Raw genomic sequence first — 113757 nt, forward strand, 5'->3', positions numbered from 1 at the left:
TGAAGACGTAACGCCGCCGAATGTCGATAGAGCATTTCTTTTTACAAAACCTGTGTCGCTATTTTTATCGCTTCGGACTTTGCCAGGGCCGCTGCGACACCGCGCCACGCTCGACCTTGGTCGACAAAGACGAAGCGCGGCCATCGTGCGAGACTGCGCGTTATCGATACGGTGTGGAATTTGATATGTCGCTGTCCAGCGGGCTGATTGCGGCCGTTGCCCTTACCTATATGGCCATCATGTTCGCCATCGCCTTCTACGGCGACCGATACAGCGCCTCGCTGCGCCCGACCATGCGTGCCTGGGTCTATAGCCTGTCGCTGGCGGTGTATTGCACCAGCTGGACGTTTTTCGGCGCAGTGGGTCAGGCCGCCGAACAGTTGTGGTCGTTTCTGCCGATTTATCTGGGGCCCATCGTGCTGATGGTACTGGCACCCTGGGTGCTGCAAAAAATGGTGCTGATCAGCAAACAGGAAAACATCACCTCAATCGCCGACTTCATTGCGGCGCGCTACGGCAAGTCCCAGTCCCTGGCGGTCATGGTGGCGCTGATCTGCCTGATCGGCATGCTGCCGTACATCGCGCTGCAGCTCAAAGGCATCGTGCTGGGGGTGAATATCCTGATCGGTGCCGTGGCCGACTCCACCGGCACCCGCGCTCAGGACACCGCGCTGGTGGTGTCGCTGATTCTCGCGCTGTTCACCATCGTCTTCGGCGCGCGCAATCTGGATGTCACCGAACACCATCGAGGCATGGTGCTGGCCATCGCCTTCGAGGCGCTGGTCAAGCTGTTTGCGTTCATGGCGGTCGGCGTGTTCGTCACGTTCGGCCTGTACGACGGATTCGACGACCTGTTCAATCAGGCCAAACTGGCGCCACGCCTCGAGGAATACTGGAAAGACACGATCAACTGGCCGTCGATGTTCGTGCAGACCGGCGTGGCGATGATGGCGATTGTCTGCCTGCCCCGCCAGTTCCACGTCACCGTGGTCGAGAACATCGAGCCTCAGGACCTGAATCTCGCCAAATGGGTGTTCCCGGCCTATCTGGCGCTGGCTGCGCTGTTCGTGGTGCCGATTGCACTGGCCGGACAAATGCTCCTGCCCGGTTCCATGCTGCCCGACTCGTTCGTGATCAGCCTGCCGCTGGCGCACGCCCACCCGTCCCTGGCGCTGCTGGCCTTCATCGGCGGAGCATCGGCGGCAACCGGCATGGTGATCGTCGCCTGCGTGGCCCTGTCGACGATGATTTCCAACGACATGCTGCTGCCGTGGCTGTTAAGACGCAAAAACACCGAGCGGCCGTTCGAAGCGTTTCGTCACTGGATGCTTTCTGTCAGACGCATCAGCATCGTAATGATTCTCCTGCTGGCCTATGTCAGCTACCGGATGCTCGGGTCGACGGCGAGTCTGGCAACCATCGGCCAGATCGCCTTTGCCGCGATCACCCAACTGGCGCCCGCCATGTTTGGTGCGCTGTACTGGAAACAGGCCAATCGGCGTGGCGTCTTTGCAGGCTTGGCGGCGGGCATCTTCATCTGGTTCTACACCTTGGTGCTGCCGGTGGCGGCGCATGGCATGGGCTGGTCACTGAGCACTTTCCCGCTGCTTTCATGGCTGCACAGCAACCCGTTCGACCTGCCTATCTCGCCGATGACCCAGGGTGTCGTGCTGTCGATGGCCGGCAACTGCACGCTGTTCGCCTGGGTGTCGATGTTGTCGCGCACGCGAGTGGCCGAGCACTGGCAGGCGGGGCGTTTCATCGGTCAGGAAACCCAGGGACGCGACTTCAGCCGCCCACTGCTTGCGGTGCAGATCGAGGACCTGCTCAGCCTGTCGGCGCGCTTCGTCGGTGAAGACCGCGCGCGGCAGAGTTTCATCCGCTTCGCCCAACGGCAGGGCAAGGGTTTCAATCCCAGCCTGAATGCCGACGGCGAGTGGATCGCGCATACCGAGCGACTGCTGGCCGGCGTGCTCGGCACCTCCTCGACCCGCGCCGTGGTCAAGGCCGCTATCGAAGGTCGCGACATGCAGCTGGAAGACGTCGTACGCATCGCCGACGAAGCCTCCGAAGTCCTGCAGTTCAACCGCGCGCTGCTGCAGGGTGCCATCGAAAACATTACCCAGGGCATCAGCGTGGTCGACCAGTCATTGCGGCTGGTGGCCTGGAATCGCCGTTACCTTGAGCTGTTCAACTACCCCGAAGGCCTGATTGGCGTCGGCCGACCGATCGCCGACATCATCCGCTACAACGCCGAGCGCGGCCTTTGCGGACCGGGCGAGGCAGAGGTTCACGTGGCGCGGCGTCTGCACTGGATGCGCCAGGGCCGCGCTCATACCTCGGAGCGGTTGTTTCCCAATGGCCAGGTGATCGAGCTGATTGGCAACCCGATGCCGGGCGGCGGATTCGTCATGAGTTTCACCGACATCACTGCGTTTCGCGCCGCCGAACACGCCCTCAAAGGCGTCAACGAAAGCCTTGAGCAGCGGGTCGCCGCGCGTACCCATGAGTTGTCCCAGCTCAACCAGGCGCTGACCGAAGCCAAGGGCACCGCTGAAGCCGCCAACGAATCGAAAACCCGCTTTCTGGCAGCGGTAAGTCACGACCTGATGCAGCCGTTGAATGCTGCACGACTGTTCTCCGCTGCGCTGTCACACCAGCAGGAAGGGATTTCCAGCGACGCCCTGCAACTGGTTCGGCACCTGGACAGCTCGTTGCGCTCTGCCGAAGACCTGATCGGCGACCTGCTGGATATCTCCCGAATCGAAAACGGCAAGATCACCCCGGACCGTCAGCCGTTCCCGCTCAGCGCGCTGTTTGACACCCTTGGTGCCGAGTTCAAGGCGCTGGCCCAGGAGCAGGGTCTGAGCTTTCGTGTGAGGGGCAGTGCACTGCGTGTCGACAGTGATATCAAGCTGTTGCGCCGGGTGTTGCAAAACTTTTTGACCAACGCTTTCCGCTACGCCAAAGGCCCTATTCTGCTGGGCGTCAGGCGCTACGGTGACAGCCTGAGCCTGGAAGTCTGGGACCGTGGACCGGGCATTCCCGAGGACAAGCGCAAGGTGATCTTCGAAGAATTCAAACGCCTCGACAGCCACAAGACTCACGCGGCCAAGGGGCTGGGTCTGGGGCTGGCGATTGCCGATGGCCTGTGTCGCATTCTTGAGCATCCTTTGCAGGTGCGCTCCTGGACTGGCAAAGGCAGCGTGTTCAGCGTCAGGGTGCCACTTGCCGCGCCTCAGGCAGCACTTCCCGCGACACTGCCTGATGTCAGCCGCCCCGCGCTGAACGGTACCCACGTGCTGTGTGTCGATAACGAAGACAGCATCCTGATCGGTATGCACAGCCTGCTGTCACGCTGGGGCTGTCAGGTCTGGACCGCCCGCAATCGCCAGGAGTGCGAAGCGCTGCTGAACAACGGAGTTCGACCGCAGATTGCCCTGGTGGATTACCACCTGGATGAGGGCGAAACCGGTACTGAACTCATGGCTTGGCTGCGCACCCGACTGGGTCAGCCGGTGCCGGGCGTGCTCATCAGTGCGGATGGGCGTGCAGAGTTGATCGCTCAGGTACACGCGGCGGGACTCGATTACCTGCCCAAGCCGGTCAAGCCTGCAGCGCTGCGCGCGCTGTTGAGCCGGCATGTGAGTCTGGAAGGATAACGAAATACCGGTTGTTCGCAGAGGCCACGAACAACCGGATCAGAGGGGAATAATCGGAAAGACTGTCGCTTAACCAAACAACCAGTAGCCCAGCAGCGTCAGTACCGCGACTGCCAGAATAGGCCGCAGTACCCGGTAAGCCTTGGGGTTGGCGCGCTTGAACTGCTTGACCTTGCCACTGAAACCATCGCTGAAACGCTTGCTGAACGCATACGCCTGGTTGATTCCGCCGACACGCTCGTCGTCGAGGTTCTGCGGAGCAGTGGCGCGGCCCAGAAACGCGCTGACGCTGCGGTTCATACGGGTCATGAAACGGTTGGTCAGCGGACGCTCGATGTCACAGAACAGAATCACACGAGTCTGGTCGGTCTCGTTCTTGACCCAGTGAACGTAGGTCTCATCGAACATGACATCCTGACCGTCACGCCAGGCGTATTCCTTGCCATCGACGAAGATCCGGCAATCATCGGAGTTGGGTGTCGACAGGCCCAAGTGATAACGCAGCGAACCGGCAAACGGATCGCGGTGCGGATTGAGGTGACTGCCACCCGGCAGCAGCGCGAACATCGCGCCCTTGACGTTGGGAATGCTGTTGACCAGTTCGACGGTTTTCGGGCACAGCGCTTCGGCAGACGGCAGGGCCTTGTCGTACCACTTCAGGTAAAAGCGCTTCCAGCCCTTCTTGAAGAACGAGCCAAAACCGGCGTCGTTGTTTTTCTCCGCTGCACGAATATAGCCCTCGTCGAACAGGTGCATGGCTTCGTCGCGAATGGTTTCCCAGTTGTCCTTGAGGATGTCCAGCTCAGGGAATTTGCTGCGGTCCAGATAGGGCTCGGACGGCACGCGGGAAAACAGGTACATCAGTGCGTTGTACGGTGCGAACAATGCCGAATGGTTGACGAACTGCCGCAACAGAGGCAGCCGGGCCCGACCGCGCAAGTGAACGTACAGCGTGCTGCCCAGAAACAGCATCAGGATCGATGCCTTGGCAACAAATGAAAGGGTCATGAAGCTCTCCTTGAAGCGGGCGGATAACGCCAAACGTCACGCGGGCAGTGCTGATGCATGATTCTGAATAATGACCGGAGCGCCGGGCGGCAGCGCTCATCGTCCGGCGAGTCATAAGCTGGCCATCATAAACCCTTGCGTTGCCCGCATGAAGTGCGCACTTGAGAAGATGTGTTACTGGGCAAGCTCCTGATCGGTAAACAGATCGCTGAACAGCATGCTCGACAGGTAACGTTCGCCGGAGTCCGGCAGGACCACCACGATCGTCTTGCCCTGCATCTCCGGCTTTTCAGCCAGACGGACGGCGGCCGCCATTGCCGCGCCGCACGAAATACCGCAGAGAATACCCTCCTCCTGCATCAGACGCCGCGCCATGGCCTTGGCTTCTTCATCGGTGACACGCTCTACCCGGTCCACGATCGACAGGTCGAGGTTTTTCGGGATGAAGCCGGCGCCGATGCCCTGAATCCTGTGCGGGCTGGGGGTGATCGTTTCACCGGCCATCGCCTGGGTGATGATCGGCGAACCGTCCGGCTCGACCGCGACGGACAGGATCGGTTTGCCTTCGGTGTGCTTGATATACCGGGAGATACCGGTGATAGTCCCGCCAGTTCCTACGCCTGCCACCAGGACGTCGATGGCACCGTCGGTGTCTGCCCAGATTTCCGGGCCAGTAGTCTTTTCATGGATGGCCGGGTTGGCCGGGTTCTCGAACTGTGCAGGCATGAAATATTTCTCGGGGTTGCCTGCCAGCAGTTCTTCGGCCTTGGCAATCGCGCCTTTCATCCCCTTGGCCGCTTCGGTCAGCACCAGTTCTGCGCCCAGTGCCTTGAGTACCTTGCGACGTTCTATGCTCATGGAAGCGGGCATGGTGAGCATCAGCTTGTAGCCACGGGCAGCGGCAACGAAGGCCAGGCCTATACCGGTGTTGCCCGAAGTCGGCTCGACGATGGTCATGCCCGGCTTGAGCCTGCCGCTGCTTTCGGCGTCCCAGATCATGCTGGCGCCGATACGGCATTTGACGGAATAGCCGGGATTACGCCCTTCGATCTTGGCCAGAATGGTGACACCGCGCGGCGCGATACGATTGATCTGCACCAACGGCGTATTACCGATGGAATGGGCGTTATCAGCGTAGATACGGCTCATGAGGGTGTCCTTGTGCACATCGGTTAAAGACCCAAAGCCTATGCCGCCAACTCTGGGGCGTCCAGTCTGACCGAACGGATGACGGCGCAAGCAGTCAATCCTTCATTGAAACAGGAGACTCATGTCATGAAACGTCGCTACAGCTGGCCGTTATGGACCCTGGCCGCTCTGGTAGTCCTGCTGATCGCTGTCAATATCGCCCTGCCTTATCTGGTGCGTGACTATCTGAACGACAAACTGGCCGACATGGGGGACTACCGAGGCGAGATCGCCGATGTAGACCTGGCACTGTGGCGAGGGGCGTACCGGATCAAGGGACTGAAGATCGTCAAGACCGATGGCAAGGTGCCGGTGCCCTTCTTCGACGCGCCGATGATCGAACTGGCAGTCAGCTGGCATTCACTCTGGTATGACCATGCTGTGGTCGCGAAAGCCCTGTTCACCGGCCCGCAGATCAACTTCGTGGACGGCGGCAGCAAGCAGGACTCGCAGACCGGTCAGGGCACCGACTGGCGTACCCAGATGGACAAGCTGTTGCCCATGACCCTCAACGAGTTGCGCATCGACAACGGGCGCATCACGTTTAATAACTTCAACTCCAAGCCCAAGGTAAAAATCGAGGCGGATCAGGTCAATGCCAGCATCTACAACCTGACCAATGTGGTCGACGTGGAAGGCAATCGCGATGCCGAGTTCAAGGGCAAGGCGCGTCTGCTGGGCCATGCCGATCTGGAGAGCTCAGCCAGATTCGACCCGTTCAGCAACTTTGAAGACTTCGACTTCAAACTGCGCGCCACCGGCATCCAGCTCAAGAAACTCAACGACTTCTCGTCGGCCTACGGCAAGTTCGATTTCAATGCCGGCGATGGCGACGTGGTGATCGAAGCCCAGGCCGATAAGGGCCAGCTCAAGGGCTACATCAAGCCGCTGCTGCGCAATGTGGACGTATTCAATTGGCAGCAGGATGTCGAAAACAAGGACAAGGGGGTTTTCCGCTCGATCTGGGAAGCGCTGGTCGGCACCAGCGAAACCGTATTGAAAAACCAGCGGGAAAACCAGTTCGCCACACGCGTCGACCTCAGCGGCAGTGTCCATCAGCAGGACATCAGCGGCTTCCAGGCGTTTCTGCAGATCCTGCGCAATGCGTTCGTGCAGGCATTCAATGCGCGCTATGAGAGCAGCAAGGGTTCCTGACGTGCTTGTTTATCCACGGCATAGACGCCCCGCTTTTCTGCGGCACATTCCGAATGAACAAGTGGCGGCGGATGCTCTTTTCTCTCAACTGAGTGCTGTATTCAGACGACAGTAAGCAGCGGTATCGGCAAATCAGCCCTACCAAAAGCGGCGTTACAATTCAGACCCGGTCACGACGTGACGCCCCATTCAAGAACTGAATAAGGCGTCTTCGTTCACAGCCCTCGGGCAGCCACGTTATAGTCAGGGCATTGCTTGCCCCTATTACGGCGTGCGTGCCGACCGGTTACGCGCGCCCACGCGAAAAGGATGGATCAATGAAGTTCGAAGGTACGCCGGCCTACGTTGCCACTGACGATCTGAAGCTGGCGGTCAACGCGGCCATCACGCTGGAGCGTCCACTGCTGGTCAAGGGCGAGCCCGGCACCGGCAAGACCATGCTCGCCGAGCAACTGGCCGAGTCCTTCGGCGCGAAACTGATCACCTGGCATATCAAGTCCACGACCAAGGCCCATCAGGGCCTGTACGAATACGATGCGGTGAGCCGTCTGCGCGACTCGCAACTGGGCGTCGACAAGGTCCACGACGTACGCAATTACCTGAAAAAGGGCAAGCTCTGGGAAGCCTTCGAGTCCGAGGAGCGTGTGATCCTGCTGATCGACGAAATCGACAAGGCCGATATCGAGTTCCCCAATGACCTTTTGCAGGAACTCGACAAGATGGAGTTCTACGTTTACGAGATCGATGAAACGATCAAGGCCAAGAAGCGACCGATCATCATCATTACCTCTAACAACGAGAAGGAGCTGCCGGACGCCTTTCTGCGTCGCTGCTTCTTCCACTACATCGCCTTTCCGGACCGGGCCACGCTGCAACGCATCGTCGATGTGCATTACCCGGACATCAAGAAAGACCTGGTCAGCGAAGCACTGGACGTATTCTTCGACGTGCGCAAGGTACCGGGGCTGAAGAAGAAGCCCTCCACCTCCGAGCTGGTCGACTGGCTGAAGCTGCTGATGGCCGACAACATCGGTGAAGCCGTGCTGCGCGAACGCGATCCGACCAAGGCCATTCCGCCGCTGGCCGGCGCGCTGGTCAAGAACGAGCAGGACGTGCACCTGCTGGAACGTCTGGCGTTCATGAGCCGTCGCGGTAATCGCTGATCGTGTCTACCCAACCTGCCATGTAAGGGCGACAGCCATGCTGCTCAACCTGTTCAACGAAATGCGCGCGGCCAGGGTGCCGGTGTCCCTGCGTGAACTGCTGGACCTGATCAATGCGCTGAAACAGCGGGTCGTCTTCGCTGACATCGATGAGTTCTACTTTCTGGCGCGCACGATTCTGGTCAAGGACGAGCGCCATTTCGACAAGTTCGACCGCGCCTTCGGTGCGTATTTCAACGGTCTGGAAAACCTCGACGATCATTTGCAGGCGCTGATCCCGGAAGACTGGCTGCGCAAAGAGTTCGAGCGCTCGCTGACGGACGAGGAACGTGCGCAGATCCAGTCGCTGGGCGGCCTCGACAAGCTGATCGAAGAGTTCAAGAAACGCCTGGAAGAACAGAAGGAGCGTCATGCCGGTGGCAACAAATGGATAGGCACCGGTGGCACCAGTCCGTTCGGTTCGGGTGGCTACAACCCGGAAGGCATTCGTGTCGGCGATGCAGGCGAGCGCAAAGGCAAGGCCGTCAAAGTCTGGGACCAGCGCGAGTACAAGAACCTGGATGATCAGGTTGAGCTGGGGACGCGCAATATCAAGGTGGCCCTGCGCCGCCTGCGCAAGTTCGCTCGTCAGGGCGCTGCGGATGAACTGGACATCGACAGCACCATTGATCACACCGCACGCGATGCGGGCCTGCTGAACATTCAAATGCGTCCGGAGCGGCGCAACACCATCAAGTTATTGCTGTTGTTCGACATCGGTGGCTCGATGGATTCGCACATCAAGGTCTGCGAAGAGCTGTTCTCCGCGTGCAAGACCGAGTTCAAGCATATGGAGTATTTCTACTTCCATAACTTCATCTATGAATCGGTGTGGAAGAACAACCAGCGCAGAAGCTCTGAGCGGACCGCCACCCAGGACCTGCTGCACAAGTATGGCGAGGACTACAAAGTGATTTTCATCGGCGACGCCTCGATGGCGCCCTATGAAATCACCCAGCCCGGCGGCAGTGTCGAACACTGGAATGAAGAGGCAGGCTATGTGTGGATGCAGCGCTTCATGGCTAAATTCAAGAAGATCATCTGGATCAATCCCTACCCGAAAGATGCCTGGGACTACACCACCTCGACGCATATCGTACGTGACTTGATTGAAGGTCAGATGTACCCGCTGACCCTGAGCGGCCTGGAAGAAGGCATGCGCTACCTGGCGAAATGAAATAAGGGTGCGTCCAATAATGTATAAGCCGGTCATCGACCGGCCGCTACAACCCGACCAGCAGCATGATCGTTTTAAAACGCCGAACTACGCTGACAATTCCACACCACCAATCAGACGGAGAAGTGCTGATTGAGTAGATAGTTTTGCAGTTACTCCATCGTTTTGCCTGAGCAGCCGTCGCGACTTCGCGGGTTACTTATGAACGAAACGCTCGGGATCATGCAGCCTTACTTTTTCCCCTACATCGGTTACTTCCAGCTCATTGCGGCGGTTCAGCGCGGGCTTGTCTTTGACATCGTCAAATACAAACGCAAAAGCTGGATGAACCGCAATCGGGTACTGGACAGTAAAGGCGACTGGCAATACATCAATGTTCCGGTCTGTGTCAGCGAGGGCGCACTGATCAAGGACGCGACCATTATCGACCTTGCCTGCGCCCACCGACGAATCACCAATCAGCTTGAACACTATAGAGGCAAGGCCCCCTACTTCAGGGAAACCTTGCACGTGGTCGAGCAGACATTCGGCACACCTGCCACCCACTTGTGTGAACTCAACACGCGCGCGCTGCAAGTGGTCTGCGAGTATTTAGGCATGAGCTTTAACTGGGAAAGCTGTGCAGCGATGAACCTGGACCTGCCCCCCATTGAACATGCGGGCCAATGGGCGCTGGAAATAAGCACCGTGCTGGAAGCGCGACAGTACGTCAATGCCACAGGTGGACGCGAAATCTTTACACCCGGCGACTGGCAGGAAAGAGGTATAGAACTGAGGTTTCTCGAGCCCTCTTCATTCAGTTATTCCACGGGCCCCATGAAGTTTGTCGAAAACCTTTCGATCATCGACGTGCTGATGTGGAACGCACCTGAAACAGTACTCGCCTATCTACACAATGAAACGCAGGCAGTCATATGAACGGCCTCGCTATGTTTTGCTGCGCGCTAACCGCGGTCAACGCCAATCCCGTTCGAGTTGCGGCTTGCGTCGTCCGCCGTTGAAAACCCAGCCGATTAGCAGCACGACGCTTTCGATCACCAGCGCCAGCAGCAAGGCGCTGATGATGCCCCAGGCGATGACTTCGGGGGCCAGCAGGACTTGCCACGTGTAACCGTTGAAGGTTTCGCGACGGATATCCGGGTCGGAAGAGGTGGCGACGAACAAGGCTTTTGAATACCACGGCCCCTGAAGCCCGAGCCACTGACGCTCAAGGATGTGCGTGCGGTTCATCAGGGTGTCGATGGTATCCGCATCACTGCGAAAAACCGGGTCTTCACTGCTGCGATAGTGCTGGATCAGCGCCTGGATATCGCCCTTGAAGAACTGCTGCGCAGTGGCGGTATAGCCCTTCACGGCTTGCTGCGCCTCGATCAGATGCGCTTCGACACGCTTGCTGTAGTCACTGATGAAACCGGGAATCTGAACCCCGAACAGCAGGCCCACGGTGAACAGCACCAATCGCAGATAACTTCGCAGCATCAATATCCCTCTTCTTTTTTATCCAGTAAGCCAATGTGCTGATGTGTCAGGGCCTGGCCGTCTCGGTGACCGTGTCGACCGAACCTTGCGCCACGCATTCGCCCTTGCGCCAAAGGCTCCACTGGCCCGGTTCATAGCGGTTCCAGTTTTCGTTCTCGGTCAAGGGCTCGGTTGCGATGACCGTGACCACATCGTGCGGCGTCGTTTCAGCCTGAAAATCGACAATCACGTCGACATCTTTCAATCGCGCCGGACCGAACGGCGCACGGCGGGTGATCTGAACCAGTTTGGTACTGCAAAAGCAAAACAGCCAGTCACCGTCGCTCAACAGGCAGTTGAACACGCCTTTACTGCGATATTCGGCACACGCCTGGATCAGCGCAGGCAGTAACTCCTCGACCTCGACTGGCTCGGGAAAGGCTGCGCGAACACGATTGAGCAGGTCGCAGAAGGCTGCTTCGCTATCGGTATCGCCCACTGGCCGATAAAAGGTAACGCCCGGGGTGAAATCCGCCAGCTGGCCATTATGGGCAAAACACCAGTTGCGGCCCCAGAGTTCACGCACGAAAGGATGGGTATTGGACAGGCAGACCTTGCCGACGTTGGCCTGACGAATATGGCCAATCACGACTTCACTCTTGATGGGATAACGCTGCACCAGCTGTGCGACTTCCGATTCGCTGCTGGCTGCCGGGTCCTGAAACAGGCGCAGACCACGGCCCTCGTAGAAGGCAATGCCCCAGCCATCGCGATGCGGACCGGTGCGGCCGCCCCGCTGCATCAGCCCGGTAAAGCTGAAGACTATGTCGGTCGGGACATTGGCGCTCATGCCCAGTAGTTCACACATGCTCAGGTTCTCGCTTCAAGACGTTTTGCAGCAGGTCATGCGCCGCAGGTCACGGCGCTTGCCAACGAAGCGGGAGCTACAACCGCGGCTCGACCCGCGCAGCCCTGGTCGGCGGAAGAGGCGCAGCATTCCTGCGAGCGTAGTGATCGTCTTCGGCAAAGGGCTCGTCAGCAGGGTCTGTTTCGACAGGCTGGGCCGCAGGCTTGGGCTGACGAGCCTTGCGGCTGCGTTCGATCGGCCAGCGGATCAGCACGAACAGCAGGTATGCCGTGAAGGCGAACATGCCATACATGGCCAGGTCCGACACGGCGGTCCAGACATTGCTGCCGACCTTGAACATCAGGTCGAGGGCGGTGATCGCCACGGCTGGCGCCATCGCATCCTTGGCAGGGTCGACCATGGTCGGCGTAAACAGCAGCACCGCGACCGCCACCAGCAACGGCTCCTTGAGATACCGCCACATCCAGCGGGTCATCAGAAACCATACCAGCAGGCAACCCAACGCGGCGAAGGCGTAGACGCTCCAGGCGATCAGATAGTCGTTTTCGGTCATGACGTCCGTGGTAAGCCAGGTAAAGAGGCGCTTATGATAACGGCTTTTGCCTGACGCGGCTTGCCTCGCTTCAGTATTCGGTTCAGCGTGTACCGATATTTTCCTGATTGATGCCTTAACAGAGAGCCCAGCATGTCCTTCTCGAATGCAACCTCCAGCGCCCCGATCGCTCGCAAGGCCGACGGTTCCGACCCCTATGCCTGGCTGCAGAACCGCGACACCGAAGAAGTGCTCGACTACCTCAAGGCCGAGAACGCCTGGCAGGAGCAGCAACTGGCAGAGCAGACCGGGTTGCGCGAAAGCCTGTTCGAGGAAATCAAGGGCCGCATCCTCGAAACCGACCTGTCCCTGCCCTCGCCCTGGGGCCCGTACCTTTATTACACCCGCACCACACAGGGCGACGAATACGCCCGGCACTACCGCTGCCCGCGCCCGGCCGACGACAGCAATACGGTGGATGAAAGCGCCGAGGAATTGTTGCTCGACCCCAACGAGATGGCCGATGGCGGCTTTTTCTCGCTGGGCGCATTCAGCATCAGCCCCGACCACCAGCGTCTGGCCTACAGCCTGGACACCAGTGGCGACGAGGTGTACGCGCTTTACGTCAAGGAGCTGAGCACCGGCCAGATCAGCAGCCTGCCCTTCGAAAACTGCGACGGCAGCATGACCTGGGCCAACGACAGCCAGACCCTGTTTTTCGGCGAGCTGGACGAAACCCATCGCCCGGGCAAGCTGCATCGCCATACTCTGGGCACGGCATCGGCCGAGCAGGTGTTCGACGAGCCGGATGGCCGATTCTTCCTGCATTGCTTCCGCAGCAGCTCAGAGCGCCAACTGATCATTCTGCTCAACAGCAAAACCACCAGCGAAGCCTGGGTGCTGGACGCCGATCATCCGCAACAGGCTTTCACCTGCCTCGCGCCGCGCAGCGAAGGTCACGAATACTATCCAGACCACGGGCTGCTCGACGGCGTCTGGACCTGGTTCATCCGCAGCAATCAGAGCGGCATCAACTTCGCGCTGTATCACGCTGCGCAACAAGCCAGTGGCGTACCGGTGCGGGATGACTGGCAGACGCTGGTCGCGCACGACGAAAAGATCATGCTTGAAGGCGTCAGCCTCAATGCCAAGGGCATCAGCCTGAGCCTGCGCGAGGGCGGCCTGCCGATCATCGAGGTACGTCCGCAAGCGCTGCCGACTTATCGCGTACAGCTGCCTGACGCCGCCTACAGCCTGTATGTGCAGGACACGCTGGAATTCGACAGTGACAAAATCCGCCTGCGCTACCAGTCGCTGAACCGTCCGGCCCAGGTCCGCCAACTGACCCTGGCCAGCGGCGAGCAAGTGGTGCTCAAGGAAACCCCGGTGCTGGGCACCTTCGACGCCGATGCGTACGTCAGCCAGCGCTTGTGGGCCACGGCCGGCGATGGCACCCAAGTGCCGATCAGTCTGGTGGTCAAGCGCGAACTGGCCGGACAGGCCACCCCGCTGTATCTGTACGGCTACGGCGCTTATGGCGAGAGCCTCGACCCGTGGTTTTCCCACGCCCGTCTGAGCCTGCTCGACCGTGGCGTAGCGTTCGCCATTGCCCATGTTCGCGGCGGCGGCGAGCTGGGCGAGGCCTGGTATCGCAACGGCAAGCAGGAGCACAAACAGAACACCTTCGGCGACTTCATTGCCTGCGCCGAACACCTTGTCGCCCACGGTCTGACCAGCGCCGAGCAACTGGTGATCAGCGGCGGCAGCGCCGGTGGCCTGCTGATCGGTGCGGTGCTCAACCAGCGGCCCGAGCTGTTCAAGGCGGCGATTGCAGAAGTGCCGTTCGTCGACGTGCTGAACACCATGCTCGACCCGGACCTGCCGCTGACCGTCACCGAATACGACGAATGGGGCAACCCGCAGGAGCCGGAGGTCTATGAGCGCATCAAGGCCTACGCGCCCTATGAAAATGTCACGGCCCAGGCCTACCCGGCCATGCTGGTCATCGCCGGCTACAACGACAGCCGCGTGCAGTATTGGGAAGCCGCCAAATGGGTCGCGAAATTGCGCGCCACCAAGACCGACGACAACCCGCTGCTGCTCAAGACCGAACTCGGTGCCGGACACGGTGGCATGAGCGGTCGTTATCAGGGCTTGCGTGACGTGGCGCTGGAGTACGCGTTTATCTTCAAGGTATTGCAGATCGCCGAATGAACTTGGTGTGAAACACCTGTCTTACTAGGATCGGGGGCAGCGGAGTTGCCCCTTTGTCAGGATTACCAGACCTCACATGTCAGAACCACTGTCCAACCTGAACAACGCCATACGCGACATGCTGCTCGATTGCGGCCTGTTCGACACGCTGCTGCCTGGCGACTTCTTTACCGTAGCCGGCTATTTCAGCATTACCGATATCGATAAAGGCGAGACCATCTTCGCCGAGGGCGATGCCGGAACCTTCATGTGCATCATCCATCAAGGCACCGTGTCTGTGCAGAAGCTTGCCGCAGACGGTCAACAGGTGGAAATCGCCGTTCTGCGGCGCGGACGCGCCTTCGGGGAAATGGCGGTGCTGGACGGCGAGCGCCGCTCGGCCAGTTGTATCGCAGCCACCAGTTGCCAGCTATTGAACCTGGGCCGTGATTCGCTGGACAAGATGCTCGAGGACGCGCCGAAAATCGCCGCCAAGATCATTCGCGCCCTGGCCATCTCGTTGTCCAAGCGCCTGCGCATGGTCGATGGTCAATTACTCTCCCAGCAGGTGTGAGTTTGCCCATCTGGCGCTAAACTTGCCGACATTCCGCTTTCAATGCGCACACGCACAGGTGACACCATGAGCACGGCCAATCCTCCTTCCCATACTGCCAAGCTGGACCGCATCCTGGCCGACGCCCAGCGCGATCGCGAAATGGGCTACCGCGACAAGGCGCTGCGCATGTACCCGCACGTTTGCGGCCGTTGCGCTCGCGAGTTCGCAGGCAAACGCCTCAGCGAACTGACCGTACACCACCGCGACCACAACCACGACAACAACCCGCAGGACGGTTCCAACTGGGAGCTGCTGTGCCTGTATTGCCACGATAACGAGCACTCGCGCTACACCGATCAGCAGTACTTCGCCGATGGCTCCCTGGGCAGTCCGAAAACCGCCAAGGCGACCCACAACCCGTTCGCTGCACTGGCCGGGCTGATGAAAAAGGACGAGTGACCCCGGTACTTCCGAGCAGTCACGCTCCCCCGCCCTACCCGCACTTCCCCTAGCCTGCGGCCACCCGACCGACCGGATATTTCGCCATGCCCACCCGAACCTCAAGACGAACCTTTGTGAAAGGGCTTGCCGCCACTGGCCTGCTCGGCGGCCTCGGGCTGTGGCGCAGCCCGGCGTGGGCGGTGGCCAATCCGGGTCAGCCCGACGGGTTGTCCGGCACCGAGTTCGATCTGTATATCGGCGAAACCCAGGTCAATATCACCGGCAATGCCAGGACCGCGCAGACCATCAACGGCGGCATTCCCGGCCCGCTGCTCAGATGGCGCGAAGGCGACACCGTGACCCTGAGGGTCAAAAACCGGCTCGACGAAGCCACGTCCATCCACTGGCACGGCATCATCCTGCCGGCCAACATGGACGGCGTACCAGGACTGAGCTTTGACGGCATCGCGCCGGATGGCATGTATGTCTACCGCTTCAAGGTCAGGCAGCACGGCACCTACTGGTATCACAGCCACTCCGGCTTCCAGGAACAGTCGGGGGTCTACGGGCCGCTGGTGATCGATGCGAAAGAGCCAGAGCCGTTCGAGTACGACCGCGAACACGTGATCATGCTCAGCGACTGGACCGACGAAGAGCCGGTCCAGCTTATGAAAACACTCAAGAAACAGTCCGATTACTACAACAATAACCAGCGCACCGTTGGTAATTTCATCAACGACGTCGGTGAAAAAGGCTGGAGCGAGACCACCCGTGATCGCTGGATGTGGGCGAAGATGAGAATGGACCCAACCGACCTGGCGGATGTCAGCGGTGCGACCTACACCTACCTGATGAACGGTCAGGCGCCGAACATGAACTGGACCGGGCTGTTCAAGCCTGGCGAGCGGATTCGACTGCGGCTGATCAACGGCTCGGCAATGACGTACTTCGACGTACGTATTCCGGGCCTGAAGATGACCGTCGTGGCCAGCGACGGCCTGCACGTCAAGCCGGTGCCCGTCGATGAGTTACGCATCGCAGTGGCGGAAACCTTCGACGTGATCGTAGAACCGGCGGAAGGTGCCTATACCCTGTTCGCCCAGTCGATGGACCGCACCGGTTATGCCCGCGGCACGCTGGCCAGCAGGCCTGGCCTGCAGGCTGTCGTGCCGCCTCTCGATCCACGCCCGCTGTTGAGCATGGATGATATGGGCATGGCGGGCATGGATCATGGCAGCATGAACCACAGCGCAGCCCCGGCAACGCACGACATGTCAGGCATGGACCACAGCAAGATGGGCCACGACGCAATGCAGGGGATGGACCACGCGCAGATGCCTGCCAGGAAAACGCCGACCCCGCAATCGCACCCCGAGAGTGAAAACAACAACCCGCTGGTCGACATGCAAGCCATGAGCACCTCGCCCAGGCTCGACGATCCGGGCATCGGCCTCAGAAATAACGGTCGCAGAGTCCTGACCTACGCTGACCTGCACAGCACCTTCGAAGACCCGGATGGTCGTGAGCCGAGCCGCACGATCGAGCTGCACCTGACCGGGCACATGGAAAAATTCGCCTGGTCGTTCGACGGTGTGAAATTCTCGGACGCCAAACCGCTGATGCTCAAATACGGCGAGCGGGTGCGTGTCGTGCTGGTCAACGACACGATGATGACCCACCCCATCCACCTGCATGGCATGTGGAGCGACCTCGAAGATGAAAACGGCCAGTTCATGGTGCGCAAACACACCATCGACATGCCACCGGGATCACGCCGCAGCTATCGCGTGACCGCCGATGCGCTGGGCCGCTGGGCTTATCACTGTCACATGCTGTACCACATGGAAATGGGCATGTTCCGCGAAGTGCGGGTGGAAGAATGAGGACCTTGATGTTGAGCAGAACGCTGAATTCGCCCTGCCTGCCGATGCTGCTGCTAGCCGCCGGGCTGTCCGTCACGCCGTGGACCTCGACCATGGCCGCCGGAATGGAAGGCATGGACCACGGCAGCCACGAGATGCACATGGACGCCGGCGACGGCGAGGACGCGCCCTCGACGCAGCCTGCGCCCGCCCGGAGCCGAACTCCGATCCCGCCGATCACCGATGCGGACCGGGCTGCGGTGTACACCAGCCACGCGGGCCATCAGGTCCACGACAGCGCCATCAACAGTTACTTTCTGGCCGACAAGCTGGAATGGCAGGACGCCAACGACGGCAGCGCGCTGGCCTGGGACCTGTCCGGCTGGATTGGCGGAGATATCGACCGCCTTTTGCTGCGCTCCGAAGGTGATCGAACCAACGGCAAGACCGAAGAAGCGGAAATCCAGGCGTTGTGGGGGCATTCGATAAGCCCCTGGTGGGACGTTGTCGCCGGAGCACGTCAGGATTTCAAACCGGGCGCACCGCAAACCTGGGCCGCCTTCGGCCTGCAGGGGCAAGCCATTTCGGATCTGGACATCGAGGCCACCGCGTTCATCGGTGAAGCCGGACAGACCGCTGCTCGCCTGGAGGCCGACTACGACCTCCAGTTGACCAACAATCTGGTGCTGCAGCCGACCGCAGAGCTGAACTTCTACGGCAAGAACGACCCGCAGCGCGGCGACGGCTCGGGCCTGTCGACCAGTGAGTTCGGCCTCAGGCTGCGCTACGAGATTACCCCGCAGTTCGCCCCTTATGTCGGGGTGAGCTGGGACCGCTCGTACGGCAAGACGGCCGATTACGCGCGCGAGGACGACGAAGACACTCAGGACGCGCGACTGGTGGTCGGCGTGCGCATGTGGTTCTGAACACAGTCAATGGCATTGCTCCGAGGCTGCCGTATAATCCCCGGTTTTCTTCAGAGCACCCTCCCCGTGGCCAACAAACGGTACGCCTGCATCGGTCTTTACAACCCCAAGTCCCCGGAAAACGTCGGCTCCGTCATGCGCGCGGCCGGCTGTTACGGCGTGGCGTCGGTGTTCTATACCGGTAAACGCTATGAGCGCGCGCGGGACTTCATCACCGACACCAAGAAAATCCATCAGGACATCCCGCTGATCGGCATCGAAGACCTCAAAAGCATTCTGCCGCTGGGTTGCATTCCGGTGGCCGTGGAACTGGTCGAAGGCGCCCGCGCATTGCCCGAATACACCCACCCTGATCGCGCACTGTATATCTTCGGCCCGGAAGATGGCTCGCTGGATCAGGAGATTCGCGACTGGTGTGAAGACGTGGTCTATATCCCGACCGAGGGCTGCATGAATCTGGCGGCGACCGTCAACGTCGTCCTCTACGACCGCATGGCCAAAGGTATCAATACCCGTTCGGGCCCGCAGTTCGGTCGCGAGAAAATTGATCCGGCCAGCGACCGCTGACGGAAAAGCATTGAACCTGTGTCGCGCACGGGCAGTCAGTTTCTCTGAATCGAGCAACTGCTTCCAATTTGCCAACTCCGACCTACTACCTCATGGAGAGCCATCATGCGCGACACCCCGATCATCGAACGCATCGACACACCTGAACTGCTTCAACGCAACCCCGAGCAGAACGTACAGGGCTGGGAGCGCATCGGCTCACTGGCTGGCGGCGTACTGCTGATGGGTAAAGGCGTCCGTCGTGGCGGCTTCCTGGGCCTGATCCAACTGGCCATCGGCGGCGCGGCACTGGCGCGCGGCATCAGTGGTCACTGCTCGGCCAAAAGCCTGATGGAAAAAGGCCGCAGTGATCTGCAAAGCGCACGCTCGACCATCGAACGTGCCGGTGCGGAACTGAACAACCTCAAGGACGACGCTGAAAATGCCGTGAAGACGGCTGCTGCCAAAGGCGTGGAAGCGCTGACCGAGCCAAAGCCGGTCATTTAAGCGTTCAACCTGCGCGAAAAATCAGGTAATCCTCCCAGTCGTCTTCGGCCACATTGTTCTCGCTGAGCATGCGGCCTGACTGGGAGATGCGTTCGTGATGCACGGCCGTGCGATCACCACACACCAGATGGTGCCAGAGCGGCAAATCCTTGCCCTCACTGACCAGACGATAGCCGCAGGTCGGTGGCAGCCATTTGAATTCATCTGCCTGACCAGGCGTTAGCTGAATGCAATCGGGCACCGAGGCACGCCGGTTTGCGTAGTCGGAGCACTGGCAGGTTTTCAGATCCAGCAGCTTGCAGGCAATTCGCGTGTAATAAACCGCGTTGTCTTCCTCATCCTCAAGCTTCTGCAGGCAGCACAGGCCGCAGCCATCGCACAACGACTCCCACTCCTGGGTATCGAGCTGGTCAAGGGTCTTGCGAATCCAGAAGGGTTCAACTTTAGCGGCCATGGTTCGGACAACGGTATCGATAATGAAAAGGCCGCCAGTCTAGAGGTACACGGGGTGCGGGCCAAGCACTTGCGACTGCCGGTAGCCGGGACTTGTCAGCGACAGGGCAAAACAGTAGCGTTAACGGGTTTTCAGCGCGTTCAAGCGATGCCTGCCGACCACGGCCCATCAAGCCACGCTCGTTTTCAACCTTCGCTATCAAGGACTTTCATGAGCACAAACCCTCGCATCGCCGATCACCCGATCGATCCGCAATTCACCGAACGCTGGTCGCCACGTGCCTTCAGCGGCGAAAGCATCGACCAGGAAACCCTGCTGAGCTTTTTCGAAGCCGCACGCTGGGCACCCTCGGCGTATAACTCACAGCCCTGGCGCTTTCTCTATGCACGTCGCGATACGCCGAACTGGGAGCGTTATCTGGGCTTGCTGAACGAGTTCAACCGCAGCTGGGCGCAACATGCAGCGGCCTTGGTGATCGTCATTTCCAAGACCACCTTCGTCGCCCCCGGCGCAAGCGAAGAGAGCCCGGCCCTGTGGCACACCTTCGACACCGGCTCGGCATGGGGTTACCTGGCACTGCAGGCCAGCCTGAGCGGCTGGCACACCCACGGCATGGCCGGTTTCGATCAGGATCTGACCCGCAAGGAACTGAATATTCCGGAGGGCTACGCAGTGCATGCGGCCATCGCAATTGGCAAGCTGGGTGACAAGTCAACCTTGCCGGACTACCTGCAAGGCCGCGAAGTGCCAAGCCCGCGCAAGCCGCTGGCAGAACTGGCCGCCGAAGGTGATTTTTCGCTTTAACCGACCGTTTGCTGTAACCGAAGCCGGCGAGCCGACGCCTGAAACGTCGGCCCGCTGGCAAGGGCGTCAGTAACCTCGCGAAAAATCGACCTCGCCGCGCAGCGCTTCTCCCGCCTGAAAAGCGTTCAGGTTATGCACAAAAAGCTCGGTCATGGCCACTGGCGAGGTAGGCGCCGAGCTGTGACCGGTCAACAGCAGACCGTAGGCAGTCCAGAACGGATGGCGCTGCGGCAAAGGCTCCTGGCGGCAGACGTCAATCACCGCGCCAGCCAGATGCCCCTCCTTCAACGCCTCGACCAGATCCGCATCGACAACCGCTACCCCGCGTCCGACGTTGATGAACAACGCCGTGGGCTTGAAGCTGGCGAACAGCTTCGCGTCGTACAAGTCGTGTGTCTCGGGCGTGTTGGGCAGCAGGTTGATGACGTAATCCATCTCGCCGAGCAGACGCGTCATGTCTGACAACGCCGCCACCTCGATGAACGGCTCCTGAGTGCGTGCACTGGAAGCCACACCGTAAACCTGCACACCGAACGGCAAGAGGAACTCGGCAACCCGCTGACCGATATCACCGGCACCGACGATCAATGCCCTGCGGCCCGCCAGGCTCTGCCCGGTGCGGTTGTCCCACTTGCGTTCGACCTGGCTCATCAGGCGCGCCAGCACCTCACGCTCATGACCGAGCATGTAGGTCAAAACGAACTCGGCCATGACCTGACCGAAGATCCCGACCGCACGGGTCAGGCGATAGTCCCGCGACAGGCTGTCGGCCAGCAGCGGTGTGATGCCCGCCCAAGTGGATTGCAGCCATTGCGGCTTGTGCCCCTGCCGCAACAGGTTGGCCATCAGGTCCGGCTGTCCCAGCCAGACCGGGCAGTCGCTGGCCATGCGCGACAACTCGGCAGAATCGCCAGTGCTGAAAACTTCCAGATCAGGCGCAGCCTTGCGCAACAATTGGGTGTAAACGTGGTAATCGTGCTCGGCAATCAGAACGCGCATGTTTCAAAAACCTTAAAAACAGGACAGGCAACCCACGTCGATGCGGGCCGCTTTACAACGTGAGCAACGATTACATGGGATCGTTGCGGCGCAGCAGCTCTTCGGGCAGGTGCTCGATGTAATCGTCTTCAGCCGGCGGCATCTGCAAGTGATAGCCCTGGCTGTCGAGGTTCTCCAGCACCACGTTGATATCTTCGCGCGACAGCGCCCGCTCGGGGCTAAGCACCAGATCGAACGCATGAACCGGCTTGCCGAAGGCCACCATCAGCTCTGGCGGCACACGTTTGAGGACGTCGCTTTTCAGGACGTAAAGGTACATCTCGTTTCTTTTCGGGCTGCGATAAATCGAGCAGATGCGCTTCAAGACGGTTCTCCGGGGGTAGCCAGGCTGTCCAGCAGCGCCTGACCCATCAACTCGCGACGCCAGCCACGCAGCGAGTCGGGTAATTGGTAAGGACCGTCGGGGTAGCCGCTCTTGAGCAGGGCTTCGAGGGTCTTCTTGCGCAGCATCAGCTCCGGGGCCATGTCCAGTTGCTCGGCGTACTGCTGACCGATTGCACGCAGACGCTTGATCGACCCGGCCGCATCGATGGGCAAAGGCTCGGGCAACGCAGGTGGCCATTCTTCCGGGGGCAGCACGCTCGCAGTCTTGATCAGTTCGAGCAGAAACTCGCCGTCATGGCGGACCGTACGCGGGTGCATGTCTTCGATCCGCGCCAGTGCGCCGAGGTTGTCCGGCTGGGTTTTGGCCAATGGCCAGAGCGAGTGTTCACGCACGATACGGTTGCGCGGCAGGTTGCGGGCACGCGCCTCGCGTTCACGCCAGGCACACAGCTCGCGCAGCACCGCCAGTTGGGCACGGGACAGCTTCCAGGCCAGCTTGGCGTCGCGATACACCTCGTACGGGTCCACTTCACGACGCAGGTTGGCGACCAGCTCGGCGCCGTCATCCAGCAGCCAGGCGTATTTGTCGTCGGACAAGCGCGGGCGCAGGATGATGAACAACTCGGCCAGGTGCACCGCATCTTCGGCAGCGTAGCTGATCTGCGTTTCCGACAGCGGACGTTGCAGCCAGTCGGAACGGGTTTCGCCCTTGGGCAGGTCGATGTCGAGGACCTCCTGCACCAGACGCGAATAACCCATGGAGAAACCGAGGTTCAGGTAGGCCGCTGCCAACTGGGTATCGAACAGCGGAACCGGCAGGCTGCCGGTCAGGCGCAGCAACACCTCAAGGTCTTCGCTGCAAGCGTGCACCACTTTGATGACGTCGGGGTTTTCGAGCAAGGCAGACAGCGGCCGCCAGTCGTTGATCAGCAACGGATCAATCAGCCAGGCGCTCTGCCCGTCGCCGATCTGCAGCAGCGCAGCGATCGGATAAAAAGTGTCGACCCGCATGAACTCGGTGTCGAGCGCCACGAAAGGCAGTGACTGCCATTGTGCGCAATGCCGGGCGAGGCTGTCGTCGTCGCGAATCCAGTGAATATCGATGGCCACACGGCTCTCCCTTCAACAATGGCGCGCAGTATATATCGTCATGGGAGATTATCGCGCGTCTGTCGTCCGGGTCTGGCGCATCTTCATGCAAATGACGGACAGGAGGCGCCATTGTCCGGCAGACAGGCTGCCGATGATCATCCCCATCGCGTGAGGGGACGATCAAAACCCGACACGCCACGCGGTGGTTACTTGTCGGTGGCCGCCAACTCGCTGCGGCATCCGGCAAACATATCGAGACCGGGGTCATAGACCTTGGTATCGACTTTCAGCAGCCCGAGCATGGAATGGAAAAGATTATCCTGGCTCAACGGTGCATTACGCTGTTTGGCCAGGCACTCCGGCGTGACGGCAAAGGACTTCTGATAAGTATCGGACAACCAGACCATCATCGGCACATGCTTTTGCTGATCAGGCGCCAGCACATAAGGGGTGCCGTGCAGAAACAGGTTGTACTCGCCCAGCGACTCGCCATGGTCAGACAGGTACACCATGGCGGTATCGACCTTGTTTTGATTGGCGCGTAAAAGGTCAATCAGCGTGGACAGTACATGGTCGGTGTACAACAACGTATTGTCGTACGCATTGACGATGCTGTCCCGGCTGCAATTGTTCAGCGCATTGCTTTCACACACCGGGGTAAACTTTTCAAACTCCTTTGGGTAACGCTTGAAGTATTCAGGCCCGTGGCTGCCCATCTGGTGCAGAACAAGCACCGTGTCCTTGTCGAGGCTGTCGATAAAGGTCTGCAGGTTTTGCAAGAGTATCTCGTCCCGGCATTCATGGTTGTTGCACAACAGCGGGTCCTTGAGATTACTCACGTCCTGGAAGGTCACTCGATCACAGGTGCCTTTGCAGCCTGCCTGATTGTCACGCCATATCACGTCTATGCCCGCGCGCTTCAGTACATCCAGCAAGCCTTCCTGATTACGCGCCTGGGTAGCGTTGTAATTCTTGCGACCCATGTTGGAAAACATGCAGGGCACCGACACGGCGGTTTCGGTGCCGCAGGAATACACATCGGTAAACGCCACCAGCCCGCTTTCCTTGTTCAGGTTGGGCGTGGTGTTGCGACCATAGCCAAGGATCCCGAAGTTCTCGGCTCTGGCACTTTCGCCAACCACCAGCACGGTCAAGGATTTGCGGGCATGCGTGGCCCAGTCCGCAGAGCGTTTGGCATCCTCGCCGATCTTGACGAACGGACGTCTTGCGGAGATCACCTGCTCGCTCAGATAGCCCAGCGACGCACCGATGTAGTTGCTTGGCACCACCATCAGGCGCAATTCATGGTGATTGCGAAACAATGACGACAAGCCCTGGTAATTGGCCAGTGCAACGCCGCCTATTGCCACGCAGCACACCACCGTCACCAGCAGTTTGCTGAACAGTTCAAGGTGCCAGCGACGGTAGCTGATCGGCAGTTTCCAGAGTATCAGCGAAGGCAAGACGCCTAACAACAGGATATACAACGCCAGTTTTAAAGACAGCAGGCCCTGCACTTCCGTAACGTTGGTTTCGGCGAAGTTTCGAAACATCCCGGCGTCGATCATGACCCCGTATTCGCTCATGAAATAAACCACCCCCGCGCTGATCATAAACAGACTGATCAACACCGGCTTAAACACACGACGGAACGCCAACAGCGTCAACACGATATTGAACACGCAGAAAATCATCACACCAAACGCGAAGCGCATGGCCAAACCTTTGCTATCGGCGCTGGTAATCGAGAAAAGATGCTGCCAGAGATTGAGATTGAAACCCAGTAACAGAAACGCACTGGCAAGTAGGGTTACAACCTCTGGACGAACAGTTCTGGGTGTCGGCATCGTGGTCTGCTTATCAAATTAATATGCATCGGGCATTCAGGAGCCAGTGAACTCCCGGATGGCGCGCACTGTAGGCAGCGCATCATCAATTTTATGTGAAAAAGGTGAGAGGATTGGGTTGAATGAAGCTTATTTCACTGTGAAGAAATTCGTTGCAGCATTACTGCATGTTCAGAGCAGCGTGTCTCCGCAAGCAGGCTTGCGGAGACCTCATCCTTTCAAATGCGCTTGATCAGACCGAGCGACGGCGGTAGGCCCGGTAGCCCGGCAACCAGAAATTACGCTCGATGGCCTCAAGCAGCGCCTCTTCGGTGGTTTCCAGTGCCAGCCCTTCGGCCTGCGCCTCCTTCGCTACAGCCAGCGCGATCTTGCGGCTGACCTGCTGAATTTCCTTGAGCGGCGGCAATACCGCATCGCCCTTCCCTGTCACCATCGGCGAGCACTCGGCCAGCGCATTGGACGCGGCCATGAGCATCCGGTCGGTGATGCGCGATGCCTTGCAGGCCACCACGCCGAGGCCGATGCCCGGAAAGATGTAGGAGTTGTTGCACTGCGCGATGTGCACCGTGCGACCGTTGATCTCCACTGGCGCAAACGGACTGCCGGTAGCCACCAACGCGTTGCCGTCCGTCCAGCGCAGGATTTCTTCCGGCGTGGCTTCCACTTTGGAGGTCGGATTGGACAGCGGCATTACCAGAGGTTTGGGGCAATGCTTGTGCAGTTCGCGAATCACCTGTTCAGTGAACAGACCGCGCTGTCCGGACACGCCGATCAGTACTGTGGCCCCTGCGTGGGTGACCACGTCAAGCAACTGCGGGAAGGCGTCTGTACCGGCAGTCCAGCCGGACACGTCGGCAGTCTTTTGCGCCAGTCGTTTCTGGAAGTCGAGCAGGTTGTCCATGCCCTCGGTCAACAGGCCGAAACGATCAACCATGAAGATGCGCTTGCGCGCTTCGCTTTCGCTCAGGCCTTCGATGCGCATCGCTGCGATGATGTGCTCGGCAATGCCGCAGCCTGCCGAACCGGCACCGACAAACACCACCTTCTGCTGGCCAAGGGTTTCATTCTTGGCTTTGCAGGCCGCCAGCAATGTACCCACAGCCACCGACGCGGTGCCCTGGATGTCATCGTTGAAGCAGCACAGCTCATCCCGATACTTTTCCAGCAGCGGCATGGCGTTGGACTGGGCGAAATCTTCGAACTGTAAAAGCACGTCCGGCCAGCGACGCTGCACCGCGTCGATGAACAGCGCGATGAAGTCTTCGTATTCCTTGCCCGATACCCGCTCGTGACGCCAGCCCATGTACATCGGGTCGTCCAGCAGCTCACGATTGTTGGTGCCGACATCCAGCACGATCGGCAGCGTGTACGCCGGGCTGATCCCGCCACAAGCGGTGTACAACGACAATTTGCCGATCGGAATGCCCATGCCGCCGATGCCCTGATCGCCCAGCCCGAGAATTCGTTCGCTGTCGGTCACGACAATGATCTTGATCCGGTCCTTGGTCGCGCTGCGCAAAATGTCATCGATGCGGTCACGCTCAGGGTAGGAAATGAACAGGCCGCGATGCGTGCGGTAAATCTTGGAGAATTCCTGACAGGCCTGCCCCACCGTCGGCGTGTAGATAATCGGTAGCATCTCGTCCAGATGGGAATCGAGCAGACGGAAAAACAGGGTTTCGTTGTTGTCCTGGATCGAGCGCAGGTAGATATGCTTGTCCAGGTCGCTGGCACATTGTTTGTACTGGCTGTAAACCCGGGTGACTTGCTCTTCGATCGTCTCTACGTTCTGTGGCAGGAGCCCGATCAGATTGAATTCGACCCGCTCTTGCGGGGTGAAGGCACTGCCTTTGTTCAGCAGGGGCATTTCCAGCAGTGAGGGTCCTGCGTAGGAAATGTACAAAGGTCGCGAAGTTTTGGTCATTTTCTCTAATCGCCTTTTTCGTCTACTCATTAATTCTTTACGTCGACCGGGGCGGGCAGCCTGGCTCAGTTCTTGTTGTTTTTTCTTGTCGCCAGTTCTCTATCAGGCCATGCCGAAAACCATTCGGCGGATAAGGTCAGGGCGAACATATTACTCGCCTGACAGCGGCTTGCGACATTTTGTCGCGCAAAGAGTGGCTAAGTGACGCTATTGCAGGCGCAGCATTCCATGACCAGCGAGTGCATTCAGCATGCCGGAAGCCATCATGGGGCGGGTTTGAAAAAGCCTCGACGAATGTCGAGGCTTCATGGGGTCAGGCTGCGCCAGGCTTTTCGGCGATAAGCCCGATGGTGAAGCCATCGACTGCCGAGATCCGGCCTCGCCACAGCACACCGGCATCGCAAATCGGGTTGCCGTCAGTGGAGTAGGTGCGGCAGTCCTTCAAGTGAATGAAGTGGAAGGCCGGGGTGTCTTCAGACGACTCACCGGGCTTGAAGGACAGGATCATCTCTTTCATGGTCGCGTCAGTACCGTTGGCGAACGAGCTGAACGGTGCCGAGATATCGTCGGCCAATTGCTCGAAATACGCATCGTGAGAAATCAGATGCCCGGAAACCAGATTCCCGCCCACCGACAGCGTCACGCCCATCTCCACCTTGGTGTTGGCAACAAACTTGACCAGCCATTGCAGCAACCAGTCGATCTGCTTGCCCTGCCACTTGAACTGAGCAATCACGTCATCGTGGCTCTGGCTGGGAGAAGGTTGCGACTTTTGTACCTGATCTACGTCTGACATCTGAAAGCTCCTCGCCTCACAAAACGTTGAACCCAAGGTATAGATCAGAAAGGGCGAAAGCGAAACCGGGAGGCAGGATTAGTTTGCGAATGGCCAAAGGGAACATGTGAAAACCAAGCGATTTCGCACGAGGAGGATGACAGTATTTCTACCCTGCATCGACAGCCAGTCGTTCGGTTAAATATTGCAGAAAGAATATTGGTGATTTTTTTTCACAATGACTGATCCAAAAGATCTGAGATCAGCTTTCAGGTCACCTATAGAATCGAATGATCGATTTCCGAAACGGAGTAAAACGATGATTCAGAACAATCAATCGCTCGGCCTGGAGAACCATACGGCGTTCAGCCGTACATTTCAGTCTGACCAGTTGACCATCGGATTCATCTCGCCCGCGCGAGGCTATCCCGACGGCCCTTTTCCCAGCCTGGAGGACCAGGCCGAGATCGTGCAGCGTCTTGATCAGAGCGATGCTGCGGCGCTGTGGCTGCGCGATGTGCCGTTTTACGATCCGTCATTTGGCGATACCGGCCAGGTCCTTGATCCGATGGTGTACGCGGGCTGGCTGGCAGCGCTCACTACCAGAATCGCCATCGGCACCGCAGGCATCGTCAGCCCGTTGCGAGAGCCGGTTATCACCGCCAAGCAGATCGCGACGGCGGACCAACTTCTGGGAGGCCGCTTTCTCGCCGGCATGGCTTCGGGTGACCGGGCAACAGAGTACCCGGCTTTCGGGGTCGACTTTGCCAGTCGAGCGGAACGCTATCGGGAAGCGCTAACGCTGATCAAAACGCTGACTTCAGAGTCATTTCCGCGCCTGAAGACACAGCATTTCGGTCAACTGCGGGGCGATATCGATCTGGTGCCCAAACCCGCAGCTCAACGGGTCCCTATCATTGCCATCGGTCGTGCAGGACAGAGCCTGGAGTGGCTTGCGGCCAATGTGGATGCCTGGATCTGGCACGGCGACGCGCTGCGCATGCCGGAGGCTGTACCGCACTGGCGTGAGGCAACCGCTTTCAGGGGATTCGTCCCTTTCGGCTATGGCGCGATGTTCGACCTCGACGCCAGTCCTGACGCGCCGCTACAAACCGGTCGGGTGCTACGGGGCGGTCGAAAGGCGCTGAAAGACTTCTTCTCGCGGCAACGCGAAGCCGGGATCAATCATGTCGCATTGAACCTTAAGCCCACGCGACGCCCTTCTCTGGAGGTGATCGATGAACTTCAGGAACACATCCTCCCCGAATTTTCCATCACGTCAGGCTGAGGAGGCGGGGCCAGCCTCGTGCTGCCAGGCGCTTGGCGCCGCCGCGGCCTTGCGCGAGCCTGTTATCACCGGGTTTACGATCATCCGCGATTCAATGACTATTCAAGCCCGCTCAACACGCCCGGCAGGCGTGAGATTGGCTCCCAGGTAGGCAACCAAGGCGCTGACTTTTGGCAGCGCCTCACGACTCCGCAGCCAGACAAGATTCATTGGAAGGCCTTCGGTAGCAAGATCCGGCAGCACCTCCACCAGCCTGCCGCTATTCAGATGCACCTGGACCAGCCAGGTCGGTAGCTGAGCGATGCCAAGCCCCGCCAACACCGCCATCACCTCACCTTCTCCGTCGCCCACAGCAATGTGCGGATGCATGATCCTGCGCTCCCGATCCCCCGGCTGGCGGCCCTTGAAATACCAGGGGATCGCCATACCATCATTTTGCCCATAGCCGATGCACCGGTGGGCATCGAGGTCTGACACCGTTTTGGGCTCGCCATATTGGTTCACATACTCGGGCGCCGCGCAGAAAATCAGTTTCTGTGTTCCGAAAAACTGGTGAGCCATAGCGGCTGGCCAGGCGTCTGAACCACCGATCCTGACGACGATATCGATGCCCTCGTGCACCGGGTCGACGTACCGATCGGAAAAAGACACATGGGGCTGCAACCTGGGGTGCTGCTTCATGAAATCAAGAATCAACGGCAGGACATGTAAACGCCCATACGAAGCAGGCAAATCAATGCGCACTTTGCCCTGTGGCTCGGTCTGGGTTGAAGTCAGCGCAATCTCGACTTCCTCCAGATCCGAAAGGACCGTGGTGCAGGTACGGTAGAAGGTTTCCCCAGCCTCGGTGAGCGACAACCGACGCGTAGTGCGCTGAAACAACCGGGTGCGCAGACGCCCTTCCAGTCGCGCGATGCTCTTGCTGATCGCCGAGTTGGTCAGGTTCAACCGTTCAGCGGCGGCCGTGAAGCTGCCCATGTCGGCGACGATGACGAACACATCGATACCCTTAAGGCGCTCAGACGAAAACATAGACACTCCGATTATTGAATTCCATTCCAAACACTTGATAGAAACCAGCAGAAATAAAACACCATTTCTCCAATAGACTATGTCAAAACCTGTTCGGAGTTAAGCCTGATGCAGCGCTGAACTGGCTCCGGACAACACCTCACGCTCGGACTATCAGTCCTGATGATGGCGGTCGCAACATCCCTGCAAGGCCAGTTGGCGGGTGGCTAATGAGCTTCGGAGTGATCGTTGCGCTGCCGCTGACACGTCGCCAGTACTCCCCTGACAGCCGTCTTCCCCAAGGCTGCTGCCGTCATCGTTTTTTTGATTCCCCTCCACAGGAGAGACAGCCTTGACTCTGTTCAATGAATTCAAACTCGGCAACACGCCACTCAGCAACCGCGTCGTCATGGCGCCCATGACCCGCTCGCGTGCCCCCGAGGATATCGCCACCGAACAGATCGCGCTGCACTACACCCAGCGCGCTACCGCTGGCCTGATCGTTTCGGAAGGCACGCCGATCTCTCGCGAAGGCCAGGGCTATCTGTTCAATCCAGGCATCTATACCCCGGAGCAGATCCAGGGCTGGAAGCTGGTGACCGACTCGGTCCACAGCGTCGGCGGTCGCATGTTCGCGCAGCTCTGGCACGTTGGCCGGGTGTCCCACACTTCGATCCAGATCGACGGCAAAGCACCGGTCAGCGCCACCACCCAACAAGCACAGGGCGCAGTAGCATTCGCCTATGGAGAAGACGGCGAACCCGGCTTCGTGCCCACCTCCGTGCCGCGCCCGCTCACTACCGATGAAGTGGCGCGGGTCGTCGAGGATTTCGCCCAGGCCGCGCAGAATGCGATCGACGCCGGTTTCGACGGCGTGGAAATTCACGGCGCCAATGGCTACCTGCTGGAGCAATTCCTCAACCCGCAGGTCAACGACCGCACCGATCAGTACGGTGCGAGCAATCTGCAAGACCGCCTGCGCTTCGTCTTCGAAGTGGTCGATGCCGCCTGCGCCAGAATCGGCGCCGACCGCGTTGGCATTCGCATCTCGCCCTATGGCCAATTGTTCGACATGCCACTCTACCCGGAGATCGACGAAACCTACTCGGCGCTATGCGCAGGCATGCGCGAACGCGGCATCGCCTATGTACACGTCATGGACCAGACGCACTTCTTCATGGCCGGCGAAAGCTCGGCCGCTCAGGAACAGGCACTGCGTAAACTGCTCAAGCACTGCAAGGCCGAACTGGGCAACACCGCGCTGATCCTCGCCGGCGACATGACCCGCGAACGCGCGGATGCACTGCTGGAAGAAAACCTGATCGACCTGGCTGCGTTTGGCCAGCCTTTCATCGGAAACCCCGACCTGGTTGCCCGGCTGAAAAACGGCTGGCCCCTGACGACCCCGGACCGTGACACCTACTACGGTGGCGATGCGCAGGGCTACATCGACTACGCGCCCTACGGCGCTTGACCTAGTGGCCGGGGCGCCGCGTTCGAGCGGTGTCTCGGCTGGTCTCGCGCTCAAAGCTGCCTTTCAGGATACAAATGGGGAGCTGGCTGGGGATTATCAAATCCCGGAAACCAAAAAGCCCCGCATTGCGGGGCTTTTTGGATAAATAATGGCGGAGAGATAGGAATTCGAACCCTAGGTACCGGTGAGGGTACAACGGATTTCGAATCATCAATAATTTCCAGCTTTTTCAATCGCTTGCAGGAGATTAAGTTCCCGGTTTCGGCTACATCGAGAAAGGCCTGACACTCGATACTTTCAGAAAGCCAATACTATGAAGACACTCAAAAACGTCGTCAGCGCTTCGAGGAACATCAAATCCTTCACGTATTAGCGAATACTGCCCAAGATTGATAGCAGTCAAACGCACTCAAAACATTGAGAATAGCAGCGTCCTGACAAGAGACATCGGACTCAAAAGCTATCAGGTCATTTCCATACTCCTCTTACGCCTTTGCCACACAACACTCGATTGAGTGCGACTTTATTAAGCAGCACCTCGTTGTGCATTGGCGACCGTACTTCACACAGCGTCGACTGATCAAATATATGGAACGAGGCTCTGCGCACCCACTGCTTGGGTTGCAAGCCTCGGTTTTTATATCTGTGAGTATGATGAAGATTGCAATATGGCAGTCGGCGAGGGGTCGAAACAGGAAAGCACTTACAAGGCTAGCAGATTGGTCTTACATAATTCTGGCTATGCATAATCCAGTATGGGCAACTGCATCAATCGACCAGTTGGTCGAGCGTCTGAGCAGAGCAATCCTTGTTCCGATGTGACAAAGCATGGAGATGATTGACTTTATCAATTCCGATGCGATGGGACAGTTGGCTGGGTCAAAGTGAATGGAGGCATAATGTTGTGCCAAAACGAGACTTAAACGCTGCCCCAAGCACAGCTCAATACGCTTATTTTTTTTGCGCAAGAAAACTGCATGATCTAAAGCGCCGCGCTGAGAATTACTTAAACAACCAACATGGACGGAAGAAAAACTCATGGCTTTTGACGCTTATTTAAAAATAGAAGGTATCCCTGGCGAAGCGCTTGATGCTCAATTCAAGGACTGGATCGAGATGGAGGATTTCGACGTAGGAGCAAGCCAATCAGCCTCAGCAACTGCCACAAGTGCTGGTGGAGCAACAGGTGGCCGAGCGCGTATGAGCGATCTTTTTTTTCGCAAGACTGTGGACAAATCAACGCCTAAGCTTCATGAAGCCTGCTGCAGCGGGAAGCACTTCAAAGAAGTTATCATTGCGGTAAATCGAGCTGGCGCTGAAAAATTAAAATATTTGGAAAAAACTCTTGAAGAAGTGATTATTTCATCTGTGAATTTAAACGGAAATGGCAGCCTTGAGGGTGGCTTTCCCACTGAAACAATACGCTTGAATTATGGCCGTATGAAAATGACCTATACGCAACAAAAGCGTACCGATGGTCAGGGCGGGGCCAGGTTGTAGGTGGTTGGGATGGTATAGCTAATAAAGTATACGCCTGAAACCAAGAGGACTACGTTAATGGTTTCTCCAACTGTTGATACCAACAAGGTCGCCTATTGCACCTATGAGCTGAATGGCCAGACAACCAGTATGCTGCACTGCAGCAATAATGAGAGCTATGAGGCCTTTTCAGGAAGAGAAGGCTTTGTAAATGACCCATCCGAGATTAGCAACGCCAAGTTGGGACCGCTGCCGCCCGGCAGATATTACATATTGGACAAAGAGAGTGGTGGGATGCTGGGTTGGATCAGAGATCCAATCAAGGATTTTTATGCGCGAACTGATCGTAGTGGCTGGTTGTCACTTTACCGAGATGATGGGCGCATTGATGACCAAACAACCGTCAATGACGTAACAAGAGCAAATTTCAGAATACATCCTGTAGGCCCTCTGGGCCGGAGCGAAGGGTGTGTCACCATGACATCTAAAATAGCATTTGATCAGCTAAGCAAATACCTACACAATATGGAGGGAGATAGAATTCAAGGATCCGGACAGAAATATTTCGGTATTCTAGACGTAATAGATCCGAGAGAAAGAAAATGATGAGCATTGTTAAAGTAATCATAAAGTCTTTCGTGATTTTTTTGATAGCGTCGTTCCTCACACGATACCTTATTGGAAGCGGACTGGTTCGAAAAGGACTGGAAACCTCTATCGGTGATGCGCTGTATACAACTCTCTCCAATTTCTTTAACGTCAATGGATCCGAGCAGGCAGAAACATTGGTAATCAGCGTACTGCTCATCGCCTCTTTGGTTCTTGTAACTATACTCGGCTGGCTGGCCTCAATCATCACTTCAAGACCCTATCAAGAAAAGCTTAAAAAATAGGAGTCGTATCACTATACTGAACACACCTTTGGCTTTTGCAATAGGCAGCGAAAAACGCTGCTGGCTGCCTAAAAAAACGCAGATGTTACCTATATTAGTTTTATAAAGCCGTCAGGGTTATAACTTATGATTATTAGCGATCTTATAGTTCCAATCACTTACGAAGAAAGAATCGTGGTTTTTTTGATATGCTTGGCTGGAAATCACACATCTCCAATGCAGGAAATGATCCGATAAAAACTGGACAACTTGCGCTCGCCCCTCAAACTACTGAAAAGCTCACCACTTCTTCAAGCCACCGGATCAGGAGAGCTTTCTGCTTCGATCAATACATGACGTAGCAGCATCAATAGCTTTGAGTGCCGTATGACTTCTTCCTTGATAAAGTTTATCCGATTTACCCCAGTTTTTCGGCCAAGTCCTCGGGACTGAGGTGAGTGTAGCGCTTAAGCATCGCCAATGTCTTGTGACCAGTAATGCTGGCGACTTCCATCATAGTGAACCCGCTTTCGAAAAAACCGCTTGTGGCCTCATGCCTCAGATCATTAAGACGAGGTCCTTGGATATTCGCCCTCTCGCAAGCGAACGGGAAGTAATTACTGACTGTATCAGCCTTGAGCCGGAACAAAGATCCGCCCTTGATTGCAGCAGGCAATCCCTCTATGACCTCGCACACCCTAGAGGACAACGACACAGAGCGGCGCTCGCTGTTCTTCTTGTCCAAAGCTACCTTTCCCCGAATCTGATCCTTGCGCAGTGTGACAAGCTCGGATCGGCGCATCTGGGCGCGTCAGGCGTCACCACGCTTTTCGTAATAGGCCGTAGACGGAATCAAAACCGGTGGCAAGGGGGAATAACATCCTCCCCATCCCCCCCCAAAATTTCCCCAAACGAAAAAAGCCCCGAGCGCTCTTAACGCTCGGGGCTTTTCAAATAATGGCGGAGAGATAGGGATTCGAACCCTAGGTACCGGTGAAGGTACAACGGATTTCGAATCCGTCCCATTCGGCCACTCTGGCATCTCTCCAACGGCGCGCATCATAACAGCATCGGCGCAGAAGGCGAAGCCCTTCTGCTGTTTTTTTTTCGTGCTATCAAGCGCTTGCGTGTTTTTTCCGCTTACAGCGGCACGCCCAGACGGTTTGCGACTTCTTCGTAGGCTTCGATGACGTCGCCCAGACCCTGGCGGAAGCGGTCCTTGTCCATTTTCTTGCGGGTGTCCTTGTCCCAGAGGCGGCAGCCGTCCGGGCTGAATTCGTCACCGAGGACGATTTCACCGTGGAATACGCCGAATTCGAGTTTGAAGTCGACCAGCAGCAGGCCGGCGTCGTCGAACAGTTTGGTCAGCACATCGTTGACCTTGATCGACAGCTCTTTCATGCGAACCAGTTGCTCGGCGGTGCCCCAGCCGAACGCCACAACGTGGGATTCGTTGATGAACGGGTCGCCCTTGGCGTCGTCCTTGAGGAACAGCTCGAAGGTGTACGGATTGAGCTTGGTGCCCTCTTCGATGCCCAGACGCTTGACCAGGCTGCCAGCGGCGTAGTTACGCACGACGCATTCGACCGGGATCATGTCGAGCTTCTTGACCAGGCACTCGTTGTCGCCCAGCAGCTTGTCGAACTGGGTTGGAATGCCCGCTTCTTCAAGTTTCTGCATGATGAAGGCGTTGAACTTGTTGTTCACCATGCCTTTACGGTCCAGCTGTTCGATGCGCTTGCCGTCGAACGCCGAGGTGTCGTTGCGGAACAGCAGGATCAAGCGGTCGGCGTCGTCGGTCTTGTAAACCGATTTGGCTTTGCCGCGGTAGAGTTCTTCACGTTTTTCCATGATGGGCTCCGCTTGCTAAGTAGTTGGGCTAGGCGATATGTCGCCAGTCGAGCCCTGAATCTTGATCGGCCAGTTGCAGCCAGTCCGGGTCGCACCCGAGGGTGTCGACGAAACATTGCCGGGCCAGATGCGGCAGGTTGTTCTTGCTGCTGAGATGCGCCAGCACCAGGTGCTGAAGGTCCTGCCATCCCAGTTCGCTCACCAGGCTGGCAGCCTGATGGTTGTTCAAATGACCGGTTTCACAGCCAACGCGTTGCTTGAGAAAGACCGGATACTGGCCTCGGGCAAGCATGTCGCGACAGTGATTGGCCTCGATCATCAAGGCATCCAGGCCTTGATAACGCTGTAATACGTTGGAGCAGTAAGAGCCAAGGTCGGTCAGCAGGCCGAAGCGGCGCTTGCCGTCACTGAAGACGAACTGCGTCGGCTCCAGTGCATCGTGAGCCACCGACACCACATCGATGTCCAGTGCGCCGATCTGCAGACTCTCCCCGCCTGCCAGCAGCCCGGCGATTTCCACCGGTTTGCGCATTCCGCGCAAGGTCCCGCTGCTGAGGTAGACCGGCACATTGTAGCGCCGCGACAGCAGGCCCACGCCATGCACATGATCGGCATGTTCGTGGGTCACCAGAATGGCGCTCAGCTGGCTTGCCGAGACGCCCAGACGAGCCAGGCGCCGCTCGGTTTCCCGCAGGGAGAAACCGCAATCGACCAATACGTACGTCTCGTTGCTTGCGACCAGCGTGCCGTTGCCACGACTGCCGCTGCCGAGAACCGCGAAACGCACTTAACCCAGGTTGTCTTGAATAACGCTCAACACCCGACGCGCGATATCCGCAGGCGCAACGGTGTTGATGTTCTTCTCGACGGTCACTTGAACGTTGTCACCGACCTTGCTCAGGCGGACCTGATAGCGCTCGGCACGGGCATCGATCTCTTCCTTGGTCGACTTGCTGCCGAACATGCGGCCGAAGAAACCAGGCTCGTTTTCAGGCGTTTTGGCCTTTTCGGCCAGGTTGATGTAGTACAGACCCAGGCTGCGGTTGATGTCTTCGACACGCCAGTCGCCCTGATCCAGCGCGCGGCCGACGCTCGACCATGCGCGGTCCAGATCGGCACCGACGTTCAATACCGGGTTGCCACTGCCGTCTTCGCTCAAGGCAACACGGCTCGGGGTGTCGTAGTCACGTGCCGCCAGCAGGGAAATCGAACCGCCCTTCTCGGCGTTGCGGCCCATGCTGGCCAGCAGATCGTCGGTCAGTGCGGCATCAAGGCCCAGATTGGTTGTGCGCGTCGGGAAGGCCACGTCGGCAGTGCTGCCGGCAGGACGCTCGACGCTGACCACGTAGACTTCACTGGTATTGCGCTGCACGCCCGGCTCGATGCGAACACGCACACGGGTTTCCGAGTCGGCCGATACACCAGCAGCGCTCAGACGCTTGGCCACCGAAGCGGACAGTTCATCGAGGCGCTGCCAGGAAGAGCTGAATTCGCCCGTCTGCGGACGCTCTTCAGCGATACGGAAACCGTTGTCTTCGAAATACTGATGGGCCACCGGCCAGACTTCGGCCGGCTGACGCTGAGCCAGGATCCAGTGCGCATCACCACTCTTCTGCAGGCTGAAGTCGCTCGACTCGGAAGTCGTGCCCAGCGGCTGAGGACGGGGCACCGTGTACTCGCCGTCTTTCTGAGTGCTGTCAGCCACGTTACGCGGGATCGGCAGCAAAGGATCCAGACGCTTGACGCCGCTGACATCGGCGGGCAACTGCATGGGTGGGGTCTGGGTCGCCTGGAGGTAATCGCTGCCGCGATCACGGAAGTAACCATCTTCGCCCCAGAGCCAACCGCAACCGCTGGTGCTGGAGATAATAAGAGCAAGTGCGGAAAGTCCGGCCAATCGCTTCATTGCGTGATACTTCCTCAATTAAACCAGGACGCCGGACTGGCGCATGGCCTGACGCAGCGGTTCATGACAGGCTTCGCTGAGCCAGGTAAGCGGCAGACGGATACCGTCTGGCATCAAACCCATCTCATGCAACGCCCACTTCACGGGGATAGGGTTGGATTCGATGAACAGGGTGTTGTTGAGCGGCATGAGCTTTTCGTGAATCGCCCGGGCCGTTTGCGCATCGCCGCGCATGGCCGCTGCGCACAGATCGCTCATGGCGCGCGGTGCAACGTTGGCGGTGACGGAAATATTGCCCTTGCCACCCAGCAGCATCAATTCGACGGCTGTGGCGTCGTCGCCGGAGTACACCAGAAAATCGCTGCTGACGCTGGCCAGGATGTCCTTGGCGCGTTGCAGGTTGCCGGTGGCTTCCTTGATGCCGATGATGTTTTTTACCTTCGACAGACGCGCAACGGTCTCCGGCAGCATGTCACAGGCCGTACGGCCAGGCACGTTGTAGAGGATCTGCGGGATGTCGACTGCGTTGGCGATGTGGCTGAAGTGCTGGAACAGGCCTTCCTGAGTCGGCTTGTTGTAGTAAGGCGTCACCAGCAGGCACGCGTCGGCACCCGCATTTTTGGCGTTGGTGGTCAGTTCGACAGCTTCACGCGTCGAATTGGCGCCTGTACCGGCGATGACCGGAATGCGACCTGCAACCTGAGTGACCACCCGGCGGATGACTTCGATGTGTTCGTTCACATCCAGCGTCGCCGACTCACCGGTGGTGCCTACGGCAACAATGGCGTTGGTGCCCTCTTGCAAGTGGAAGTCAACCAGTTTGCTCAGGCTGTCCCAGTCCAGACGACCTTGTGCATCCATTGGTGTGACCAGTGCCACCATACTGCCCGCAATCATGCAACCGCTCCTGCCGGAAAAAGAGAGCCGTAATGGTACTGGCGCTATCAGCCTTGTACAAGCAAAGTACCGCGCTCTGAGCATTCCCCTGAGCGATGGTTTTCGCTACCCTTCGTCCTTTGATCGGTACTGGTCACCTGCGCACCTCGCTCAATCGGTCGAATTTGTCGCCAGAAGCCCTGCCCCAGCGCACTCCAGCCCTGTCATGGTATATCCATGCAAGCCAGGCGCCGAGGGACCCGACAAGTTATCTTGCGCCATCGATTGTCGAAACAGCCCCGCAAGTCCGAAAAAGTACCGACCGCTCATCGTCTAGGAATGCTGCATGTCGTCCACCCCCACAGTTCGCGAACAATTCCTTGTCATCAGTGCCCTTGGCGCAAACCCCATGGAGCTGACCAACGTCCTGTGCCGCGCCAGCCATGAAAACCGCTGCTCGGTCGTCACCTCGCGTCTCACCCGCCACGGCGAGTGCAGTGCGCTGATTCTTCAGGTGTCGGGCAGTTGGGACGCTCTGGCGCGCCTTGAAACCGGCCTGTCGAGCCTCTCCAAGAAGCATGCGTTCACGACCAGCGTCGTGCGCAGCGCCACCCTGGAGAACCGCCCTGAAGCTCTGCCCTACGTGGCCTACGTCAGCTCGGCGTACCGCCCGGACATCATCAATGAGCTGTGCCAGTTCTTCATTGACCACAACGTCGAGCTGGAGAACCTGATCTGCGATACCTACCAGGCTCCGCAGACCGGCGGCACCATGCTCAACGCCACGTTCACGGTGACACTGCCTGCCGGGACGCAGATCAGCTGGCTGCGCGATCAATTCCTCGATTTCGCCGATGCGTTGAATCTGGACGCACTGATCGAACCCTGGCGCCCACAAGCCCCAATGTAAGGAGTCCTCATGACTGTCACAGTAGATCATCCGGTTCCCGATTTTCAGGCACCCGCTACCAGCGGACAGACTGTCGAGCTGTCTGCGCTCAAGGGTCAGCAGGTCGTGATTTATTTTTATCCGAAAGACAACACGCCCGGCTGCACTACGCAGGGCCAGGACTTTCGTGACCACATCGCGCAGTTTCAGGCAGCCAACACGGTTGTGCTCGGTGTGTCCCGAGACAGCCTGAAAACCCATGAAAACTTCAAGGCCAAGCAGTCGTTCCCGTTCGAGCTGATTTCGGACAAGGACGAAGCGGTCTGCCAGCTGTTCGACGTCATCAAGCTCAAGAAGCTCTATGGCAAGGAATACCTGGGCGTCGACCGCAGCACCTTCCTGATCGACAAGGAAGGCGTACTGCGTCAGGAATGGCGCGGTGTGAAAGTGCCGGGCCATGTGGCTGAAGTATTGGCGCAGGCCGAAGCCCTGAACAAGGGCTGATCCGCCTACCCGCTGCGGCGCGCCACGTGCCGCAGCGATTCAGCCCTGATGTCGCGGCTATCGCGTCAAAGCAAAGGTGCTACCGTCGGCTCATTGCGAGGCCAGGCGTCGAGCACGGCCTTGAACAGGGTCGCCAGCGGAATCGCAAAGAAGATCCCCCAGAACCCCCACAGCCCACCGAACAGCAGCACGGCGCAGATGATTGCGACCGGGTGCAGATTGACGGCCTCGGAAAACAGCAGCGGCACCAGCACGTTGCCATCCAGCGCCTGAATGATCCCGTGAGCGATCATCAGGTAGATGAACTGATCACCCCAGCCCCACTGGAACAGACCGATCAATGCCACCGGCACGGTGACCACCACCGCACCGACATAAGGCACGACCACCGATATGCCGACCAGCATTGCCAGCAGCGCTGCGTAATTGAGCCCGAGCGCGGCGAAAGCGATGTAGGTAACGCCCCCACAGATGAAAATCTCGATGACCTTGCCGCGAATATAATTGGCAATCTGACGCTTCATCTCATCCGCCACCCGATTGATCAAGGCACGCTCGCGGGGCAGATAGCCACGCGCCCAGCGGCCGATCATGTGCCGATCCTTGAGGAAGAAGAAAACCAGAATCGGCACCAGCACCAGATAGATCATCAGGTTGACCAGCAACGGCAAGCTGGAGATCGAGAACGTCAGCGCCAACTGACCGATCTTGCCCACCTCACCACGGGCGACCTCGATGGCCAGCAGCACTTGCTCGTCAGACACCAGGTGCGGGTAACGCTCGGGCAGCAACAACAGCACCGACTGCCATTTTGCAAGCATGCCCGGGGCTTCGTTGAACAAGGTAATCATCTGGTGCCAGAGCAACGGCACCAATACCAGCAGGAACACCAGCAATACGCCGATGAACAAGGTGAACACCAGACCGACGGCGGCCATTTCAGGCAGGCGCAGGCGTTCCAGAACACTGACCAGACCGTGCATCAGAAACGCCAGCACCAGACCGGCGAGAACCGGAGCCAGCATGCCACCCAGCGTCAGGACAAGGGTGAACGCCAGAAACAGCAGGACCGCCAGTACCACTGCCTCCTCGTCAGAGAAGTAGCGTTGCACCCAATTGCGAAGCACATTGAACATCAAACATCCTTTTCGGAAAAAAACGCGGCAGTGGGTCAGGCCTTGCGCAGCCAGTAACGATAAATCCCGGCATCGACCTCTTCATGCAGCAACTCGTGCCCGGCGAGCCTGGCAAAGGTTCGAAAGTCCCGCTGCGAACCGGCATCGGTGGCAATTACTTTCAGCACCGCACCGCTGGCCAGGCGGTTGAGCTCCATCTTGGCTTTCAGCAGGGGCAGCGGACAGTTGAGACCACTGGCATCCAGTTCGGCGTCACAGGCCTCGGGGCGCACTACAGCGTCAGACATCGTTTCTCTCCAGGCGGACACATCGAATTACAAAGCAGGTCCGAAAAGGCAGGGCGAACAAGACGGCAAGAATACCTCACTCTGGTCAGCACGCCATTGAGCCAGCTACAGTACAGGTTCTTCTGACCAGAGCTTCGTGCATGAATTTTTTGCGTCCTACACTGCTCACCCTCGCCTGCCTGTTCGCTACACACGGCATGGCGGATGACCTCCCCTCGCTTGGTGACGCCAGCTCCTCGATTGTCTCCCCTGAACAGGAGCACCGTCTGGGCCGTGCGTGGCTGGGATTGCTGCGCGGTCAGGTGGCACAGCTGTCGGACCCGCAACTCAAGGACTACGTCGAAACTTCGGTCTACAGCCTTGCCGAGACCAGTCAGGTTCAGGACCGGCGGCTTGAATTCATCCTGATCAACAGCCCGCAACTCAACGCCTTTGCTGCACCCGGCGGCATCATCGGCGTCAACGGCGGCCTGTTTCTCAATGCTCAGACCGAGGGTGAGTACGCCTCGGTGCTGGCTCACGAACTGGCCCACTTGTCGCAGCGCCACTTCGCCCGGGGCATCGAGGCCCAGCAACGCATGCAGGTGCCGGTCATGGCCGCGATGCTGGCGGGCATCGTCATGGCAGCCGCAGGCGCCGGTGACGCCGGTATTGCTGCCATCGCCGGCTCGCAGGCCGCCGCGATCCAGGAACAACGGCGCTTTTCGCGCCAGAACGAGCAGGAGGCCGACCGCATCGGCATTCTCAATCTGGAGAAAGCCGGTTATGACCCGCGCAACATGCCGACCATGTTCGAGCGTCTCATGCGTCAGTATCGATTCGACGCCAGGCCTCCGGAGTTTCTGCTGACTCACCCGGTCAGCGAATCGCGGATCGCCGACACACGCAACCGTGCCGAACAGGCCAAACCGGGCGGCAAGGAAGACAGCCTGCTGTATCAACTGATGCGCGCCCGCGTGGCACTGATCTACGAAGAAACGCCTGGCATCGCCGCCAAGCGCTTCCGTGCGCAACTGGTTGAAAACCCGAAATCCGATCCGGCTCGCTATGGCCTGGCCATCGCGCAGATCAAGGGCGGCCAGTTGAACGAGGCCAGGGAAACCCTCAAGCCATTGCTCGAAAAAGCGCCGAACGACATCACCTACAACCTGACGCAGATCGACCTGGACATCACCAATAACCGGCTGGCCGATGCGCAGCAGCGTGTTGATCGCATGCTGACGCTGTACCCCGGCAATTATCCGCTCAATGACGTGCGTATCGACGTGCTGCTCAAGCAGAACCGCACGGCCGAGGCTGAAAAAAGCCTTGAAGCACTGCTCAAGACCCGCCCGGATGATCCGGACATCTGGTACGTCGTGGCGGAAACCCGGGGCCTGAACGGCAATACGATCGGCCTGCATCAGGCGCGCGCCGAGTACTTTGCGCTGGTCGGTGATTTCCGTCAGGCGATCCAGCAGCTGGACTTCGCCAAACGCCGTGCGGCCAATAATTTTCAGCTGGCGTCACGTATCGACGCGCGACAAAAGGATCTGATCGAGCAGGAGCGGATGGTCAAGGACATGATGAACTGATCGTCCGGCGTCGCAAGGCGCCCGATTCAGCCACGAATGAAAAGCCCGACACTTCAGTCGGGCTTTTTCATCACAGCGGTCAGGCGTTGCCTGCCTGTCTCAAGCGCGCTGCCTGAGTGAAGTCCAGCATGCGCTGCAATGGGCGCACGGCATTGGGGATCAGCGCCGGGTCGACGAATATCTCGTTACTGCCCTCACGCAGGCACTGCAAGGTGCGCTCAAGCGTATTCATCGCCATCCACGGGCAATGTGCACAGCTCCGGCACGCCGCGCCGTTACCGGCCGTAGGCGCCTCGATGAAGATCTTGTCCGGGCACAGCTGCTGCATCTTGTAGAAGATGCCCCGGTCAGTGGCCACGATGAACGTCTTGTTGGGCAAGCGTTGCGCTGCGGCAATCATCTGGCTGGTGGAGCCGACCACGTCAGCCAGCTCGATGACCGCTTCCGGCGATTCCGGGTGGACCAGAATCGCAGCCTCGGGGTACAGGGCTTTCATGTCTTCGAGCTGCTTGGATTTGAACTCTTCGTGGACGATGCAGGCACCGTCCCACAACAGCATGTCGGCACCGGTTTCGCGCTGAATGTAGCGGCCCAGGTGCTTGTCTGGCGCCCAGATGATTTTCTCGCCGTTGTCCATCAGGCTCTCGACGATTTCCAGCGCGCAGCCAGAGGTCACCACCCAGTCCGCACGGGCTTTGACGGCTGCCGAGGTATTGGCATACACCACCACGGTACGCTCCGGGTGCTGGTCGCAAAAAGCGGAAAACTCGTCGACCGGGCAACCCACATCGAGCGAGCAGGTGGCTTCGAGCGTCGGCATGAACACGCGTTTTTCAGGGTTGAGGATCTTCGCGGTTTCACCCATGAAACGGACACCCGCCACCAGCACAGTGCTGGCCGCGTGGTTATTGCTGAAGCGCGCCATTTCCAGAGAATCGGCCACGCAGCCACCGGTTTCCTCGGCCAGGGCCTGGATAACCGGATCACAGTAATAGTGAGCGACCAGCACGGCGTCCTGCTTCTTGAGTTGCGCAGCGATGTCGGCACGGTAACGCGCCTGCTCTGCCGGGCTCAACGTCCTGGGCTGTTTGGCATCGAGATGCGCCTGCACCAGGAAACGTTCGGAGATCTGTGTCATGTTCACGGGACCTGAAAGCGCCAGTGCGCGAAAGGCAAGTTTACACCCGAAATACAGGCAATAAAAAAAGCCTGACAGAGGCTGCGCCATCTGCAACCAAGGCGTATGGCTGATACCCGGTGGATATCGGCCAGACTTCTGAAGGCGCGCCGATTCTAGCGCCGAAAAACTGATTTAACAGCTGTTTCTGGCTCAGCAGACACCGATGAGAAGCATTCTTGAAAACCGCTTGATAACGCATTCATTCCGACCAGCCCGCCAATGAAACGACACACGTTGTGCCCTGTCACAACCTTCAGCCCCCCTTTGTGAAGGAGAAAATGACATGGCAAGCGAATCGACCAATACCCCGGTTTGGCTCATCACCGGCTGCTCCACCGGCTTCGGCCGCGAACTGGCCAAACTCGTCATCGCTCGCGGCTGGCGCCTCGTCGCAACGGCCAGGGACAAGTCGCGAGTAGCAGACCTGGCCGAGGGCGCAGAAGGCCAGGTGCTGGCTGTCGACCTCGACGTCGGCAAGGCGGACCAGATACACGCCGCGGTGGCCGCCGCAAAGAAGCAGTTCGGCAGAATCGACGTACTGGTCAACAACGCAGGCTACGGTTATCAGAGCTCGATCGAAGAAGGCGAGGATGCTGAAATACGTGCCCAGTTCGACGCCAACGTGTTTGGCCTGTTCGCCATTACCCGCGCGGTGCTGCCGATCATGCGTGAGCAACGCAGCGGTCACATCATCAATATCACCTCGGTCGCCGGCCTGATCGGCTTTCCGGGATCGGGCTACTACGCAGCCTCCAAGCACGCCGTCGAAGGTTTTTCCGACGCGCTGCTCGCGGAGGTCAAGCCATTGGGGATTTCCGTCACGTGCGTAGAGCCGGGGCCGTTTCGTACCGACTGGGCGGGACGCTCGTTGCGCCAGACGCCATCGCGTATCGACGACTACAAGGACACCGCCGCCAAGCGTCTGGAGTCGACCAGGCAATCGAACGGAAATCAGGCCGGAGACCCGGTACGTGCCGCAGAGGCCATGATCGCATTGACACAAAAACCCGATGCGCCGCGTCATCTTGTATTGGGCAGCTGGGGATATGACGCCGTAGTGGCTGATCGTCAGGCACGCTTGAAGCAGATCGAGCAGGTTCGCGACATCAGCACCGGAGCAGACTTTCCGAAAGAGTGAGGTGCACTCGGCACCGTAAGATGATCGTACCGGCGCACGACAACGCTATGGCCGGGCCTCAAGGACCAAGGAATTACGGAACCAGATTTGAGCCTCGGCCACTCAGCCTAAAGATTTTTCCAGATTTTTAGGAGGCACTACATGCAGGTCAATCGCCCATCGGCTTTTGTTGATACGCACCCAGCCCAGGTAAATGCGGCGCAATCTGCGTCAGCCTCAAGCAGCGTAGGGGCAGCAGCGCCGTCGCGAGTCAATCTGAAAAGCCGTGTAACGCCTCGTACCGAGAATTATCTTCAGCGCCTGAGAGCGCATGGGACTTCCACGCAACGACTACTCGCCAGTTCGGCCTGCGATGCACTGGCAAAGGATCTCTTCATTCCCAATCCAGCTCGGGAAAAGCCTGTCGTTCAGTTCGGCGTCAGTGCGATTCTGGATGAGAAGAAAGGTCTGTTACTGGCCAACTTCATGCCTCATGACGACAAACTTGAACTTGAGGCGCTCGCGTTTCGAGCAGAGCGGTACTTCGAAACCGAAGCTGGCAGTATCACAAAGGTTATTTTGGAGCACGCCCGTGAATTGTCCGAAGTAAAAGCTGAAGAGCCTTCTTCTCTCCCATCTGCTACTGCAAGTCTACCGGAGCTGAAGCAGCGATCACAGGGCGATATTGCTGAAGAACAGAAGGCGTTGAAGAGAGACGTTGAACGCTTCGACAAGCAGAGTATGCAGCGCAAGATGGCAAGCAAGCTTGCTGATATGCGCGTCAATGATGGTCGCTCCAATAGCCGCATGACCGCACTACCCGTCGCCCATGTAACAATCGCAGGCGCGAGACTGCGCAAGCTGGCGACAGCGCCTTTTCAAAAGGTGTCGGACAAACAATCACAGCCACCATCGGCATCTGTACCTGCCACCACGCTTAGTACTCCGCGTGGTCTGCAATACGAATTCAGCAAGCAAGAGTTCGCAGATTTTCATGAGGAACACTGGCTCCCGGCTGAGGATGCACGTAGCGCAGGCCCGTCGGAAACGAGCAGTCTCTCTTCGTCAGAGGAAAATACACACGATGCTGATTTCGCTCCCCGACCGGATCGGAGAAATGGACAGTTTATGAGTGACAACATAAGAGCGCAGCTGGAAAGAAGTCTGGACCAGAATGTGCAGACCTCTGCCTCCCGCCGAGAGGGGCGAGTCTTTGATGAGGATCTTTTACAACAGTTATCCCAACGTATTGAGCGTGACCAGTCGCCTACTTGAAACTCTGTACTGCAGTGCCTCTTGTGTGACCTGGGAGTCGGCATGGTGGATCGTGCGGGATTCGATCCTATGGCCAATGGCCTAAAAGCCTGTCGACGCCACCGCCTCAATCATGCGTTGCCCTGGTTCGGCGGCGCACATACCGTACCAGCGCCGCAAGGGTCACCAGTGCTACCACCGCAAGGAAGATAGGCAGGCGATACGGCTTCAGGTCACCAAGTAAATGCTGTAATGCCTCTCCGGCCCAATAGCCGGCGCAGACGAACAGGGTCGCCCAGACTGCCGCACTCAGGACATTGATCAGCGCGAAACGCCAGGGCGACAGGCCACTTGCACCTATCACCATGGGCCCCACAAGGCGCATGCCGTAGAGAAAGCGAACAGCGAATACAGAGGTCGTGGGGTAACGCTGGATAAGACCCTCGACCCGCTTGATAGCAGACTGGTGACGCTTGAGTTTAGGCAGCAGGCGCTCCCCGGAATAACGTCCGGTCCAGAACAGCAACTGATCGCCGAGCATACCGCCCAACGTGGCCAAGCCGATCACTTGCAGCAATTGCAGATTGCCTTGGTGCGCAGCCATGCCGCCGAGGATCAACACTGTTTCGCCTTCCAGCAGGCAGCCCAGAAAAATCACCCAATAGCCGTAGGCGGCGATCAGCGCGTTGAGGTCTAGATGTTCGAACATGGTCTTTCCTGTACGTCTGACATCACTTGAATCCAGGCTGAAATGCCAGCTTCGTCACTTTCTTCCCACCAAATAGCGTACGCCATGTTCACCAAAGACTTCCGAGTGGGGTTCGTTGCATTCCAGATGAAAAATATCTCCAGTGCTATAGGTGAAATCACCACCGGATTTATGGATCACCAGACTACCGTGCAGAACCAGCGCCATCGCCTCGAAGTTGTGGGCATGCGAGTCCAGCGTACCCAACGCTTCGCGCTCAACCTCAACGACGGTGCCGAATCCTTCGACAGCAAGCAGTTGCAAAAAAGCCTCTTTTTCCATTTCTACTTTTCCTGAATCTTTTGAATGGGGTGGTGAACCGAATCGACGCTCGGAATCACAGCACCGGGACCACCCATCACAACAATGAATACAGCCTCGCAAAACTCAAAGACGCCGAGGCTATAGATCAGCCCGAGGGCGCAACATTCAATAAGTTTGCCAGCCCTTCCGGGCATGGCTGCGAACAGAGCGATCTCTATCAGGACGGACTCGGGTGCCTGCAGGCTGTTGACGAGCACAACGAGGCATTGGGACGCTCAGAGAGAGCAGTAGAAGCACACAGGCGCTCAGGTGGCCAATGTGAAGGCGTTACTTGACTTGATAGTACGAGGTAAACACGCTTGCATTCGAACGGGTTTCCGGCAGCACGTACACCACGCCATTGGTGCCGCTGAAAGCCGGGCTGACATGGCTGAGGTAAAAGTCCGCCGGTATGTTGATGCAGCCGTAAGAGATGCGTTTGTCCTGAAGACGGGACGACGCCAGACGCTCGGCCCGGTGCTCTTTCGGGTTGCTGGTCACCACCGGGTGCATTGCGATAGCGTTTTGATAATCCACCCAGAGAATTTCTTCACCCTTCAGATTGGGGGCCAGTGACGCCACAAAGCGCCCTGCCGGGGTGGTGCGTTCATGGGGGAGAATGCTGGATAACTTACGTTGCCCGATGCCCGGCACAGAGTCATCGCCAACGGCCAGCCCCAACAGCGCCGAGGCCGAGCCACCCAGCCGACCAAGGGCATCGAACACCAGCACCCGGGCCTGCATTTTGTCGATGATGATGAACGGCATACCCTGATTGTCACCCGAGTCCACAACCCAGTTGGCGGTATCGCGCGCCTGCGGCGACACTTCAGTGTTCCTGAAGTCTGCCCGCCGGGACGAAGCGCCCGACTGGCTTGCCGGTGCAGAAACAGTGTTGGCGGGAACCCCTGCAGCCAGCGCCGGCAAGTGAAAAGTACACGCAACGATCAAAAGCCCCAGGCTGGCGAGGTTCGATGCCGCCCGTGCCGTCTTCGGTGCGCGGTCAGGTCTGGCCCTGGACAAAAGGTTCAAGGCATTACTCCTTTCAGGACTCATGACAGGCCGGCCCGGCCGGGAGCCAGCACCTTGGTGCTGACAACCCGTCGCGGCGCCGGGATTCAGTTACGTTCTTGCCTGGGCAAGTAAACCGGGGCCTTGTAGGGGTAAGGTATTTGCTGGGTGTTGGCCTTGGCCTTGGCCGGATCGCCGATCGAGTCCTTGACCTGAATTGGCAGAACGGGCGTAACTTGCGCCAATTGGCTGGCAGGCATATTGATCCCGGCCCCCACTACCGTGAGCGCGGCCATGGACGGTATATAGGCACGTCCATTGTGTGGGCCGCGGCCCTCTGACGGGTTGCCGGGCTTGGCTGGACTGCCGGGATTGCTCGGGTTGCCTGGATTGGCCGGGTTGCCTGGGTCGTTCGGATTGCCTGTATTGCCGATATCAGGAGTTTTTGCGCCCAGGTATTGGTCCACAGGCACGCCCGGTAGAGTAGCGGCCACTGCCAGCCCCGGTATGCCGCTGCTCGGAAGTGTCGAATCCGTGGCACTCGGATTTGGAGCCGTGGAGCCAACCGGCGTTGAAACCGGAGTCGTCCCTCCCGGCAGGGTGTTCACCGGCGGCGTCGCGCCCGGTACTGTTGTCACCGGAAGCGTTGTATCCGGCACCGTCGTTGCCGGTGACGTCGTGTCTGGCGTTGTACCTGGCACAGTCGTGCCTGGCGTTGTACCCGGCGACGTCGACCCTGGCACAGTCGTGCCTGGCGTTGTACCCGGCGACGTCGATCCTGGCACTGTCGTGCTTGGCGTTGTACCCGGCGACGTCGACCCTGGCACAGTTGTGACGGGCGGTGTGGTGGCAGGTGGTGTGGTGGCAGGCCGTGCCGCGATCAACAAGTTACCCGGGGCGTAAGTGATGGTGTAGTTGGCCGGGTTGAACGTTCCTCCGGTGGCATTGCTGGCGTTGATCAGGTAAGGACTGCCGGTCGCGCTGGCGCTCGCCGCGGTGCCGAGGCTTGTCAGCGTGGCGCTGCCAACGGTCTCGCCATTGACCAGTCCGGAGGAGGTGAACGCCGAACTCGGGATCACCAGCGTATCGCCTTCGGTCTTGCTGGCGTCGTTGGCCTTGATGGCCAATGGGGCGGGCGTGATGTTCGCCAGGGTAGTACCGGACCCTGGAGTACTGGCAGCAGCCGTCACATAGCTGAACGGCGCAAACAAGGCATACAGCCCGCTGTCGGCCCCGCCCAGGGAGTAACTGTTGTACGTCACTGTTTTACCGGTGCCCACGTTCGCCGTATCGAAGGTAGCCGTTCCGCCCTGGGCCACGACGCCAGGCGGGTTCCTGCGCAACGACAATATCGCCGCGTTGTTGCCGTCATAAACCTTGTTGTCAGCCTGCAGGTAAGTCCACATGAACGGCTTCAGCGTCGCGCCACCGGTCAGGGTGAAGTTGCCGGTGAAATCCGTTGGCACTGTGTAGCTGGTCGGCGCGTAGTAAATATTGACGGTGGACAGCGTCCCGGTCACCACGGCCTTGGCTGCGAAGCTGACAGTCCCCTGGTCCAGGCCGTCATTGGCGGCCACCAGCAATACGTTGCCGTTGGTCACGGTAAGCACTTGGTTGAGCCTGACATCCTTGCCCGCGACCATCGTGACATTGCCACCGTTACCACCGGCTTGCGTCGCGTTGATGGCTGCATTCTGATTGACATCACGTACGGCGAGCAGCTTCAGGTTGCCACCAGTCGTGGTGATGGGCGCACTCACCTGGATATCGCGAGCGGCACTCAGGGTCAGGGTGGTCGTAGCTGTCCACGTCACAGGGTCCTGGACCAGAATATCGCCGTTACCCGCTCCTGCAGGACTGGAAATGAGCACGTCACTGGTAACCAGGTTGTTCGAGAGCGTGGTGCCGGAGATATTTCCCGTGCTCGATATCACATAGTCCTGGGGGTCGATCAACCAGGTGCCCGTCTTGCCAGCGGGCGCCAAGGTAGTCACTTTCGTGCCGCTGGCGACATTGACGTGTGCCGCGGAAGTTTCGACAAAACCTCCGGAGCCACCATTGGGCGCGCTGGCATCGAGGGTACCGGCCAGATTCACGGTGCCGCTCTGCATGTCACCCATCAGCATGATGGTGCCGTTGTGATTTTCCAGGGTCTGGGCCCGAACCACGCCGGTGTTGTTCACGCTGGACGGTAACAGGCTGTTCGCCGACTGAGCAGTCATCAGCACGCGGCCTCCGTCGGCCTGGATCAGCCCGCCGTTCTGCACCAGAGCATCCACCGCGCCCTTGTTGACCGCCACATTGAGCAGTCCGTCACCCGCCACATCCAGGGTGAACGCGTTGCCGGCCGCCAGGGCAACCGTGCCGAGTTGCGCCTGAATCACACCTTGGTTGCTGACATTGGCACCAAGCAGCGCCACAGATCCACCTTTGGCGTTAATTGTGCCGTGATTGACCACACTGCCGGCACCGGTGCCCTCGAAATTGTATTGCCCAGCCATGAAATCGCTGTCGCTGATGTTGCGCGTGGAGCCCACCAGGCCGCCAACATTGACCGACGCGCCCTGGCCGAAAACGATACCGTTGGGGTTGACCAGAAATACTTTGCCGTTGGCATTCAGGCTACCCAGAATGCTTGAAGGGTCCGCGCCCAGTACCCGGTTGAGGGCCGTGGCGCTGCCATTGGGCTGCACGAAATTGACCGACTCGCCGGTTCCGATATTGAAACTCTGCCAGTTGATCGCGGCATTCTGGCTGGACTGGGTAATGGTGGTAGTGCCGCCGCCCGAACCGATGGTGGCGCTGCCCGCCGAAACAGCCCCGCCAACGGGAAGCGCATAGGCGCCGCCTGAGCTCGCGAACAGGATGGCAGCCGCCAGCAGTTGCAGCGTGAAAGGCAAAGGACCAAAGGCGACGACGGTGCCGGCCTTGGCATGTCGGCTTGAGAGGGAATGGGTATTCATGAGGTTTACCTACTTGATTCAGGCATGGCTTACGTGGGGTTCGCTGCGGTTACCGAGGCTGTGATCAAAAATACTTGACCACCTGGACCCAGAAGCGGCCGTTCGAATCCGGAGCCGAGGTAGCCGTTTCGCCACCCAGCTTTTGCGCGTAGTAGGTCTTCACGGAATAGTTATTGAAGTCGAACCAGTTGATGCCTACCCCCGCCCCGCTCAGGGTTCGAGTCCGGTCCGAGTTATCCCAGCGATTTTCATTGAGCGTGACCGTACCGGTATCGACGAAGCTGACCAGTTGCACTTGCCCCATCCCCGAAAAAGGCGGCAGCAGGTATCGGGCTTCCACGGTCGCCAGGTAACCTTCGTCACCGAAAGCTTCGCCCTGAGGGTAGGCCCGCACGCCGTCGATGCCGCCCAGATACATCTTTTCCGAGATATCCAGATTCTTGGAAGCCACCTGGCCATTGACGGCGCCATACAGCGAGAACGCATCGGTGATGCGCTGCAAGCGCATGGCGCTGAAACCCAGCTTGTCGTAGTGCCCATTACTGCGGGCGGTGAGCCCGTCTGCCGAGCGCGCTTCACGGGTTTCAATATCCAGGTTGCCTGTCGACCACGTCAGGGAGCCGGCGGTCAGTCCGCCGCCGCCGAAGTCATCGCGATGATCCCCACGCAGGGTAGTCATCAGTACCGCGACGTTGCGCTCGACATGCGACGACACCAGGTCGATGCGGTCGTCGAACGTTTTGTAATCCACGCCCATCTGCACATACAGGTTGGTGCGGCGTGAACGCAGCAGCGGGTAGCTGCCGTAGACACTGGCAATGTCCGCCGTGCCATTACCGTGCAGCTCGCTGAACTCTCGACCCAGCTTGTAATCCAGTCGGCTGTAGGCAACGCCTGCGGTCGCCTGGCCAAACTGCATCTGGTAGGCGGCGCGGGCATAGTCCAGACCGTCGAAACTGGAAAGCGCGCGCAGTGAGGCCACGTCGCCCTGCCCGGCCAGATTATTGATATTCAGGGTCCCGCCCAGACGGTACTGGCCTGTGTAGCGATTGCCGCCGTTGTCGGCATCGATGCTGCCGGTTACTTGTTGTCCAGGCGTCACATCGACAATCAGGTCAGCCGCGCCCACCGATGCGCCGGGCACCAGCGTTGAGCGTACTTCGACGCCGGGCGTGTCCGAGAGCAACAGCAAATCACGCTCCAGGGCACTGGAATGGATGGCGTCGGCGCTGTGAAGATCGTCCACCGCGCCATTGGCCAACCGGTCGGAAAGAGAGCTCTGGTTGCGTACTGTTATGGCCCCGTACTGGCCTTCGATGATCGCAATAGTGACGGCACCGTTCTTGATTTCCTGGGCCGGCAAGTACGCCTGGGCAACGAAATAGCCCTTCTGGTGATAAAAGTCGGCAATCTTCGCAGCCATGGTCTGCAACTGGCCCAGGCTCAGTTCCTGGCCCGGCACGAAGCCGGTCAGGCTCAGTAACTGTGTTTCGGAATAAAGACGATGGCCTGTAAGATGCAACGCACTGACTTTTAACCGGGCGCTGTCGGAAGCGGGAACTGCAGGTGCCTGGGAATGCTCGACACTCATGTGCGGAGGCACTTTTTCCAGTGTGGGAGCAACGGGGATCTGTTGGATCTGGCTCCCGGCACTCGGCACAAGCGATGCCGCATATACGCCCTGGCTCAAGGTCAAAACCACACACGCCACAAACTTCTTCTGCACAATAATTCTCTCGGTATTTTTAACTACGGGTCTATCTATTGATACAAGAGTCCTGTGGCGTCACAGGCTCGGTGCTTTCTACATCAACTTTTATGCGCAACCGTAAATTGACAGATGCCCTCTAAGCGCATCTAAACGCGCATCTAAAGGATTGAAGCTTTCAGTAGGTCTGCAACGCTCACACCGACGTTGACCCACAACCATGCTGTTTGTCTGCGATGAGTTCACCACACACAACTCCGGCTACAGAACGGACCGTAAATTGAGAGTTTTACAAAATGCGCACGCTCAGCGATCAGAAACAAGGGTTCAAGCCAAGCCACGACGATGGGCGTCGGGGTCGACTCAATCCGGATATTTCCATGCTTGATATAGCGAGTTAGAAACGGCGCCCAAGAAATTCACCTTGGTCACCACAGTTTATGCTTACCCTTTCTTTTAGCAAGGATCAAAAAGCCACTATAGGTACTAATACCTATCAAGAAACGGGAAACCGGTTATGACACTTAAATGACGGGGCCATGAAATAATAGCGTCCAGCCCATGATGAGTTCGGTAATAGTACTCGCCCCCATTTTCTGCATAACCCGCGCTCGGTGAATATCCACGGTTTTCTTGCTATTACCCAACTGAGTGGCTATTTCCTGACTGGTCATAGCAGCCAGCATCAGATCCATTACTTCGCGCTCTCGTGACGTCAGGCTTTCCAGCCGTAGCCGATAATCGTCGACTAGAGCGCGCCGGGCGAAAACGGTTTGCGCCTGGAGGGAAATCTTTTCCAGCGTTTTCAGCAACTGATCGCCGTCGAAAGGTTTCTGCAGAAAACCAATCGCCCCTGCCCGGGTTATATGAATGGCGGACTCGATCGTCGCGTGAGCGGTCATGACAATGACGACCACGTTGAATTTGCGCCGCACGATCTCATCCAGCAACGCCTCGCCGCGCATTCCAGGCATTACCAGATCGAGCATCACGCAGCCGGCCAGGCCGTCGTAAGCCTGTAAAAAAGCTGTGCCGCTATTATGGGACTGCACCGGGTAGCCTGCTGGCGTCAGCAGTTGGCACAGCAGGTCGCGGGTGTCTAAGTCATCGTCGACGACATGGACGGTTACAGGAGCGCTGGCATTATTGAAGGTGTTCTGCTTGATCATGTGCACAGCCCAGAAGAGCCAAGCACGGACTCGGACCCATGCCGGTCCTGTCTTGGTGGCCGGATACTAAACCCAAAGCGAGTCCGAGGTGCAAATAAACATCTATCCATCTGGATGGCGGTCCACCGTTCACCGATTGCAGGCCGACCGGCAGGCGCCATTCATGATTTAAAGCCCGATACGGTCAATCGCGTTTGAAAACGGCGCTAGCGTCCGCGCCATGAACTGGATCGAAGTGTTGGTAGTAGAGGAATGTGCCACTGCGAAAAGGACAGTAATCACTTCGGCCTGATTCTGGCTCAGCGTGTTTGAAATGCTCTACCGAAAGGGGTTCCAGGTCACCATGTTGCTATGCCTGAGACAGGCGGAGCTCGCTGGATCAGGAAAAAAGCTCAAAGCCGCTATCCGACCATGACAATCCGCAAGGCAAAAAAAAACCTGGAAATCCGCATTTTCATGGGCCTTCCAGATTTTCGAAATGGTGGGTCGTGTGGGATTCGAACCTACGACCAATTGGTTAAAAGCCAATTGGTCGTAACGCTGAGGCAGGACCCCGCTTGAGATCGTTCAGTATCCCAAACCGCAGTCTCTAATGTCCCCATTAGAGGCTTTAAATCATGTACATAACCTCGCTTTTGTCCACCAAAGGTGGTGTCGGTAAAACCACTTTGGCTGCCAACATCGGCGGCTTCTGCGCCGACGCCGGCTTGAGGGTCCTACTCATCGACATGGACCCTGTACAGCCTTCACTGTCCTCCTATTACCCAATGGCACAGGAAGTCAGCGGCGGCATATTCGACCTCATCGCACATAACCTGACTGATCCAGAGCGAATCATATCGAGGACAAGCATCCCGAACCTGTCCTTGATCTTGTCGAACGACCCCAACAACCAGTTGATTAGCCTCCTGCTTCAGGCTGCGGATGGTCGTCTGCGATTGGCTTCTCTGCTGAAAGCTTTCGAGGGTCAATTCGACCTGATTCTCATTGACACCCAGGGCGCACGAAGCGTCATGTTGGAGATGGTGGTTTTAGCGTCAGATCTTGCTGTATCCCCGTTGCCACCGAACATGCTCAGCGCCCGCGAGTTTAACCGTGGGACGTTGCAAATGCTTGAAGGACTGCGTCCTTACTCGAGGCTTGGCCTGCACGTCCCTCCAATCAAGGTTGTAGTCAACTGCCTCGACCAGACCGTTGACGCTCGTGGGATTCATGACGCCATCAGAAAGACCTTCGCGGACAACATGGAAGTCGATGTCCTCAACAGCACAGTTCCTGCTTCAGTAATTTTCCGCGAGGGATCTACAGCAGGCATGTCGGCACATCGGCTCGAATACAAAAAACCTTCCAATCGACGCGCGCCGAGCGCGCTTCAGGTCATTCGAGGGCTTGTGATTGAGCTTCTGCCGCAATGGACCGACCGTTTCGAGGCGATGACTGAATCCGCCGTAGAGGCCCTGGTAAAAGGGGGTCAATGAGATGGCAAAGATAAATCTCACGGAAGCTTCCGGCATTACTCCTGAATTGGTGGGCAAGCTCAACGATCAGTACAACTCATCACAACTGCGCGCCGCTCAGACCAAGCTTACGAACACGTCGCGTGAGCTCCGCAATTTAAGCTCCGGCCATCAGATGGGCCGCGGCTTGATTAGTCGACTGGGTGATTACTTGAGCGTGGAACAGCGTGAACTGCTCTCACAGGCCGCGCAGCTCCTTGAATCAGTGAACTCTCATGTCGAGCATGCCAAGGAAAAACGTGTACGCGACGAGAAAGCGGTTAAACGTCGGCAGGAGGCTCGGAACGCAAGAGCGAAACTACTGATTGCGGCCACATATCCCCTACCCACTGAGAGCCTGGACCAGAAACTTGAGCTCCTGAAAACGGCGCTGTTATTCAACCGCATCGGCGCATATGACAGTTTCTACTCCGCAGTCGAGCTTAATAGCGAGATCCGAAGCACCTTACTGACGCCGTTCAGCAGACTGATAGGTTGGGGAAGCCTGACCGCTTACCGACTCAGTTGCCTAGGCTCGCTTCGTATCCGGCTCGTTGAGGCATTGACTAATGACATCTCTTACGACGATGGATCTGAGGTCGAGGATCGGCTAGCCGCTCTGCAGTCAAAAGTCCGTGATGCGAATGCTAAAGCCGCGCTCACAGCTGAAGAACATGAAACCCTCAGACTCTGGAAAGAGGCTCTGGCGGTTGAGGCAGTACCGGAGGTACGGCCATGAGCATTGACCGCCAACGGATAATCGACAAAGTCATCAAATGCTTCGCACTGGCACGTTCTGCGGGTGCCTCTCCTAATGAGGCTGAGACAGCCCTGCGGCAAGGCCGCAAGCTTATGGAGCAGTACCAGCTCGAAGAGCTTGAGGTGGACGCCCACCTCGCACGTGAGGCGTCAGTATCTGCCGGCACAAAGCGAGCGCCAGCGAGTTGGCTGCACAGCCTGGCAGGCACGTGCGCGAGCGCTTTCGACTGCGATTGTTTTGCTTTCCCCTCACGGCCTGGAGACTGGCATTTCAAGTTCGTCGGGTTAGGTGTATCGCCCGATCTGGCGTGCTATGCCTATTCCGCGCTTCATCTGCAGCTTGTTTCGGCGCGTCGTCAGCACGTTTCGCAGCTCAAACGCTGCAATCCAACCACCAAAAGACGGCGTGGACGGATTTTTGCCGAAGCATGGATCAATGCGGTGGCCACCAACGTTTACAAATTCGCCGGTCGACAAAATGCTGAAGCTCAGCAAGCGATAAGCGCTTACCTCAGCCTGCACCACCCCACCGTAGTCGAAAAAGAGCTTGAGCCCACCTCTGTTAAGGGCCACGACCTGAAATCTCAACATCAGGGCTGGACGCAAGGTTCTAGAGCAGCGTTGCACAGAGGCGTCGATCAGCACTCCCAGTCCCCGGCAAGAATCGGGAGGGCTTGATGGACATTTCTCATATGTCACCTCCCCACTCCGTGGAAGCCGAACAAGCTGTGCTTGGCGGACTGATGCTTGATAACGAGTCCTGGGACCTGATCGCAGACCGTATTAAAGCCGATGATTTCTACCGGGCCGAGCACCGTCTGATATTCCAGAGCATTGCTGGGCTGGCTGAATCGAATAGGCCATTTGACGTGGTCACGGTTTCCGACTCCATTACAGCAATAGATGCTGCTGGGGGCTTGGCTTATCTCAGTGAGCTCGCCAAAAACACGCCTTCTGTGGCCAACATCAAGGCTTATGCAGAAACAGTGAGTAACCGAGCTCATCTACGCCGGATTATTTCACACGGCTATGCATGTACCCGGGAGGCTTCAGATCCTCAAGCGAAAGCGTCTGAGGTTCAGGACGTCATCGAGCAGCAACTTTTTGCTTTGGGGCAAGGACGGCAGACTTCCGACTTTGTGGACGTCAACCAGATGCTTATGCAGGTGGTCGACAAGATCGATCTTCGCTTCAACGCTGGGGAGTCGGTCGTTGGATTGCCCACAGGGCTTTCCGATCTTGATGAATTGACGGGCGGACTACAACCAGCCGATCTGATCATTATTGCGGCCAGACCCTCCATGGGCAAAACCAGCCTGGCGCTCAACTTGGTAGACGCTGCGCTTCAAAAAGATACTCAGGCCACTGTTCAGGTCTACAGCCTCGAGATGCCGGCAGAGGCGATCATTTACAGGCTCATCTCGATCCTGGGGCACCTGAACCTGGAGAAGTTGATACGCGGGCAGTTGGAGGATGAGGACTGGCCGAAGCTCGCGATGGCAGTGCAAAAGATCAACTCGTATGGCGATCGCCTTGTAATTGATGATCAAGCTGACCTCACTCCCTCGGCAATTCGTGCGCGGGCTCGCAGAGGCGCACGGCGTTTCGGAAAGCCAGTCCTGATATTGATCGATTATCTGCAAATGATGAAATGTCCAGGTAAAGAAAATCGGACCAATGAAATCAGTGAGATATCTCGGTCACTCAAGGCTTTGGCCAAAGAGTTCGACTGTCCTGTCGTGGCGCTCTCTCAGCTCAACAGAGAACTTGAGCGGCGTCCGAACAAGCGACCTATCAATGCAGACCTCCGTGAGTCGGGCGCGCTTGAGCAAGACGCTGACCTGATTCTGTTCGTATATCGGGACGAGGTTTACAACCCCGACAGCGAGCAAAAAGGGGTCGCCGAACTCATTCTCAGCAAGCATCGAAACGGCGCGCTCGGCACCGTCCGAACGGCCTTCATCCCCCAACACACCCGTTTCGAAAACCTCTCGGCCGCCGCATGGCAAGGAGCTCGATCATGAGCGCGCGCAATAAACCTCTTTGCATAACTCATGAGTGCCGCACGTGCGGCCACCACCACCCTTTCACCGCGGTCATGCCAGCAGGAAAACGTGCGCCCGAGTGCCCTTCGTGCCATAGCGGTGAAGTCGTAGAACTGGAGCTGGTGCACCCACAGTGGAGCGTTGTGGCCTCCAGTAAGGCACCAGACAGCAAGGAGTACACCGTCGTGTTCCGCATGAGCCCAGGTACTTCCAGAAAAGCCTTCATGAAAAAACTCACTGACACCTTTGTCGACCACGAGGTTGAAATCCTAGAGATCCAGTCGGGTGACAAGCTCGGCGGATTGGGAGGCCAGTGACATGCAGCTATATCACACTACTGAAGAAGATCTGCCGGTCCAGTCGGACCGGGAAAAAGAGCGCCTCCGGAGCGATATCGAGAAGGCGATGGCTGATTACTTAAGTCGTGGGGGCGCTATCAACCAGGTTGAAGCGAGCCAGCGCTCGAATGACAGCTCATTCATTATCAACTCTGAAAAAACCGCACAGTTGAAGGCGGATACCAGCGCTCGTGGGCGGAAAAAAACAAACGATCTGACCGACACAGAGCTGGCGCGACTGCTGAAAGCCCACTGCACAGCAGGGGCATCACTGGCGTCCGCCGCTGCGACGCTCAATCAAACGCGGAAGCGTTGTGAAGCCATAGCTCGTCGCTATCAGATCCCCTTCCGCTCTGCTGCTTTTACAAAAGCGAGGGCGCGGTCATGAGCAATACATCTACGTCTCTTCGAGGCAGGAAAAAGTCCCTGCAGGACTTGGCTGACTTCGCCATCTCACAGGGATGGGCAGTGCATCGCACTCATGGTGGGCATATCAAGTTCACCAAAGGTGGGTGTTCACCCATCTTCACTTCTTTCACACCCAGCGACCACAGGGCCGGCCTCAATGCTCGCGCTCAATTGCGCCGCGCACAAAACCAAAGCCAGATTGGAGATCGCCATGCTGAATAACGAAGCTGTGAATATTCGTGAGGACGACAAAGACGAGAAGTTCGTCATCCGCCTACCTACTGGAATGAGGGGCCGGGTCCGTGGGGCTGCAAAAGCAAACCATCGCTCAATGAACTCAGAAATCATAAGCCGTATTGAAGCGACGCTTCGTCACGAGCAGGAGATTGCGAGGCTTACGGCTGTGATCGATGTGCTGCTCAAAGGCGGAACACCGACCAGCAACGTCATCCAACTTCCTGAGGCGGGCCAATAATCATGGCTGGCAAACTGACTGCAGATGAAATCTCGGGCAAGTTGTTACAAGGCTCGTTCAGTCGTTCTGGCCCGACGGTTGATCAACTGCCGGACCCGATTGTAGATACGCCCATGGTTCTTACCCTGGACGAGATGAAAGCCTTTGAGCAAAACCCTCGCACCGTAACCAATGCGAAGTACAAGGAGATCAAAGACTCCATCAGGCAGCGTGGCTTGGATCACCGCCCTACAGTAACGCGTCGACCTGGCGAAATTAAATACACCATCAACAACGGCGGCAATACACGTCTGCAGATTCTTCGGGAGCTGTACAGCGAAACCGGCGAAGACCGTTTCTATCGGCACAATGTTCTGTTTCGGCCCTGGGACTCAGCACGTGGGGAGATTATCGCTCTCACAGGTCACCTTTCGGAAAACGATCTTCGCGGTTCTCTGATGTTCATCGAAAGGGCGGTGGGCATAGAAAATGCTCGTGCCATCTATGAGAAAGAAGCCGGTGAGTCCATATCTCAAAGGGAACTGGTTCGGAGGCTCAGTGCCGACGGCTATCCGGTTTCCCAGTCACATATCAGCAAGATGCAGGATACGGTTCGCAGCCTTCTTCCAGTGATACCCAGTGCGCTTTACTCAGGGTTAGGAAAACACCAGGTGGAGCGTCTCCTTTCCCTACGCAAGGCCGCTGGCCAGACCTGGAACACGCATACAGAGGGGAAAGAACACATCCCTGACTTCGAAGGTTTGTTCCAGGACGTACTTTCTCTGTTCGATGGCGATGCGAGCGAGTTTGTCTACGAGCGGGTTCAGGATGAGTTGATCAGTCACATGCAGTCGGGAACGGGGCTGTCTTACGAGCAGCTCCTACTCACTCTGAGTGAAAATCAGAACCAAGCACGACGTTCATCTGTGATCGATACCCCAGTGAGTTTGACGCCAGCTCAACAGCCTGAACCTGCTGGCCTTCCGCCTGAAGCTGACGACGGTCCGGGTAGCCATCAGCAACAGGAACCAGCCATTCAGGCTCGCCCTTCTGAGGCTGGCAAAAACAAGGGCAAACAGGACGTATCGCCAAGGTCTTCGAAAACCGAAACTATCGATAACAAGCCCCCTCAGGCTCCTGAGCTCACCGAGCAGGAGCGCGCAGAAAGGCTTGCCGGGCATATCGTTAGCCCGATATCCACCACCGAACGTGTGCAGGATGTGAAGCGGCAGTTGGCAGCCCTCGATGGGGAAAATCTGCCCGACTTCAAGACAAATGCGCTGATTTCGATACCGGTCCAAGCGGGTGGGTTACATCCTATCTCTGACGTCTGGTACATCGAACGTATCCTCGACCAGCCGGATGAATTGCGGCCGGTAATCGCTCAGCTCGCCCGAGAGATCGCCCACCTGTCAGGCATCAATCCAGACAGCGTGATTGATGTCCCGGGTGGTTTGGGCTTCCTCTGCCAAGACCCTCCTGAAAATTTAGACCTCAGCGATCTGGCCAATAACGTACTGACCCTTCTCCAGTCGATTAGTGGGGTGTACGCAATTGCCTTGATCAAAGAGTCCCCCGAGCAACCACTGGATGTGTCCGAGTTTCAGTTCACCGCCGCGCTGGCCCAGTTGCTGTTAGGTAGCCCGAGATACGAAGACCGTGAAGCAATACTCCAGGGGCGCTTGGACGATACCTGCATCGTTAAGCTTTTCCGACTCATTCGCCTCGGCCGACGGTTGGTGGAGCTGGAAGTTGGAAGCGTCAGCGTGGTTCAGACCCCATGAGGTTTTTTTCCGGCGTTGTGAGACAGGAGTTTGGTCATGTCGAAAAAACATAACCCCCTCAACGAAGCCATGGTTGCGCAAATTCTGCATCACTTGCGCAACGGTGAAGTGAGGCGTTGCCTTGATATGGGACTGGACCCAGAAATTCTGGCACTGCTCCAGCATCCCTCATCACAAAGTGTGTTGCTGAACTCTGCAGTTATCTGGTGCCGCGTGGCGGTTGATCCGGACATGGTGAAGCGTCTGCTGGCGAACAAGGAGCGCACTGATCAGGAAAACCGAATCGTGCAGCGCGCGCTTCGTTTGGGGGCGACGACCCCAATGCTGCAGGAGTTCTTCGGCATGTCCCCCCAAGAAGTTTCCTTGCAACGGGTACTGGTAGGTGTTCCTGGACGCCCTGGGCGATTCAGAGACATTCCCGATGACGCACCTCTGTGGCATAGGTTTGTGCAGCTGATGGAAGAGTACAACGTGGATCATACGGATGGTGTCGCATTACTTGATATCGCGATGATGCTGACGGAGGAGGTAAACATCCCTCCTGAAGAGCCCCACATCGTGCCTCCGGATCAGATCACCCTGGGCCTCGTCTGGAACAAGATTCAAGGATGGCTGGCTCAGGACCTATACCCGACTGGCAAGAAGCGTAAATCGGCAAGCCTCGTAATGCTTGGGGAGTCGCGGCAACAGTCGAAAGCAAACGCTAATCGGAGCCGGCCGGGTCAAAGCCAGGCGAACAAGCCCGTGGGCAAGGTAGAAGGCGACCGGATGTGATAAGGATGAACCGGCGCCCTTCTCTGGGGGGAGCCATTAATGCCGCTGCCGGGGCTCTACAAAATCATCTGCTGCTCCAGCAATTAAAGCTGGCCCAACAGCAGAGCTCTGGCTCAGATAATAGAAAGTCGGTTGCTGGCTCAGATACTGAGGACACACTCGACGGTATCGTTTTCAGTGGAAATCCACATGAGACGGTGCCGCGAAGCCTTCTGCTTGATGATCGACTTTCACCGCTTGAGCGCAATGCTTGGCAAGTCTTCAGACTGCTTATTAACGCAGATGGCATCACAGCCTTTCCGACTTATGAACAACTTCGTCCCTACCTTGGCTCAGTCCCAGGAAAATTCGCATCCAGAGAAACTGTGGCGAAGGCTCTGACAGTGCTTCGCTTGACGCGCTGGCTTAGTCTTGGACGGCGAGTAAGAGACTCTCTGAGCGGTCGAATGCAGGGAAACGTCTACATCCTGCATGACGAACCGGTCGGGTGTGTTGAGGCTATGGAGCTTGATCGCGACTACCTGTTGCTTGTAGGCCATTCCCTCGAGCATGCAAATAAAGCTGTCAGGACCGTGGCAGATTTGGCATTCAAAGAATTCGCAGCCGACCCTAATCAATCGACAGGTGTGCTGCCCACGCGGCTTGATGTTATTGAGGGTAGATGGCGTAGTCAGGGTTGGCATGATGCACCGAATGCCGTGGATCGCGAAGAAAACCAGCCTGAGTTCGGAATCCGAACTCAGCAAGAAAGCGGGCCCTCAGTACTGAGTTCGGATTCCGAACTCAGTAAAATCAGCGAGAAAGCGAATATCGAGAGACCGAGTTCGGAATCCGAACTCAGTCTAAAATCAGCATCATACGGCACAGTTCGGATTCCGAACTCATATAGTACGTATACGAATACAAATACATCTGTATGTAAAAGCTCTGTACCGCGCGAGGCTGTGAGCGCTCCAGTCGATCTACCTCCAGGGTTTGAAAGGTTTACTGAGGATCAACGCTTCAGGGCGATGACCGCATTGCAGAGCGTCGAGCCGACACTGCGAGAACCGTTGCTTGATCAATGGCGCCATCGTTGCAATAGCGGTTCCGTGAAGAACCCATTCGGTTATCTGTTGAGCTGCATGCAGAAAGCCCTGAGTGGGGAGTTCAACGCCCAGTGGCAGGCTCCTAGAGCGTCAGCTCACAATCCACAGGCGCACTCCCCCCAGCCGAAACATCTCAGCAACGCGCCTGATCAACCAAAGCCAACTCCCCCGCCTCCCGTCAAAACAGTCTCGCCGCAAGATCGTGACGAGTCTTCACTGGCTGCCGGGCGCAGCTCAATGATGGACATCAAACGGATAATTCGACCGAGATCACAGTGTTGAACAGATCAGCTGAATGCTGCAATCAAGGCAAGCACTGTGACTCCACTGGCATCAGTTCAAGCATCGACCGAGGTGATTCCCCGGGAATCACTACCGGCACCGGTCTGGGTGATGCCACTGACATCCCTTTCAGCATCGACCAAGGTGATTCCCGGGGAATCACCACCGGCACCGGTCTGGGTGATGCCACTGGCATCACTTTCAGCGCCGATCAGGGTGATTCCCGGGGAATCACTTCCAGCACCGCTCTGAGTCATTCCACACGCAAGCCCACGAAAATCAGGGTCTCCGCCAAAAAACCATTCCGATCAAGAAACGGTTTGTTACTGACCCTGAGTTATACGCGCAGGCAGTCTTGCCTCGCCCTATCAATCATTTCTTATAAAGGAAGCGCTCAGCATGGCTGACAACTTTCAGCTCAACCTCGGTTCATTGCGAAGCAGCGTCAACCTGACCCTGCACACCCACCACGCTTCGCGCCTCTGGTTTGGGCGTCAACGCACCGAAGGCAAGCCTGGCATGATCGGCCTGAGCGGCTTTGCCAACATCCTCAATCGCATCAAGCGTGGCTGCGAACAGGACGATCCTTATTCAGACTGGTTTCTGATCCTTATAGAAGAAAAGATCGAAGCCTCTGAACAGGAAATGAAAGATATCGACGCCAGGCTGGACGAAGTTATGGCCTCACTGCCGCCGATGCTTTCAATAGGTCAAAACCTATCCGTGCAGCCGGTGACACTGCCGCTGTTCCTGTCCACGCCGCTGGCGTTCAAAGCGGTCTTTTTGCTCACTGCCTACGACGAGCTCGTGCGGCGCATTCTTCTGGCCAGCCACGTCGGCCTTATAGACAACAACGCCAAAGGCCAGTGGCTCGATGAGGGGGCTGCAATCCTGCGTCGTCTTTTCGGTTTGAGTCAGCGCTGGAAGTTCTCGGGAGCAAGCCGAGATGATTTTGCGGCCAAGAACGCACGTTCCGAGCAGGCTCGTGAGATGTACGCATCGTTTGGTGAAATCCCCCAAGACATTTTGGAAGGAACTCGCAAATCAAGCTTCGCGCCGTCCCCCTCTTCGGCATCAAATGCCGCGGTCAGTGAAGACGGTGATGACGACGGCTTCGAGGAGACCATCACGCTGGGCCAGCCGCACCCTGACAAGCCTGAACCTGAGTCCGCAGAGTGACTAACGTGACGGCCAACCCCGCGCACCATAATCAAGAGCGCCAGAGCCTGCAACAGGGTGCCTTCCAACCCCTGCAACAGGATGCCTTCGTAGCACTGCAACATGCGCCCTTCCTAAAAGGCCTTTTAAAACCTTTTAAAGGTAAGGGGGGGATGCTCCAGTTGGCAGAGTTATGCCGGTCCCTTGAAGGTGATCTGAACGCGCTGGCCGAGGATCAAGTGCTTGCCCAGGCCAACAGACATCCCTTCACTCTTCTGCCTGTTCGGATGGTCCGGCAAAGAACAAGCGCTGGCACAGTTTTTCTCCGCTGGCAGGAAATGGGATCGCGGCAGATGGGCGTCAATGTTTGGTCCAGCTTGCTGGTCGATCCCAGAACACCCGAATCACTGCTCCAGGATCTGCACTCCATGGAACAGCAACGCGTCGCTTTGAATATGCAAATAAGTCTGGTCCATACCATCGGCCGGCAGGCCGCCGAATGTGCCGAAAAGATGGCCCAGGCAGATGCCGTTTACTCAGGACGGCTGCAACAGATCTCACAATCCAGCGGCATTTCACCGCACACGCAGAAGGAGTCCTAACATGGGCACATCAGTAGACTGGGAAGGTAACCTTGGCTCTGCTCCAGAATTCAAGGAGTTCCCCAACGGCAACAAAGATCCGCGCCGCTTGCTAAAGCTGAACGTTTACTTTGACAATTCAATTCCGAAAGCCGATGGATCAGGCTTTGAGGACAGAGGCGGTTTCTGGGCCAACGTAGAATATTGGCACCGCGATGCAGAACACTATGCCAACTTATTCCAAAAAGGCATGCGGGTCATGATCCAAGGTCGAGCGATCATTGATAACTGGACCAAGGACGAAAAAGAGTTCTCTGCGTTAAAGGTGCAGGCATCGCGGGTGGCCATTCTTCCGCACAGGGTGGAAATGGTCCAATTGGCCCCATCTAGGGTGACCAACCAGCAGCAGAACGATCAGGGTTCAAGTCAGAGCTACCAGGGATCAACCCAGAGTGATCCTGCTCTGGATTTTGACGACGACATTCCTGTGTAGCCAAACCCTCTGAAAAATCGCGCCCTCTGCGTGATGCTGCTGGTGGAAACGACACCGATCTTCGTTGTTCTCCATCAGCAGGCGGGTAATTCTGAATTGCTCAACCGCTGGAGCAAAAAAAACGCCCTTCTCGTGGATCTACTGGTGAAATGAATCTACGAATCGGGAAGCTAACTTCACGACTATTCTCTTACAGGTCGAATCCAATGAGTGACATCAACAACTTCGTTACCTATGTCATCCGCATGCCGGACGACACCGCATCAAGGACCGCCCTGACTACTGAATTGAATGAGGCGGTTATCAGGAATGGTGGGGAGATGACAGGAACATCACTAGAGGATGAAATCACGCTCAATGAGCTGTTTGAAGCACGTATGAACGACCTGGATGTCCAAGAAGCCCGGCGGGAAGCTAGGGAGCTGGCGGCAGCTGAATACCTTGAAGATTGAAAAATTCGCCTCGTTCGTGAAGCCTTGGATGTATCCGATCTACTCCACGGGAATCCTCAGTTGTGAGAACAGCCCCTACGGTGACGCACGAGACTTCGGATCGGCGTCGCCACAACAACCCTCACCGTGCCGTGATGCTCGCCGGGGCTGAAGCAGCGCGTAAGAGCATCCCTCTCCACGAATGCCCCTACCGGCATCCAGCCATGCGCGCATCGTGGCTAAAGGGGTTTGCCCAGGAGCAACAGCAAAGCTTCAAGTTTTGACTCAGGGCGATTAACCCACTCCCCCCACATTTACGGTTACGCATGGCGAGCGCACATCAGGTCTAGGACAGTGCTGCCTCAAGTCACTTTGAGCTCATTGATTCATGACTGCCGAGCCTATTTGCGAAACAACTTTCGTCCAAACTCTTCTCGACATTGCGAAATTCCCAGAGCGGCACCGGGCTGTTGCCAACACTTGGGCTGATCATTTCGACGTACCGGCGGAAGGACGTGACGAGTTCATACTGCACTACCTGACTCACACCTCATCAACTCGATGCTGGTGCGTTGCTCTCCATAACGATGACTCCGTTGCACGTCCAACTGTGGCGCGGCTCGGCAGGCAGCTGCAATACTTCGATGGCCAGCTGATTTCAGCTGTGCGATTTGATGAGAAGAGAAAAGTCCCCGGCCACGCACCAACTCCGAGCCAAGCTTTGAAGCTGGCTCATGAACTGATTACTCATGATAGTGCGAATGCACTTCTGACATCATTCTGCAAACCAGCACGGGACCTGGCGCGGGATGAAGCGGAACTTAGTATAAGACCGCTGGTGAAATTCAATATGGGCGCGCTTAGTTCAGAGGGCCGGAACAAACGTTTTTACGCGCCACGCGGCCGCTTTTACATCACCTGTATCGGCGCGGCAGTGAAGAGGTTTTGTCAGAGCCTCGACCAGGAGCTGTTGCATGCAGTGCGTTCCGTGCAGTGCCCTTCCGCCAAACTTTACAACTGGCTCGCTCAAGGCGATCGCACACGTCGACTACAGGCCTTGAAAGCACAACCGGTGTTGGTGCCGGTGTTGATCGTTGGGGTTGGAATGCCGTGGCCCATGATTGCAGGTGGACTGCTGGTGGAATGCCCATGGTTCGAACTTCAGGAGTTTTGCTGCTCCTGGGAGGGTGGAACCATCATGGACGGGGCCGGGTTCGTGGGAAGGGCAGTCGACACTGGCTTGCCGCTCAACAGGGTTCTGGCATGGCTGTTCTCGGTACCGACGTCCTCGATCCGTTTCCTTGGCCACCAGCGGGTCTACGACACCGGCAGCGCGCTCAGTCGTTTGAATTCTGAGGGCCTTGAGGCAGGCTGGGAGCATTTGATCGCGGGCTCTCTGCTAGGCAATCGTCGCCCGAGAACCAAAGCAGAATGGCGTTTTTTCTATTCGTTCAGATCAGCGATTCCATGGGAATTACTCCGACCATTGCGTGATATGAACAATCTTTTGGCGGGCTGCCCTACTGACTGGGCGGACCCCGCCTGGTCAGGCATAGCGACCAAACTTGTTGATTTCAGAGAGCTGTTCGACAATCTAGACCGCGCTGGAAGTTGCGAGGCTCGTAACACCAAGCGCCGGCTGTACGCGTTCTTAAGCGGTTTAAACTTCCGCCAAATATCCAATGTAGTCGATGCGTTCCATGGCGCACTCGCAGACATCAGAGCGAGGCTGGAGCGGGATCACCCGCCTGAGCCATCTGACTGTTTCACAAGGTGGCCGGGGCTGCTGCTGGGCAGTGATCCAATCACCTGCAGTACGACCGGTTTGCAGATCGTCGAATTACGCTGCCCAGCAGACTTAGACCAGGAGCATCGCTCTCTGGGTCACTGCATCGACACATACGACTTCCGTGCATATTCGGGCAACTGCCGACTCTTATCCATCCGATCTGAAGGGCTGCCGCTGGCATCGGTCGAGCTCACACTCAGAACAGGCCGCAATGAGCGAGTGACTGGCGATTTTACACCTCAGCATCTGCATATCGCTCAGATTAGAGACCACGAAAACAAAACCCCAGATGCTCACTCGGTAGTGATGAACGCTTTTGAGTTATTCATGGCCGCAGTCAGAAGCGGTCGTATGCCCGTGCTCCTGGAATGGCCAAATATGGCGATGAAGATGGCGCGTTACGCTGATGAAAAATCGGTGTTCAACATCCGCTTTGGGGAAGAGATCGTGGGCTGGGCTAACAGTTTGTTGGACAAGGGGCTCTGAAGATGGCATCGGCCCAATTGATGAACAAGCGTCCGGTATTGCTTCGCAAAGCCATTTTCGATGGCTACGACTTCGGGCTGTCCCTCAGTTACCTACAAGGTGCAAACAAGCTTTTGCTTCGCCGGAGGGGCTTTTTCATACGCAGGTCTGATCACCCACTGAACCAGTTTTGGCGTGTGCCCAAAGACAAGCTACTCGATGACCTCGATGTGCTCTATCGGGAGCTGGCAGAGCTCGCAGATGGCAAACACATCGAAAGCTGGCAAGCATTCAGAGACAGGATTACCTCTGCCCAGTCAGACGTGCACCGTGACGCATTCACCTGGGGGATGAAGTTCAGGCTCGCGCCGCTGGCGGAAGGCGGTGTGATCCTGTCGGGAGATTTTCATCCTGGTGCTGTAGCAATCGCCAAGCGCATGCGTGGGGTGTTCCTCTCGGCGGGCAAAGCCTGGCGAGTGCAGGGCACACCAGAATTGGTTCGCAGTAACCTGATTCTGGAACTGGGATTGGACGAAGATCAGTTCGAAATTCTGGACACGCTGCAGGAGTTGCTCGCTGACGGGTCGGTCAAGGCGGTGAATGAGGTCACCAGTATCAGTCTGGGTGGCCACTCTCCGGAGTCGACCAAAAGCGAAGAGGAAGTTTCAGATTCAGGTATCTACCTGGCATCTGTCCCATCCATCAAAAACACCGAGCTGACCAGTGCCGATATCGATAAGGCGCTGGAAGGATTCTCGCTGATGGATCATCAGCCAGCAGGAATCAAGCACCTGCTGCAGCGCACGAGCGCGCTACTGGCCGACGACATGGGACTGGGCAAAACTCGCCAGGCTGTGATCGCCGCTGGCATACGCGCACAAGGTAAACCGGTTCTGGTTATTGTGCTCAACAGCCTGATCATCAACTGGCAGCGCGAGATCCTGATGGTGTTTCCCCAAGCTCAGATCGCCATGCAAACCTTTGATGCCAGTGCTGGCTGGATCATCGTGAACTACGAGAGGCTGGGTGATTTTGTCATGCACGCGAGCCGTTTCGCGGTGATGGTCATTGACGAGGCTCACCGACTCAAGGAACCCACTGCAGCGTGGACACGCCACGGCTTCGACATTGCTGCCCAGGTACAAAACCGCTACCTGTTGACGGGCACGCCAGTGCTCAATCGCGAAGCGGAGCTGCACACACTGCTGAGGCTTTCAGGCCATCCAATCGGACAACTGCCCCTCAATGAGTTCTGCGAGCGATTCGCCGGCAGTCCTGAGTTTCGCAAGACGCTTAGAGATGAGATATCCGACTGGATGCTTCGTCGCCGTAAGGATGTGCTGCCCAACCTAAAGGGGAAGCAGCGGCAGACTGTACCGGTGATACTCAGCCAGATAGAACGTGACGAGTACAACCAGATCATGCGGAGCGACCAGCACCGATTCGCAAGGCTGGGCGCACTGCGTCAACTGCTCGAACGCGTGAAGGTACGGATCCTGGCGGATCTGATGGCCGAGCTGGACGTCGACGACAAGGTTATCCTCTTCTGCGAGTATCAGGAATCCGTGGCCACGTTGCGTGAGCACTGCATCAAGATGGGCGTCGGGTGCGTGACGTTGGTAGGCAGTGACTCGCCCAAGAAACGACAGAAGGCGATTGATGCTTTCCAGCAGGACCCGGACTGCAGGGTGTTCATCGGGACCAGGTCGGCCGCCGGAACAGGTTACAACCTGACTGCTGCGAACTATGTCTTTTTTCTGGGGCTTCCATGGACACCGGGGCTGCAGGACCAAGCTGAGGATCGAGCCTATCGCAACGGGCAGTTGCGCATGGTTGTCGTCAAAATCCCCCTAGCTGAGGACACTATCGACCAGCAGCTGTGGCAGATGCTCATGGACAAGCGCGCCCTCGCCAGCGATCTGATCGATCCGGAAGCGGAAGAGTCGAGTAAAAAGGCTCTTGCCGAGATTCTCTGAGTGATGCGTGCGGCACCATGACGGGCGATTCCAAAGCAGCTACGATTGCTTTAATCTTCGCCATTAAGCCTATAGGTCAAGCTGCCGAGGGAGCTCCTCATGCTCAAATCGATTGTTTCAAATCTGGACCCTGTACTGCTCAGATTCTCTAAAGTTTTTAACGGATACGGCTTTTTGTTCATAGTGTCTTACGTCCTCCTTTCCATCGTGTATCAGATGCAGATCCCAAACTTCGACCAACTACGCTTGGCTCAAGATTTCGCGCCGCTCATCGCTTCCGCATTTGGTGCCGGTGCTGTGTGCATGGTTCTGCAGATGATGATCAGAACAAACGCCCGTTCAAGCTGAAGCCTGTACCTCGCTGAAGAGCGCTATGCTCTGATCAACTGGCGGGCTGACTGATCAGGAGGGTTGCTACTGCTGCCCTCCCCACCCTCCCTTATCCCCACGCCTGCTCGAATAACCTGAATCGATCCGTTAAGGGTTTAGCAGTGCTTTGCAACCTAAGCGCTGGCACCTTGGCCACCATCAAGAAATGGGGTCAAGGCACACATGATCAGGCAGCTTTCCACACTTTCCATACTCGCGCTGTTCGCCGGATGCACGTCTGTAGCGGACAAACCGGTTGGACCTGCTTTCGACAGCAGCCAGAATCCTGAGCTGCTCTCGCCAGACCTGTACTCAAGTGGCGCAAAGTCCGGTCAGGAGCCAATGGTCCGCTATGGTCGCTACGCCCTGGTGAATACCGCTCCGGAAGCGGAGCAACGCGATCTGATGGCCCAGATCATCGATGTCAGCATTCCCGCCAACATGCATCCGTCCGTCCAGGACGCGATGCAGTATGTGGTCAGCCGCTCAGGCTACACGTTGTGCCCACCGAGCACCGGTCACGTAAACATCTTGTTCACACGTCCTCTTCCGGCTGCCCAGTACAAGCTCGGCCCAATGAGCCTGCGCAACACGCTGCAGGTACTGGCCGGTCCGGCATGGCAGGTCAAGGTCAACGAAGTAACGCGCGGTGTGTGTTTTGTACTGCGGCCAGGTTACCAACTGCCAGAGACGTCTAAGCCCGTGGCACTGGCTCAACCTGCGCAACCGGCCAGCACTGGATCAACCTCGGTAGCCAGCACCTCCTCTGCCGTTACTGTTGTAACTGCCCCGGCAACCGGAACCCCATTCAGCAAGGACACATCGCCTGCAGGGCAACCGCAAACCACGGTCGTCACGCAGGCAAAAGCGCAACCAGCTGCATCCATCAGCACCCCAGCCAAGGAAGGCACCCCTACACAGCAAAAGCCGACTCCTGTGAGCGCGGCTCCGGCGAAGGCCACATCTCAGACCACCGTCACCAAGAGCATCGTTTCGACCAGCCAGGCTCCTATGAAGCCTGAACCAGCAGCGAAACCCGTAGCAACCGCTGCGCCACAGCAAACGTGGAATGCACCTGTGGGCAGTACCTTGCGTCAATCGGTTGAAGACTGGGCCAAGCGGGCCGGCTGGCAGGTTATCTGGGTACCGGAGGACCTGGACTACCCCATCGAAGCACCGCTGAGTTTCACAGGCTCCTTCAGTTCGGCGGTCAGGCAGATATTCCCACTGTACGACAACGCCAAACGGTCCTTTGTGGTGGACGGTAATGAGGGCAATGGTCAGCAGGTTCTGCACGTATCGGAGAGGAAAAAATGAGCATGCCCTTCATGCGTCAGACCGCTCTGAGTCTCGCTGTTCTATCGGCATCAGCCTGCTCAGTCCAACGGGTGGATGAAGCCGCTGCACGGGCAGAGGCTACCGCCGATTCTGCCGGCCGTTACGCGGCTATACAGCGTAACAAGCAGCAACAGGAACGTCGGGACACAGTGATATTCAGCGACAAACCCTGGGTTTCAACGCAGCCAGTTGTTGCGAGACGAGGCATCCCCTCCAAGTATGACTGTGAGGTCGCATATCGGCCTGCTGGCAGTGTCGGAATTGCTGAAATTGCCCAGTACATTTCCAGACAGTGCGAGATCCCTGTACTGGTCTCGCCCGATGCCCTCAATCCAGGTCTGCTGAACGCTAATGCACCCGCTCCGGGCAACAATGCGCCTCCAATCAGCACGGCCCCAAACCCTGACAGTCTCGCTGGGTTGCTGCCTGCTGGCATTACAGGCAGCTCCAACCTGGCGCAGCCCTCTCAGGGGAGAAGTTCTGACTTCGCATCCATGCTGACACCGAACCTCGTCAGTGGGTTGCGCTACTCAGGGAAAGCCTCGGGTCTGCTGGATGAGGTCACCGCGCGGTTGGGACTCACCTATCGATTCAATCCCACATCACGGTCAGTGCAGGTCAGCTATTTCGATACCAAGGTGTTCGACGTCTACGCATTTGGAGACGTGCAGGAAATCAAAAGCACCGTCAGATCCGGTATGACCACCTCCTCAGGCTCGGGAAGCGGTTCGTCGAGCGGATCGTCGTCAGGCAGCAGTTCTTCAGGCGTTTCGGGTGACTCGGGCAGCAACCAGAGCACGACCGTCACGCTCAACACATCGATCCTGACTGACATCCAGAGCAACGTGAGAGCCATGCTGAGTACGTCGCCGCCTGGCCGTATGTATCTGTCGCCCTCGACAGGGACGTTGACCGTGACAGACCGGCCCGACGTGCTTGCAAACGTTGAGACCTATCTGGCCAAGACCAACCACGCGATCACCCAACAGGTACTGTTCAATGTGAAGGTGTTTGAGGCGACTCTGACCGACACCGATCAGTTGGCTTTGAACTGGGCGGCCGTCTACAACTCGCTGAGCACAAAGTGGGGCCTGTCTCTCTCGAATACTGTGCCAGGCATCAGCTCCAGCGCAATCTCTGGCTCTGTCGGCATTGTCGATACAGCCAACTCCGCCTGGGCAGGTTCCAACGCGATCATCCAGGCAATCGCAGAACAGGCCCGGATCTCGAATGTTCGCTCACCGTCTGTAACCACATTGAACCTGCAGCCTGCTCCGCTGCAGATCGGCAACGTTCAAGGCTACATTCCATCGGTTCAGACCAACACCACGGCATCAGTAGGCTCCAGCACAGCAATTACTCCTGGCACGATCACCTCCGGTTTCAACATGACGCTGCAACCGCGCCTGATGGACGACGATGAGATGCTGCTCATGGTGTCGATCAATATGAGCTCCAAACCTACCTTCGAGCCATTCACTAGCAACGGCTCCAGCGTTCAGATCCCCAACTACGATGCGAAAAGTCTGTCACCTAAGGTGAAGCTACGCAGCGGCCAGACATTGATCCTGTCGGGCTTTGAGGAGCTCAGCGACAACACGGACAAGATCGGCACAGGCTCACCGGGATTCTTCGGTCTTGGAGGTGGGCGTAAACGCACCTCGTCAAAAAGCGTTCTGGTGGTGTTGATCACCCCGATTGTGACCAACTGACATGGCGAACCTGCTCTCCCTGTTACGAAAACGCGCGCCGCGCGCTCAAATGCCCAGTGACGGCAAAGTTCAGATTCTGACTTATCACGGTCGATCTTTCGTGACAGGCCTGCTGTGGCACCCGTTGGGCAGCCTTACCGGCTACATGAAAGAAGCACGCCAGTTCGGTCGCACCCAACAAATGGACATCGTTGCTATCAGGCATACCGAGTCTGTGATTCAGGCTGGATTCGTTTCGCAGAATGACGGTGCAGTCAAAGGCATGTACTCGCTTGCAGCCGCACTCGCTGGGCAGCTGGGCGCATCGTGGCTTGCTGCCTGGAAGATCGAAAATACCGAGGACAGATACGCCTTGGTCGCAGTGTACCGAGGCGCGGTCATCCCGGGCGCTGACCTGGTAGGTAGCAGTGAGGAAATAAAAAAGAAAGTGGCTCAGCAGCTGAGCCGCTCCATGAGCTTCGACAAGATCTTTCTCCCGCCGGAGTTTGGTCGCGGTGGCGAACAATTTGACCCTGAAACATTGTTGCAGCCATCAAACCTCAAGCGCGAATACAAGCTGACACCGCTGGCATTCGGCCTGTCCAGACAGGAGTTGATGAAAGCCGCGGTGATTGGTGCCTTGGTCGTGGCCGGCCTGATTGGGTGGCACCAGTGGAACGAACATAAGCTGCAACTTGCTCGCCAGGCGCAGGAAGCGGCAGAGGCGGCAAGGCAAGCTGAATTGGATGCCCTGAACCAGCGAACAAACGCACCAGTTGTGATCGAGGCGCTTGTACATCCGTGGGTGAAACAGCCTTCTGTCCCAGTATTTCTTGAAGGCTGTAACGGCGCAATTGACCAGTTACCACCGGCAATCGAAGGGTGGTTATTCGTTTCCGCTAAATGCGACGGAACGCTGATGTCGGCCAACTACAACCGCACCGGCAACAGCACCACGATGGCTTTCAGCGCAGCTACGGCGGGCTACTTTGCTGATACGCCAGCGTTTTACGACGAAGGCAACATGGCCGCAGTGAAGCTCACGTTCGAGCTGCCGCTGGCGGGTGATGACGCTCTGAACCCGGCAACGCAAGCTTTGGACAGCATCACTTCATGGCTGCAAGCCCAAGACCTGCAGCCCAAGATCACGGAAGTACCTGTGACGGTTGTCCAGCCACCAGCTTTGCCTGGCCAACCCGCGCCTCCACCACCACCTCCCCCGGATTACCGACACTTCGAAATCCGCTACACGAGCCTGTTGCCGCCAGCGACTGTTCTTCAAGGCGTGCAAAGCACTGGAATGCGCCTGCGTGAAATCAAAACCGACTTTCAAGACGGCAAATTAACCTGGAACGTCATAGGTGACCTCTATGTGCATTAACACTCGCGCCTCAACTCTGCTGACCCTACTGTTGTCGTGCGTGGCTGCCGGCAACATGGCCGTCGCGGCGGATCCATCCCCCAACGACCTCAGTCGGATCAACATTGGCGAGTTGTCCCAGGTGCAGAGTGAAACCTTGCTCTTCACGGCACAGGCGGCGCGAGCTCGTGCCAAGGAAGACATCGTAAACGGGGCCAAAACGACCACGTCCGCGCCGGTTCAGGTTACGCAGAACGCTTACACGACGCCCGCCCCGGCCAGCAACAGCACACCGCAGTTGCCAGTGGTCAAGACCGTGTTCAGGACGAATAACGCTCTATATGCCACGTTGCTGTACGGAAGTGGTTTCGAGGTCGATGCATCAGTTGGCAATGCCGAGTTGCCAGGAGGGTTCAAGGTAATCAGCGTGTCTCTCGACAGCGTTGTACTGGGCCATGACGGACGCCGATATCCACTAGGGTTCTCGACCCGGGCGCCGATTGGTTCGGTCGACGCACCCCAAATGTCACTGCAGACACTCAAGCCTATAGCTCCCGGCCAGCCCTCGGTTACGAGTCCGCTGTCCAGCATGTCGCAGGAGTTACAGCGATGAGCGGCGCGGTACGAATTGAGCCAGACATCAAGGCTGATCCGTTGGCACGCCAGGTCACCCGGCCAACCGCAGTCGTGCAACCGATAACCATCGCCATGCAATCTGACGTGGTCGGAACAGTCCTTACTGCTGAGGGACAGCGGTGGGGGGACATTACCAGCGAGTTGCGTCAGCTGGTTGCCTTGTTGGCACCTGCCCCAGAGGCTGATGAAGCTGAACTGCTCGTCTCGTCTCAGCACATGCACGACCCTTATGTGATGGCATTTATGGACCGCCTGGACAGAGCTGGCGTGCCGTTTCAGACCATCAGCAGCACGCTCAGCGATATCAAGTCTCTGTACCAGAATGCGGGCAAAGCTTTCGCCGGATCTATCGACAGTACCCAGCGCCAACAAGAGGTGATTCGCATCATCGGCGCGGCCCATGGACGCCGTGCTTCCGACGTTCACTTCATCGTTGGCCACGAAATCACCTACATCAAGTTCCGTGAGGACGGTCTCTTGCGGGAATACGGGCAGATCCAGAGCGCCGTAGGTAACGAGCTCTGTTCTTCACTCTTCAACTCAATGTGCGACGTCAAATCTGAGGGCTACTATCAACCGGAATTGAAACAAGATGCGCGCATGGCTCGCACCTTCCTCGATCAATTGGGACTGTCCGGAGCCCGTGTAGCTACACGCCCTCTGGTCGAAGGGCCTTTGATGGTGCTGCGACTGATCTATGACGATCAGGAGAAACAGTCAGTCGACGATCTGGGGTTTCTGCCAGAACAGAATTTGCTGTTCAAGCGGCTGCGAAGCCTTCCTTACGGCGTGATCATATTGACCGGTCCAACTGGATCAGGGAAATCGAAGTCGCTCCAGGTGCAGATCAACCTTCTGGCTGAAGAGTGCAAAGGCACGAAACATATCCTGACCGTTGAGGACCCGCCCGAGTATCCGATGCGTGCAAATCAGTCCCCTCTTGGCAGCAATGAGACATGGGGAGAATCCATTACAAACTCCGTGCGACTCGACCCCGACATACTGATGTACGGGGAGATTCGCGACCTTGAATCAGCTCAGGGGGCACTGCGCGGGGGGATGACCGGCCACCTCGTTTTATCGACTCTGCACACCAACAACGCTGTAGCAGCAATTCCTCGCCTGATCGACATGGGTGCAGATACAAGCCTGGTCACCGACCCAACACTCATTGTCGGTCTTATCAACCAGTCACTCTTGCCAACGCTGTGCAAGAAGTGTCGCGTGCCTGCGCGCAGCCAGATCAGTACCCTGGATCCGCAGCTGGTCGAGAGGCTTGAAAAGATGACCGTGCTCGATCAGGTTTATTTGGCTGGGCCAGGTTGCTCTCTATGCCGTGACGGGGTCAACGGCAGGGTCGCTGTCGCAGAGATTCTTCTCCCGACCCACCGGTTCATGGAGGAGATCCGCAAGAACGGACCAAGCGCAGCGCGCCAGTATTGGGTCAAGCACATGGGTGGTATCACGAAGGTTGCCCACACGCTCATCAAGATCAATGCGGGGCTGATCGATCCGCGCATGGCAGAGGCCGTAGTCGGGCCAGTGGATTTTGACAGCTACATGCTGGATGCCGAGCCACCTGAGGTTGAAGCCCATGCTGAGTAAGGCGATGGACGCCTGGTCAGGGCTTGTAGAAGGCTTTTACAGAAACCAGTTCGGAGGCAATGAGCGTATCCGGCTTTACGAAAGCATGACCGCCCTGCTGGAGAACGGGGTGCCTCTCGACCTGGCTCTTGATCGTATCGGATCGATCTACAGTGACGGTGGCCGCCGTGCTCGACATCCGATTGCCCTTGCCAGCTATGGCATAGGCAAGGCTGTGGACGGCGGCAAGACGCTAGCCCAGGCCTGCCTTAACTGGGTGCCTTATCAGGAGCACGCCGTAATCAGCGCCGGCGAGAAGTCAGGGAACTTGATCCAGGCATTCAGCGACTGCGTGCGGATCATCGAAGCTCGGCAAAAAGTGATGAAGCTGGTGGTCTCAACGGCCTCGTACCCGGTTTTTGTCTGGAGCCTGATGGCCTACTTGCTGAACGTAATCGCCACCCGGGTGGTGCCGGCCATGAGCCGCTCATCCAACCCAGAAGCCTGGTCCGGCGCACCCATGGTTCTGCACATGATCGCCACCTTTGTGACTAACTGGGGACTTCTGACTTTGTGCCTTGTGGTAGTCCTGGTTGTCACCAGTGTCGTCACTCTGCCTTACTTCCGTGGCCCTTGGCGGACAAGGCTGGAGATATTGCCTCCCTGGTCAATCTACAAAGCGCTCCACGGCTCAACGTTCCTCCTCAATATCGCGGTCATGCTGCGAGCAAACATCGATCCGCTCGGAGCGTTGGACACGTTAAAGCGTGGGGCAAATCCGTGGCTGCGTGAACGCCTGGAAGCCGCCCACTACGGGGTTCGGATGGGTAAAAACTTTGGGGAGGCTTTAGATCTTTCCGGGCATGAATTCCCAGACCACGAAGCGATTCAATTTCTGATTGTTCTCTCCACTACGCAGAGCTTCTCGGCTGCAGTGCACCGCTACAGCCTTCGCTGGTTGGAGATATCACTGAAACAGGTCGAGCGTTACGCAAAGACACTGTCCCTCGTATCCATGGTTCTGATCGGCCTGTTGATGATTCTGGTCATGGTCGGGGCCTACAGCATGACCGGCAATGCCACACAAGGCATGACGCACTGAGCACTACACCCGTTACCCACATACCCAGGACCACACACATGCAAAACACCACTCACTCCGCTCGGGCGAACCAGATCGGTTATATCTCGATTGAATTGCTCTTCGTTCTCATCGTTATCCTGATCGGGATGGGCTACGCCCTTTACAACGGTTGGGGCGCGATGGGCAGTTCGGACGTCAACAACGAACAGGGTAACGTCGGTCAATTGATCGCGAACACTCGCAAGCTCAAAGGCAGTACCGGTTACGGAGCGTCAGGGACCGATCTGATCGCCCAGCTCAGCTCGATACGTGGCCTGCCCAATATGTCGTTCTCCAGCGGCAAGCTCTACAACGCCTGGAGTGGCCAGGTCACTGTGGTTGCCAACGGGATGACATTCACCGTGACCGAGGCCGGTTTGCCCCAAGATGCCTGTGTGACACTGGCCACGAAGATTGGACGCGGGCAGAAGGTCACCACCTCTATCAATGGCGGCACAGCTGTGAACGGCGAGGTGAGTTCAGCTGCTGCCACCAGTGGCTGCTCTACTGATAGCAACACGTTGGCTTGGACGGCCTACTGAGCATGAACCCAATTATCGACACGCCTTTTAGTGACCTCTACTTGGGGCCGGATTTTACGGACGTAAAAGGCCTGGATGGCCAGAGCGGACGTGTCGAGGCTCCGGAAAACTGGAAAGAAAGCGCCCTGCTATTACGGGAGGAATGCGCAAAGCATTTTGAAGTGCATCAGGATCCTGAGTTCTCGTTGATCAAAGAAGGAACGGTGCTTCGCGTCACTCAGATACCCGATGCCTTTGGCCAGGCCGTGTTCGTACTGCGCAGATCAAATGCGCAGGTCCGGCAGTTCGACCAATTGGGTTTTCCTGAAGACCTTGTCGAATCGCTGCTTACGAAGCAGGTGCGCGGCCTGGTGATTTTTTGCGGCGAGATTTGCACCGGTAAGACGTCAAGCGCAGCTTCGCTGATCATCGCCAGGCTAAATGCGTGCGGTGGGATCGCGTTGGCTGCAGAGGATCCAGCTGAGACAGATTTGAACGGTCGTCACGGACCTGGTCGTTGCATCCAGATGCAGGTTTCGAGACGCAATGGCGGGTATGAGGAGGCTTTGATGAGAGGCCTCCGCTCTGGCGCGGACATGATGCTTATCGGTGAGATCAGAGACACCCCCACGGCAGTTCAGGCAGTGCGAGCGGCAATCAATGGCCTGTTCATCATCACCACAGTTCACGCGGGAACAGTACCGCAGGCGATCGAGCGAGTAGCGACTCTTGCGGAGCCGGCCATCAGCAACGTCCGATCAATTCTGTCACAGGGTTTGGTAGCTGTAGCTGCGCTTGCCCTCGAAGGTGAAGGCGAAATGCGACATCTGAAGATCCAGAGCCTTTCACTGACTGGACCTGACGGCCCTGGTATTCGCGAGAAGATCCGTTCGAATCAGATCGCGATGCTTAGCCAGGATGTGGATCAACAATCGAACAGGAGCCTCTGGGGATGAATGTTCTCAAGCATGGCCAGACCAGAAAGAATGGTTTTGTGGTGATCGAGCTGCTCTTCGGCCTGATCATTTTCGCCATTGCGTCGGCCATAGGCGTCTCGCTGATGGCCGACAGGATGGATGCGCAGAACTATCAAATCGCAGCTCAGCAACAGCAGCAGATCGCAGAGGCCGCTTCTAAATACTTGAAGGACAATTTCGCAACGGTCTATGGATCGGCGGGCACAACCACGCCTGCGACGATTACCCCTCAGATGCTACGCAACACCAACTATCTGCCAGCCAGCTTCAGTGACACAAATGCATTCGGTCAAAGCTTCGTGGTGCTTGCTCGAAGGGTCAACGTCAACCAGCTCGAATCCATCGTGATCACTACCGGTGGCCAGGCTATCGATGAGATCGGTACCCGGACGATTGCGGAAAATATGGGTGCGCCGGGTGGCTTCATCCCGTTCAACAACACCGGCGTTATCCAAGGAGTACGAGGCGGCTGGCAACTTGCGCTGAGCAACTATGGGATCAACCCAGGCGTTGGCCACACTGCGAGTGCCTTGTTTCTCCAGGATGGCACGCTCTCCAACGACTACCTGTACCGCAACGCCATCCCAGGAAAGCCTGAACTCAATCGCATGAACACGGCGCTCAGTATGGGAGGAAACAATGTCAACGATGTGGCTGCATTGAACGCCTCTGGAACAGTGACGGTTGGAGGTAATGTCGACACTGCTGGGTCAGTGAACGCCGTTGGCAATGTGAGTGCCTCGGGATCTGTCACAGCCCAGGGGAATGTGAGTGCGTCGGGGAGCGTCACAGCCCAGAGCAACGTCATCGCTGCAGGTGATGTATACGCGCAGTCGGTGAATGCCTCGGCCAACCTCACGGGGGCGGCTGCCCGCATATCAGGCGAGACTGTCACAGGCGGTTGGTTTCGCACTCAGGGCGACACCGGCTGGTACAGCGAAAAATGGGGTGGTGGCTGGTACATGAGTGACTCGGACTGGGTTCGGGTCTACGGCGACAAGAACCTCTACACAGCCGGGAACATCCGGGGTGGGACAGTGACTTCGGAAGGTCGCGCGACCGTCGGTGAATACCTGCAGCTGAATGGCGTTGCAACTGCCGGCACTGCCTGTGCTGCAAACGGTATGGTTGGTCGAACCAGTACGGGTCGATCCCTTTCTTGTGATAACCAGGTCTGGGTGGTGAACGGTTCCAGTGCCCCTACCTGCACGGCAAAAACCATCCCCGGCTACGACGCAAACGACGTCACTACCTACGCTTGCCCAGTCGGCTACACAAAAGTTGGTTGGGACACGGCCGGCTCAGGCCAACGATTCAGCAGCACCCCAGGAATCGTGGTCGGCCAGAACGATTACGCCACCATTTTCTGTTGTCAGTTCTGACCAGGCTCATAACTGTCATCGAGGACGTAGAGTGAACATTTACTGGCTTGCAATGGTGGTGATTACAGCAGTGCTCGGAATGGTTTATGAGAAGTCACACCAGGCAGAACAGAGCTCCCAGACCGTAGAAATCTCCTTGATTGCTCATAACGTCCTCGTCTACAGAAATGCCTTGGCCGAGTATGCCTACGCTCACAAAGCTGCATCAGGAACGGTGGCCGATAACCAGTTGGCACTGCCCACCTGGTACGCGCGTTACCCTGGGGTGGAGGGAGTGATCGATGCTGGACGAAGTTACGCGTTCGTCGGATCCCCTCCTCCCGGTCTTGTTTCAGAGATGATCAATTTGACTGGGGGGTCGCTGGCCATCGGAACGGCGTCGTCTGGCAGCCTTGTCACCCCGTCATCTGGTAACGTGGGGGTCGCACTGCCGGCGACAGTACCCAACGGCGCAGCCGTGGCGTACCAATGAGTCAATTGACGGATCGTCACAGATGCGAACAGAAAGGCAGCAGGGGCGCATGCCCCTGCTGGTGTTGCTTAGACTTGTTGAATTAGTCGAATCAGACGAATAGACCAGTAAACGGTCTGCAGCGCTCTAATCAACTCTTCAGGTATGAATCGCAGCATGGCGATGTCCTCGCAGAGTGAATGGGATCAGGATTAGGCTCCTGACATATCCACACGACAGCGAGTAAACCCCCTAGAGGAGTTGACGCAGAGGGTTACCAGCAATACTCTGAGATTTCCTAGGTCCCGTTGTATGCGTCATGTGTTGCACCGATGTTAAACGCAAGAAAATTGCATTGCCACCTGATAAAGACAGTGATGCACTCTGCCCCCGCCTCGCGCGGGGGTTTTTATGACTACGCGATTTTCGTAGAAATGGTGTTTTGAGGTATCTGGAAGCATCCGGGAGACCTCTACGAGCCTTTCCGTCAAATTTCGAGATTTGGAGTGAGCAGTAATTACCAACCTTAATTCTCCGACGAGTGGTAGTGGTTGAAGGGTGGCCCACAATCCGCGGTTCTCAGTATTTGACTTTAAACGTCGGAGAGTCTTCCGGTCGCTGGCCGCGCCGATCATACAAACGCGTCGTGCTGATGTTTGAGTGCCCCAGCCAGATCTGCACCTTGGCAATGTCCGCGTCATGCTCAAGCGCGTTTGTCGCCGCCGTGGCCCGCAAACCATGGACGCCCAGACCATCAACCTTGATGCCGGCAGACATCGCCCAATGACACACGATCTTATAAATGCCATCGGCGCTCAGCCCGGTACCAGAGGCGCGACCTCGTAGTGACCTAAACAGCGACCCATTCCCTGCTCCTCGCTCAAGATCCTTTTCCATATATGCGTAGATACGTTCGGCGGCCACGGGGTGCAGCGGTAGCCAGCGCAGCTTGCCGCCTTTGCCGTTCACCCGCAGGTGCTTAATGCCCCGTCGCTCCTGCAAGTCGCTGGTTTTCAACTGCGCGCCCTCCTCCCGGCGCAGGCCGTGGTACAGCAGCACGGCCAGCACAGCACGATCTCGTAGTCCCTTGAGGCTGTCAGCCGGCGGCGCATCGAGAAGCGCCTTGGCCTGGTGGTCCGCGAGCGCGGGCGTCTTCCCTTCGTTGCTTTCGATCCGGGGCCGCTTGACGCCGTGGACCGGATTGCCCCCTGCCACTGCATTGTTCTCGAGCAGATGATCAAACAGGCTGGCAAGCGCGGCGAGTTTACGCCGGATCGTTGCTCCGGCCAGACCACGCTGCTCCAACCGAGCGCGCCAGGCCAGGACATGTGCGCGCGTCACGGCCCGAAACTCTTCGGCCCCGGCCAAGCCGACGAAACTGCAGAAGTCTTGTAGGTCGATCTGATACGCCCGGCGGGTACGTGGATTATCGATATTGGCAAACCACTCCACGGCTGAGGGTACAGCCGTCAGTTGCTGGAACTCCGCCGCCGTAAGCCGACGTCCGCCATCCTCAATTGAGATCAATTCTCCCGGCATGGACCGTACTCCGCGTCCCATTTAGCCTTAATAGCAGGCCACTCATCCGATGCCATGAGCTCACGCTGCAAGCGCTCATGGATCGGCTCAGGCACTAGGTGCTGCCAGCGATCCATTTCGGCGATCATTTCCATGCTACGAATCTCATCTCCGATTACGGCTCCCACCGCCGCAAAACGTATCCGCGCCTTGTGCCAGAATCCATCTGATGTGCCAAATTGATACAGGGGCACTATGGGCAGGTGGTGCTTTTGCCAGAGTTGCCAGAGCGCGCTTAAGGCGAACCCGCGTCGTCGATAATCTGCGTCGATTTCGATCTTGTCGATGTAGAGCCGGTCCTGCAGCGGGTTGATGCAGTAATCAATGTGGCCCACTCGCTTGCCCTCGACCTCCAGCCTGGCCAAATAGTCCATCCCAGGGAAAACGAAGTTGCCTCGTGGCGCTGCTTGCTCCTGAACCAACAAACTCAACTTGTGCGCCACCTGAATCATCATTTCAGCTTCGCGTCTATGAAAATAATGCCGAACTGGCTCAATGATAGACATACGGTCAGCCCTCCTGAATTAGCGTGATAACGTATTTCTTACATTGGTAAGTAACGGCCATAACCGACAATGGTACGCATGCGCCGCCGGGGGACGTGGTGTCAACGAGCTGACGAACAGCCATAATCCTTCACGATTTCTAGCCGATAGCTTCAAGACCAGGCCTCTGGCCATCTTGCAGTGGGAAGTCCTATGCGGCTCAGAAATATAAACCTCGCTCCACGCGCCACCTTGTTTTTTTCGGCCATCATTTTGCTGGTCGTGGTCTTGGGCGTCATCGCCATACTGCAGATGGGCAAGCTTCGCGATACGGAAAAGGATGTCGAACTGAATTGGCTACCCAGTATTCGGCAAACCGCGATGATGAACTCCACCGTCCTTCGCGTCCGGTTGGAGACCCAGCGGGCCGTTGCCGATCCTCAAACCGTTCAGCAGACCATCGTCAAATTTCCTGCCTACCGGAAAGCCATGAAGGATGCGGTCTATAACTATGAGACCCTCATTGCGAGTGACCAGGAGCGACAGTTGTTCTTGGCCGTGAAAAAGTCCTACGACGATTACGCAAGCCAACTGGATCTGCTGGAACCTTTGTTGAAGGCAGGCGACACCGCTTCGATTGTCAAACTCGTCGCTACCGGTATACGTCCCCTCACGAACCAAATGGAAACTCAGGTCGAGGAATTAACACAATTCAATAACAAAGGCGCTGCGCTTGCCGGTGTTCAAGCGACGCAAGTTTATGATTCAGGTCTTTACATCGTCATCGGCCTGATTATCTTCGTCGCGCTCCTGACTCTTTGTTTGGCAACTCTTCTAACCAAAACGATTACGTCGCCCATCGGGAGCGCCCTTAGCGTCGCCGAACGCATTGCCTCAAGCGATCTGACGAAGGAGGTTGAGGTAAGCGGTACCGACGAGGCAGGCAGGCTTTTGAGCGCGTTGGCCACGATGCAGCAGAACCTTCGAAGCACGATCATGCAGATCGCTGACTCCTCATCCCAACTGGCTGCCGCCTCGGAAGAAATGACCGCGGTGACTGAGCAATCCAGCCTTGGCCTGGTGTCGCAGAATGATGAAGTAAATCAGGCTGCAACTGCTGTCACCGAGATGAGCGCTGCAGTGGACGAGGTAGCACGCAATGCCGAATCAGCTTCCGAAGAGTCCAGGAAAGGTCAGGGCTATACGGAGGTTGGTTTGGAGCGTGTATCGCAGACGCTTAAGTCCATCGAAAAGCTGTCGAGCAACGTGCGCGACACCAGCGAGCAGATCACTGGCTTGTCCAATCGTGCACAGAACATTTCCAAAGTGGTTGAGGTGATCAGAGCCATTGCTGAGCAGACCAATCTGCTTGCGCTCAATGCCGCGATCGAGGCCGCTAGGGCGGGTGAACAAGGCCGAGGCTTCGCAGTCGTTGCTGACGAAGTTCGAGCCCTCGCTCACCGCACGCAAGTGTCTACGCAAGAAATTGAGCAGATGATTCAGGCCATTCAGAACGATTCTGACCAGGCCGTGAAGGCGATGGCCACCAGCAGAGAACTGGCTGCAGAATCCCTAAGCGTCGCAGGCGATGCCAGCAGTTCGCTTGACCAGATCGCGACAGCTATTACGGGCATCAACGAGCGTAACATTCTCATCGCCACCGCTTCGGAAGAACAGGCGCACGTCGCCCGGGAAGTCGATCGCAATCTGGTTAGCATTCGCGAGCTGGCCTCCCAAAGTTCTGCAGGTGCAAGCCAGACTGCAAGCGCTTGCAACGAGATGTCGAAGCTTGCGGTTAGTCTGAATCAGCTGGTCAATCGTTTCAAGGTTTAAGGTATTCACGTACGTCAGCGGACTCGTCCGATGTCCTTGGATATCGGACCTAGACTGTCGACTGTGCCTTGGCGATATACCGTCCTCCCTGAGCGTGAGCCTGCAGGGATTGCACAGTCTATTGGCTATTGGGTTGATCGGCTGTTTGTGTTTTGTGGGGTGGGTGACGTTGCGGGCCCGTGAAGATGTCCCGTAGGATCGTTGATCTGAATTGTCTTCCCATGCTGCCATCCATCCGCACCTGGATCTGCTTTGGGGATCTGAATATCGGCTCGTTGAGCTTTGATTGCCGACTTGACGATTCCCAAGCGTTGGTTGCGTTGTTGCTGCATTGCGGGATCAGCCTGGCCGTCAGCTGTGAACCCCATCATCAGTTGTGGAACACCTAGGGGAAGTGTTTTGTCTTGATCGGTGTGCCAGGTGTGCCACGTCTTGCCATGGGTATGAGCCAGTCGCTCCACCCGGTCAGCAATCTGAGTGACTCCACAGCAATTGAGCTTCATGGCCTGAAGATTGGTTGATAACAGATCGGGGATTCGCCACTTGCCTTTAGGCCTCAGTGTGGACTAAACACTATGCCGCCATTGCCGGAGCTGGTGAGGTGATTCAAAGAGACGGAACTTAGGAACTTGGGGATTTTCCGAATAAGGGAACTTCGTCACATTCCGGGAAAGGAATTGCCCATGCCACACTCCGCTCATTATCGAATCGAGTACGTGCACAATGGTGCCGACAAGAGCTTTTACGTCAGCGCGGAAATCATGAGCAATGCTGAGGCCTGGCACTGGGCTGCAGTGGATTCGGGGGTAGCGCAGATCCCGAAATATCGCCGAGACAGGGTCCAGATCGTTAGCAAGCCACTCGCCAAGCGGCACGGTATTGTCCAGGTGCAGTGGTCGCACGCTTAGTAGTCAGCTCAGTCTCGCATGGTGTATCAATGCACCATTAGAGCAAGCTGGCGGGCTTTGACGGCTGCACTGAACAAGAACGAATAGTCATCTGACCCCGTTGGGCCCCTCCAGCACTTGCCTCACCTTCTTAGCCAGATCGATGGGCACGTAAGATTTGGATAACATCAAAATCCCCCCGCATCCGTAGGCTCTAGCGAGTTTTCGGAATAACCAGTTTTCAGCGACACCTTTGGAGTGGGGTAAAAGCGCTTGGCTTCCCGGGCCAGCGTCACGCCTTTCATTCCACCAGGAATTGATCAGGTCGTAAGCGTCTGCCGAACACATCTTGTACCAGCCCGTTTGGTGTAGACGGACGCTCGAAACACCCTGTCGAGGCTATCGCGCTATTCGGTTTCGATGGCAGCTTGCTCCCCCTATGCTCTTGACTCGTCTAGGAGCAGCAACCAGAGCGAACCCCAGCAGCAGGTTCAAAAAGTGACTCAACAATCGTGCAGTCTGGAGTGTTCGAACCTAAGCATGTTGACTCACACATACCTGCCATTGAGAGCAGCTCTACCCGGATTTGCTGAAGCTTTGCTACCTTCGACTCTACTTCCGCTAGGTGCTTCTTGACCACCGAAAGCGCGTCAGCGCACGGACGATCAGCATCTGCTGCGAGCGCGATGAGTTCTCGGATATCTTCGAGCGGGAAACCCAATTCACGATTCTGCCGGATGAAGACGAGTCTTGATCGATGCTTTTCAGTATAGATTCGATGACGCCCAGTCGACCGCAGGGCGGGAGGTAAAAGGCCTATTTTCTCGTAGTAGCGAATCGTTTCAATGTGGCAACCCGTTGATTTCGACAGCGCCCCGATTCCTGACATGCAAACTCCCCAAGCATTTTCTTGAACCTGTAGCAGCTACAGATATTAACCTGTCTTCAGAAAATAATTTCACGCGCTTGAAGGGCATTTTGTGGACAGAGAACAGCTAGAGACTAACCAGATTCCCATTTACTTCGTCGCGGTCATTGTCGCGGCCCTCGGAGGCCTGCTCGCCCCCAATGCGTCTGAAGCATTAGGGTCGACGGTGACACCCACCATCGCAGTGCTGATGTACGCCATGTTTCTACAGATCCCGTTCTTGGATCTCCGTAATGGCCTCGCAAATAAGCGTTTCATGGCGGCGCTGCTCACAGCCAACTTCGTGGCCATCCCCTTGCTGGTTTGGGCATTGACGATGGGGATAACCAATCACCCGGCGATTTTGGTGGGTGCCCTGTTGGTCTTGCTGACGCCTTGTATCGACTATGTGGTGGTTTTTACCCATATCGGTAAAGGCGACTCCAAACTCACTCTGGCGGCCACCCCATTGCTTCTTTTGATGCAGCTTGTACTGCTGCCGGTGTACCTGACCTTCATGCTGGGTAACGACTCAACAGTGGTCATTTCTATAGGCCCATTTGTTGAGGCCTTTGTGATGCTGATCGCTTTGCCTTTGGTCTTAGCGGTAGCAACAGCTGCCGGGGCAAAGAGATCACGCATCGTTGAAAGCTGGAACAACGCATGGGCCTGGATGCCTGTACCGGCTATGGCGGCTGTATTGGTCGTGATGGGTAGGCTGCCCTGGGCGCTAGGCTCAGTTTCACTACACGTCGTGGGCTCGCTGGTAATGACGGCTGCCGGGCTTCTGTCCTATCAAATAATCAACACGCGCTGAGGAGAGGAACATGAAAGCTTTTCTGGTGACCTTCTTTACTCAACAGAATCGTCGCTATCAGGGAAAGATGCTCGGCGACTGGGTCGTTGATTTGGCGAAAGAAATGGGACTGCGGGGTGCGACTCTGTCCACAGGTATCGAAGGCTTTGGGCATACCGGCCGGCTGCATTCCTCGCATTTTTTTGAACTAGCGGATCAGCCTACCGAAATTCGTATGGCCATTACCGAGGACGAATCTGAACAGTTATTCAAGCGATTGGAGCTTGAAGATATCTCGTTGTTTTACATAAAAACCCCAGTTGAGCTGGGCTTCGTCGGAACAGAGGTCACCTAGTTTGGCCCTCTTTCGTAAGCGGTGACTCGAAGACGCCTTCGCTTGCCTCGTACTCCGAAACACGATTTTACATTTTGGACAGACCTAGCTAAGATCGGCGCATTGGAGATGGCATTCCTCCATTAACAAACCGCTGCGCCCGTAGCAGCTGATGATGCCTACAGAAACCTGATCAAACCAGGTCTGTAGGCGTTCGCGCTTAGAATCCCTTCTTTGGTCAGGCCCACTTATTTTTTGTGGCTGGCCAAATGTCTAAATTTCGACGACCTGAACAACTCGACTTACTGCCCTATATAGCGAAATGGCTTGCGCTTGCTGGTCTTGTAGCTCTTTTGGCAGGCTCTGCTTCTGCGTTATTCCTGCTTTCTTTGGATCATGCCACCCAGTGGCGAGAAACCCATCCCTGGGTAATCTGGCTCCTGCCAGTGGCCGGCTTTGCTGTGGGACTTGCATATCACTTGATAGGCAAACCCGTTGATGCCGGAAACAACCTGATCATCGATGAGATCCATGATCCTAAGAAGATCGTGCCTTTGCGCATGGTGCCGATGGTGCTGATCGGAACCGTGGTTTCCCACCTTTTTGGTGCATCTGTGGGACGTGAGGGGACGGCGGTGCAAATGGGCGGTGCCCTTGCCGATCAACTGACGCATGTCTTCCGTCTGCGCCGCGAAGACCGTCGGGTGATTCTCATGGCCGGTATCAGTGCTGGCTTTGCGTCCGTCTTCGGCACCCCTCTTGCCGGGGCTTTATTCGGACTTGAAGTATTGGCCATTGGACGTATGCGTTACGACGCGCTTTTCCCTTGCGTGGTTGCGGCAATCGTTGCTGACCAGGTGGGGCAAGCCTGGGGCGTGGTTCACACGCATTACGTCATTGGCGAAGTGGTTCCGGTGCAGCTGTGGAGCGTCATGGCTGTGGTGGCAGCTGGGATTGTCTTTGGCCTTACCGGCCTGCTATTCGCGACTGCGACCCACAAGCTCGGAGCCTTCGTTAAGCGGCTTATCACCTATTCACCATTAAGACCCTTCGCCGGCGGCCTGCTGATCGCAGTCGCAGTGTGGGCGCTCGGTAGTAACCATTACATCGACGTTGATAAGTACATCGGGCTAGGCATTCCGAGCATCGTCCAATCCTTTCAAATGCCAATGGCCCCTTGGGACTGGCTTGGAAAGATGGTGTTCACCGTTGTCTCCCTGGGGACTGGATTCAAGGGCGGCGAAGTCACACCGCTGTTTTACATCGGTGCCACCTTGGGGAATGCGCTGGCTCCCCTCTTGCACCTTCCCTTCGGCATGCTGGCTGGTATCGGCTTTGTCGCCGTCTTTGCCGGTGCAGCTAATACGCCACTGGCAACCATCGTTATGGCCATGGAGCTCTTCGGGCCCGAAATTGCTCCGCTTGCAGCCATTGCCTGTATCGCAAGTTACCTCGTATCCGGACACACCGGGATCTATCACGCCCAGCGCGTCGGCCACAGCAAGCATCACCGTCCTCTTCCGGAGGAAATCCGGCTCTCTGATATCAAGCAATTTCATGCTCAAAGTGAATCCGCCAGCGAGCGGAAAGTGACTCTTGCGGGGGAAGAGAAATGATTGAACATCACCAAGATCGCCTGACAGCTTTGCAACTCTATTTTCCTGGCGCTAGCCGGGCTCGCGTGACCAGCTTCTGGCACCACCTAAGCGCACCTGCACTAGCCCAGCACCTCCTTAAAGTTGCTCAAAAAGCAAGAATTGAGCAGGTCATGCTCAAGACGATTTCTGCAGGTTATTTGCCAGGCCATCGCATCTCCCATCATCACCCGGAGCTTGGCGATATGCGTCATCCCCAGTGTCTGGAATTGCTAGATACAGAGGACAAGCTGCGCGCATACCTGCGCGACCACGCTGACGAGTTACGCAAGGTGCGAGCAGTTCTTCTCTTATGTGAGTTACCGCTCACTGACGCGTCGTAATTCAGTTTGAAAACAGCTCGGAAATGAAGAGGTAAGGCCGACCGAAGCGTCGGTCACTCGCGACATTAGAGGATGTAGCTATGAACGGCTTTCAACTGACGTTTTTCACCGAACAGAGTACCAACTACCAGCACCTTCCACTGGGAGAGTGGTTGGTCGAGTTCGCCAAGCGAGAGGGCGCGTTGGGTGCGACGTTGGTGAGCGGTACAGAGGGGCTAGATCATTTGGGGCATTTGCATACGGCGCATTTCCTCGGCGGTGCCGACCATCCCGTCACGGTGACTATATCCACTGATGAAATTGGGTGCGACAGGTTGCTGGAGGCATTGGCCAAGGAGTCGTTTTCACTGAGCTATATCAAATTGCCCATCGAATACGGTCGAGTGGGCCAGGCGAAAAACTAAAAAACGCACCTTGTTGGACAACCGATAAAAAGGATAAACGCCATGTACCGAGTTTATAACCTACGTCCACAGCCAGCCCCCGCTAACTGGGCTCATGACAACAGGCAGCTCCTCGTAGGACTGGTTTTTTGGTCGCTTTTTCTGGCGGGCATCGCAGACAATCAAAAGATTTCGAGCGAGGGGTGGTACGTCGTCACCCCGCTCGAAGGCGCATTAGTCACGATGCGTATGCCCAGTGAAAAGTCCTGCAAGGCCGACGTAGCCCAGACCTGCGTACCGGGCTACGAGCTGAGAGCACAGCAACATTGAGCGCGATGGCGGTTGGCAATCCAAAGATGAGATCGCGAAATGGAGCTCACCGACGTCGGCTCATCAAAATCATTTTAGAGAATTGGGAGACCACATGAGCGCAGTGACGCTGAGCATCGTATTCGGGCTTGTGATGGGCAGGTTTTTCACAGGATCCGTCTATGAGTTCGCCGCGCTTTTCATCGTAAGCGTTGGAGTGTCCTTGCTGACCTTTCATCTGCTAAATCAAAGGCGCGTCAGGCTACAAGCCCAGACGGCGTATTGCTGCTCTGTAATGGTTGCTTCAAACCAAATGATGGAGCTTTTCCAGATGGCAAAAAGAGGGCAGTTCATGCCCTTGGTGGGAGAGATTCCTGAACTAATTATTGGAGGCTTCTTGGTTCCCGCAATTGCGGTGTCGGCAGTGCAGCTGTTCAGGATACTCATGGAGAGCTGACGTCCGACATAGAGGCCTCTCAACGGATTCAAATGGTTAATGACGCTCCCGAATCGTTACTTGGAGAAGATCAATGAAAACGCAAATCCAGGCCATTCATGCACGTGAAATTCTCGATTCACGCGGTAACCCTACCGTTGAAGTCGACGTCACCTTGGAGTGCGGCGCCATGGGCCGGGCTTCAGTACCGTCCGGTGCCTCTACAGGCGCTCACGAAGCAGTTGAGTTGCGTGACAAAGATACACAGCGGTACTCCGGCAAGGGAGTGTTAAAGGCCGTTAGCAATGTGAATACCGAAATACTTGAGTCTCTGAGGGGCATGAATGCGATTGACCAGGAACAAATTGATCATTTGATGATTAAGCTGGATGGAACCTCTGATAAATCCAGGCTTGGAGGAAACGCGATCTTGGGCGTGAGCCTCGCCGTTGCCAGAGCGGCGGCTTCTGCGCTGAACTTGCCCTTGTTCCAATATCTGGGCGGCGAGCAAGCAGCAAGAATGCCCGTCCCGATGTTCAATATTCTCAATGGCGGTGTTCACGCCAACTGGCAAGGCCCTGACTTTCAGGAATTCATGATTGCACCTACAGGGGCTGGCAGTTTCAAGGAAGCCTTGCGATGGGGCTCCGAGGTGTACCACGAGCTGAAAGCGGTGCTTAAGGACGCCGGCTATTCAACAGCGGTCGGAGATGAGGGCGGCTTTGCGCCGGCACTCAAGAAAAACTCAGACGCCATTGAGCTGATCATCAAGGCAATCGAGAGGGCTGGTTACACCCCTGGATCTCAGATCGAGATCGCTATCGATCCAGCATCCAGCGGCTTCTATGAAAACGGCCTTTACCATCTGCGCTCTGAGGGTCGTAAGGTCGATGCTCAAGAGCTGATTAATCTCTATTCCTCCTGGGTCGACAAGTATCCGATTGCGGTACTGGAAGATGGACTCGCGGAAGACGATTGGTCAGGCTGGAAGCTATTGAATGCAGCTCTGGGTGACCGGATCGAGTTGGTTGGAGATGACCTATTTGTCACCAATGTCGAACGGATTCAGCGAGGCATCACAGAAAACGTCGCCAATGCCGTATTGATCAAACCTAATCAAATCGGAACGCTGACTGAGACCAAAGCCGCCATCGAAATGGCCTATGGGGCAAATTGGGGGGCGATGGTTTCTCATCGTAGCGGGGAGACGGTGGACAGCTCCATCGCTGATCTGACTGTCGCGATGGGGACTGGCCATCTCAAGACAGGAGCTCCATGCCGGGGGGAGCGGGTCGAGAAATACAATCAGTTTCTGCGAATAGAAGAGGATCTTGGCAGCCGTGCGTTTTATGCAGGACATGATGCATTCGTGCGCTGACGGCCTATCGCCGGTAAACCTGTTGGACTGGTTACCGTAAAAAAACGAACCACGTATAGCTGTTGGCAAAAACGTCAGTGGCATTGGCCTTTCCTAGACGCTTGGAGATATGAGCATGAGCTACACGGATATTCCAGCTGGTAACGCGATCCCCGATGACTTCTTCACCGTTATCGAGATTCCTGCAAACCACTCGCCGATCAAGTACGAGGTGGACAAGCCAAGTGGACAGATCTTCGTTGATCGCTTCCTCAGCACGCCGATGTTCTACCCGGCTAACTACGGGTTCATTCCAAATACCTTGAGCGATGACGGCGATCCTTTGGACGTCCTCGTGATTTGCCCTTACCCGGTATCACCTGGCGTTGTCATCCGCAGTCGCCCAGTAGGTGTGATGTACATGACGGACGAAGCTGGTGCGGATGCCAAGGTAATCGCAGTGCCTCATGAAAAACTCAGCTCTATGTACAGCAATGTAAAGGAATGCTCTGACCTCCCTGCGTTACTCCTCGCACAGATTCAGCACTTCTTCGAAAACTACAAAGCGTTAGAGCCGGGTAAGTGGGTGAAAATGGGCCGCTGGGGGAGCGCAGACGAAGCGCGGGAAGATATTCGTAAATCGGTAGCGGCCTATAACCTGAAGAAGGAGGCTTCCAAGTAGTGTTACTCAATCAGAAAAGCGCAGAGCAGGAAATTTCTCTTAAGGTAAGAGAAGACTTTTTGCTGCTGCCGAAAACTGCTGAATTGACGCGCTGGGTAATGGCCCAGTCCACGGGCGAAAGAACATTACCGTATTTCGATCCACTGGATGGCGGCGTCTTCGCAAGGGTATTGATCTTGTTGGAATCGCCCGCTCGAACGGTCAGTCTTCCACGGTATGTCTCAAGAGACAATCCGGGGCCTGCACAACGCAACCTGAAAGGTTTCATTGAGCAGGTTGGACTGGCACGTCACAAAACCGTCCTTTGGAATTTGTACCCTTGGTTACCAGATCTCGATAAGCCCAAGGGTCCGCTCCGCAGAGCGCAAATTGAGGAAGGTATCGAGATGCTGATCACGCTACTGACGCTTTTCCCTGATCTCGTCACTATCGTGTTTGCCGGACGTGTTGCCCAGAAAGCCATACCGCGTGTTCGGCTCGCCTTCCCTAATTTTTCATTGCTGGAAATGCCACACCCAAGCCCCCTTTCCGTTTGCACTCACCCGAATGTTAGGCAGCGCATTTTGTCCACACTGCGTCACGCCAAACAGTCGATCAAGTAGCCAAAGGCTCAGGTTTTGCTCGCCTTGCTCAGCGAGTGGATACACGGCGAGACGAACAAGTTGCCGCGATAGGCACCAGCCAGGGTTTTAGCCGCGACGATCATCCACATGACAGTCAGCATCAACACCAGCACCACGCCAAAGAAGCTAAAGAACGTGAGGTGCAGCATAGAGCCCAATTTGAGGGTTGTTACGGCGTACACTCCCAGCGGAAAGGTGAAGCCCCACCAGCCGAGGTTGAAGGGAATGCCCTCCCTGAAGTAGCGCCCGGTAATTAGCAGCGCCAATACCATCCACCACAATCCCAGCCCCCAGAACAGCACACCACCGATCAAGCCAATGCCCTCGGCTACGCCGCCGATGCTTGCCATTCCATGGGCAGCAAAGATTGCTGGAGCATCGTTGCCCAGCAGCAACATCCCCAAAGCCCCGGTACCGATCGGCCCTAAAGACAGCCAGCTCGATGCTGCCATGCTTTCATGAGGTAGTTTGTGCAGAGCCATGCGCAGTAACAGGATCACCAGTATGCTCAAGGCGACGGGCACCGAGTAGGCCCACAGCACGTAGCTGGTGATGAGCATGGTGAACTGTGCGCTCGCATCAGCGAGGTGCGGAGCCAATAGACCGCCACTGGCGGCAGCCACCTCAGCCGCAACTACTGGCAGCAGCCATACCGCTGTCATCTGATCAATGCTGTGCTGCTGGCGAGTAAACATCATATACGGGATCAGCACCCCGCAGGCCAATGCCATGGTGACATCGATCCACCACAACACTTCGGCTAAAGCGACTACCCCACCCCCCCAGCGTGGCAAACCATAAAGGAGAAAACCGTTGATGATGGTCGCCAATCCCATGGGGATAGTTCCAAAAAACATCGATACAGTGGAGTGGCCGAAGATCTGTTTGGCCTCATCGAAGAACAATACCCAACGGCTCGCGTACATCAGCGTAAACAGGCAAAACAGCACGATATTAAAAAACCACAAGGCTTCCCCTAACGCTTTGGGCCACTGCGCAACAAAGGGCAGTTGGCCCAGAGCCAGCGCCAGAATCCCGGTGCCCATCGTGGCGGCGAACCAGTTGGGTGTGAACTGCCGGATCGCTTCTCGTGGATTGGACAAAGCCGCCAGTGGATGGCTGCCGCCCATTATAGCTGCGAGTCGTGTCTCACTCATTTTCGCGCTCCCGCTTCAGTGTGCCTTCGATATGACATGGTTGAAGTATAGCTTGATGGGAATAGCGGTAAAAACGGATAGTATAGGTTTATATGACCTATAAAGAAGGTAGATTACATGAAGCTAAGCCTACGCCAGCTACAAATTTTCTGCGCCGTCGCGCAGCACGGTAGCACCACCAGCGCCGCCATTTCGGTGTCACTGTCCCAATCTGCAACCAGCGCCGCACTGAACGAGTTGGAAAGCGCCTTGGATACCAGGCTGTTCGACCGTGTAGGCAAGCGTTTAGTGCTGAACGATAACGGCCATGCCTTACTGCCTCAAGCCAGAAGGATGCTTGAGAATGCACAACAGATAGAGGCCAGTTTCTTACCCGGCCATGCCGGGCTGAAGACACGCTTGCGGGTAGGATGCAGTACCACGATAGGCAATTATGTTCTGCCATTGATTCTCGGTGAGCTACGTCAATCAACACCACATTTGAGGGTCGATGTCGACATGGCCAACAGCATGGCTATCGCAAGAAGAGTCGCTGATTTCGAGATTGATATGGGCCTGATCGAGGGGCCTTGCCACCTGCCCGAACTCAGTGCCGAGCCTTGGCTAATTGATGAGTTGCTTATTGCCGCAGGCCAACGGCACCCCTTGGCACTAAAGCAGCAGGTCACACTTGATGATCTTCGTACCGCTGAATGGCTACTGCGCGAGCCAGGTTCTGGTACCCGTGAAGAAGTCGAACAATTGCTGCTGCGTCATTTGCACGATCTCGCCGAAACGCGCCAGATCGGCAGTTCAGAGGCCATCAAGCATACCCTCGCACAAGGCATCGGCATCAGTTGCCTGTCCCGCTGGGTCGTTCGGGATCTACTGGCCTCTGAAGTCTTGGTTGAACTGCCGCACGCGTTGCCTGCACTGACCCGACGTTTTTTTCTGATCCGTCACCGGGACAAATACATCTCGCCTGGGCTTGAGCGATTCTGGGAAAAATGCAGTCAATTCGTGAGCCAGGAGTAGCTAGACCTATTTATAAAACAGGTAAGAGCTACCAAAACAAGTTGTTTGCGGAATTTATCAACGACGCATAAAGTCAACTCATTGCCCTGCAGCGATGAACGAGTTGTATATGCCAAGGCGCGACTGGGTGCCTTGCTTACCCTATGAGGAAATTCTGATGAATGTGATAAAGAAAACCGTCACAGCCCTGACGTTGGGTGTTGCGTTGGCCGCATCGATGAGCGCGTGGGCCGCGCAAGATCGCTGGACGTTTGACGGCGATATTCACAACAACTCGCTGGCCGTCAGCCCTGATGAAACGACGGCGGTGGTCTCTTACAGTCAGCGTCCAGATGTAGTGGTTTATGATTTGAAAACCGGTAAGGTTCGCCAGGTTCTCACCGGCTACGTCACGCCGCGAAATATTGTGTTTTCGCCAACTGGCGATGTGTTCTACCTCTCCGACAGCAGTTTGGGGGTCGTGCGCAAGATTGACACCAAGACTTTAAAAGTGATCGCAGATATTCCGTTGGGCGCAGGTGCTTTTGGTACCACACTCAGCAAGGACGGAAGCCTGCTCTACGTCAACAATGAAGCGGCCAGCACGCTGTCGGTCATTGACCTTGATCACCAGCGGCCAGTAGCTGTGGTACCTGGCTTCTCCCAACCGCGCCAGGGCATCCGAGTAAGTCCTGACGGCAAAACCGTCTATGTCACCAACTTTCTTGGGGACAAAATTACCTTGGTCGACAGCAAGACCAATACGATTGAAGGTGAGATCACTGGCTTCAACAAGTTGCGCGCCATCTCCATATCGGCGGACGGCAATACGCTGTACGCGGCTAACAGCGGCAGTAACAGCATCGCAGTTGTCGACACTCAAAAACGCGCCATCACAACCACCGTCATTGTTGGCAAAGACCCCTACGGCGCAGCCCTCACTCCAGACGGGCTGCACGTCTACTCGGGTAACCTCGGTGACAACAGCCTTTCAGTGATCGACACCAAAACGCTGAAAGTGACCACCACTGTGACCGGTTTGAAGGCACCCCGCCAGGCCATTGTCTTCACCAAAGACAAGTCGAAGGCGTATGTCCTCAATGAGGACTTGAGTATCTCCACAGTCGATCTCGCCAGCAACAAGGTGGTGTCGACGCTCAAGGCCGACTGATTGAACAGCGCAGGCCTTCATGGGGGCCTGCTGATACTCCACGACCAAGTGAATAATAATGAGTGAAAATGATGAGTCCTGGATGATGGATCGCCGTCGCTCATTGAGATGAGCCAATGATGCTTGACCGTGAGCGTCGCTTTGCTCAATTGAGGAAGGCACAGGGTCCGGGGGGGGGGAGAGCCCAGCATTCCAGCAAAAAATGATATCGGGACGTTTTTTCTATGGAGTCGAATTAACCTGTTTGTGGCTCGTCTATTGTCTGATCGCTTGCCGTTTCAGAGGCAGGTGGGTCTTCTAAAAATTAAAAATGACCAAAGGAAATACATATGTTCAAAAAGATGATTCTCACCGTCGCTGTTGCCGCCAGCTGCATGTCGGGTTTGGCGCTCGCCGATGCGCCAGTCAAGCTTGCTGAAACGGACAAGGGAAAAGTACTCGTAGACGCAAAAGGTATGACTCTTTATACCTTCGGTAAGGACACCTCGGGCAAGTCGGTCTGCAATGGGCCATGCGCTTCAAACTGGCCACCTCTACCGGTATCCGCAGACGCGAAAGCGGGTCATGATTACTCTGTCATCACTCGAGACGATGGCACAAAACAATGGGCATACAAAGGCATGCCACTTTACAGCTGGGTCAAAGATACCAAGCCAGGGGATACAACCGGTGACGGCGTCAACCAAGTCTGGCACGTTGCCAAGCCGTAACGTCAAATAATTAATAGGCTGGCTTACGCCACTGGCTTTGTCAGTGGCGCAAACCAGAAGAATACACACCTGATATTTTCGCCAACATACAGCCGCCGCGCCTCATAAATCTTTGATGGATCATTTCAACGAAAAATGGGGCCGAGGTACGGTACACCTTGGACGTATTCCCGTAACGCCAGCCTGAGGATTTCGTTTGGCCGGGAGTCTGTGACGATGCGCATGGTGGTTCCATCCAGCCGCTAGTGGACCGATATTCTGAGGCAACGCCAATTAGAACGGTAGGGCATCGTAAATATGCGGGCGAAGGTCTGCTTATGGCCGAAAGCTGCCGTTAATAAGCCGACCAACAGGCGTCGCTTTGTTGGTTGGTGCGCATGGCTTACAACTCAAACAAGGGTATGGTTTTGGGCGTATCAAATCGGCCCGCACAGCGCTACCTTCAGCATCTAACAAACGTACGCTGAGGAGTCGAAACAGTGGAGACTGAACGAGGTGTTGAGGAACGGAACGGTCGATGGTCGATCGTTGCCGGACGTGCTGTATGCACTGGCTGCATGGAAAGCCAAGCGCTGGAAGACTGCGAAAGCCCCTTTCTACATGCCGACACCTGTCCAGCCAGCGATGTGGAAGGTCATCATCCATGGGCAGCGTTGCACCACATCCTTGGCAGTGCGCGTGGGTGAGCTGCCGCTTAGGCCTCGATCACTTCAATTAATACTTCACTTTATAGGTGGGTGAATCCTCCGGCCGGTTCTCCCGCCGATCGTAGATCTTGGTCGTGCTGATGTTGGCATGACCCAGCCAGGCCTGGACCTTGGCGATATCGGCTTCATGCTCCAAGGCGTTGGTGGCTGCCGTTGCTCGGAGTCCATGAACCCCAAGGCCGTCGACCTCAATCCCGGCCTTTTTCGCGTAGGCCGTGACGACGGCATAGATGCCGTTTGCCGTGATACCGGCGCCGGTCAATTTACCTCGCAGCGGCATGAACAGTGGCACCTTCCGTTCGGCCAGATGATGCTCTGAGTTTTCCAGGTACTGATGAATACGCCCGGCTGCGATCGGGTGCAACGGGAGGTATCGCACCTTGCCGCCCTTGCCGTGAACCTTCAGATGCTGAATACCGCGGCGCTCCTGAATGTCGCTCACCTGCAGCAGCGCCGCTTCTTCACGGCGCAGTCCGTGATAGAGAAGAACAGCCAATAGCGCCCGGTCGCGCTGCCCTTTAAGTGTTGTTTCATCCGGCGCCTCGAGCAGCGCCTTCGCCTGGTGGTCACCCAACGCCGGCGTCTTGCCTTCATTGCTTTCTATCCTGGGACGTTTTACCCCATGCACTGGATTGCCGCCGGCGATCGCATTGTTCTCCAGGAGGTGATCAAAGAGGCTGGCCAGCGCGGCCAATTTGCGCCGGATCGTGGCTCCGGCCAAACCGCGATGCTCGAGGTGGGCTCGCCAGGCTAAAACATGCGATCGGGTCACGACCCGAAATTCATCGGCCGAAGCCAAGCCGATAAAACTACAGAAGTCTTCCAGGTCGTTTTGGTAAGCACGTCGTGTTCGAGGGTTGTCCAGGTTGGCAAACCACTCGACCGCGGCTGGAACCTTGGCCAGCGTCTGAAATTCGACCGCCGTGAGCCGACGCTGATCATTCGTATGGTTTTTCGTCAGTTCCTGCATATCGTTCTCATCATTGGCTATCCTGCAATCGCTCTCAAAGCTTTCGGTCACAAAATCATCGCTATATCAGTCCGCCGTTGCTAAAACCGATAAACGGCAATAAGTGGTGATAACCTATTTTATCACCCTAAATTAGCTTTCGCTTGGATCGGAGGTTCTCTGGAAGCGCACCTCCTACCGATCATCAAAAGTGCAGAGCCATCAGGCTTGCTATCAGGAATCTCACTGCTATTATCAAATCGCCACTATCAAAAGGAATTGCGTCAATGACTGGACCAAGAGTTTACGTTATCCAATATGATGAAAAGAATGAGTACCCCTATGGATTTGTTTCAGTTCCAGATTGGGAGATGAAGCTTCCAGAAAAGATTCAGGACGAGGATGCACTTCGCATTCAATATGTAGTTGAATATAATAAAGATGGGGACGCAGAACTTTACAAAGTTACAGGATGGGACCGGAGGATAGTAAACCGATCGCAAGGAAAGATGATTGACTGGACTCTGAGAATAGGGGGGACAGTTGGATTATCCAAGGAGCAGGTAAATTACTTGTTGGATACTTACCGTCCAGGTACGGAACTGACATCTTCTCAAGTGACAGACTTTGACGCCTTTCTAAATAGATCTCGTAAACCTCCAGAGGTCTTCGACCTAGACGGAGTTTTAAGGAAGGCAATGTCGTTGGAGGATGCAAAGCTTGCGGTTTCGAAATTCTACCATGTTAGACCTGAGCAGGTTCAAATCAACATCATAGGATAAATGACGGCATTCGGTGGACGCGTGAGGCGCTTCAGATAACCCTGTTGGACCAGTATAGGGTTTTCTAAGGCGCATAACTTCTCAAGCAGGCAATGTTTCTCCTTTGAGTAAAACGACCTCATCGGAGTCCTTATGCGTTTGTATCTGTGCGAGAAGCCCAGCCAGGGTAAAGACATCGCCGCCGTACTCGGGGCCAAGACACGAGGTGACGGCTGCATCAAGGGCAATGGTGTGGCCGTGACCTGGGGAATTGGGCACTTGCTGGAAACGGCTCCACCGGATGCCTATGGCGATCACCTGAAAAACTGGAGCCTGGATACACTTCCAATCCTGCCTGTTGAATGGAAAGTGCTCGTAAAGCCGAAAACCTCCAGTCAGTTCAAGATCGTCAAGCAGCTTCTCAAGCAGGCTACCGAGCTCGTCATTGCGACAGACGCTGACCGCGAGGGGGAGATGATCGCGCGCGAACTGATCGAGTATTGTGGGTACCGAGGACCGATTCAGAGGCTATGGCTGTCTGCGCTCAATGAAGCATCCATCCGCCAAGCGCTCAACACCGTCAAGCAAGGCTCAGAAACCTACCCGTTGTACCTCTCGGCGCTCGCTCGCTCCAGAGCGGACTGGCTCATCGGTATGAATTTTTCGCGGCTATTCACCCTGCTCGGCCGACAGGCCGGGTACACCGGTGTGCTCTCCGTGGGCCGTGTCCAAACACCGACCCTTCGCCTGGTGGTCGACCGCGACCGGGATATCTCGAACTTCATACCCAAACCGTTCTGGAGTGTCGAGGTTCAGCTCTGGACGGCAGGACAATCGTTCTTGGCGAAATGGGTCGCCGATGAGTACGTGGTAGATGAGGAAGGCCGTTGCCTTGATCAAGCTGCTGCAGCTGCTGCACTGGCCGCGCTGAAAAGTAGTCAGGCTGCCTCAACAGTTTCTGTTGATACAAAGCGTGGCAAGGATCCAGCTCCGCTCCCGTTCGATCTGAGCACCCTGCAGGAGGTGTGCTCTGCAAAGTTTGGGATGGGTGTGCAAGAGACGCTGGACGTAGCACAGTCACTTTACGAAACTCACAAGGCGACGACCTACCCAAGGACCGATTGCGGGTACCTGCCGGAGAGCATGTTTGACGAAGTGCCGATGGTCCTCGATGCTCTGAATCGAACGGATCCATCCATCGGCAAGACGCTGCAACTGATCGACCCGGAGCAACGTTCCCGGGCATGGAATGACAAAAAAATCACTGGTCCCCACCACGGGATAATCCCCACGCTTGAACCTGCAAACCTTTCAGCAATGTCTGAGAAGGAACGCAAGGTCTATGAATTGATCCGCGCCCACTTCCTTGCGCAGTTCCTGCCTACCCATGAGTACGACCGGACCGTGGCCACCTTCGAATGCAATGCCGTTCTACTGCAAGCAGTGGGCAAGCGAATCGTGGTCCCAGGCTGGAAGGTTCTTTTTTCTGCATCGTCCGAAGAAGAGGCTGATGACAGTGGCGGCCGCTCTCAGATCCTGCCAGTGCTGCAAATTGGCACTCGGTGTGACGTTCAGGACCTGCATCTCAAATCGCTGAAAACTGAGCCGCCCAAGGCTTACACCGAAGGTACATTGATCAAAGCGATGAAAACCATTGCCAAGCTGGTGAAGGATCCACGACTGGCTCAAAAGCTCAAGGAAACCACCGGTATTGGTACTGAAGCAACTCGCGCAGGCACGATTCAGGGCTTGATAGACCGAGGGTCACTCATCAAGAAAGGTAGCGCGCTGCGAGCAACTGAAGCAGCATTCTCGCTAATTGATGCGGTCCCTCCTGCTGTGGCCGATCCCGGCACAACTGCGATATGGGAGCAAGCGCTTACGATGATCGAGCAAGGCACCTTGACGCTCGATGATTTTATCGCCAGACAATCGAGCTGGATCACCAGGCTCGTCGAACAATACAAAGGCACCACCTTGTCGATCAAAGTGCCCGAAGGTCCCAAGTGCCCTTTGTGCAGTGCGAAAACCTCGCAGCGTAAAGGATCCTCAGGCGTTTTCTGGGCGTGTTCCCGCTACCCCGAATGCAAAGGTACGGTGAACATTGGTACAGGGAAGAAAAAATCACCTGGCAAGTCAGCCAAGCCCCGAGCCGCTACTGTCAAGAGCAGCTGAGAGGCTGGTGATAGCGGGGTTACAAATGATGTGCCACAATGGGGCTACTACCAGTTCCACCCCGCTGGTCACTGACGGTCATCAGTGACACCCTGGAGAAGTCGGCCTTGCCTTCATTCTCCTCCCCCAAAGTACGCAAAGCATCGGGAGGGGCGTACAGATCTTGTTGTGAATTCTCCCTGTGTCTCCCTGTTCAGTAGCAGACACGCAGCCGTCTAACTCGTGAAAGCGGGTTCATAGGCACACAGAGTTCACAGAAGGTTCGATGCATAGTCGTCTCAGGGCCGCACTGGTGTTGCGGTCCACTTTTTTTTAAAAACGCTTCCGACTCTCTCGGCAGGTAACCTGGTCATCTCGCAACGCTGGATGACCAGGTTACCTTCCGAGGTAGCCACTTTTCGCTGCCGGCGCCCACCGGTGAAAAAACGGGTTCCCTTTGTGCGCGAATGCGTGCCTTTTGATAACTGGCCCAAGCCACGACAACGGGCCGGGTGATGTCGATGTAGCAATGCGTGCGATCAATGCCCAGGGATCCTCGCTGAGCTAGCGCTCACAGGTGGCAAACTTTACAAGTTGTTGCAAAGTACACATCGGCTGAGAGCTAGCGTCTTCAATGAGATAGCTCTCAGCACGATTCCCATTGAGTCAGCGTTAGAACAACATTGTTTCTCCAGCCAGATAAAGCGTCTGTTCGCGTGAAATTCCTCCAACAGGTTGTTCTTTCGCGTGAATAAAACAAGCTCTAATTACGCCTCGCTTTTGCGGGGCTGAGTCAGTAAGGAACGCTGTATTTTGCGTTCATCAATATTAGGAATTAACATGAGTGTGCTGAAGGGAGTGCTTGACTGGATGATCACTAAACTTGCGTCTAAGCAATCTCCAGTAAGACCAGAAACAGTTGAGAACCAAGCGGCTCAGGCAGCCTTAGAACTCGCTGCGATTCTGAGAGTAGGGGGAGCCTTGGAGCATGATGAGATCCCGATGATCACACGTCGACTGCAGTCCGTGATTGATGCGACAAATGCCGTGGTTGCTGCCTGCGAACCAAGTCAAGCAGAAGGAAGATACTGTCGTAGAGAGCTCTGACACAAGCATCTCACGCTGGTCGTGGCCAAACCCGACAGCTCGTGCTTGACAAGCCTTCAAAGAATTCACATTCTCAAGACATGTACCGCTGACGTTGTCAGCAACATGCCCGGGTAGTCAGGATCTCACGACTACGATGCGTCCCACGCATTGATCCCGCCCAAAGTTCGCAAAGCTTCCGGAGGCGCGAACGATCGGTATTGGTTACCGATGGATGCATATTTCACATCGCCCGCAACGCTGCACTCGGCTTGGCTGAGTCATGTCATACAACTCACCTGCCCTCGGGGAATACTTTCCCTTAGGGACAAGTTTCTCCGTTTTCTACTATTTGAACGGAGACTGACCATGTCGAATCACACGGCTATGCACTCAGCATCTCAGAATGTTGAAATCACGAAACGCGTTGATATGCTTTATGGCGAGGCATGCCGTCAATTTCCGACATACGAAACGATGGTCTTTGAGCATTTCTGCTCTCAGATGATTGAGACTTTCGGCGATGACGAACTGGCGCTTGAAGCAGCAGATGCGTTTACCTATGCACGCTTGGACTATGATTATCTTTCCCCGTCAGAAATCAAGGCGGCAAGGGAAATTAATCGAAGCCATGGAATCTGCAGTCACGGTCTTACTGAAGACACCTGCCCATGCGGTTGTTTTGAGTTCACTGGGCCAGAGGTTTATGAGCACTATGGACCTGAAGATTGTGACCTTACTGATGCTGAAGTCTTTGAAATAAGTGATCCAGCCCTCGCGATGAGTGATGAGGAATGGGAGCTTATGAATGAACAATGGCGTCAACAAGAAATGTTATACGCAAGCAAACCTATCCGTAACCTCCTCAAAGCTTTGTGGATTAAGGCGTTGGAGTTATCAACTATTCGTCGAAGGTAGTCTGGATCTCACGACTACGATGCGTTCTACGCATTGATCCAACCTAAAGTTCGCAAAGCTTCCGGAGGCGCGAACGATCGGTGTTTCAAACGCCGATGGATGCACATTAAACGCGTCACTCACCCAGCGGGGAATCACTCCCCTCTCGGGCGGTGTTCTCCGCAATTTTCCCTGGAGAAACATCATGAGTACAGCAAGCTTTCGTTTTGGCGTTATGGTTGGTACAGCATTGCGTGAATGCATCCGTGCAGTCACTCATAAGCCTAATCCTGAACCAGTGCAAGTCGCACCACAGCAAGTCAGGACAATGCCAGAACCTGTGATGTCCAACGAACAGTGGGAACAATACCGCCTGCCGGCATTGGCTCGATGCAAACACGTCGATCTTGCTGGCTGGTATGATCACCACATGCAAGAAATTCAAGCCAAACCCGTAAAGAAACCCCGGAAATCTCGCGCATCGAAGGCGCTTGAAACATCCCAAAAGCAGGATGCTGAACCACCAGTCAAGGCCCCTGTGATGGGTCCTTTGGACCAGCTCATTGCCTAATACTCCCCACCCTTGGCAAGCCCCTCATGTATTGAGGGGCTTTTTTCATTTGGAGGGTTGACAAACGAATCGCCCTTAAAGGATTCTAAAGCCATGTACCGCTGACGTTGTCAGCAACATGCCCGAGGTAGTCTGGATTTCATGACTACGATGCGTTTTTCGCATTAATCCAACCCCCAGTTCGCAAAGCATTCGGAAGCGCGAACGGTTGATCAGTTTATCTGGTTGATGGATGCACAATGATTCTCTCACCCCATCGGGACCTTTCCCGTAGGGTTGGTCTCGTGCCCAGCAGGAGACCTTCATGAAAAGCAGTATTGCGCTGTACCAAGCATTGATTTCAATCGATGTTCCGGAAGACCGCGCCGCTGCAGTCGTCGATGCTCTGGAGTCGGATATGCAAACGCAACTCGCGACAAAAGCCGACATCGACACTCTCGAGTCTAGACTCGAACTGAAACTCACCATTCGTATGGCCGTCATGCTGACTGCTGCTGTAGGCGTTATGCTTACTGCGTTCAGATTCATGCATTGATTGTCGTAAAATTTCGCTTTACCACCCATGCGGGGAATACCTTCCCCCTGGGCGAAGTGTATCTCCGCTTTGAACACTCAAAACTGGAGATACATCATGAGCAATTCTACCAACGAAACCAAATACTTCGACCTGCACACCGTCGGCATTGGCTATCTCAACCGCATTCGTGAAGTGAAGCCTCGTAAGGGCGCTCCTTTCATGGCTGTGACAGTAGCTGCCCTCAAAGGCACATCTGAGAAACCTGAGTACGCCTACATTGACTGCAACGTGGTTGGTGCTGAAGCTGACAAGCTGATTCGCCGTTGCCAGGAAGCTGTTGCTGCCGAGAAGAAGGTTCTTGTCTCTTTCCGGATCGGCGATATCTGGGCTGATGTTTTTACTTACAGCAGTGGTGCTAAGCAGGGCCAAGCAGGTGTCAGCCTCAAAGGCCGTCTCTTGTACCTTGCCTGGATCAAAGTTGAAGGTGAATACGTCTATCAGGCTCCGCAGAAAGAAGAAGCACCTGCCTCTTCTGAAAGTTCAGAGTCCGAAGCTACCCCAGTCGTTCAATCCGAGGCGTCTGCCTCCAGCGAACCAACTGATGTGGCTACTCCAGCTGCTACTCCCCCTAAGCCAACACGAGCAAAACCAGCTCGCGCAGGACGAGGAGAGAAACAAGCCGCTTGATAGATTTTTTACAACCTCAAGGCGCCCTGCAGGCGCCTTTTCTTTTCTCCACATAGTAGGTAACGACTTCATGAAATTCGCTATCGCTACACTCGTGCTTACAGTGCTAAGCATATTTTTTCTAGAATTTGGACAACAGCTCTCCGCTCAACTACTGACACAGATCGGCGCAGGAGGACTGGTCGCCACTTTTCTTGCAATGACAGGTATGGTGATCACGTCTTGACACTAAACCTTCTACTTTACCCTTAAGGCCCCCACCCTTAAGGGTCCGGGGCCCTTATATTGGAGCTCCTATGGACAGTAATACTAATAGACTTACCTTGCGACTTGAGCTCGCTTTGCTGATCTCAAAAGCACACACTCAAGATAGTATCTATCAACAGGTTTTGAACAAAGATACGCCTCCGGATCGCTTTTCCAGTTTGTATTGGGAGGATGTCCTGGACAAGCTCGAAGACTTGGCCCTATTGGACCACGTTGAGAATTTCACACCGGACCACAGCTCGTATATTGAAGATGCTGCACTCCTCAGGTCTTACTGGACTCTTCGGGAATGGTGCGGGATAGATATATATCCTGATAGCCCATCCGCTGTAACAGAAAGACTCTAACCAAACGTTCTCAAGAACGAAAACCAACCTGACCGGGTAATTCACCACCCGGTCGGGCCAGGTGGTTACCCGCACCTGGAGAACTACTATGTCCACCGCCATAAACCACTTGCCATCCACTTTGCTGAAATTGCCAGTTGTGCTGACGCCTTCCGCATGGAATGAATCTGTTCACCTGGAAGCCCCATCACATATTGCAGAAGTCGGCACTCGCCTAGGCGAAGTCGTACTCGAAGCGTATCGTGAACTCCACCTGCAACCCGATGAAACCCAGATAGACTTCGGTATCTATCGTTTCCCACCTAACGGTGACCGCTCAGGGCGTGAATGGCTGGAGCTAAAACTCCATCGCATTGATGCAGTACACGGTAATTCGTACCTGTGTATTTCGCTGAGGGATGAAAAGCCGCTCTATCTTTGCTGACCCAGTTAGCAACCTGCAACCACGAACAAGCCCGAATATTCGGGCTTTTTTTCGGGCTCCCATATTAGTGGCCTGCCCGATAATCCGGAGTAGTCATGATCAACCTGCCCGGCTATTTGGCCATACGCACCATCAGCGGTCGCAACGGCGCTTTCAACGTTGGGCGACTTTCGACGTCCATCGGTGAGTTCGTTATCAAGGACGCGCTGCTGGACCAGTACCACGAGGGCAAATATCGAGGTGATTTTGTTATCACCGAAATTCGTCCCTCCTACTACACAAACGGCGGCAGATTAGTGGTAGAAGTCCGCGCCAGGCTGGACAGCATGTCTTTGGACGATGTGGCCAACCTGAGCGCAGACGAGGCTGAGAGGCTGTCCAACAACGAAACTGACCCACTCGACGAAGAAGCCTCGGGAGGCTCGTCGTCAACCAAACCTCGCCCGACTATTCAAACAACTCCGAGAAGATCAGTTTCTGCTGGCAGTGACGCACCGTTCGGGATGTCGAGATCCGAGCCTGAGAAACAGGTCACCGCACATGAGGCTGATGCAGAGCTGTTCGGCACGATCTGGCCGATTGGACGTTCAGTCAAGCTGGACACAACTGTAGACCGTAAGCGTCTGCGGCAACAATGTGTTCGCCTTGGCGAGCTCGGGTATGAGCTTGACTTCAAGCTGCAGATTTGGAATCTCAGCACTTATTGACCTTGCTCAGAACTGAGCGTTTTCTACTTTTACATCCCCTGAGGGCTCCCTCATGGGTGCTCCTCATTACTAACTGAAGGAGCATCACATGCATCCGCTTTTCATAAATATCAAGAAAGCGATCCTGGATATCATTGAGGATCAACTCACCAACAACGAAGAAGCGCCTGACTCTGAAATCTGGAACATTCTGGTCGACGAACTTGACTTGACCGTAGAACAGGCAGACGCGGCCATAGCAATGCGACCGCGCTTCCGATGCGAGATATTCATTGCTGGGCAAAGCCCGTTGTATCAAACAAACACCGTAACCTTCGATCCGCTTGAGAAAAAACTCGTGGCTGCTGAGCCTTTGAGTTTCGATCAGATCCTAGAGATATACACGATGCTGCTGAAGAGTCGACCGGGTTACCGACTCAAACTGGGGGCTCACTGGGCAGCCGGTTTGAATTCAGAGGGTGAGCTGTATTGCACTCATCTAAACCCATGCGACAAAAACGTCATGTTTGAAGTTTACGACTTCGACCGCGATGCGTTCGTTGATGGTCGCTGGCAGTACGAGACAGAAGAACAAACTCGGGCGGCAATCGATAAACCCGAATTTATCCGCTAAACACATTGAATCCCGAGGGGCATCACCGCCCCTCAGGGCGGTTCCCCTCGTGTTTTGGAGGACCTAATGCCGAACCGCACTCAACTCTTTCACATCGAAGAATGCCCGGATCTGTACGTCGACGCGTGCGTCTGTGACGAGCAGCGAAACCTGATATTTCTATCAGCCTGGGGCCGCGACACGGCCATGCAGGAGTTTCTGGCCAGACTCACACTCGGTACCACCGAGAACGGCCTGGACCAGTTCCACATCGTCATGAATGACCAACGCATCCCGGTGTTCCCTAATACGGATCTGTTGGAAAAACGCACCTCTCGCCAGCTTCGCGGAACGCTCTTCGGCAGCCTGCTGCACTTATGGCTGTTCGATCAGCGTTGCTCGCAGCCGGATAGAGCAAACCATTCTGCTTACGCGCTCATCAATCAAGCCCAAGACCCGTTCGATAGGTTGTGGCCGCTGATCGTAGACACTTGCCCTCTTCCGTTCCTTCCACATTGGCGTGAGCCGGTGATGGAGGTCCTTACTGCGCACAACATGTTGCACCCGCTACCGGGAGCTATTGGCTCGGTGACAGCCTGGCGTTTGTCGCTGCAGCTGGACGTGCTCGAAAAAGCTCTCGGCGAACTCATTCGCGCAGGGAAGCTCACCACTGAAGTTACGGCGTAGTTCACGCCCACCAGTCCAAGGAGCCAACCATGGCTTTGATGTTCTCACGGCTTGCCCGTAATTTTGCACGCAACGGCTATTACCCGACTGACGAACTGACTCTGGAGCGCACTCTGCAGGCATTGTTGCCGGCGACCTCGGGACGGATGCGGATTCTTGATCCGTGCTCGGGAGAAGGAGTGGCTTTGGCTGAGGTCGCACACCGGCTGGAGCGAGACCGAACAGAGACGTATGCGGTTGAGTACGACAAAGAGCGCGCTGATCACTCGAAAACGTTGCTGGACCGAGTGCTGCAGGGTGACTTGATGGACACCATGATCTCTCGACAGTCCTTCGGACTGCTCTGGCTCAACCCTCCTTACGGGGATCTGGTCGCTGATCACTCTGGCGCTTCACAGTACCAGGGTAGCGGCCGCAAAAGGCTGGAGAAGGCATTTTACCAACGGTCACTGCCGTTGCTTCAGTACGGAGGGGTGATGGTATTCATCGTTCCTCACTACGTGCTGGACGACGAGCTGTGTGGCTGGCTCACCAATCACTTTACCGGGCTGCGGATCTGCGCCGCGGTAGACCGGACGTTCAAACAGGTCGTGATATTCGGAATCAGGGTACGGCGTCAGGATCTGGCAAGATCCCGGGAACTGGCGGCGATGCGTGAGTATCTGCGGGCAATCGGATCCGGGGAAGAAGCTGCTGATCTGCTACCGGCCACTTGGCCATGGGAGCAATACGCTGTCCTACCGATCGCTAATGACCTGGAACACTTCTACCGAATCACTCTTGAACGCGAGCAATTCAGTGAAGAGGTTCTTCGTCTGAGAGGCCTATGGCCTGATTTTACGCTGCACTTTGGCCAGACTGGCGCTCAACCGCGGGCCCCGGTGAAGGCACTTTCACGGTGGCACTTGGCACTGGCACTCGCTGCTGGAGCCATAACTGGTGTAGTGACCTCTCGTTCCGGGCGTGTCCTGGTGCTCAAGGGCGACACTTACAAGGATAAGGTTCCCAAGACCGAATTCACTGAGGACGAGGACGGCAACGTGTTTGAGACACGGATCTTGACTGATCGTTTTGTGCCCAGGATTCGGGCATGGGATATGACGCCAGGCTCATCCTATCTAGGGTACGCACTGACCATCAGCTCGGATGCGACAACACCAGCTACACACGAAACCACCTCAAACACTGCTGCAAGTAGTCAGAACGCTTCAATTGAACTGGGCCGTGTGATGGTCACGCACAGCGTTCAAAGTCTGCTTCAAAATAGCTCTCTCGACGTGAGGCAGTACCTGCGGCGTCACGCGACGGGCGATTGGGGCGAGATTTCGAACGACGACTGGGACAGCAACCAGCAAGCACTGAGTGCTGATGGCCGATTGTTTTCCGGGTATGACATCGACGCAGAGGATGAGACCAGACTCTGGATCATTACCGAGTCTGATCGCTCAGCAACAACAGTCATGTTGCCATCTGACTACTAAGAAACTTTACCAACACCTTTCAATCATCTAACCGCACCTCAGGGTATGAACAATACCCTTGGTGGTGTCGTGCATGCCCTGTTTAACCCAATAGTGGAGAAACATCATGAACGACCTGCCTTTGGCTGCGCCTGCAGGCCACCCTTGTGTGCCAACTTTGAACATCGGGCTCACTGAGTTTATCGAAGAGTTTGGCGACGAACTCCTGGAGTCACTCAACCGCTCCAACCCACCGGTTTACGCCGGCATCGACAATCCGGCTCGGCAGTGGGTGCTGGACGGCCTCAAACGACAGCCCTTCCCTGCCCAGGCTCAAGTGGTCCAGGCAATTGCCGCGCTTTTGCTCGATCAGAATGAGCAGGCTGGCATCATCAATGCCGAGATGGGGACAGGCAAAACAATGATGGCCATCGCTCTCGCTGCAGTCATGCATGGAGCTGGTTATCGCAGGACGATGGTCATCGCGCCTCCGCACCTGGTCTACAAGTGGCGGCGCGAAATCCTCGAAACCATCCCAGACGCTCGCGTCTGGGTGCTCAACGGACCGGATACCCTGGTCAAGCTGCTGAAGCTGCGCGATCAACTGGGTGATACCTACGACGGACGTCAGGAGTTCTTTATTCTCGGCCGTGTGCGGATGCGGATGGGGTTCCACTGGCGTCTGGCCTTTTGGCAGCGACGTGCCGGCGGTGGAAGGAGCCTGGCAGCGTGTCCAGATTGTGGGCGTCTGCTCCAGGACCAGGAAGGCAATCTGATCACCGCTGAGGAATTTCAGCGTGAAGAGCGACGTCGACGCTGCGAACACTGTGATGCCGCTTTATGGACGCTGATGCGCCCGGGCAAATCGGATGGCGGCAGCCGCCGTAACACGATCCTAAAGTCGATGTGTCGCATCCCTACAATCGGACCTGTTCGTGCAGAACGGCTTTTATCTGACTTCGGCGAAGACTTTCTCGCCTCGATGCTTCTGGACAATGTCTCTGAGTTCATCAACCTGATGGACGCCAAAGGCAATTTCATCTTCAGCGACCGCCAAGCCAAGCGCATGGAGCGTGCGATGGCCAACATCGAGTTCGGGTTCGGCGAGGGGGGTTACCAACCCACCGAGTTCATCAAGCGCTACCTGCCTGATGGGTGCTTCGACCTACTGGTCGTGGACGAGGGGCATGAGTACAAAAACAGTGGATCGGCACAAGGTCAGGCTATGGGCGTGCTCGCAGCCAAAGCACGAAAGACTGTGCTGCTGACCGGCACTCTCATGGGCGGCTATGCGGACGATCTGTTCTACCTACTGTTCCGGATCCTCACCAGACGTATGATCGAGGACGGCTATCGACCCAACGCGCGAGGAAGCATGGCGCCGGCGGCGATGTCATTTATGCGGGATCACGGGGTATTGAAGGATATCTACACGGAGCGAGATGGCAGTTCTCACAAGACGGCCAAAGGCAAGAAACTCTCCGTGCGGACGGTCAAAGCTCCGGGCTTCGGCCCGAAAGGCATTCACCGCTTCGTTCTACCCTTCACTGTGTTCCTCAAACTCAAGGATATCGGCGGCAACGTACTACCTGGCTACCGGGAAGAGTTCATTGACGTACCGATGTCTCCAGACCAGGAGGCGGCTCACCTTAAGCTTGCCCAGACATTGACCATCGAGCTCCGACAGGCGCTGGCCCGAAGAGACACCACGCTTCTAGGGGTTGTGTTGAACGTGCTACTGGCGTGGCCGGATTGCTGCTTTCGACCTGAAGTCGTGAAACATCCTCGATCCAGAGACACTTTGGCTTTCGTGCCATCGATCTTCGAAGAGGATGAGCTCATGCCGAAGGAACAGGCCCTTCTGGACCTATGTCTTGCTGAAAAAGCCCGGAACCGCAAGGTTCTGGCCTACTCGGTTTACACGGGTACCAGAGACACCACGAGCCGCATGAAGCGGGTGCTCGAGCAATCGGGGCTGAAGGTGGCAGTGCTGCGTGCATCAGTGGACACCGCCAGGCGCGAGGACTGGATCCTCGACCAGGTTGATCGAGGTGTCGACGTACTGATCACCAACCCGGAGCTCGTAAAAACAGGTCTGGATCTGCTCGACTTTCCGACCATTGCCTTCATGCAGACTGGTTACAACGTCTACACGGTGCAACAGGCGGCAAGGCGCTCATGGAGGATCGGACAGAAGCAGGACGTCCGAGTGATCTTTTTCGGCTACATCGGCAGCTCTCAGATCACCTGCCTGCAGCTGATGGCCAAGAAGATTGCTGTATCACAGAGCACTTCAGGAGATGTTCCAGAGTCTGGATTGGACTCACTGAACCAGGATGGTGATTCCGTCGAAATGGCTCTGGCAAAGCAGCTCATTGGCCTCGGTGGATAGGGCCGCGATACAACAATACG

At 56.5% G+C, this 113757-nt stretch carries 111 protein-coding genes, 1 tRNA gene, 4 pseudogenes and 1 riboswitch; of the genes and pseudogenes, 80 read left to right on the forward strand and 36 right to left on the reverse strand.

Annotation, left to right across the window (positions count from 1 at the left end; all coding sequences use genetic code 11):
• The first annotated feature begins 185 nt into the window (after positions 1-185).
• A complete protein-coding gene (locus JOE33_RS06395) occupies positions 186-3662 on the forward strand; it encodes a PAS domain-containing hybrid sensor histidine kinase/response regulator (RefSeq protein WP_032616131.1) in 3477 nt (1158 codons plus the stop codon).
• Between the two features lie 69 nt (positions 3663-3731).
• Here the strand turns inward: JOE33_RS06395 and JOE33_RS06400 are convergent, their stop codons facing one another.
• Both JOE33_RS06400 and cysK read right to left on the reverse strand, forming a co-directional pair.
• On the reverse strand, positions 3732-4670 hold the full coding sequence (locus tag JOE33_RS06400; RefSeq protein ID WP_010432081.1) for an aspartyl/asparaginyl beta-hydroxylase domain-containing protein: 939 nt from the start codon (positions 4668-4670) through the stop codon (positions 3732-3734).
• A gap of 174 nt (positions 4671-4844) precedes the next feature.
• Complete coding sequence (cysK, locus tag JOE33_RS06405) at positions 4845-5819, reverse strand: cysteine synthase A (RefSeq protein ID WP_010432084.1); 975 nt, start codon at positions 5817-5819, stop codon at positions 4845-4847.
• 126 nt (positions 5820-5945) lie between these two features.
• Here cysK and JOE33_RS06410 point away from each other — a divergent pair, with 126 nt between their 5' ends.
• The 4 genes from JOE33_RS06410 to JOE33_RS06425 all read left to right on the forward strand — a co-directional run bounded on the left by JOE33_RS06410 (position 5946) and on the right by JOE33_RS06425 (position 10310).
• The gene (locus JOE33_RS06410) at positions 5946-7013 is read left to right on the forward strand and encodes a DUF748 domain-containing protein (RefSeq protein WP_032616128.1); all 1068 of its coding nucleotides are present in this window, start codon (positions 5946-5948) and stop codon (positions 7011-7013) included.
• A 317-nt stretch (positions 7014-7330) separates the two neighbouring features.
• Entirely contained in the window at positions 7331-8176 is an 846-nt protein-coding gene (locus JOE33_RS06415) for a MoxR family ATPase (protein WP_003407249.1), read from the forward strand.
• A gap of 37 nt (positions 8177-8213) precedes the next feature.
• A complete protein-coding gene (locus JOE33_RS06420; protein ID WP_010432090.1) occupies positions 8214-9392 on the forward strand; it encodes a VWA domain-containing protein in 1179 nt (392 codons plus the stop codon).
• 201 nt (positions 9393-9593) lie between these two features.
• The gene (locus JOE33_RS06425) at positions 9594-10310 is read left to right on the forward strand and encodes a WbqC family protein (protein ID WP_209924050.1); all 717 of its coding nucleotides are present in this window, start codon (positions 9594-9596) and stop codon (positions 10308-10310) included.
• A gap of 36 nt (positions 10311-10346) precedes the next feature.
• On the opposite strand, the gene JOE33_RS06430 is transcribed toward JOE33_RS06425, so the two are convergent.
• The 3 genes from JOE33_RS06430 to JOE33_RS06440 all read right to left on the reverse strand — a co-directional run bounded on the left by JOE33_RS06430 (position 10347) and on the right by JOE33_RS06440 (position 12271).
• A complete protein-coding gene (locus JOE33_RS06430) occupies positions 10347-10871 on the reverse strand; it encodes a DUF2937 family protein (RefSeq protein WP_010432096.1) in 525 nt (174 codons plus the stop codon).
• A 46-nt stretch (positions 10872-10917) separates the two neighbouring features.
• The gene (locus JOE33_RS06435; RefSeq protein ID WP_054994543.1) at positions 10918-11718 is read right to left on the reverse strand and encodes a class II glutamine amidotransferase; all 801 of its coding nucleotides are present in this window, start codon (positions 11716-11718) and stop codon (positions 10918-10920) included.
• 76 nt (positions 11719-11794) lie between these two features.
• Positions 11795-12271: a hypothetical protein gene (locus JOE33_RS06440; protein ID WP_054994542.1), complete on the reverse strand. Its 477-nt coding sequence runs from the start codon at positions 12269-12271 to the stop codon at positions 11795-11797.
• Positions 12272-12403: 132 nt separating this feature from the next.
• Here JOE33_RS06440 and JOE33_RS06445 point away from each other — a divergent pair, with 132 nt between their 5' ends.
• The 7 genes from JOE33_RS06445 (at position 12404) to JOE33_RS06475 (ending at position 19281) form a co-directional block, all read left to right on the forward strand.
• Positions 12404-14464, forward strand: a complete 2061-nt coding sequence (locus JOE33_RS06445; protein ID WP_187625251.1) for a S9 family peptidase — start codon at positions 12404-12406, stop codon at positions 14462-14464.
• 76 nt (positions 14465-14540) lie between these two features.
• Complete coding sequence (locus JOE33_RS06450; RefSeq protein WP_003345583.1) at positions 14541-15017, forward strand: cyclic nucleotide-binding domain-containing protein; 477 nt, start codon at positions 14541-14543, stop codon at positions 15015-15017.
• A 66-nt stretch (positions 15018-15083) separates the two neighbouring features.
• The gene (locus JOE33_RS06455; RefSeq protein ID WP_003317410.1) at positions 15084-15458 is read left to right on the forward strand and encodes a YajD family HNH nuclease; all 375 of its coding nucleotides are present in this window, start codon (positions 15084-15086) and stop codon (positions 15456-15458) included.
• An 86-nt stretch (positions 15459-15544) separates the two neighbouring features.
• Entirely contained in the window at positions 15545-17323 is a 1779-nt protein-coding gene (locus JOE33_RS06460; protein ID WP_209924051.1) for a copper resistance system multicopper oxidase, read from the forward strand.
• 11 nt (positions 17324-17334) lie between these two features.
• Positions 17335-18228, forward strand: a complete 894-nt coding sequence (locus tag JOE33_RS06465) for a copper resistance protein B (RefSeq protein WP_187625280.1) — start codon at positions 17335-17337, stop codon at positions 18226-18228.
• A 66-nt stretch (positions 18229-18294) separates the two neighbouring features.
• On the forward strand, positions 18295-18795 hold the full coding sequence (locus tag JOE33_RS06470; RefSeq protein WP_003368283.1) for an RNA methyltransferase: 501 nt from the start codon (positions 18295-18297) through the stop codon (positions 18793-18795).
• A 105-nt stretch (positions 18796-18900) separates the two neighbouring features.
• Positions 18901-19281: a DUF2892 domain-containing protein gene (locus JOE33_RS06475; RefSeq protein ID WP_010432116.1), complete on the forward strand. Its 381-nt coding sequence runs from the start codon at positions 18901-18903 to the stop codon at positions 19279-19281.
• A 4-nt stretch (positions 19282-19285) separates the two neighbouring features.
• Here the strand turns inward: JOE33_RS06475 and JOE33_RS06480 are convergent, their stop codons facing one another.
• The gene (locus tag JOE33_RS06480) at positions 19286-19735 is read right to left on the reverse strand and encodes a YcgN family cysteine cluster protein (protein WP_003368281.1); all 450 of its coding nucleotides are present in this window, start codon (positions 19733-19735) and stop codon (positions 19286-19288) included.
• Between the two features lie 210 nt (positions 19736-19945).
• On the opposite strand from JOE33_RS06480, the gene JOE33_RS06485 reads away from it, so the two are divergent.
• Positions 19946-20539 carry a nitroreductase family protein gene (locus tag JOE33_RS06485; RefSeq protein WP_003317403.1) on the forward strand — a complete coding sequence of 198 codons (594 nt, stop codon included), beginning with the start codon at positions 19946-19948 and terminating at the stop codon, positions 20537-20539.
• Positions 20540-20605: 66 nt separating this feature from the next.
• Here JOE33_RS06485 and JOE33_RS06490 read toward each other — a convergent pair whose 3' ends face one another.
• The 6 genes from JOE33_RS06490 to gvpU form a co-directional block, all read right to left on the reverse strand.
• Positions 20606-21538, reverse strand: a complete 933-nt coding sequence (locus tag JOE33_RS06490) for a D-2-hydroxyacid dehydrogenase (RefSeq protein ID WP_122579405.1) — start codon at positions 21536-21538, stop codon at positions 20606-20608.
• Positions 21539-21608: 70 nt separating this feature from the next.
• Entirely contained in the window at positions 21609-21902 is a 294-nt protein-coding gene (locus tag JOE33_RS06495; RefSeq protein ID WP_003317401.1) for a YcgL domain-containing protein, read from the reverse strand.
• A complete protein-coding gene (gene rnd, locus JOE33_RS06500; RefSeq protein WP_096130657.1) occupies positions 21899-23032 on the reverse strand; it encodes a ribonuclease D in 1134 nt (377 codons plus the stop codon). Before rnd ends, JOE33_RS06495 begins: the two co-directional genes overlap by 4 nt.
• 188 nt (positions 23033-23220) lie before the next feature.
• Positions 23221-24861: a phosphoethanolamine--lipid A transferase gene (locus JOE33_RS06505; RefSeq protein ID WP_187625249.1), complete on the reverse strand. Its 1641-nt coding sequence runs from the start codon at positions 24859-24861 to the stop codon at positions 23221-23223.
• A gap of 232 nt (positions 24862-25093) precedes the next feature.
• Positions 25094-26785 carry an NAD-dependent malic enzyme gene (locus JOE33_RS06510; protein WP_010432138.1) on the reverse strand — a complete coding sequence of 564 codons (1692 nt, stop codon included), beginning with the start codon at positions 26783-26785 and terminating at the stop codon, positions 25094-25096.
• A gap of 313 nt (positions 26786-27098) precedes the next feature.
• A complete protein-coding gene (gene gvpU, locus JOE33_RS06515) occupies positions 27099-27581 on the reverse strand; it encodes a gas vesicle accessory protein GvpU (protein WP_010432140.1) in 483 nt (160 codons plus the stop codon).
• A 298-nt stretch (positions 27582-27879) separates the two neighbouring features.
• Between gvpU and JOE33_RS06520 the strand changes: the two genes are divergently transcribed.
• Complete coding sequence (locus JOE33_RS06520) at positions 27880-28848, forward strand: LLM class oxidoreductase (RefSeq protein WP_187625248.1); 969 nt, start codon at positions 27880-27882, stop codon at positions 28846-28848.
• Positions 28849-28950: 102 nt separating this feature from the next.
• Here the strand turns inward: JOE33_RS06520 and JOE33_RS06525 are convergent, their stop codons facing one another.
• A complete protein-coding gene (locus JOE33_RS06525; RefSeq protein WP_032616101.1) occupies positions 28951-29880 on the reverse strand; it encodes a LysR family transcriptional regulator in 930 nt (309 codons plus the stop codon).
• Between the two features lie 331 nt (positions 29881-30211).
• On the opposite strand from JOE33_RS06525, the gene JOE33_RS06530 reads away from it, so the two are divergent.
• Positions 30212-31333, forward strand: a complete 1122-nt coding sequence (locus JOE33_RS06530; RefSeq protein ID WP_187625247.1) for an alkene reductase — start codon at positions 30212-30214, stop codon at positions 31331-31333.
• A gap of 725 nt (positions 31334-32058) precedes the next feature.
• Here the strand turns inward: JOE33_RS06530 and JOE33_RS06535 are convergent.
• Positions 32059-32373 (reverse strand): hypothetical protein, encoded by a 315-nt coding sequence (locus tag JOE33_RS06535; RefSeq protein WP_187625246.1) that lies wholly within the window; start codon positions 32371-32373, stop codon positions 32059-32061.
• Between JOE33_RS06535 and JOE33_RS06540 the strand changes: the two are divergent.
• From JOE33_RS06540 to JOE33_RS06550, 3 genes and pseudogenes are all read left to right on the forward strand, one after another.
• Positions 32372-32871: pseudogene (locus tag JOE33_RS06540) on the forward strand (type VI secretion system tube protein Hcp). The gene JOE33_RS06535 and the pseudogene JOE33_RS06540 sit on opposite strands and share 2 nt — an antisense overlap.
• 19 nt (positions 32872-32890) lie before the next feature.
• Positions 32891-33418: a DUF2778 domain-containing protein gene (locus tag JOE33_RS06545; protein ID WP_187625244.1), complete on the forward strand. Its 528-nt coding sequence runs from the start codon at positions 32891-32893 to the stop codon at positions 33416-33418.
• Positions 33415-33705 (forward strand): hypothetical protein, encoded by a 291-nt coding sequence (locus JOE33_RS06550; RefSeq protein WP_187625243.1) that lies wholly within the window; start codon positions 33415-33417, stop codon positions 33703-33705. The genes JOE33_RS06545 and JOE33_RS06550 overlap by 4 nt, the downstream gene beginning before the upstream one ends.
• A gap of 397 nt (positions 33706-34102) precedes the next feature.
• Here the strand turns inward: JOE33_RS06550 and JOE33_RS06555 are convergent, their stop codons facing one another.
• The 6 genes from JOE33_RS06555 to dapA form a co-directional block, all read right to left on the reverse strand.
• The gene (locus JOE33_RS06555) at positions 34103-34486 is read right to left on the reverse strand and encodes a site-specific integrase (protein WP_187625242.1); all 384 of its coding nucleotides are present in this window, start codon (positions 34484-34486) and stop codon (positions 34103-34105) included.
• A gap of 156 nt (positions 34487-34642) precedes the next feature.
• Positions 34643-34732, reverse strand: a tRNA-Ser gene (locus JOE33_RS06560).
• Between the two features lie 92 nt (positions 34733-34824).
• Entirely contained in the window at positions 34825-35535 is a 711-nt protein-coding gene (gene purC / locus JOE33_RS06565) for a phosphoribosylaminoimidazolesuccinocarboxamide synthase (protein WP_010420439.1), read from the reverse strand.
• 28 nt (positions 35536-35563) lie between these two features.
• Complete coding sequence (locus tag JOE33_RS06570) at positions 35564-36322, reverse strand: MBL fold metallo-hydrolase (RefSeq protein ID WP_010432157.1); 759 nt, start codon at positions 36320-36322, stop codon at positions 35564-35566.
• Positions 36323-37441, reverse strand: a complete 1119-nt coding sequence (gene bamC / locus JOE33_RS06575) for an outer membrane protein assembly factor BamC (RefSeq protein WP_010432159.1) — start codon at positions 37439-37441, stop codon at positions 36323-36325.
• 18 nt (positions 37442-37459) lie between these two features.
• On the reverse strand, positions 37460-38338 hold the full coding sequence (dapA, locus tag JOE33_RS06580) for a 4-hydroxy-tetrahydrodipicolinate synthase (protein WP_010432162.1): 879 nt from the start codon (positions 38336-38338) through the stop codon (positions 37460-37462).
• Between the two features lie 325 nt (positions 38339-38663).
• On the opposite strand from dapA, the gene JOE33_RS06585 reads away from it, so the two are divergent.
• Together JOE33_RS06585 and JOE33_RS06590 are read left to right on the forward strand one after the other, a co-directional pair.
• Positions 38664-39227 carry a glycine cleavage system protein R gene (locus tag JOE33_RS06585; RefSeq protein ID WP_003317383.1) on the forward strand — a complete coding sequence of 188 codons (564 nt, stop codon included), beginning with the start codon at positions 38664-38666 and terminating at the stop codon, positions 39225-39227.
• 9 nt (positions 39228-39236) lie between these two features.
• A complete protein-coding gene (locus JOE33_RS06590) occupies positions 39237-39710 on the forward strand; it encodes a peroxiredoxin (RefSeq protein ID WP_003317382.1) in 474 nt (157 codons plus the stop codon).
• A 65-nt stretch (positions 39711-39775) separates the two neighbouring features.
• Here the strand turns inward: JOE33_RS06590 and JOE33_RS06595 are convergent, their stop codons facing one another.
• A complete protein-coding gene (locus tag JOE33_RS06595; RefSeq protein WP_010432167.1) occupies positions 39776-40846 on the reverse strand; it encodes an AI-2E family transporter in 1071 nt (356 codons plus the stop codon).
• Between the two features lie 35 nt (positions 40847-40881).
• Entirely contained in the window at positions 40882-41133 is a 252-nt protein-coding gene (locus JOE33_RS06600; protein WP_003317380.1) for a sulfurtransferase TusA family protein, read from the reverse strand.
• A 140-nt stretch (positions 41134-41273) separates the two neighbouring features.
• Here JOE33_RS06600 and JOE33_RS06605 point away from each other — a divergent pair, with 140 nt between their 5' ends.
• On the forward strand, positions 41274-42707 hold the full coding sequence (locus tag JOE33_RS06605) for a M48 family metalloprotease (protein ID WP_010432172.1): 1434 nt from the start codon (positions 41274-41276) through the stop codon (positions 42705-42707).
• A 79-nt stretch (positions 42708-42786) separates the two neighbouring features.
• Here the strand turns inward: JOE33_RS06605 and nadA are convergent, their stop codons facing one another.
• Positions 42787-43845 (reverse strand): quinolinate synthase NadA, encoded by a 1059-nt coding sequence (nadA, locus tag JOE33_RS06610; RefSeq protein ID WP_010432175.1) that lies wholly within the window; start codon positions 43843-43845, stop codon positions 42787-42789.
• A 325-nt stretch (positions 43846-44170) separates the two neighbouring features.
• On the opposite strand from nadA, the gene JOE33_RS06615 reads away from it, so the two are divergent.
• On the forward strand, positions 44171-45025 hold the full coding sequence (locus JOE33_RS06615) for an oxidoreductase (RefSeq protein ID WP_054993116.1): 855 nt from the start codon (positions 44171-44173) through the stop codon (positions 45023-45025).
• A gap of 141 nt (positions 45026-45166) precedes the next feature.
• A complete protein-coding gene (locus JOE33_RS06620) occupies positions 45167-46279 on the forward strand; it encodes a hypothetical protein (RefSeq protein WP_054993117.1) in 1113 nt (370 codons plus the stop codon).
• A gap of 106 nt (positions 46280-46385) precedes the next feature.
• Here JOE33_RS06620 and JOE33_RS06625 read toward each other — a convergent pair whose 3' ends face one another.
• The 6 genes from JOE33_RS06625 to JOE33_RS25745 form a co-directional block, all read right to left on the reverse strand.
• Positions 46386-46967, reverse strand: a complete 582-nt coding sequence (locus tag JOE33_RS06625; RefSeq protein WP_010432182.1) for a DedA family protein — start codon at positions 46965-46967, stop codon at positions 46386-46388.
• Positions 46968-47021: 54 nt separating this feature from the next.
• Positions 47022-47288, reverse strand: a complete 267-nt coding sequence (locus JOE33_RS06630; RefSeq protein WP_010432184.1) for a cupin — start codon at positions 47286-47288, stop codon at positions 47022-47024.
• A gap of 309 nt (positions 47289-47597) precedes the next feature.
• Positions 47598-48341: a hypothetical protein gene (locus JOE33_RS06635; protein WP_187625241.1), complete on the reverse strand. Its 744-nt coding sequence runs from the start codon at positions 48339-48341 to the stop codon at positions 47598-47600.
• Between the two features lie 86 nt (positions 48342-48427).
• Positions 48428-51283, reverse strand: a complete 2856-nt coding sequence (locus JOE33_RS06640) for a filamentous hemagglutinin N-terminal domain-containing protein (protein ID WP_187625240.1) — start codon at positions 51281-51283, stop codon at positions 48428-48430.
• 64 nt (positions 51284-51347) lie between these two features.
• Entirely contained in the window at positions 51348-53009 is a 1662-nt protein-coding gene (locus JOE33_RS06645) for a ShlB/FhaC/HecB family hemolysin secretion/activation protein (protein ID WP_187625239.1), read from the reverse strand.
• A 506-nt stretch (positions 53010-53515) separates the two neighbouring features.
• Positions 53516-54160: a response regulator gene (locus JOE33_RS25745; protein ID WP_010432199.1), complete on the reverse strand. Its 645-nt coding sequence runs from the start codon at positions 54158-54160 to the stop codon at positions 53516-53518.
• A 617-nt stretch (positions 54161-54777) separates the two neighbouring features.
• On the opposite strand from JOE33_RS25745, the gene JOE33_RS06655 reads away from it, so the two are divergent.
• The 11 genes from JOE33_RS06655 to JOE33_RS06700 are packed head-to-tail and all read left to right on the forward strand — an operon-like array spanning position 54778 to position 63588.
• Positions 54778-55638, forward strand: coding sequence for a ParA family protein (locus JOE33_RS06655; RefSeq protein WP_096244072.1), 861 nt, complete (start codon positions 54778-54780; stop codon positions 55636-55638).
• Position 55639: 1 nt separating this feature from the next.
• Positions 55640-56395 carry a hypothetical protein gene (locus JOE33_RS06660; protein ID WP_096244073.1) on the forward strand — a complete coding sequence of 252 codons (756 nt, stop codon included), beginning with the start codon at positions 55640-55642 and terminating at the stop codon, positions 56393-56395.
• Positions 56392-57093 (forward strand): DUF2786 domain-containing protein, encoded by a 702-nt coding sequence (locus tag JOE33_RS06665; protein ID WP_004409822.1) that lies wholly within the window; start codon positions 56392-56394, stop codon positions 57091-57093. The genes JOE33_RS06660 and JOE33_RS06665 overlap by 4 nt, the downstream gene beginning before the upstream one ends.
• Positions 57093-58439 (forward strand): replicative DNA helicase, encoded by a 1347-nt coding sequence (gene dnaB / locus JOE33_RS06670; protein WP_017699423.1) that lies wholly within the window; start codon positions 57093-57095, stop codon positions 58437-58439. The genes JOE33_RS06665 and dnaB overlap by 1 nt, the downstream gene beginning before the upstream one ends.
• Positions 58436-58777: a hypothetical protein gene (locus JOE33_RS06675; RefSeq protein WP_003424982.1), complete on the forward strand. Its 342-nt coding sequence runs from the start codon at positions 58436-58438 to the stop codon at positions 58775-58777. Before dnaB ends, JOE33_RS06675 begins: the two co-directional genes overlap by 4 nt.
• A gap of 1 nt (position 58778) precedes the next feature.
• Positions 58779-59186 carry a hypothetical protein gene (locus JOE33_RS06680; RefSeq protein ID WP_003424983.1) on the forward strand — a complete coding sequence of 136 codons (408 nt, stop codon included), beginning with the start codon at positions 58779-58781 and terminating at the stop codon, positions 59184-59186.
• Positions 59183-59428, forward strand: a complete 246-nt coding sequence (locus tag JOE33_RS25750) for a hypothetical protein (RefSeq protein ID WP_024661822.1) — start codon at positions 59183-59185, stop codon at positions 59426-59428. Before JOE33_RS06680 ends, JOE33_RS25750 begins: the two co-directional genes overlap by 4 nt.
• On the forward strand, positions 59364-59681 hold the full coding sequence (locus JOE33_RS06685) for an Arc family DNA-binding protein (protein ID WP_003317584.1): 318 nt from the start codon (positions 59364-59366) through the stop codon (positions 59679-59681). Before JOE33_RS25750 ends, JOE33_RS06685 begins: the two co-directional genes overlap by 65 nt.
• Before the next feature lie 2 nt (positions 59682-59683).
• Positions 59684-61444 carry a ParB family protein gene (locus JOE33_RS06690; RefSeq protein WP_004409815.1) on the forward strand — a complete coding sequence of 587 codons (1761 nt, stop codon included), beginning with the start codon at positions 59684-59686 and terminating at the stop codon, positions 61442-61444.
• Between the two features lie 36 nt (positions 61445-61480).
• Positions 61481-62218 carry a DUF2857 domain-containing protein gene (locus tag JOE33_RS06695; protein WP_003424986.1) on the forward strand — a complete coding sequence of 246 codons (738 nt, stop codon included), beginning with the start codon at positions 61481-61483 and terminating at the stop codon, positions 62216-62218.
• A gap of 5 nt (positions 62219-62223) precedes the next feature.
• Positions 62224-63588, forward strand: a complete 1365-nt coding sequence (locus JOE33_RS06700; protein WP_177231887.1) for an STY4528 family pathogenicity island replication protein — start codon at positions 62224-62226, stop codon at positions 63586-63588.
• A 56-nt stretch (positions 63589-63644) separates the two neighbouring features.
• Here the strand turns inward: JOE33_RS06700 and JOE33_RS06705 are convergent, their stop codons facing one another.
• Positions 63645-63845 (reverse strand): hypothetical protein, encoded by a 201-nt coding sequence (locus JOE33_RS06705; RefSeq protein ID WP_003424988.1) that lies wholly within the window; start codon positions 63843-63845, stop codon positions 63645-63647.
• A gap of 142 nt (positions 63846-63987) precedes the next feature.
• On the opposite strand from JOE33_RS06705, the gene JOE33_RS06710 reads away from it, so the two are divergent.
• The 18 genes from JOE33_RS06710 to JOE33_RS06795 all read left to right on the forward strand — a co-directional run bounded on the left by JOE33_RS06710 (position 63988) and on the right by JOE33_RS06795 (position 81934).
• Entirely contained in the window at positions 63988-64767 is a 780-nt protein-coding gene (locus JOE33_RS06710; protein WP_003424989.1) for a PFL_4669 family integrating conjugative element protein, read from the forward strand.
• On the forward strand, positions 64764-65348 hold the full coding sequence (locus tag JOE33_RS06715) for a DUF3158 family protein (protein WP_003424990.1): 585 nt from the start codon (positions 64764-64766) through the stop codon (positions 65346-65348). Before JOE33_RS06710 ends, JOE33_RS06715 begins: the two co-directional genes overlap by 4 nt.
• Position 65349: 1 nt before the next feature.
• A complete protein-coding gene (locus tag JOE33_RS06720) occupies positions 65350-65820 on the forward strand; it encodes a single-stranded DNA-binding protein (protein ID WP_003424991.1) in 471 nt (156 codons plus the stop codon).
• 206 nt (positions 65821-66026) lie between these two features.
• Positions 66027-66272: a hypothetical protein gene (locus JOE33_RS06725; RefSeq protein WP_003424992.1), complete on the forward strand. Its 246-nt coding sequence runs from the start codon at positions 66027-66029 to the stop codon at positions 66270-66272.
• A gap of 62 nt (positions 66273-66334) precedes the next feature.
• Positions 66335-66535 (forward strand): CrpP family ICE-associated protein, encoded by a 201-nt coding sequence (locus tag JOE33_RS06730; RefSeq protein WP_074294741.1) that lies wholly within the window; start codon positions 66335-66337, stop codon positions 66533-66535.
• A 104-nt stretch (positions 66536-66639) separates the two neighbouring features.
• Positions 66640-68526 carry a hypothetical protein gene (locus tag JOE33_RS06735; protein WP_004409811.1) on the forward strand — a complete coding sequence of 629 codons (1887 nt, stop codon included), beginning with the start codon at positions 66640-66642 and terminating at the stop codon, positions 68524-68526.
• A 2-nt stretch (positions 68527-68528) separates the two neighbouring features.
• The gene (locus tag JOE33_RS06740) at positions 68529-70481 is read left to right on the forward strand and encodes a DEAD/DEAH box helicase (RefSeq protein ID WP_003424996.1); all 1953 of its coding nucleotides are present in this window, start codon (positions 68529-68531) and stop codon (positions 70479-70481) included.
• A gap of 99 nt (positions 70482-70580) precedes the next feature.
• A complete protein-coding gene (locus JOE33_RS06745) occupies positions 70581-70829 on the forward strand; it encodes a hypothetical protein (protein WP_003424998.1) in 249 nt (82 codons plus the stop codon).
• 204 nt (positions 70830-71033) lie between these two features.
• Positions 71034-72167: a TcpQ domain-containing protein gene (locus JOE33_RS06750; protein ID WP_004409808.1), complete on the forward strand. Its 1134-nt coding sequence runs from the start codon at positions 71034-71036 to the stop codon at positions 72165-72167.
• Complete coding sequence (locus tag JOE33_RS06755; protein WP_016567500.1) at positions 72164-73900, forward strand: PilN family type IVB pilus formation outer membrane protein; 1737 nt, start codon at positions 72164-72166, stop codon at positions 73898-73900. Before JOE33_RS06750 ends, JOE33_RS06755 begins: the two co-directional genes overlap by 4 nt.
• Position 73901: 1 nt before the next feature.
• Positions 73902-75260 carry a type 4b pilus protein PilO2 gene (pilO2, locus tag JOE33_RS06760; RefSeq protein ID WP_003425003.1) on the forward strand — a complete coding sequence of 453 codons (1359 nt, stop codon included), beginning with the start codon at positions 73902-73904 and terminating at the stop codon, positions 75258-75260.
• Positions 75250-75852, forward strand: coding sequence for a type IV pilus biogenesis protein PilP (gene pilP / locus JOE33_RS06765; RefSeq protein ID WP_003425006.1), 603 nt, complete (start codon positions 75250-75252; stop codon positions 75850-75852). The genes pilO2 and pilP overlap by 11 nt, the downstream gene beginning before the upstream one ends.
• A complete protein-coding gene (locus JOE33_RS06770; RefSeq protein WP_003425008.1) occupies positions 75849-77480 on the forward strand; it encodes an ATPase, T2SS/T4P/T4SS family in 1632 nt (543 codons plus the stop codon). The genes pilP and JOE33_RS06770 overlap by 4 nt, the downstream gene beginning before the upstream one ends.
• On the forward strand, positions 77470-78561 hold the full coding sequence (locus JOE33_RS06775; RefSeq protein WP_003425010.1) for a type II secretion system F family protein: 1092 nt from the start codon (positions 77470-77472) through the stop codon (positions 78559-78561). Before JOE33_RS06770 ends, JOE33_RS06775 begins: the two co-directional genes overlap by 11 nt.
• 38 nt (positions 78562-78599) lie before the next feature.
• Complete coding sequence (locus JOE33_RS06780; RefSeq protein WP_003317566.1) at positions 78600-79124, forward strand: type 4 pilus major pilin; 525 nt, start codon at positions 78600-78602, stop codon at positions 79122-79124.
• Between the two features lie 2 nt (positions 79125-79126).
• Entirely contained in the window at positions 79127-80059 is a 933-nt protein-coding gene (locus JOE33_RS06785) for an ATPase, T2SS/T4P/T4SS family (protein ID WP_003425013.1), read from the forward strand.
• Complete coding sequence (gene pilV, locus JOE33_RS06790; protein ID WP_003425014.1) at positions 80056-81462, forward strand: shufflon system plasmid conjugative transfer pilus tip adhesin PilV; 1407 nt, start codon at positions 80056-80058, stop codon at positions 81460-81462. Before JOE33_RS06785 ends, pilV begins: the two co-directional genes overlap by 4 nt.
• 31 nt (positions 81463-81493) lie before the next feature.
• A complete protein-coding gene (locus tag JOE33_RS06795; protein WP_003425016.1) occupies positions 81494-81934 on the forward strand; it encodes a type IV pilus biogenesis protein PilM in 441 nt (146 codons plus the stop codon).
• 558 nt (positions 81935-82492) lie between these two features.
• Here the strand turns inward: JOE33_RS06795 and JOE33_RS06800 are convergent.
• Positions 82493-83452: a tyrosine-type recombinase/integrase gene (locus JOE33_RS06800; RefSeq protein ID WP_003425017.1), complete on the reverse strand. Its 960-nt coding sequence runs from the start codon at positions 83450-83452 to the stop codon at positions 82493-82495.
• Complete coding sequence (locus JOE33_RS06805; RefSeq protein ID WP_003425019.1) at positions 83437-83997, reverse strand: GNAT family N-acetyltransferase; 561 nt, start codon at positions 83995-83997, stop codon at positions 83437-83439. The genes JOE33_RS06800 and JOE33_RS06805 overlap by 16 nt, the downstream gene beginning before the upstream one ends.
• A 192-nt stretch (positions 83998-84189) precedes the next feature.
• Between JOE33_RS06805 and JOE33_RS06810 the strand changes: the two genes are divergently transcribed.
• On the forward strand, positions 84190-85809 hold the full coding sequence (locus JOE33_RS06810; protein WP_003425021.1) for a methyl-accepting chemotaxis protein: 1620 nt from the start codon (positions 84190-84192) through the stop codon (positions 85807-85809).
• A 125-nt stretch (positions 85810-85934) separates the two neighbouring features.
• Here the strand turns inward: JOE33_RS06810 and JOE33_RS06815 are convergent.
• Positions 85935-86270: pseudogene (locus tag JOE33_RS06815) on the reverse strand (DUF1264 domain-containing protein); the annotation flags it as partial.
• Positions 86271-86492: 222 nt separating this feature from the next.
• Between JOE33_RS06815 and JOE33_RS06820 the strand changes: the two are divergent.
• On the forward strand, positions 86493-86717 hold the full coding sequence (locus JOE33_RS06820) for a DUF6555 family protein (protein ID WP_003425025.1): 225 nt from the start codon (positions 86493-86495) through the stop codon (positions 86715-86717).
• An 87-nt stretch (positions 86718-86804) separates the two neighbouring features.
• On the opposite strand, the pseudogene JOE33_RS25755 reads toward JOE33_RS06820, so the two are convergent.
• Positions 86805-87013: pseudogene (locus JOE33_RS25755) on the reverse strand (hybrid sensor histidine kinase/response regulator); the annotation flags it as partial.
• Between the two features lie 663 nt (positions 87014-87676).
• Here JOE33_RS25755 and JOE33_RS06830 point away from each other — a divergent pair.
• The 10 genes and pseudogenes from JOE33_RS06830 to JOE33_RS06875 form a co-directional block, all read left to right on the forward strand.
• Positions 87677-88315 (forward strand): annotated as a pseudogene (locus tag JOE33_RS06830) (arsenic resistance protein); the annotation flags it as partial.
• Positions 88316-88430: 115 nt separating this feature from the next.
• A complete protein-coding gene (locus tag JOE33_RS06835; protein ID WP_003425054.1) occupies positions 88431-88754 on the forward strand; it encodes a DUF190 domain-containing protein in 324 nt (107 codons plus the stop codon).
• Between the two features lie 95 nt (positions 88755-88849).
• A riboswitch (Fluoride riboswitch) is annotated at positions 88850-88922 on the forward strand.
• 80 nt (positions 88923-89002) lie between these two features.
• Positions 89003-90349 (forward strand): voltage-gated chloride channel family protein, encoded by a 1347-nt coding sequence (locus tag JOE33_RS06840; RefSeq protein ID WP_011267047.1) that lies wholly within the window; start codon positions 89003-89005, stop codon positions 90347-90349.
• Positions 90346-90711: a hypothetical protein gene (locus JOE33_RS06845; protein ID WP_003317538.1), complete on the forward strand. Its 366-nt coding sequence runs from the start codon at positions 90346-90348 to the stop codon at positions 90709-90711. The genes JOE33_RS06840 and JOE33_RS06845 overlap by 4 nt, the downstream gene beginning before the upstream one ends.
• Positions 90712-90791: 80 nt before the next feature.
• Positions 90792-91115, forward strand: a complete 324-nt coding sequence (locus JOE33_RS06850) for a DUF190 domain-containing protein (protein ID WP_003425060.1) — start codon at positions 90792-90794, stop codon at positions 91113-91115.
• A gap of 42 nt (positions 91116-91157) precedes the next feature.
• A complete protein-coding gene (locus JOE33_RS06855; protein ID WP_003317536.1) occupies positions 91158-91424 on the forward strand; it encodes a hypothetical protein in 267 nt (88 codons plus the stop codon).
• A gap of 94 nt (positions 91425-91518) precedes the next feature.
• Positions 91519-91860 carry a hypothetical protein gene (locus JOE33_RS06860; protein ID WP_003317535.1) on the forward strand — a complete coding sequence of 114 codons (342 nt, stop codon included), beginning with the start codon at positions 91519-91521 and terminating at the stop codon, positions 91858-91860.
• 73 nt (positions 91861-91933) lie between these two features.
• Positions 91934-93217 (forward strand): phosphopyruvate hydratase, encoded by a 1284-nt coding sequence (gene eno / locus JOE33_RS06865; protein ID WP_003317534.1) that lies wholly within the window; start codon positions 91934-91936, stop codon positions 93215-93217.
• Between the two features lie 115 nt (positions 93218-93332).
• The gene (gene ppa / locus JOE33_RS06870) at positions 93333-93878 is read left to right on the forward strand and encodes an inorganic diphosphatase (protein ID WP_003317533.1); all 546 of its coding nucleotides are present in this window, start codon (positions 93333-93335) and stop codon (positions 93876-93878) included.
• A complete protein-coding gene (locus JOE33_RS06875; protein ID WP_003317532.1) occupies positions 93878-94480 on the forward strand; it encodes a uracil-DNA glycosylase in 603 nt (200 codons plus the stop codon). The genes ppa and JOE33_RS06875 overlap by 1 nt, the downstream gene beginning before the upstream one ends.
• 8 nt (positions 94481-94488) lie before the next feature.
• Here JOE33_RS06875 and JOE33_RS06880 read toward each other — a convergent pair whose 3' ends face one another.
• Positions 94489-95658, reverse strand: coding sequence for a TDT family transporter (locus tag JOE33_RS06880; protein ID WP_010428856.1), 1170 nt, complete (start codon positions 95656-95658; stop codon positions 94489-94491).
• Positions 95659-95775: 117 nt separating this feature from the next.
• Between JOE33_RS06880 and JOE33_RS06885 the strand changes: the two genes are divergently transcribed.
• The 3 genes from JOE33_RS06885 (at position 95776) to JOE33_RS06895 (ending at position 98532) form a co-directional block, all read left to right on the forward strand.
• Entirely contained in the window at positions 95776-96672 is an 897-nt protein-coding gene (locus tag JOE33_RS06885; RefSeq protein WP_003317531.1) for a LysR family transcriptional regulator, read from the forward strand.
• Between the two features lie 157 nt (positions 96673-96829).
• The gene (locus tag JOE33_RS06890; RefSeq protein ID WP_003317529.1) at positions 96830-97822 is read left to right on the forward strand and encodes a YncE family protein; all 993 of its coding nucleotides are present in this window, start codon (positions 96830-96832) and stop codon (positions 97820-97822) included.
• A 329-nt stretch (positions 97823-98151) separates the two neighbouring features.
• Positions 98152-98532 (forward strand): hypothetical protein, encoded by a 381-nt coding sequence (locus JOE33_RS06895; protein WP_003317528.1) that lies wholly within the window; start codon positions 98152-98154, stop codon positions 98530-98532.
• Between the two features lie 714 nt (positions 98533-99246).
• Here the strand turns inward: JOE33_RS06895 and JOE33_RS06900 are convergent.
• Entirely contained in the window at positions 99247-100209 is a 963-nt protein-coding gene (locus tag JOE33_RS06900; RefSeq protein WP_003425065.1) for a tyrosine-type recombinase/integrase, read from the reverse strand.
• A gap of 266 nt (positions 100210-100475) precedes the next feature.
• Here JOE33_RS06900 and JOE33_RS06905 point away from each other — a divergent pair, with 266 nt between their 5' ends.
• From JOE33_RS06905 to JOE33_RS06965, 13 genes are all read left to right on the forward strand, one after another.
• Positions 100476-100970, forward strand: coding sequence for a hypothetical protein (locus JOE33_RS06905; RefSeq protein WP_003425067.1), 495 nt, complete (start codon positions 100476-100478; stop codon positions 100968-100970).
• A gap of 132 nt (positions 100971-101102) precedes the next feature.
• Positions 101103-103124: a DNA topoisomerase III gene (locus JOE33_RS06910; RefSeq protein ID WP_003425069.1), complete on the forward strand. Its 2022-nt coding sequence runs from the start codon at positions 101103-101105 to the stop codon at positions 103122-103124.
• Between the two features lie 819 nt (positions 103125-103943).
• The gene (locus JOE33_RS06915) at positions 103944-104210 is read left to right on the forward strand and encodes a hypothetical protein (RefSeq protein WP_017699420.1); all 267 of its coding nucleotides are present in this window, start codon (positions 103944-103946) and stop codon (positions 104208-104210) included.
• Positions 104211-104558: 348 nt separating this feature from the next.
• Entirely contained in the window at positions 104559-105107 is a 549-nt protein-coding gene (locus tag JOE33_RS06920; RefSeq protein WP_003425071.1) for a hypothetical protein, read from the forward strand.
• A 184-nt stretch (positions 105108-105291) separates the two neighbouring features.
• Positions 105292-105657, forward strand: coding sequence for a hypothetical protein (locus JOE33_RS06925; RefSeq protein WP_074294742.1), 366 nt, complete (start codon positions 105292-105294; stop codon positions 105655-105657).
• A gap of 304 nt (positions 105658-105961) precedes the next feature.
• Positions 105962-106192: a hypothetical protein gene (locus JOE33_RS06930; RefSeq protein WP_003425076.1), complete on the forward strand. Its 231-nt coding sequence runs from the start codon at positions 105962-105964 to the stop codon at positions 106190-106192.
• Between the two features lie 96 nt (positions 106193-106288).
• The gene (locus JOE33_RS06935) at positions 106289-106861 is read left to right on the forward strand and encodes an STY4534 family ICE replication protein (protein ID WP_004409789.1); all 573 of its coding nucleotides are present in this window, start codon (positions 106289-106291) and stop codon (positions 106859-106861) included.
• Between the two features lie 702 nt (positions 106862-107563).
• Positions 107564-107899, forward strand: coding sequence for a hypothetical protein (locus JOE33_RS06940; RefSeq protein ID WP_054991125.1), 336 nt, complete (start codon positions 107564-107566; stop codon positions 107897-107899).
• A gap of 95 nt (positions 107900-107994) precedes the next feature.
• Positions 107995-108606 carry a DUF3275 family protein gene (locus JOE33_RS06945; RefSeq protein WP_003317516.1) on the forward strand — a complete coding sequence of 204 codons (612 nt, stop codon included), beginning with the start codon at positions 107995-107997 and terminating at the stop codon, positions 108604-108606.
• Positions 108607-108694: 88 nt separating this feature from the next.
• Entirely contained in the window at positions 108695-109219 is a 525-nt protein-coding gene (locus JOE33_RS06950; protein ID WP_003425083.1) for a hypothetical protein, read from the forward strand.
• A 66-nt stretch (positions 109220-109285) separates the two neighbouring features.
• Positions 109286-109885: a hypothetical protein gene (locus tag JOE33_RS06955; RefSeq protein WP_003425084.1), complete on the forward strand. Its 600-nt coding sequence runs from the start codon at positions 109286-109288 to the stop codon at positions 109883-109885.
• Positions 109886-109914: 29 nt separating this feature from the next.
• Entirely contained in the window at positions 109915-111366 is a 1452-nt protein-coding gene (locus JOE33_RS06960; protein WP_003425086.1) for a DUF6094 domain-containing protein, read from the forward strand.
• Positions 111367-111472: 106 nt separating this feature from the next.
• Entirely contained in the window at positions 111473-113737 is a 2265-nt protein-coding gene (locus tag JOE33_RS06965; RefSeq protein WP_003425089.1) for a DEAD/DEAH box helicase, read from the forward strand.
• The last annotated feature ends 20 nt before the right edge of the window (positions 113738-113757 follow it).

The organism is Pseudomonas sp. PvP027, assembly GCF_017833005.1.
Lineage (GTDB): Bacteria > Pseudomonadota > Gammaproteobacteria > Pseudomonadales > Pseudomonadaceae > Aquipseudomonas > Aquipseudomonas congelans.

What these genes read in the sequence shown, in the direction of transcription:
- bamC (WP_010432159.1), bottom strand. Translation starts at nt 37,441, where the DNA reads ATGAAGCGATTGGCCGGACTTTCCGCACTTGCTCTTATTATCTCCAGC.
- JOE33_RS06725 (WP_003424992.1), top strand. Translation starts at nt 66,027, where the DNA reads ATGAGTGACATCAACAACTTCGTTACCTATGTCATCCGCATGCCGGAC.
- JOE33_RS06905 (WP_003425067.1), top strand. Translation starts at nt 100,476, where the DNA reads ATGACTGGACCAAGAGTTTACGTTATCCAATATGATGAAAAGAATGAG.
- JOE33_RS06770 (WP_003425008.1), top strand. Translation starts at nt 75,849, where the DNA reads ATGAGCGGCGCGGTACGAATTGAGCCAGACATCAAGGCTGATCCGTTG.
- JOE33_RS06410 (WP_032616128.1), top strand. Translation starts at nt 5,946, where the DNA reads ATGAAACGTCGCTACAGCTGGCCGTTATGGACCCTGGCCGCTCTGGTA.
- JOE33_RS06545 (WP_187625244.1), top strand. Translation starts at nt 32,891, where the DNA reads ATGGTTTCTCCAACTGTTGATACCAACAAGGTCGCCTATTGCACCTAT.
- JOE33_RS06615 (WP_054993116.1), top strand. Translation starts at nt 44,171, where the DNA reads ATGGCAAGCGAATCGACCAATACCCCGGTTTGGCTCATCACCGGCTGC.
- JOE33_RS06810 (WP_003425021.1), top strand. Translation starts at nt 84,190, where the DNA reads ATGCGGCTCAGAAATATAAACCTCGCTCCACGCGCCACCTTGTTTTTT.
- JOE33_RS06485 (WP_003317403.1), top strand. Translation starts at nt 19,946, where the DNA reads ATGAGCACAAACCCTCGCATCGCCGATCACCCGATCGATCCGCAATTC.
- JOE33_RS06840 (WP_011267047.1), top strand. Translation starts at nt 89,003, where the DNA reads ATGTCTAAATTTCGACGACCTGAACAACTCGACTTACTGCCCTATATA.
- JOE33_RS06850 (WP_003425060.1), top strand. Translation starts at nt 90,792, where the DNA reads ATGAACGGCTTTCAACTGACGTTTTTCACCGAACAGAGTACCAACTAC.
- JOE33_RS06695 (WP_003424986.1), top strand. Translation starts at nt 61,481, where the DNA reads ATGTCGAAAAAACATAACCCCCTCAACGAAGCCATGGTTGCGCAAATT.
- JOE33_RS06605 (WP_010432172.1), top strand. Translation starts at nt 41,274, where the DNA reads ATGAATTTTTTGCGTCCTACACTGCTCACCCTCGCCTGCCTGTTCGCT.
- JOE33_RS06445 (WP_187625251.1), top strand. Translation starts at nt 12,404, where the DNA reads ATGTCCTTCTCGAATGCAACCTCCAGCGCCCCGATCGCTCGCAAGGCC.
- JOE33_RS06420 (WP_010432090.1), top strand. Translation starts at nt 8,214, where the DNA reads ATGCTGCTCAACCTGTTCAACGAAATGCGCGCGGCCAGGGTGCCGGTG.
- JOE33_RS06430 (WP_010432096.1), bottom strand. Translation starts at nt 10,871, where the DNA reads ATGCTGCGAAGTTATCTGCGATTGGTGCTGTTCACCGTGGGCCTGCTG.
- JOE33_RS06675 (WP_003424982.1), top strand. Translation starts at nt 58,436, where the DNA reads ATGAGCGCGCGCAATAAACCTCTTTGCATAACTCATGAGTGCCGCACG.
- JOE33_RS06620 (WP_054993117.1), top strand. Translation starts at nt 45,167, where the DNA reads ATGCAGGTCAATCGCCCATCGGCTTTTGTTGATACGCACCCAGCCCAG.
- JOE33_RS06555 (WP_187625242.1), bottom strand. Translation starts at nt 34,486, where the DNA reads ATGCGCCGATCCGAGCTTGTCACACTGCGCAAGGATCAGATTCGGGGA.
- JOE33_RS06960 (WP_003425086.1), top strand. Translation starts at nt 109,915, where the DNA reads ATGGCTTTGATGTTCTCACGGCTTGCCCGTAATTTTGCACGCAACGGC.
- JOE33_RS06585 (WP_003317383.1), top strand. Translation starts at nt 38,664, where the DNA reads ATGTCGTCCACCCCCACAGTTCGCGAACAATTCCTTGTCATCAGTGCC.
- JOE33_RS06705 (WP_003424988.1), bottom strand. Translation starts at nt 63,845, where the DNA reads ATGACTCAGAGCGGTGCTGGAAGTGATTCCCCGGGAATCACCCTGATC.
- eno (WP_003317534.1), top strand. Translation starts at nt 91,934, where the DNA reads ATGAAAACGCAAATCCAGGCCATTCATGCACGTGAAATTCTCGATTCA.
- JOE33_RS06655 (WP_096244072.1), top strand. Translation starts at nt 54,778, where the DNA reads ATGTACATAACCTCGCTTTTGTCCACCAAAGGTGGTGTCGGTAAAACC.
- JOE33_RS06965 (WP_003425089.1), top strand. Translation starts at nt 111,473, where the DNA reads ATGAACGACCTGCCTTTGGCTGCGCCTGCAGGCCACCCTTGTGTGCCA.
- JOE33_RS06680 (WP_003424983.1), top strand. Translation starts at nt 58,779, where the DNA reads ATGCAGCTATATCACACTACTGAAGAAGATCTGCCGGTCCAGTCGGAC.
- JOE33_RS06525 (WP_032616101.1), bottom strand. Translation starts at nt 29,880, where the DNA reads ATGTTTTCGTCTGAGCGCCTTAAGGGTATCGATGTGTTCGTCATCGTC.
- JOE33_RS06490 (WP_122579405.1), bottom strand. Translation starts at nt 21,538, where the DNA reads ATGCGCGTTCTGATTGCCGAGCACGATTACCACGTTTACACCCAATTG.
- JOE33_RS06435 (WP_054994543.1), bottom strand. Translation starts at nt 11,718, where the DNA reads ATGTGTGAACTACTGGGCATGAGCGCCAATGTCCCGACCGACATAGTC.
- JOE33_RS06700 (WP_177231887.1), top strand. Translation starts at nt 62,224, where the DNA reads ATGAACCGGCGCCCTTCTCTGGGGGGAGCCATTAATGCCGCTGCCGGG.
- JOE33_RS06775 (WP_003425010.1), top strand. Translation starts at nt 77,470, where the DNA reads ATGCTGAGTAAGGCGATGGACGCCTGGTCAGGGCTTGTAGAAGGCTTT.
- JOE33_RS06640 (WP_187625240.1), bottom strand. Translation starts at nt 51,283, where the DNA reads ATGAATACCCATTCCCTCTCAAGCCGACATGCCAAGGCCGGCACCGTC.
- JOE33_RS06945 (WP_003317516.1), top strand. Translation starts at nt 107,995, where the DNA reads ATGATCAACCTGCCCGGCTATTTGGCCATACGCACCATCAGCGGTCGC.
- JOE33_RS06480 (WP_003368281.1), bottom strand. Translation starts at nt 19,735, where the DNA reads ATGGCCGCTAAAGTTGAACCCTTCTGGATTCGCAAGACCCTTGACCAG.
- pilV (WP_003425014.1), top strand. Translation starts at nt 80,056, where the DNA reads ATGAATGTTCTCAAGCATGGCCAGACCAGAAAGAATGGTTTTGTGGTG.
- JOE33_RS06460 (WP_209924051.1), top strand. Translation starts at nt 15,545, where the DNA reads ATGCCCACCCGAACCTCAAGACGAACCTTTGTGAAAGGGCTTGCCGCC.
- JOE33_RS06755 (WP_016567500.1), top strand. Translation starts at nt 72,164, where the DNA reads ATGAGCATGCCCTTCATGCGTCAGACCGCTCTGAGTCTCGCTGTTCTA.
- JOE33_RS06590 (WP_003317382.1), top strand. Translation starts at nt 39,237, where the DNA reads ATGACTGTCACAGTAGATCATCCGGTTCCCGATTTTCAGGCACCCGCT.
- JOE33_RS25745 (WP_010432199.1), bottom strand. Translation starts at nt 54,160, where the DNA reads ATGATCAAGCAGAACACCTTCAATAATGCCAGCGCTCCTGTAACCGTC.
- nadA (WP_010432175.1), bottom strand. Translation starts at nt 43,845, where the DNA reads ATGACACAGATCTCCGAACGTTTCCTGGTGCAGGCGCATCTCGATGCC.
- JOE33_RS06425 (WP_209924050.1), top strand. Translation starts at nt 9,594, where the DNA reads ATGAACGAAACGCTCGGGATCATGCAGCCTTACTTTTTCCCCTACATC.
- JOE33_RS06450 (WP_003345583.1), top strand. Translation starts at nt 14,541, where the DNA reads ATGTCAGAACCACTGTCCAACCTGAACAACGCCATACGCGACATGCTG.
- JOE33_RS06660 (WP_096244073.1), top strand. Translation starts at nt 55,640, where the DNA reads ATGGCAAAGATAAATCTCACGGAAGCTTCCGGCATTACTCCTGAATTG.
- JOE33_RS06510 (WP_010432138.1), bottom strand. Translation starts at nt 26,785, where the DNA reads ATGACCAAAACTTCGCGACCTTTGTACATTTCCTACGCAGGACCCTCA.
- JOE33_RS06720 (WP_003424991.1), top strand. Translation starts at nt 65,350, where the DNA reads ATGGGCACATCAGTAGACTGGGAAGGTAACCTTGGCTCTGCTCCAGAA.
- JOE33_RS06880 (WP_010428856.1), bottom strand. Translation starts at nt 95,658, where the DNA reads ATGAGTGAGACACGACTCGCAGCTATAATGGGCGGCAGCCATCCACTG.
- JOE33_RS06415 (WP_003407249.1), top strand. Translation starts at nt 7,331, where the DNA reads ATGAAGTTCGAAGGTACGCCGGCCTACGTTGCCACTGACGATCTGAAG.
- JOE33_RS06440 (WP_054994542.1), bottom strand. Translation starts at nt 12,271, where the DNA reads ATGACCGAAAACGACTATCTGATCGCCTGGAGCGTCTACGCCTTCGCC.
- JOE33_RS06750 (WP_004409808.1), top strand. Translation starts at nt 71,034, where the DNA reads ATGATCAGGCAGCTTTCCACACTTTCCATACTCGCGCTGTTCGCCGGA.
- JOE33_RS06710 (WP_003424989.1), top strand. Translation starts at nt 63,988, where the DNA reads ATGGCTGACAACTTTCAGCTCAACCTCGGTTCATTGCGAAGCAGCGTC.
- JOE33_RS06780 (WP_003317566.1), top strand. Translation starts at nt 78,600, where the DNA reads ATGCAAAACACCACTCACTCCGCTCGGGCGAACCAGATCGGTTATATC.
- JOE33_RS06915 (WP_017699420.1), top strand. Translation starts at nt 103,944, where the DNA reads ATGAGTGTGCTGAAGGGAGTGCTTGACTGGATGATCACTAAACTTGCG.
- JOE33_RS06890 (WP_003317529.1), top strand. Translation starts at nt 96,830, where the DNA reads ATGAATGTGATAAAGAAAACCGTCACAGCCCTGACGTTGGGTGTTGCG.
- dapA (WP_010432162.1), bottom strand. Translation starts at nt 38,338, where the DNA reads ATGATTGCGGGCAGTATGGTGGCACTGGTCACACCAATGGATGCACAA.
- JOE33_RS06910 (WP_003425069.1), top strand. Translation starts at nt 101,103, where the DNA reads ATGCGTTTGTATCTGTGCGAGAAGCCCAGCCAGGGTAAAGACATCGCC.
- JOE33_RS06955 (WP_003425084.1), top strand. Translation starts at nt 109,286, where the DNA reads ATGCCGAACCGCACTCAACTCTTTCACATCGAAGAATGCCCGGATCTG.
- JOE33_RS06860 (WP_003317535.1), top strand. Translation starts at nt 91,519, where the DNA reads ATGAGCGCAGTGACGCTGAGCATCGTATTCGGGCTTGTGATGGGCAGG.
- JOE33_RS06630 (WP_010432184.1), bottom strand. Translation starts at nt 47,288, where the DNA reads ATGGAAAAAGAGGCTTTTTTGCAACTGCTTGCTGTCGAAGGATTCGGC.
- JOE33_RS06895 (WP_003317528.1), top strand. Translation starts at nt 98,152, where the DNA reads ATGTTCAAAAAGATGATTCTCACCGTCGCTGTTGCCGCCAGCTGCATG.
- JOE33_RS06925 (WP_074294742.1), top strand. Translation starts at nt 105,292, where the DNA reads ATGAGTACAGCAAGCTTTCGTTTTGGCGTTATGGTTGGTACAGCATTG.
- JOE33_RS06885 (WP_003317531.1), top strand. Translation starts at nt 95,776, where the DNA reads ATGAAGCTAAGCCTACGCCAGCTACAAATTTTCTGCGCCGTCGCGCAG.
- JOE33_RS06520 (WP_187625248.1), top strand. Translation starts at nt 27,880, where the DNA reads ATGATTCAGAACAATCAATCGCTCGGCCTGGAGAACCATACGGCGTTC.
- JOE33_RS06735 (WP_004409811.1), top strand. Translation starts at nt 66,640, where the DNA reads ATGACTGCCGAGCCTATTTGCGAAACAACTTTCGTCCAAACTCTTCTC.
- JOE33_RS06820 (WP_003425025.1), top strand. Translation starts at nt 86,493, where the DNA reads ATGCCACACTCCGCTCATTATCGAATCGAGTACGTGCACAATGGTGCC.
- pilO2 (WP_003425003.1), top strand. Translation starts at nt 73,902, where the DNA reads ATGGCGAACCTGCTCTCCCTGTTACGAAAACGCGCGCCGCGCGCTCAA.
- JOE33_RS06690 (WP_004409815.1), top strand. Translation starts at nt 59,684, where the DNA reads ATGGCTGGCAAACTGACTGCAGATGAAATCTCGGGCAAGTTGTTACAA.
- JOE33_RS06740 (WP_003424996.1), top strand. Translation starts at nt 68,529, where the DNA reads ATGGCATCGGCCCAATTGATGAACAAGCGTCCGGTATTGCTTCGCAAA.
- JOE33_RS06685 (WP_003317584.1), top strand. Translation starts at nt 59,364, where the DNA reads ATGCTCGCGCTCAATTGCGCCGCGCACAAAACCAAAGCCAGATTGGAG.
- JOE33_RS06855 (WP_003317536.1), top strand. Translation starts at nt 91,158, where the DNA reads ATGTACCGAGTTTATAACCTACGTCCACAGCCAGCCCCCGCTAACTGG.
- JOE33_RS06595 (WP_010432167.1), bottom strand. Translation starts at nt 40,846, where the DNA reads ATGTTCAATGTGCTTCGCAATTGGGTGCAACGCTACTTCTCTGACGAG.
- JOE33_RS25750 (WP_024661822.1), top strand. Translation starts at nt 59,183, where the DNA reads ATGAGCAATACATCTACGTCTCTTCGAGGCAGGAAAAAGTCCCTGCAG.
- JOE33_RS06835 (WP_003425054.1), top strand. Translation starts at nt 88,431, where the DNA reads ATGAAAGCTTTTCTGGTGACCTTCTTTACTCAACAGAATCGTCGCTAT.
- JOE33_RS06505 (WP_187625249.1), bottom strand. Translation starts at nt 24,861, where the DNA reads ATGCCGACACCCAGAACTGTTCGTCCAGAGGTTGTAACCCTACTTGCC.
- JOE33_RS06950 (WP_003425083.1), top strand. Translation starts at nt 108,695, where the DNA reads ATGCATCCGCTTTTCATAAATATCAAGAAAGCGATCCTGGATATCATT.
- JOE33_RS06400 (WP_010432081.1), bottom strand. Translation starts at nt 4,670, where the DNA reads ATGACCCTTTCATTTGTTGCCAAGGCATCGATCCTGATGCTGTTTCTG.
- JOE33_RS06935 (WP_004409789.1), top strand. Translation starts at nt 106,289, where the DNA reads ATGAGCAATTCTACCAACGAAACCAAATACTTCGACCTGCACACCGTC.
- JOE33_RS06920 (WP_003425071.1), top strand. Translation starts at nt 104,559, where the DNA reads ATGTCGAATCACACGGCTATGCACTCAGCATCTCAGAATGTTGAAATC.
- JOE33_RS06665 (WP_004409822.1), top strand. Translation starts at nt 56,392, where the DNA reads ATGAGCATTGACCGCCAACGGATAATCGACAAAGTCATCAAATGCTTC.
- JOE33_RS06395 (WP_032616131.1), top strand. Translation starts at nt 186, where the DNA reads ATGTCGCTGTCCAGCGGGCTGATTGCGGCCGTTGCCCTTACCTATATG.
- dnaB (WP_017699423.1), top strand. Translation starts at nt 57,093, where the DNA reads ATGGACATTTCTCATATGTCACCTCCCCACTCCGTGGAAGCCGAACAA.
- cysK (WP_010432084.1), bottom strand. Translation starts at nt 5,819, where the DNA reads ATGAGCCGTATCTACGCTGATAACGCCCATTCCATCGGTAATACGCCG.
- JOE33_RS06805 (WP_003425019.1), bottom strand. Translation starts at nt 83,997, where the DNA reads ATGTCTATCATTGAGCCAGTTCGGCATTATTTTCATAGACGCGAAGCT.
- JOE33_RS06475 (WP_010432116.1), top strand. Translation starts at nt 18,901, where the DNA reads ATGCGCGACACCCCGATCATCGAACGCATCGACACACCTGAACTGCTT.
- JOE33_RS06930 (WP_003425076.1), top strand. Translation starts at nt 105,962, where the DNA reads ATGAAAAGCAGTATTGCGCTGTACCAAGCATTGATTTCAATCGATGTT.
- JOE33_RS06845 (WP_003317538.1), top strand. Translation starts at nt 90,346, where the DNA reads ATGATTGAACATCACCAAGATCGCCTGACAGCTTTGCAACTCTATTTT.
- JOE33_RS06625 (WP_010432182.1), bottom strand. Translation starts at nt 46,967, where the DNA reads ATGTTCGAACATCTAGACCTCAACGCGCTGATCGCCGCCTACGGCTAT.
- JOE33_RS06455 (WP_003317410.1), top strand. Translation starts at nt 15,084, where the DNA reads ATGAGCACGGCCAATCCTCCTTCCCATACTGCCAAGCTGGACCGCATC.
- JOE33_RS06535 (WP_187625246.1), bottom strand. Translation starts at nt 32,373, where the DNA reads ATGAGTTTTTCTTCCGTCCATGTTGGTTGTTTAAGTAATTCTCAGCGC.
- JOE33_RS06785 (WP_003425013.1), top strand. Translation starts at nt 79,127, where the DNA reads ATGAACCCAATTATCGACACGCCTTTTAGTGACCTCTACTTGGGGCCG.
- ppa (WP_003317533.1), top strand. Translation starts at nt 93,333, where the DNA reads ATGAGCTACACGGATATTCCAGCTGGTAACGCGATCCCCGATGACTTC.
- JOE33_RS06900 (WP_003425065.1), bottom strand. Translation starts at nt 100,209, where the DNA reads ATGCAGGAACTGACGAAAAACCATACGAATGATCAGCGTCGGCTCACG.
- JOE33_RS06550 (WP_187625243.1), top strand. Translation starts at nt 33,415, where the DNA reads ATGATGAGCATTGTTAAAGTAATCATAAAGTCTTTCGTGATTTTTTTG.
- JOE33_RS06745 (WP_003424998.1), top strand. Translation starts at nt 70,581, where the DNA reads ATGCTCAAATCGATTGTTTCAAATCTGGACCCTGTACTGCTCAGATTC.
- gvpU (WP_010432140.1), bottom strand. Translation starts at nt 27,581, where the DNA reads ATGTCAGACGTAGATCAGGTACAAAAGTCGCAACCTTCTCCCAGCCAG.
- JOE33_RS06940 (WP_054991125.1), top strand. Translation starts at nt 107,564, where the DNA reads ATGTCCACCGCCATAAACCACTTGCCATCCACTTTGCTGAAATTGCCA.
- JOE33_RS06600 (WP_003317380.1), bottom strand. Translation starts at nt 41,133, where the DNA reads ATGTCTGACGCTGTAGTGCGCCCCGAGGCCTGTGACGCCGAACTGGAT.
- pilP (WP_003425006.1), top strand. Translation starts at nt 75,250, where the DNA reads ATGTGCATTAACACTCGCGCCTCAACTCTGCTGACCCTACTGTTGTCG.
- purC (WP_010420439.1), bottom strand. Translation starts at nt 35,535, where the DNA reads ATGGAAAAACGTGAAGAACTCTACCGCGGCAAAGCCAAATCGGTTTAC.
- JOE33_RS06800 (WP_003425017.1), bottom strand. Translation starts at nt 83,452, where the DNA reads ATGCCGGGAGAATTGATCTCAATTGAGGATGGCGGACGTCGGCTTACG.